Here is a 104,647-nt window from a genome sequence, read left to right as displayed (position 1 = left end):
TTAACTTGCAAGGGCAACTCCTGCACTCCGCTTAGCTCGACTCAACGCCACGACCATGGGGCCAAGCGAAAACTCCTGGCGCTGCGCCCGCCTCGTCAGTTCGCGCAGGTAACCGCCCGGGGATGTGATTTGCTCCGCTCTTTCGAGGATGCAGGCGACAATGGTAGCCGTGTTCTCGCAGCCAAGGACGGAGCAGGCTTCGTCATAGGCGTTGGCGCTGACATTCAGCATAGAGCGAACGACAATCGCCGCGGTCATCAGATCCTTCCAACTGGAAATCCGGCCGGAAGGAGCATAGTCGGCGATCTGCGGGCAGGCTTGCAAGACGGCTGGCAGCGGGATTTCGCGGTACGGCAGTTGAGGTGCCGCACTCGAGCGATCGACGGTGTTGAAGGGCGACGCTGCGTTGCGTGGTGCCGGTTTCGGGGGATGTTCTGTCAAATCCGTTGCAGCGTTGGCATCGGCAGCTTTTCGCAAAATGGGTTCCGGTCCTTTTCCCAAGCCAACTTCAGATTCAGAAAGAGAGTCTGGATGTGAATTCTGTATGTGACATCCATTCTGGTGATCATAGGTGTCCGTTTTTTGGAATTTGAGCAAGTTTTCCAACTGGTTGGTAAGATCACAACGAAGATGGTCCATCGAGCCAAGCACGGTTTCGATTTCGGCGGTCGAGGGCTTGCGGGGAAGCGCGTTGACGAGTTCTTCGAAGATCAGCTTGTAGTTCTGCCAATCGCTTTGCGGAGCGCTTTCGTGGAGGAGCTCCAGCAACTTGGCAACGTCGCGCCGGCAGAGGCTCAGTCGCTCACGCATGATGCGCAGGTGCTGCCGTTCGGCGGCGAGCTCAGCGGCGACCGTTTCGATTTCGGCAGCACGTGCGATGAGCGGAGAAAGATCGAACCCGAAGGCTTCGCCGACGGCACCGCTGTGGATTCGCCGCGCGTAACGCTTGCCATTCGGGCTATCGCGTCGAAGGATCAGGCCGGCTTCGATGAGGCAGGCGAGGTGGCGCCGCAAGGTCGTTCCGGCCATGCCATGCGCTCGGAGCGAAAGCTGGGCATTGGAGGGAAAAACGACAAGGCCGCTTTCCCTGGACAGTTCGGTGCCGGGATAAAAGCTCAGCAGCGCGTTGAGCACCGCCAGCGACCGATCGGATACGCCGACGACGGTCTTGGCTTCGCAGAGCCAGCGAAACAATTTCCACTTGTCGACAGACCGCTCCGCCTCGGCGCGGCTGGCGGTGATTTGGCTTGATAGCATGCCAAGCGTCATCCGCCGCCGCCCAAAGGGCGTCGTCACACTTCCACGTTCCATTTTTCTTCACCTTATCCAAGGCAAAAGAAAACCGTTCGCCGAAACGACGTCAAAAACTCTTGACACTGATTCGCGGAAATGGGATTCTCTAGTTGCTACACGAGAGAAGGGTTTCCGCAGCGCTAGTCGTTCGGAAGCCTTTTTCTTTTGCTCTGTTTAATCTCCTGTTTCCTGTTGGTATTCGAGGTACAGAGATTGCAGCCTCTGCCTCACGAAATCGGCAAAACCGGGTGCCGCCTTCTTGCTGAAGGCAAGAGTCGTTTCTGACTCCGTCTCGCGGATGCGTACCGGACGTGTGCGGTCAGGCGCGGTCCAGGCCTCCGCCTTTGTGCGCGCCTTGGCCGTACTGAGGAAGCCGAACAGCTTTTCGAAGCGCTGATCGCTTTCGCCGGCTGAAAACTCGGTCTTTTCGATAAATTCGAGCGCTCGCGACCGGTTGCCGTCGAGATCGATAAGATCGGCGAGCTCCATCCATCGCCGGCGTCCAAAAGCGGGCGCGGCACCGACCGCCTCGATCACTTCGACCGGTAGCCGGCGCACCACCGTGATCATCTTCGAGAGCGCCGCTTTGTCGATACCAAGCGACGACATGATGATCTCGCGGGAAAAGCCGCGATCTTCCAGACGCGTGGCAAACAGGGCGCGCTCGATGAAGGAGAGGTCCGTGCGGGCGTTGTTCTCCTGCCCCTGGGAGACGACGAGCTGTTCGTCGCTGAGGTTGCGAATGACCGCCTTGACCTTCCCGCCGATTTCGCGGAGTGCTGCAAGCCGCCGGTGACCATAGGCGACCTGATACCGTTCCTTCGCCGTCGGATGCGGTCTGACGAGGATCGGCACCTGTTGTCCGTGGTCGCGGATCTGTTGCACCAGCGCCGCTTGCGCCTCGGCGGCAACACCGAGCCGGTCTACGACGAAGGAAGCGTCGATCAGCGAAGGGTCAAGGTCGACGATCGATTGCCCTTCGGCAAGCTGGCGCTCCAATTCGTCAGCGCGCTCCACCTTCTGCGTGATATTCGAGAGTGATCTGGTAATCCCGCCGACGAGGCCACTTGGGCGCTGGCCGGGTGCAAGGCCGGCGATCGGACGCTCGACGGCTGGCCGCTCTCCGTCGAGCGGAGCCGTAGGGCTGTCGGAAATGCCGATCAGGTTCTTGCGCGCCATCGATTACTTCCTTCCCCAGACCTTGCGGATCATCTCTTCGATCTCCGCATTGACGAGCGAGAGCGAATCCATCGCCCGGTCATAGGTGCCACGGATGAATTGCGAGCGTTCCACCTCGTAGAGGGTCTGCTTGGTGACGCCTGCATCCGAGATGGCGGTCGACTTCACCATGGCATTCTGGAGCATGCGATTGCCGAAGATAGCCCGCATGAAGCCGGTCATCTGGCTCTGAGGTCCGTCGTTCGGCTCGAAACGGGTGACCAGATAGCGCATCCAGTCGTAGCTCGTCCGTCCGCCCGCTTTTTCCACGACGGTCATCAGGTCGCTCGTCATCGAGAGGAACTGCGACATGGACATCACGTCGAGCATCTGCGGATGCACGGTGATAAGCACCGACGTCGCGGCGCAGAGCGCGGACATGGTCAAAAAGCCGAGCTGCGGCGGGCAGTCGATGACGACGATATCGTAGAAACTCTCGATCTCGGACAGCACCTCGCCGATCCGGGCGAAGAACAAGGTCTCGGCCGAACCGCCGATCATTGCCTTCGGCGTCTCGTGCTCGAACTCCATCAGTTCGAGATTGCCCGGGATCAGGTGAAGATTGGTGGTGTAGGTCGAGCGGACAACATCGGCGATGGGGCGCGGGTTCTCATAGCGGATGGCGCCATAAAGCGTTTCGGCCTCGCCGACGTCGAGCTCCGGCTGGTGGCCGAAGAGGGCGGAGAGCGAGGCTTGCGGGTCGAGATCGACCGCCAGCACGCGATAGCCGCGCAGCGCAAGATATTGGGAGAGGTGAGCAGACGTCGTCGTCTTGCCCGACCCGCCTTTGAAATTCATCACCGAAATGACCTGGAGCTTTTCGCCCGGCCGGCGATGAGGGATGTATTTCCCGGTCTTCGCGCCCTCGTCGAGCACATGGCGGATGCGATCGATATCCTCGACGGCATACATGCGCCGGCCGTTTGACAGCGGCTGCGGCCCGTGGCCTTCTGACGCGATCTGGCGCAGGTAGCCTTCACCGATTCCAATGAAGGCAGCCGCCTCGGCCGGGGTGAACAGCCGCATCGTCTTTTGTGCAGTCGGGGAGAAGATCTTTTTCTGATGTTCCTGCAGCTGATGAGCGAGTTCCTGAGCGTCAGCGGACAGCAGGGATGGCAAATGCTCCTGCTCCTCAAGACTCTGGATTCTCTGCTGCAACATCGCCCTCTCCGAAAAACTGCGCAAAATTCGCCAATAAGCCCCTATCTGCGCAGATATACTATGCGCCGATTCGTTGCCAATTTACAAACGCTTAACAAAAACCCCGTTTATCCCGCCGAGACGTCGCAGTTTTATGAATTTCTCTGTTTAACGGTTGTCCGCGGACAACTTTTGTGGGCGGTCTCGATTCGGTTGTCCGCGGACAACCGGGTCGAACACGGTGGCGGCCGCAAGCTGGGCGCGGCTCAAGGTGAGCCCCACCGGCATGTTTCCGATCGGCAGCGGCAGGGGGCGGTTCGATCGTGACAGTAGCGATTGCCGCGCCAATTCGCCGTTGATGCATGCTTTTGAAGCCGGCCAGGGTTGGAGCGTCTCGCCGCTCTCGCTTGCTGCCGTGACCGGGGCCTCAGAAGTCCATCTAACACTTTGAATTCGTTTATTCCTGCTCGGTCGATCGCGCGTCGTTTCCGCCTGCGAGCTGGCGAACGCGGCCGCGATTTCGCTCCCGCGGCCAACCCCCGTCGAGAGCAGGTTGGCCGGCGCTGGAGGTAGGCGTGTTAGAACATAAAATTAGTAGACTATTGACAGGCTGCTGGATTGTGGCAGGATTGTGTTGGAAAACGCAAACAGGGAAGGGCGCTCAATGTTCTATCTCGGTGGAATGACGCTTGGCTATTTCGAGCCGCCGGTGTCGAAGGCGCCGGTGCGCAACGAAAAGGCGGCTTCCAATGCCGTCCGTGTCGATGTTGCGGCGGAGCGCGAGCGGGAGCAGGAGCAGGAATGGGCGCGTGCGTTCGTGACGCCTTGGCATCTCTTCTATTAAAGGGACTGGACAGGCGCGTAGCGCGGCCCCTTCGTCCGCATGTCGGCTTGTGAAGACGAAATGGTGTCTCTGCTGCCGGCTGTGATCCCAGCGATGATCATCGATTCGGCCGGGCCATCGTAAGACTTTGATCGTCCAGCATCCGTCGTGGAAAACCAGCGGGCATCCTCACCGGGACTGTTGCCGCGGCGGGAAATGTTTAAGGTACGGGGTCAGTCACCAGCCGAGGATCCCGCCATTCCCATCGATCGTTCTTCCCCCGAGGAAAAGCGTCCAGACCAGCCGCTCTCCCTGCACCAGCGGATTCTCAGCGATGTCGAGGGGCACATTCTGTCCGGCGACTGGCCGCCGGGGCATCGTATTCCTTTCGAGCACGAGTTGACTGAGCAATATGGTTGCTCGCGCATGACCGTGAACAAGGCTCTGACCGAGCTCGTCAAGAAAGGATTGATCGAGCGGCGGCGCAAGTCCGGCAGCTATGTCACCTTTCCGCACGTGCAATCAGCGGTCATGGAAATCCATGACGTGAAACTCGAGGTGCAGTCGCGTGGCCTCGAATACGGCTATCGTCTCGACGAACGGCATGTCCGCAAGGCCGGTGCCGACGATTCGGGACGCATAGACCTGCCGGCGTCGGCGCGGCTGCTCGATATCACCTGCCGGCATCTGGCGAGCGGCCGGCCCTTTTGCCTTGAGGAACGCTTGATCAACCTTTCGGCGGTGCCGGAGGCCGAAGCAGAATCATTCGATGCCGTCGCACCCGGTTCGTGGCTGCTCGGCAAGGTGCCGTGGAGTACGGCCGAACATCGCATCCGCGCTGTCGCTGCAAGCCGTCAGGCCGCGCAGGCGCTCGGCATAGCGGTCGGATCGCCCTGCCTCGTCATCGAACGGCGTACCTGGAGCGGCGGTGCGCCGGTCACCAGCGTTCGGCTGACCTATCCAGGTGATCGCCATGAACTGGTCGCGGAATTTGCGCCGAGCGCGATCGGATAGATCGCGCCGCAAAGGGGGAATGCCGGTGCGGCCGAGGCACTCGGTGCAGGTTTTGCCGCCTACGGCGACGCGCGTCTTTTCAGGCCGCGCAAAGATCGCTCTAGCACCTTGGTTTGCTGCATGTTTTTGTCCGCAAATCGGCTCCGCTTGAAGGAAAGATGCAGCAGGTCCGCGACCTTTTCTTAAGATCGTCAATCTCAGCCTTGCGTAGCGACGGGCACGGGTGCACCCTTGGTCGAGCCTTGACCTCGCGGGGGGAGGGCGCGAGCCGGAGCAAGCCACCGACCTTCGGTCTACGTGCCTGAGCGCGGCATCCTGGCCCGCTGCATAATTCCTTAAGTCGAAGCCGAATTAAGGATAAAAACATGCAGCACTTAAAAGGGCTACAGCGTCCTGAATAGACGCGCGGCGCTGTAGATCACGATGACTTTAGGTCTAATCGACCTAAGTCATAATGTGATCGATTCTAATGGGTCGAGACGCGGGATGCGGGCGGAAACCGCGCACACTTTTCCTCATCCCGCTCTACTGCATGTTTCCTTAAATCGGAGCCGATTTAAGGATAAAAACATGCAGCGATTCAAGTGCTACAGCGACCTTTGCGCGTCTGAAGAGACGCGCGGCGCTGTAGAAAACGTGTCATCGTGGTAGGAGGATCGCCGATGCGCTGCTTCACGGTACTTGGGCCTTCGCAGACCGGAAAATCCACGCTCGTGGAAAAGCTCGGTCTGCTCGAAGGCCAGCCAAGAAAATCCGCCTCTCCCTACGGCCTGAGCCTGACGGAGTTCGAATTCGGAAACGAAGAGTGGTGTGCGCTGGACACACCCGGAACCAACGAGGCGCTGGCGCATGCGCAAGATGCTCTTCTTGCCAGCGATGCCTGCGTGCTCTGCGTTTCGCCGGTACCGGAAGAGGCCGTGCTCGCGGCGCCTTACCTCAAGGCGATCGAGGCGTCGGGAACGCCCTGCATCCTTTTTGTCAACCGCATGGATGAGCCGAGGGGACGGCTGAGGGACGTCGTCGCCGCTCTCCAGGACTATTCCAACCACCCTTTCGTCCTCCGGCAGATTCCGATCCGCGAGGGTGACAAGATCATCGGCAGCTGCGACCTGATTTCCGAGCGCGCCTGGCGCTACCGGGAAGGCCAGACGTCGGCGCTTTTCGAACTCCCCGAAAGCGTCGTCGAGCGCGAACACGAGGCCCGCACCGAACTGCTGGAGCATCTTTCCGAATTCGATGACTGGCTGCTGGAAGAGTTGATCGAGGATCGCGAGCCGGCGAGCGACGCAATCTATACGATCTCGACGCGGGTCCTGAGCGAAAACAAGATCATTCCGGTGCTGGTCGGCGCGGCAAGCCACAGCAACGGCATTCTGCGGCTGATGAAGGCGCTGCGTCACGACGCGCCGCGGGTGGATGCGCTTAGAAAACGCCTTGCTACGGCTGGCGGCATCGCCGATGCGACGCTTTCCGCCGTCAGCTTTCACGCCCATCATCGCCCGAGCGTCGGCAAGACCGTGCTCGTGCGCGCGCTCGAAAACGGCGTGAAGCAGGGAGCAATGCTTGGCGGCGCCGGGCTCGGGGCCTTGCAGGATCCGGCGAACGGCCGCCCCCTGGCATCGGCGACACCGGCGCCCGGTCAGGTTTTCGCCGCGGTGAAATCCGATCACCTTGTCGTACCGTCGCTGCTGACGACCAATGCCGCCGTGGCGCCGCCGGAATGGACAACTCCGCCGACGCCGATGATGGAGCGGATTTTGGTGCCGGAAAGCGAGCGCGACGAGACCAAGCTTTCCGAAACGCTCGCCAAGCTTTCCGAAACCGATCGCGGACTGAAGGTCATGCAGGAGGAGGGGACCGGCGCGCAACTGGTCTGCGCTCAGGGGCCGGTGCACCTGCGCGACCTGTGCCGGACGCTCTCCGATATCTTTCACGTCGAGGTCAGCGAGCAACCGCCAAGCCCCATCTATCGCGAGACGATCTCGAAGTCGTCGGACGTGCATTATCGGCACCGCAAGCAGACCGGCGGCGCCGGCCAGTTTGCGGATGTGAAGCTCAGCGTTCACCCCAATGAACGCGGCGGCGGATTCACCTTTGCCGAGACCGTCAAGGGCGGCGCCGTTCCGAGAAACTTCATACCGGCGGTCGAAGCGGGCGCGCGCGAAGCGATGGACAAAGGCCCGCTCGGCTTCAAGGTCATCGACGTCGGCGTGATGCTGACCGACGGCCAGCACCACTCCGTCGACAGTTCGGAATACGCGTTCCGCACAGCCGGGAAGATGGGCGTCCGCCAGGCCCTTTCACAGGCCTCGGCCGTGCTGATGCAGCCGATCTTCCGCGTGGAGATTCATATCCCGTCCATCTATTCCGGCAGCCTCGTGCCAATCGTTTCGACGCTGAAGGGCCAAGTTCTCGGTTTCGACCGGGACGAAGGGGCGAAGGGGTGGGATATCTTCCGCGCCCTGATCCCAGGCTCCGCGCTGGACGACCTGGCGCGCTCGCTGAGATCCGCCACGCAGGGGATCGGCTTCTTTTCCAAGGGCTTCGATCATTTCGAGGAGCTTTACGGTAAGGAAGCGCAGAGCGTGATCACCGCGCACGGAACACATGCGAACGAGCACTGAGTGAACGGCGGGCCGCTGCCGAGAGCGGCGGCCACGCATTGCAGCTCAGACGACGAAATCAAATCGGCCGAATTTGCCGTCGGCAGTGTTGCGGATATCGAGCAACAGCGCATCCGAATAGAGGCCGTCGCGCGCATTGGCGGGTTCGCTCGGAAAGAACAGTTGCGTCGTGAGCAGCCCGCCGCCGCGGCGCTGCACGCGGAGATGATAATGCCGGGTTCGGCCAGTGTAACGCGCGGGTACGATCGTGGCGAACCACCAGCGCCCGTTCGCATCGGTGAACTGGTGCGCACGCAGCCTGAAGCCGCGCGTGTCATAAGCGCCGGTGTCGTCGGCATGCCAGATCTCGACGAGGCTGTTGGCGAGCGGCCGGCAGTCGGCGTCGAGGACGTAGCCGGCAAGCGTGATGCGCTCACCATCGGGGGAATCGGCAAAAAGTTCGTGACGCAAGGGGGCGTCGGGTTTGTAGAAGGGACCGGCGGTGCGGGCGAGGGTCAGGTCGCGATTACTGCCGCAGGCCGGCGTTGGCGGCAGCGGGCGCCGCTGGGCGGCGGCCTGGCGGAGGTTGACGATGGGCAAGGCCGGGATTGCCAGAAAAGCGGTCAGCAGCGAACGTCGCGTCGGAGGCATGGCCGGCTCCTTTGCAGTGTTCGGCGCGGCACCCCCGGTGGTTCGAGTAAGCAAACTTTGGGATTGCGCCGCGCCCGTCGATAGACGTTAGCACGTAATCGACAGGAGCAGCTTCACAAAGCGGTCATCGGCCTCTTTGCGACGCAGCCAAAGGACCGGCCCGCGCACCCTTTTCGGATGCGCGGGGGATTGTCTATTCCGCGGCAACGACGCGGCGGCGACGGCCGATCGTTGCCTGGGTAACGAGGAAGGCTCCAAGGGCGCAGAGCGCGATGCCCGCCACCATCGGCAGCGCGGTGCCGTCGAAGAAAATGCTGGTGATGACCATTGCGACGGCCGAGGTCACGAAATGCAGCGTTCCCATCAGCGCCGAAGCGGTGCCGGCAATCTCGCCGTGATCCTCGAGCGCCAGCACCGACGATGTCGGAATGACGAGGCCGAGAACGCCGTAGCCGACGAAGAGGAAGGCCGCCATGACCGGCAACTGATTGATGCCAAGGCTCATGACGACGAACATGCTGATCATGGTCAACGCGAACATCGTCACCGCCATCCGCATCAACCGGACGAGACCGAAACGTTCGCCGAGCCACCCGGTCGCCTGCGATACCGTGAAGAACGACACGGCGTTGATCGAGAAGGCAAGGCTGTATTGCGTCGGCGTCAGGCCGTAATGGTCGATCAGTACGAAGGGCGAGTTCGCGAGATAGACGAGGAAGCTCGAGATGCCGAGACCGCCGATGAAGGTCAGCGTCAGGAAGTTGCGGTCGCCAAGAAGGAGCCGATAGGCGGCGATCGCGCTGCCGACGGTGCTGTCCGAGCGGTGCTCCTTCGGGCGGGTCTCCTTGAGCTGCGTCGAAAGGAGCACCAGCCCGACCGCGGCGGCGATCATCACCGCATAGAAGACGCCGCGCCAGCCGTAGAACTCGATCACGGCGCTGCCCGTCAGCGGTGCGAGGATCGGCGAAATGCTGAAGACGAGCATGAGCAGCGACATCAGCCGCGCCGCCTGGACGCCGGTGTGCATGTCGCGCACGACCGCGCGCGGAATGACCATGCCGGCGGCACCGCCGATGCCCTGAAGGAAGCGGAAGGCGATGAGGGTTTCGATGTCGCTCGCCACCGCGCAACCGATACTGGCGAGCGCGAAAAGCCCGATGCCGAGATAGAGCGGTGCCTTGCGGCCCCAGATGTCCGACAGCGGGCCGTAGACGAGCTGGAACAGCGCAAAGGAGATGAAGAAGGAGAGCAGGCTCAGTTGCACGACATTGTTTTCAGCGCCGAGATCCTTGCCGATCGAGGGCAGGGCCGGAAGGTACATGTCGATCGCAAACGGCCCGATGGCCGACAAAAGACCGAGAATAATCGCAGTGCGTAGAAATGAGGCCGTCATGATGATGTTCTTTCAGAAACCGCGAAGGCAGAGCCGGATGCACCTGCCGGCCCATCGCTGTCGCTAAAGGTTGAAACGGAAAAGCGGCCGCCGGAGAGGCAGGATGCGGCTTGGGAGGATCGCATCTGCCCGCGACTGCTCGTGTCTAACAAATTGGACACACGTGTAAAGTTAGACACCATTGTCTAATTCGTCAACACGTCTTATTTTCAGGGCATGAAAAAACCGAAAGCGCCGCAACCGAAGCCGGGCGGCCCCACTCAGAAAGGCCAATGCGCTAAACGCGTCTCGATATTGGACGCCGCTGCCGAGGTCTTTTGCCGGGAAGGTTTTGCCGGCGCCAGCATCGACGAAATCGCGATGGAAGCCTGCGTCTCGCGGCAGACCGTCTACAACCACTACCGCGAAAAAGAGACGCTGTTCATGGCCGTCGTTCAGGACATCCTGGACCGTGCCAATGCCGCGCTGTTTACGATTCTCGCGACCTTTCCCGACAACGGCGACAATCTCGAAGACGATCTGACCGCCTTTGCCGTCCGCCTCAACAAGAACTGCGTGTGTAATCACGACGGAAAGTTCATCCGCAAGCTGGTGCAGACGGAGGGCGAGCGTTATCCGCATCTCTTCGCGATCTGGCGCCAGCAGGGACCAGGCAAGATCGGAACGGCCTTGGCGGCGCTCTTTGCCCGGCTTTCCCATGTCGCGCGGCTCGATATAGACGACTTCGATCTTGCCGCCACGCAGTTCCTCGCCCTGGTCAATGCCGATCTGCAGATGACCAGCTTCTTTGGCGGAACGCCGACGGACGCGGAACTCGAGAAGTCGGCGCGGGCGGCCGTGCGCACCTTTCTGCGCGCCTATGGCAGACCTCCGGCTCGAGAGGCCGGCGACATCGAAGAACTCCGCCGGGAGACGGCGTAGAGCAATTCGGGGAAGATGGCATGCCCGATGGAATCTGCAGGGTTTGCTGAACGCCAGACGCCGTGATGTCGCTGAGCTTCAACGCTTGCCTTGAACTGTTGTACCTCCGCCGCGATCCAGTCTCTAAAGGCCCAGACCTTCAGGTTGTCCCGGTTCCCATCGGGTAGACGAGCGACTTACCTTGGCCTGATCGTCACTGTCGCGGGCCGGTTCCTGTGGCTCAGCATACTGCGCGACGTACCGGCGCCCATAGCGGCGAGCGTCCGGTACCTCCAGCCCGTATTCGGGATCGCCGCCTCGGCTGTCATGTTCGGCGACAGGATCGGAATCCAGTTCATGATGGGGGTTGCTCTCATCTTGGCGATGCGGACGCGCAGCTCAAAAGGATTGAGCTTAACCGCTACTACTTAAGCCAGGCCGCGATCCCGCGTGCCGCCGCCCGTCCTGTCGCAAAGCAGGCGGTGAGCAGATAGCCGCCGGTGGGCGCTTCCCAATCGAGCATTTCGCCGGCGACGAAAACACCCGGAAGCGCCGTGAGCATGTAGTCGTCGTTGACGCTCTTGAAGCTGACGCCACCTGTCGAGGAAATCGCCTCTGCGATCGGCCGCGGTCTTAGAACCGGAATCGGCAAGGCCTTGATCAGGCTGGCGAGTGCATGCGGATCGGCCTGACGGGCCTGAGGCGCCACCTCCCGCACCAGCGCGGCCTTGACGCCGGCAAGGCCCGCGGCTTTGCGAAGGCGGTTTGAAAAACTTGCCTTGCCTTGCTGGCGCTCAAAGTCGCGGGCAAGGCGTTCCGCTGGCCGGCCGGGTACGAGGTCGATGACGAGCGTGGCTTCGCTGTCGTGCTCCAGCCGGTCGCGCAGGCTCGACGCATGGGCGTAGACGAGGCTGCCCTCGATGCCGTGCCGGGTCACCACGAATTCACCCGGAAAGACGCCGGCATCGGATGAAGCGGTCACCGATTTCAGCGGTTCGCCGGCGAAGCGCTCGCGAAAACTTTCACTCCAGGCGACGTCGAAGCCGCAATTGGCGGGCCGAAAATCGCTGAGAGCCACACCCGCGTCGCGCAGCAATGCCAGCCAGCCGGCATCGGAGCCGAGCCGCGGCCAGCTTGCCCCGCCAAGCGCCAGCAGGGCGGCGTCGCAACGGACGGCTTTCCGCCCCTCCGGCGTCTCGAATACGTAGCCCCCATCATCAAAGCCCAACCAGCGATGGCGAGTGAGAAGCCTGGCGCCCTGCGCTTCCAGCCTGCGCAGCCAGGCGCGCAGAAGCGGGGATGCCTTCATGACCTTCGGAAAGACACGGCCCGAGGAGCCGACAAAAGTTTCCGTGCCGAGCCCGGCTGCCCAGTCGCGCACATCGTTCGGCGTGAAAGCGTCAAGGGCAGGGCGCAATCGATCCGATGCGGAGCCGAAGCGCGTCGCGAAAAGCGCATAATCCTCGGCGTGCGTGATGTTGAGGCCGGATTTTCCCGCGAGCAGGAACTTGCGCGCGACCGTCGGCATGGCGTCATAGATCGTCACCGAATGGTCAAGACGGGACAACACGTCTGCCGCCATGAGGCCTGCCGGGCCGCCGCCGATGATCGCGATCTCTCTTCTCTTCATCTGCCTGTCTGACGCACGAATCTTCGCGCGCAGTCTTGGCCTCTCCGGGTGCAGGGCGCAAGGGCGTGCGCTCAAGGCGGTCGACGCCTGTGAGCTTGCCCCCGTATCCGGACGGATCACCAGTCGGCGGCCGCTGAATGTCCGCTTCGCTCCGAAAGCGACCTAGTCGTTGGTTCGCCGCGAAGGACGAGAAGGCCACTTGCTGCCGGAGCACAAGCCGGTGAAGGCGAACGAGATGATCGACTTGCTCGCGAGGAGCCGAAGCTAAGCCGGCGAACTCGTACGACACCGCGACACGGGCGGCGTCGTACGAGACAGCGATCGACAGGTTGTTCGAACGCATGCGGTCGTTTTGTTCGGGTTATCCCGATAAGCGGTCAGTAGTCCCAGAAAACCGGTACCCAACGAAAGGTGTCTCCGTCGACCGCCACCCGGCCGACGGACGGGAACGGCAGGTGCGTGGCCACCAGCAACGAGCCGGTCGCCGCCAGCTCTTGCATAAGACGGACCCGAACGCGGGTCGCTTCCTCGGGGTCGTGTTCGAAACCGTTGTGCCAGTCCGGGTGGTCGAACCCGACCGCAAACACGGCGTCGCCGGCGAACATCAGCCGGTCGCCGCCGGACGCCACGCGGACCACGCTGTGCCCGGGGGTATGGCCGCCGGTGCGAGAGACGACTACGCCCGGCGCCACCTCATACTCGTCCTCGAACTGCCGCAGATGGTTGTGGTACTCTTTCGAGAACCGCTTCGCGGCCGAGCGAAGTGCGTCCGGGAACCCCTCCGGCATGGAGGTGTGGGAGAAATCGGGCGACTCCCAGAATTTGACCTCGGCGGCCGCCACATGGATCCGCAGGTCCGGACGCAGCCGGTCCTTCACCCCGTCGACGAGCAGCCCGCCGATGTGGTCCATGTGCATGTGGGTAAGGACCAAGTCGGTCACGGACGCAAGATCGATGCCGGCGGCCTCCAGTCGCTTGACCAACTGCCCGGCCCGCGGCAGGTTCAAGTCCGGGTCCAACCCCAGCCCGGCGTCGATGAGTATCGTCTGCGCGCCGCTACGCACCAGGACCACGTTCAGTGCCCAGTCGAAAGCGTCCTGCGGCAGGAACATGTCGTTCAGCCAACCCGCGCGGTCGGCCGCTTCGGCGTTGTGTCCCAACATCGTGGTTGGGAGCGGTAGCACCCCATCGCTGACCACCAGCACGTCGATCTCGCCGACCCGCACGGCGTAGCGCGACGGAACCAGCTCTTCGGGCCCGCGTCTGGCGGGGTGTGAGGCGTTGTCCAAGCTCATGTTTGTCTCCTGCTGACCAATCGTACGGCGTTTCATTTCTGCCTGTGACATGATGCACTCCTGTTGCGTGATCGAGGCGTGTCGTCACGAGCCACGTCGGGGACGCTATGTTGAGGCGTGTCGGAGGTCGAGCTAAACATGAGGATAGGGGCGCCTGCGGGCGATCGCCTTCATCCGACTGGCGTGCATCAGGCTGCGGCTCCGCGTGAATGAACCCGCGCGCTGGAGCATCCGCTTTCATGTGGAATCACGTGAAGGCGGATGAAATGCTATATAATCAAAGGATAGCGCGTCCTTGGTGCGTTCACTTGAACGCACGGCGTTCCAGATCATTTCATTGAAACACTGAAACGATCCAACTCGTTGAAACTTCGCAATTCCGGACGGAAAGCCGTTACATACTTCCCTGGAATTGCTCTAATCAGACAACTGCGGCACGGGGCCGGTGGATTCGCGAAGAATGAGTTCGACCGGCCAGAGCTCGTGAATCTCGGTCGCAGGCCTGCCCGACAGAAGCTGCAGCACGAGATCGGCCGAACGCGCGCCGGCGGCGCGCAGCGACGAGCGCGTGGTCGAAAGCGAGGGGACCATGTTGTCGGCGGTGAGATAGGGAAAGACGTCGTCATGGGCGATGACGGAAATGTCCCGGCCGACCACGAGGCCGAAGGAGCGTACGGCGCGGTAGACGCCGAGCGCTGTCATCATCGAACCTGCAACGAAGGCCGTCGGCCGCGGTGATTGTTCGAGGAAGGAGCGGGCGAAGCGGAAACCGAGTTCGTCGGTGAAGTGGCCATGGGCGACGAGGCGCGGATCGAACGGGATGCCACGTTGTTCAAGGGCTTTGCGATAGCCCTTGTCGCGATGGAGTGAAAAGGTCAGGCCGGCGCGGCCGTTGATCATCGCGATGCGCCTGTGGCCGAGATCGAGGAGATGCGAGGTTGCGCGCCGGATGGCGCCCTCGTTGTCGATGTCGAGCCAGGCGTGCGGGACGTCGGTCTCGGAACGGCCATGGACGAGGAACGGCATTCCCAGCCTGTGCAGGAGCGCGATGCGCTCATCGTCGGGCATCGGCGAATGGATGATCACCGCATCGACCCGGCCGCTGGTCGCTAGCCGGCTATAGAGCTGGCTCTCGTCCTTGCCGCCCTGCTCCGCGATGGGGCTGACGAGGATGTCGATGTCTTCGCTATCCAGCCGCTCGGCCATCCCGCTCATATATTCCGAGAACTGGAATTCGCCGCTGCGGCCCATCACCACGCCGATCGCGCCGGCGCGTCCCGTGACGAGGCGCACGGCATTGACGTTCGGTCGGTAGCCGAGGCGCACAGCCTCTTCCGCGACGCGTTTGCGGGTCTTCTCGCTGACCTCGGGATAGCCGCTCAAAGCGCGGCTGACCGTCGTCGGGGACAACCCCAACTGCTTGGCGAACTCCTTGAGCTTCATGTGACCGATCGTATTCCCTGCGCGCCCCCACCGCATGGTTCTCAAATCGGAGCCGATCCGAAATCATGCAGACACCAAACTGCCTGGCGACCTTGCGCGTCTGATAATTACGCGGCGCCGGAGCATTCGCTCAGGACTATACGCTGTTTGCCGGTGGTAACAACCGCGCGTGATGGAAACGGACTCGCGGAGCAACTAGGCGACGTGAGCGGCGACCAGCCAAATCGTTTTAAATTTGTGAGAAATTCATGCCCGATCAGTATCCCGGAGGACTCCTGCGGCAGCAACGATCCACAGGCTAAATCATGGTATTTATCGTTTAAAAACAATGCAATAAATCATGCTCATTTTCGTTGTGACGCCGATCTGGAGCACATCTTGACAGAGATTTTGGCTTCTGCCAGCTTGCTCGCCAGCCAAACCGTTTTCGAATTCAGGGGATGTCACGAAACCGGGGGGCTTGGAGGAGCTAGAAGAACATGAAGCCTATCGTAAGGACGCTGATTTTCTGCGCCGCGATCGCGGGTGCTGCCGATCTCGCCGCTGCCGCCGAGATATCCATCGCGGCGAATTCGACCGGCAAGAACCTGAGCTTTCTGCGCGAGCAGATCGCCAAGTTCGAAAAGGACACGGGCCACAAGGTCAACCTGGTGACGATGCCGCCCTCGAGCAGCGAGCAGTTCAGCCAGTACCGCCTCTGGCTCGCGGCCGGAAACAAGGATGTCGACGTCTATCAGACCGACGTCATCTGGGCGCCGCAGCTTGCCGATCAATTCGTCGATCTGACCGAGGCCGCGAAGGACGTGGCCGGCGCGCACTTCCCGTCGATCATTCAATCGCAAACCGTCAACGGCAAGCTGGTTGCGCTGCCGTTCTACACCGACGCGCCGGCGCTTTATTATCGCAAGGATCTCCTCGACAAATACGGCAAGAAGCCACCCGAGACCTGGGATGAGCTCGCCGCCACGGCGAAGGAAATCCAGGACAAGGAGCGCGCGGCCGGCAATCCCGACATCTGGGGATTCGTCTTCCAGGGCAACGCCTATGAGGGCCTGACCTGCAACGCGCTCGAATGGATCAAGTCCTCCGGCGGCGGCCAGATCATCGAACCCGACGGCACGATCTCCGTCAACAACGAAAAGGCGGCCGCGGCCCTCGACCGGGTCAAGGGCTGGATCGGCACGATCTCTCCCCGTGGCGTACTCGCCTATCAGGAGGAGGAGTCGCGCGGCGTCTGGCAGACGGGCAATGCCGTGTTCATGCGCAACTGGCCCTACGCCTATGCGCTCGGAAACGGCGACGACAGCGCGGTCAAGGGCAAGTTCGACGTGACGCCGCTGCCGACGGCGACGGACGGAGGTCAACACTCCTCGACGCTCGGCGGATGGAACCTTGCGGTTTCCAAATATTCAGACGAACAGGAAGCGTCGATTACCTTGGTAAAGTTCCTGGTCTCGCCGGAAGTCCAGAAGGCGCGCGCCATCCAGCTGTCAAACCTGCCGACGATCGCCGTACTCTATGACGACAAGGACGTCGCGGCCGCGCAGCCCTTCATGCCGAACTGGAAACCGATCTTCGAGAATGCCGTACCGCGCCCCTCGGCCGTGGCGAAAGTGAAGTACAACGAGGTTTCCTCCAAGTTCTGGAGCGCCGTGCATAACACGCTCTCGGGAGACGGCACGGCCGCCGAAAACCTCGAGCTGCTCGAAGTCGACCTGACCGAGCTGCAGGGAGACGGTTGGTAAATCCCACCACCTCAATGCGTGAAGCCCAAAGCTATGCAGCGGTTTTGGGGTAGCGAGGTGCACAAACGAGGACGGCAGCCGCTCGTCGGCTGCCGTCGAAAGCAGCATCGCAGGCCCTTCGGAACCCCGAAGAGTATTTCAACCCTTTGAATATGGTGCGTTCCCCGGATCCCTCAGATCCAGGGAACCATGCAGCAGGTCGAGCGTTCCGCCAAGAGCTGGACGCCAACCAGTGAGCTCGTGTCATGACCGAAGTTTCTCTCGCGGGGCCGCCGTCTGCGCTTGCGGGCAAGAGGATAGGCTCAGATCTTCAGGCGCAGCGTCTCCGTTCGGCCTGGCTTTTCCTGGCGCCGACTTTCCTGGTGCTGGCGATGGTCGCCGGCTGGCCGCTCGTCCGCACCATCTATTTCAGCTTTACCAACGCCTCACTGACCAATCTCTCCGCTGCTGAGTTCGTCGGCCTCCAGAACTATCTCTCCTGGGTCACGCTGAAGAGCGGACGCACGATCTACAGGGGCCTGCTCGCCGACCCGGCCTGGTGGAACGCGGTGTGGAATACGCTCAGGTTCACGGTGATCTCGGTCAGCATCGAGACGGTGCTGGGCCTGATCGTGGCGCTCGTACTCAATGCGCAGTTTCCCGGACGCGGTCTCGTGCGTGCCGCGATCCTCATTCCTTGGGCGATCCCGACCATCGTCTCCGCAAAAATGTGGGCCTGGATGCTCAACGACCAGTTCGGCATCCTGAACGACATACTCATCGGCCTCGGTCTGGTCAGCCAGAAGATCGCCTGGACCGCGAGCCCCGATACCGCGATGATCGCGGTGTTGATCGTCGACGTCTGGAAGACGACGCCGTTCATGGCGCTCCTGATTCTCGCCGGCCTGCAGATGGTGCCGGGTGAAATCTACGAGGCCACGAAGATCGACGGCGTCCATCCAGTCAAGGTTTTCTGGCGCATCACCCTGCCGCTGATACGGCCGGCGTTGATGGTCGCGGTCATTTTCCGCATGCTGGACGCGCTGCGCATCTTCGACCTGATCTACGTGCTGACGCCGAACAACACGCAAACGAAGACGATGTCGGTGCTCGCCCGCGAGAACCTTTTCGATTTCGACAAGTTTGCCTACGGCGCCGCCGCCTCGACCATGCTGTTCCTCATCATCGCGGCGATCACCGTGCTCTACATGTGGTTCGGACGCGTCAATCTGGAAGGCGAACGCTGATGCTCATGACAGCCGTAAAACGAACTGCGTTCTATGCGCTCGTCGCCGTCATCGTCGTCGTCGCGGTGTTCCCGTTTTATTACGCGATCCTGACGAGCTTGAAATCCGGTACGGCGCTGTTCCGTGTCGACTATTGGCTGTCGACGCCCTCGCTTGCCAATTACCAGGAGATCCTGACGCATGGCAGTTTCCTGAGGAACCTCGGAAATTCGCTGCTCGTTGCGACCCTGGTCGTCGCCGTGTCGCTGCTGCTGGCGATCACCGCCGCCTTCGCGCTTGCGCGCGTCCGCTTCCGGGGCCGGGGCTTGCTTCTCCTCGCCATCCTGTCGGTGTCGATGTTTCCGCAGATCGCCGTGCTTGCCGGCCTCTTCGAGCTCGTGCGCTGGATCGGCATTTTCAATACGCCGCTGGCGCTGATCTTTTCCTACATGATCTTCATGCTGCCGTTCACGGTGTGGGTGCTTACGACCTTCATGCGCGACCTGCCGGTCGAAATCGAGGAGGCGGCGATCGTCGACGGCGCCACGCCCTGGGTGATCATCACCCGCGTGTTCATGCCGCTGATGTGGCCAGCGCTGGTGACGACCGGACTGCTCGCCTTTATCGCTTCCTGGAACGAATTCCTCTTCGCACTGACATTTACGTCGTCGGACACGCAGCGCACGGTGCCGGTCGCGATCGCGCTGCTTTCGGGCGGCAGCCAGTTCGAGGTCCCTTGGGGCAACATCATGGCGGCGTCGGTGATTGTCACGGTGCCGCTCGTGGTCCTCGTCCTGATCTTTCAGCGGCGCATCATTTCCGGCCTCACGGCCGGTGGCGTCAAAGGCTAGAGCGATTTTCCACACGCATCCCGCTGGATTTAGGAGAAGGAAATGGCAGAGCTTCAACTGCGGGACATTCGCAAGTCCTTCGGCTCCTTCGAGGTCATCAAGGGTGTCAGCATGGACATCCGCGCCGGCGAATTCATGGTCTTCGTCGGGCCGTCGGGCTGCGGCAAGTCCACGTTGCTCCGCCTGATTTCGGGTCTGGAGGAAATCACCTCCGGAACGCTTTCCTTCGACGGGCAGATCGTCAATCAGCTCGCCCCGTCGCGCCGCGGTATCGCCATGGTGTTTCAGTCTTATGCGCTTTATCCACACATGACCGTTTTCGACAACATGGCCTTCGGCATGCAGCTCGCCGGCAAGGACAAGGAACACTGCAGAAAAAGGGTCGAGGCGGCGGCCGAAATGCTGCAGCTTACCCCCTATCTCAAGCGTCTGCCCCGCCAGCTCTCCGGCGGGCAACGGCAGCGCGTGGCGATCGGCCGTGCGATCGTGCGCGACCCGAAGGTCTTTCTCTTCGACGAACCGCTTTCCAATCTCGATGCGGCACTTCGTGTCGCGACCAGGCTTGAGATCGCCAAGCTCCATCGTAGTATGCACAACACGACGATGATCTACGTGACGCACGACCAGGTGGAGGCAATGACGCTCGCCGACCGGATCTGCGTGCTTCGGGACGGGCTTGTCGAGCAGATCGGCACGCCGCTCGACGTTTATGAAAGGCCGAATTCGATCTTCGTCGCCGGCTTCATCGGCTCGCCGAAAATGAACTTCCTGACCGACGCCTTCGCGGAACCCTACGAGGCGCAGACGATCGGCATCAGGGCGGAACATCTGGAGGTCGTCGAGGGCGCCGGGCAATGGCACGGCACGATCGTCCACGCCGAAATGCTCGGCTCCGACAGCTATGTCTATATCGATATCGGCGCCGGTGAGCCGTTGATCGTCCGGGAAAGCGGGATCTCTAGGCACGAGCCCGGACAGACGGTGCAGGTTTCGCCTGCCGCCGGCCAAATTCATCGCTTCGATGCGGCAGGACGCGCGATCGGCCGCACCGAATTGCGTGGCGCGGCTTAACCTCGCCGCAAATTAACCACCAGACAAGGGCATCCGGCAGCGGATGCAGTAACCACGAGGAGAATGACCTTGGCTATCAACACCATCGTGTGGGGTGAGAATATCCACGAGCAGACGAATGCGGTGGTTCGGGAGATTTACCCGAACGGCATGCACAACACGATCGCGGCGGCGCTGAACGAGGACGCCGCGATTGCCGCGACGACGGCGACCTTGCAGGAGCCGGAGCACGGGTTGAGCGAAGAACGACTGGTTTCGACCGACGTGCTCGTCTGGTGGGGCCACAAGGACCACGGCGCTGTCGACGACCGCGTCGTTGAGCGGGTGGCCAAGCGCGTGTGGGAGGGCATGGGGCTGATCGTGCTCCACTCCGGCCATTTCTCCAAGGTGTTCAAGCGGCTGATGGGCACGCCCTGCGCGCTGAAATGGCGCGAGGCGGGCGAGCGCGAGCGCGTCTGGGTGGTCAATCCGCGCCATCCGATCGCTGCGGGTCTCGGCGAGAATTTCGTGCTGGAAAACGAAGAGATGTATGGCGAGCAGTTTTCCGTGCCGGAGCCGCTGGAGACGGTGTTCATCTCCTGGTTTGCCGGCGGCGAGGTGTTCCGCTCGGGGCTGACCTGGCGGCGCGGCACCGGCAACATCTTCTATTTCCGTCCCGGTCACGAAACCTATCCGACCTATCATGACGCGACTGTGCAGACGGTGCTGCGCAACGCAGTGAAATGGGCGCACAATCCGCAGGGCACGTACAAGGCGATCCACGACGCGCCGAACGTGCCGGTGGAGAAGGCGCTGGAACCGATCGTCGAGCGGGGGCCGAAGCTCCACCAGGCCGGCGAAGCAGGATATCGATGAGGTCCATCATGCGTTTGCTCATTCTCGGAACCGGCGGCATGGCCAACAGCCACGCGCTCGCCTTTGCCAAGATCGATGGCGTCGAACTTGTCGCGGCTGTCGATGTCGACCCGTCGCGGGCGCGCGCCTTTGCCGACGTGCACGGCATTGCCCGCGTCTTCACCTCGCTCGACGACGCGATCGCCTGGGGCGAATTCGACGCGGCGACCAACGTCACCCCGGACAAGGCCCATCACCCGACGACGCTGGCGCTGATCGCCGCCGGCAAGCACGTGCTGTGCGAAAAGCCGCTGGCGGAAAACTACGACAAGGCCGCCGAAATGGCCGAAGCCGCGGAGCGCGCCGGTGTCGTCAACATGGTGAACCTCACCTACCGCAATGTCGCGCCGCTTCAGCGTGCGCGGGAACTGGTGCTGGCCGGCGAAATCGGCAGGGTGCGCCATCTCGAAGCCTCCTACTTGCAGAGCTGGCTGGTGTCGAAGGCGTGGGGCGACTGGGCGAGCGAATCGAAATGGCTGTGGCGGCTGTCGACCAAACACGGCTCCAACGGCGTGCTCGGCGACGTCGGCATCCACATCCTCGACTTTGCCGGCTATGGCGCCGGCAGCACGGTCGAGCGGGTCTTTGCCCGGCTGAAGGCGTTCGACAAGGCGCCCGACAACCGCATCGGCGAATACGATCTCGACGCCAATGACAGCTTCGCGATGACGGCGGAGTTCGAAAACGGCGCGATGGGCGTAATCCACGCCAGCCGTTGGGCGACGGGGCATCTCAACGAGTTGAGGCTCAGGCTGCACGGCGACAAGGGTGCGCTGGAGGTGTTCCATACGCCGGACGGATCGCTCCTCAAGGCCTGCCTTGGCCCCGATGTCGAAAAGGCGATCTGGCGCGACCTCGATGCCGGGACGGTGCCGACCAATTACCAGCGCTTCGCCGCGGCGGTCGCCGAACGTCAGGCTGTCGAGCCCAACTTCCGTCATGCCGCCGATCTGCAGAAAGTGCTCGATGTCGCCATCGAAACCGAAAGAGAGCGGCGTGAACTGGAGGTCGCGGACGTGCCTTCGGTCGAGGAGAAACGTGCGGTCGTCGGAGGTTGACGATACAACACTCCTGCTTCCGGCCGGTTCCGCTGGAAGCGGGGATTGCTCGCAACTGAAGAATGACTGACGCGTTGCGCGTTTTTCTGAACGCACGATCGCGTCTCAACTTATCAGCATCGATCACGCTTATGATTTGGGTCGATTCGACCCAAATCATCGCGATCTAAGCGCGTCGCGTTCGAACGGCGTCATGCAACGCGCTTTAGGTCTTTGTTTTCATGCATGTCGTTGCCCCAAAACCGCTGCGTGCTTTGGGCGACATCCATTAGGCAGCCGAATGCGGGTGCCGATAGTCCCAGACAGCCCAGGCCGACAGTGCCGCGACGAGCACGCCAAGGATGACATGCGTCCACATCGCGTTCATGTTCGCCATGAAGCCGAGCAGCCAGGGAGAAACGATCAGCCACAGGCCGATCACCACGTTCACCCATTCCTCCCATTCTGCGAAGGCCGAAAGCGCTGCAACCGCCAGTGCGCCGAGCACGATGCCGGCGATCCAGGCATTCCAGGTCGGCACGGGCTCAGCCGCAAAACCGATGACCCAGGGAGAGAGGAACAAGCACACCGCCAGGACCAGATTGGCCCAGTCCTGGGCCCTTTTTCCCGCCATGAGAGTGTTTACCATGACAACCTCCACGTATGAAGCTTGACAAAGCGTTACCCCTCGCGTGCGCCTGACGTTTCAGCTCCGGCCTCCTCAGTTCGCACGGTCGCTGTAACGCTTTGAATTGCTGTGTAATTTTACGCCCAAATCGGACCTGATTCAAGAAATCCCGCGACACTCGGTTTTTGTGGATTGTTCATTGAAATCCGCCTCGCGTCTTCCCTGAGGCTGCGAACGAGATGTTTGGCCCGGCGGACAACCATTGCCACCGAGCGATTGAGCCTCGGACGAAGAGGGCAGTAAGCCAACGGGTCCCGCCCAAGCGCAGGACCTCCGCCGCCATCTTCTGCTAACCCATTGGAATCGGCTATGTTTGTCGTTGTTGACCGCTTCGACGCCTCCGAATTCGATCGCCGGTTTCGAGCCCCGCCGCTCAGATGCCCGCCACCTTGCGCAGGTCTTCGATCGCGCTGGGCGCCGCAGCGAGAACGGCAGCGCCCTTGGTCAGACGCTCGCCCTCGACGGGGAAGGGCAGGTACCAGCCGCCCGCTTCCTTGACGAGGCAATAGCCGGCGAGGCAGTCCCAGGCGTGCATATAAGGCTCGTAATAGCCGACCAGGCGGCCGGCGGCGACATAGGCGAGCATCAGCGCGCCGGATCCGTTGCGCACGAAATTGCCGCCGGCTTCCAGCAGCTTCTCGACCATCTTGCCGACGGATGCCGGCGTCACGTGATTGTTGGCGCCGATGCCGGTGACGGCGTTGCGAATGGTGCGTGACGCGTCGAGCGACAACGGCTTGCCGTTGAGCCGCGCACCCCGCCCGAGTGCTGCGGCATAAAGTTCGTCGTGGCAGGGCGCCGAGATCACGCCGACGACCGGAACGCCGTCATGGAGGAGGGCGATCGAAACGCACCAGTTCGGCATGCCGTTGACGAAGGGACTGGTGCCGTCGATCGGGTCGATGACCCAGGTGAAGCCGGAGCGTCCCGGCTCCAGCCCGTATTCCTCGCCGAGCACGCCATCGTCGGGATAGGCCTCCGCGAAACGGGCACGGATCAGCATTTCCACTTCGCGATCGGCGATCGAGACGACATCCTGCGGATCCCGCTTGGTCTCGATGACCAGCGTCTCGCGCCGGCTGAAATAGTCGAGCGCGACAGCGCCCGCCTCGCGTGCCACCGCTTCGGCGAGAGCCAGTCGGGTTTCGAGCCCGGAGGGGTCGTGTGACGTCATGAAGCTTTCCTTGGTTCTGGTTTGATAATTCCGTTTCTCGCACGATGCGAGCTCAACCGCTGATAATGGCGATGCCACGCCCCTTGAAGCCGATCGCGACCTCCGTCGCCGGAGCCAGTGCTCTTTCGACGGCGGGATCGACAACGAAGAGCGTGCCAGCGGCCGTCTTCACCTCGTATTCGACATGATCGCCGAGATAGGCGGCGTGGGTGATGCGGCCGGAAAACGCGCCGTCTTTTGCCGGTTCCAGCGTGATCGCGTTCGGCCGCACGGCGAGCTTCGCCGGCCCGGGCCGAATGTCGCGCCCCGGCACGCGATGGGTCAGGGCCTCGACGCGGATCGTCGCATCGCCTCCCTCGACGCCGAGGATATCGCAGGAAACGACATTTGCCTCGCCCATGAAGTCGGCGATGAAGGCGGATGCCGGTGCTTCGTAGAGATCGCGCGGCGCGCCTTCCTGGGCGATGTGGCCGTCCTTCATGACGATGATGCGGTCGGAAACGGCCAGCGCCTCGTCCTGGTCGTGGGTGACGTAGACGGCGGTGAAGCCGAGCCGCTGCTGCAGTTCGCGGATCTCCGTCCTGACACGGCGGCGCAGCCGCGCGTCGAGATTCGACAGCGGCTCGTCGAGAAGCAGAACCTGCGGTTCGAGCACCAGCGCGCGGGCGACAGCGACACGCTGCTGCTGTCCGCCGGAAAGCTCCGCCGGCAGGCGCCCGCCCATGCCGGCAAGACCGACGAGCGCCAGCCCGTCCTCGGCCCGCTCGCGTGCCTCCTTGCGCTTCAACCCCGACGATTCGAGGCCGTAGGCGACGTTGTCGAGCGCCGTCATGTGCGGAAACAAGGCGTAGGACTGGAAGACCATGGAAACGTCACGTTCGTTCGCCGGCAACATCGTCACGTCCCTGCCGCCGATCAGGATACGGCCGGATGTCGGATGCTCGAGGCCGGCCAGCATCCTGAGTGTCGTCGTCTTGCCGCAGCCGGACGGGCCGAGCAGCGTCACCAGCGTGCCGGGCTCGATCGTCAGCGACAGGTCGTGAATGGCCGTGAAGGCGCCGAACGCTTTGCGGACGTTCCGAAAGACGACGGAACCGGGACCTTCGATGCTCATGCGGTTTTCTCCTGGCGAAGGGAAGCGGGCGTGGTTGCGGCAAGCGACTGCACGCGGTTCTCGCGCCTCAGCCGCCGCTCGCCGACAAGGAATTGGAAGCCGGCAATGACGGCGATCATGACCAGGATCAGCATCGAGGAATAGGCGATCGCGACGCCGTATTCGCCGTTTTCGACGAGGCCGACGATATAGGAGGTCGCCATGTTGTATTCGGCGCTGACCAGGAAGATGACGGCGCTGATCGAGGTGATGGCGCGCACGAAGGAATAGACGAGGGCGGCGGTGATCGCCGGCCGGAGCAGCGGCAGGATCACCTTGCGGATCGTGCGGAAGCTGTCGGCCCGAAGCGTCAACGAAGCTTCGTCGAGGCTGCGGTCAAGCTGGCTCATCGCCGCGACGCCGCCACGCACGCCGACCGGCATGTTGCGGAACACGAAGCAGGCGATCAGGATCAGCGCGCTGCCGGTCATCTCCAGCGGCGGCAGGTTGAAGGCCATGATGTAGCTGATGCCGATGACCGTGCCCGGAATGGCAAAGCTCATCATCAGCGCGAATTCGAAGAGCTCGCGGCCGGCAAATTTCTGGCGCACGATCAGATAGGCGGTGAGAAGACCGACGGCGGCCGTCAGCGGCGCCGAAACGAGGGCGATTTCCATCGTCGTCCAGAACGAGTTCCAGGCAACGCCCGTCCAGGCAATGGCGCCGTCGCGGAATTCGATCGAGAAGGCCTGGATGTAGTGTTCGAGCGTCAGCGTATTGTCGAGCCCCCAGGTCTTCACGAAACCGCCGACCAGGATCATGCCGTAGACGACGAGGGTGAAGAGCGCCCAGGGGATGACCAGCGCATGAACGCCGACCGAGACCGAGCGGGGGAGGGCCGCATGCACGCCGCTGTCACCCTTGCCGGTGACGGTCGAGAAATTCTTCCCCGAAAGCCAGAGGCGCTGGGCGAGGAAGGCTGCAAGCGTGAATGAGAGCAGGATGATCGCAAGCACCGCGGCGCGGGAGGGATCATTCTGCGAGCCGACGACGGCGAAGAAGATTTCCGTCGACAGCACGCCGTGGCTGCCGCCGAGCACCAGCGGATTGCCGAAATCCGCCATGCTTTCGATGAAGCCGATGAGGAAGGCATTGGCGAGCCCGGGCTTCATCGACGGCAGCGAGACGCGCCAGAAGGTCCGCCAGCGGTCGGCTCTCAGCGTCTGCGAGGCTTCCTCCATCGACGGGCTGACGCCCTCGACGACACCGATCAGCACGAGGAACGAGATCGGCGTGAAGGACAGGACCTGGGCGATCCAGATGCCGGTGAGGCCGTAGAGCCAGCGGCCCGGTTCGATACCCAGCAGCGCCGACATCGCCTGCGTCGCGACGCCCGAGCGGCCGAAGAGCAGGGTCAGCGCGAGGCCGACGACGAAGGGCGGCGTGATGATCGGCAGCACCGTCAGGAGCCGCAGGCTCTTCTTGTAGCGGAAGCCGGTGCGGGTGGCGACGAGAGCGAAGGCGAGCCCGAGAATGGTCGATCCGCTTGCCGTCATGATCGCCAGCCAGAAGGTGCGCCAGGCGACGCCGCAGCGCGCTCCGCCGATGACGCAGTCGAGGCTCCAGATCGACGGGTCGACGATGTTGCGGGTGAAGCCGTCCGGGTTGAACGAGCCGTCGAAATCCTGGAAGGCGCCGACGAGCATGCTGCCTACCGGATAGAAGACGAAGACAGCGACGAGAAAGACGAGCAGGGAAATCGCGCTGACGACGAAGGCGTCGCCCTTCATTACACCGCGTTCGGCAAGGCCGAAGGAAAAGATGAGAACGAAGACGAGCGCCGAGAGCACCGCACCCGCGCCCATCGAGGGCTGCCCGTCCGCAAGCGTGCCGAAAAGCGTTTCGCTGATCGTCCAGGTCCAGCCGGTAAAGCCGATCGCCAGGCCTTGCAGCGCGAGAAATACGATCCCGAGTGCGCCGGTCCAGGCGAGGAGAGCGCCGCGCGACTGCGCATCACCGACGAAGCGGCACGCACCGGCGAGAATGAGCATCAGCGCCGGAGCCGCAAGCCACCACCGACCGTTCGCGATCTGCATCAGGCCGGGCGAAACCGACGCGTCGCCCGGAAAATCGGCAAGCCAACCGAGGCCGAAGAAGCCGCCCTCGATGCGGTACCAGGGCAGCAAAAGGAAAGCCGCGAGCCCGAGGGCGAGGACGATATTCAGTCTGCGATTGCGATGTTCCATGGATCGCGTTTGCCTCGGGCCTTCCGGGGTCGCGAGAAGCGCGCCCGGGTCAATCCAGGCATCGATGCGACCGATTTGCAAGAAAGTGTAGCGTCATGTGTCGCCAACCTCCCCACCGCGCGGTTCCGCGCGGTGGGGAGGTTTCGGCCGGCTGGCGGGAGCCGCCGGCACAATCCCCCGGAATACGGGGGATCAGTTCGCGTTGGCGCCGATCTCCCTGTCCCAGCGCTCCAGCAGTGCCTTGCGCTTGGCCGGATCGCCATAGGTCTTGAAGTCGTAGTCGATCAGCTTGATATCCTCGAACTTCGGCGCCTCCTTCGGAACTTCCGCCGTCTTGTTCGACGGGAGCTGGAAGGATTTTGCCTCCTTCATCTTCGACTGCACAGCGGCCGAGAGCGCCCAGTCATACCACTTCTTGGCATTGTCGAGGTTCTTTGCGCCCTTGATGATCGACATGGAGCCGATCTCGTAGCCGGTGCCCTCGCAGGGCGCCACCGACTTTACCGGGAAACCTTCGACGGTCTGCGCCACCGCGTCATGCATGAAGACGACCCCGATCGCGGTTTCGCCGCGGGCGGCCGCCTTCACCGGTGCCGAGCCGGATTTGGTGTATTGCGAGACGTTGTCGTTGAGCTTCTTCAGGTAATCGAAGGCCTGGTCCTCGCCCATGATCTGGACGAGTGTCGCCAGTGCGGTATAGGCGGTGCCGGACGAGTTCGGGTTGGCGATCTGGATTTCGCCCTTGTACGACGCATCCAGCAGGTCGGCCCAGCACTTGGGTTCCTTGAGGTTCTTCTGCTTGAAGATTTCGGTGTTATAGCCCCAGCCGAGTGCTCCCGCATAAACGCCGACCGTGCGGTAGCCGGCGCTCTCGGCCTGCTTGACCGCCCAGTCCTGCAGCTCGCCGAGCATCGGCGACTTGTATTCGAGCGTCAGCCCCTCGGACGCGGCCTGCAGGTGTGGGTCGCCGGTGCCTGCCCACCAGATATCGGTCTTCGGGTTACGCGCCTCGGCGCGGATCTTGGCATAGGTTTCACCGGACGAAAGGCGAACCATGTTGACCGAAACGCCGGTCTCCTTTTCGAAGGCGCCTTCCATCTGTTCGCAGATCACCACGTCCGCCGAGCAGATGAGATTGAGGGTTCCTTCGGCATGCGCGGAAAAGGCAAAGAAAGTCGCACCCGCGGCAAAAGTTGCCGCAGCCATTTTAACCAAACCCATGATTTCCTCCCAGATTGAGCCGGCGCCTCCATGCCGGGCACTATTGCAAGCGCGTGCAAATGCTGCATGAGGAGATTTTAACTGTCAACATGTTTCTCCGATAACATCGCCAGTTCGCCGGCACAGATCGCTTGCACGCATTTGCAAAATTGTGCAATTCTTTGTGCAAGGGCTGTGAGCAAATCAGGCTATCATGTCGCAAAAACCTTTCGTCAGCGCTCAGGAGGTTGCCGAGCGGGCGGGTGTCTCCCGCTCCGCTGTTTCGCGCACCTTCACGCCTGGAGCCAGCGTCTCGCCGGAGACGCGGCGCAGGGTGGTGGAAGCGGCGGAAGCGCTTGGCTATCACGTTAATCATCTCGCCCGCGGGCTGATGCTGAACGAGAGCGGCATCGTCTGCCTCATCGTTTCCGACATGGGCACGCCATACCGATCGAGCCTGATCCGGGCGGTGACACAGCAATTGCAGGATGCCGGCAAGATCGCCATGCTGGTCAACACCGACCGGTCCGACGGCAGCGTCGATCTCGCGCTCAGGCAGGCGATCCGGTATCGCGCCGACGCGTCGATCATCCTGTCGGGAATGCCCGACAAGTCGATCACCCAGCTCTGCCTCAAGAACGGCCAGCGACTTGTGCTGATCAACCGTGACGACGATCAGGAAGGGCCGCTCAGGATCAATCTCGATGACGCCGCCGCCGCGGGCCGACTTGTCACCGCCTTCCTGCGCGCCGGCTGCCGTCGCCTTGCCTTTGCCAATTCCGAGGCCGGAACGCCGAGCCTGATGGCGCGTGAGCACGGCTTCGTCACGGCGGCGAAGACCATGGGCGTCGAGGTCGTCGTCGAGCGCTACGGATCGACCGGCTATGAAAGCGGCCGCGTGTTGGCACAGCGGTTGCTCACGCTCAGCGAGCGGCCCGATGCCGTTTTCTGCGCAACCGATCTCATCGCCTGCGGCTTCATGGACGCCGCCCGGCATCAGTTCTCGATTTCCATCCCGGATCAGCTCTGCGTTGCCGGATTCGACGATATCGAACAGGCGGCCTGGTCGTCCTATCAATTGACGACGTTCGGCCAGCCGGTCGAGGCAATTGCCCGGGAGGCGGTGACGTGGCTCGGCAGGGACGACGCGGAAGATCCTTCCGCACGCAACCATTCGGTCAGACTGAACGCCGATCTCGTCTGGCGTTCCTCGATCCGCGGTGGGTAACCGGCGAACGCAACAATCAAAAGTGCCACAGCGACCTTTGCGCGCCTCAAAAGACGCGCCGCGTTGGTAGGCCGCAATTTCCGAATGCAGCGGCTGGCAATCGCGCGCCAACGGGCGCATGCTGACTGCATCGTCCTCAATGATTGGCGGTCCGAGCACGCGCCGTCGCACTCTTCGCTGCCCGAGGGCGATGTTCGCGCTACTGCATGTTTCCTTAAATCGGAGGACAAAACATGCAGCAATTCAGAGTCCACAGCGGCGACCTATGGGCGTCTGAAAAGACGCACGGCGCTGTGGGATCAACCAGAACCCGAGGAGGTTACTGTGACCGGGCACGTCTACAAGAAGATAGAGTTGATCGGAAGCTCGAAGACCTCGGTCAACGAGTCGATCGAAACGGCGATTTCGCGCGCCTCGAAAACCATGCGGAATCTCGACTGGTTCGAAGTCGACCAGATCCGGGGACAGATCGTCAACGGAGAGGTGGCGCATTACCAGGTCGTCATGAAGGTCGGCTTCCGCCTCGACGATTGATGCGCGCGGCCGATCCGGCCGATCAAGGATATTTGGCGGCGTCGGCCCGGACCAAGCAGAGTCCGGGTCGCGCGCCGGTGTTCCGGACACAAGCGCCCGAGGCGGATCATCGCGTCCCCGCTCCTCGGCTTTCCGTTCCTTTACATTTCGGCTTCCCATGCGCACACTCGCGCCCAGGAGGAAGGCGGTCATGTTTTCACATTCCGACCATATCCGCGAAATCGAGCGCGTCGGCCGCGGCCTTCCGAGCAGCCGCGACGATATGGTCGTCAAATCCTGGCGGCGCTGCCTGGAGCATCACCGCCTCGACCCGGCGCAGGCTTGCGAGGCCTATATCGTACCGGAGACACGGCTCAAGGAGCATCGCCAGCAATCGGAAGACCTGATCGCCATCGCCCGTTCCGGGCTCGAACATCTGTTCAGGCAAGTGGCGGGGCAGAACTATGTGCTCTTGCTCTCCGACCGGCAGGGCGTGACCGTCGAGTTCCTTGGTGACCCACTCTTCAACAACAGCCTTCGCAAAGCGGGCCTCTATCTCGGGTCCGAATGGTCCGAATGGCGCGCCGGGACCTGCGCCGTCGGCGCCTGCATCGAGACGGGTGAGGCGCTGACGATCCACCAGAGCGACCACTTCGACAACACGCACACGCCGCTCTCCTGCACGGCGGCACCGATCTACGACATCCACGGCGAACTTTCGGCCGTCCTCGACATCTCGCTGCTGAGTTCCCCGATCCTCAAGACAAGCCAGAACCTGGCGCTTCATCTGGTCACCGCCAGCGCAAGGCGGATCGAGCTCGCCAATCTCATGGCCCAGGCGCGGCATCAATGGGTGCTCAGGTTCTCGCGCTCGCCGGAATTCCTCGACGTCGATCCGGAGGCGGCGATCTCGATCGACGGTCTCGGGCGGATCGCCGGCATGACCCAAGGCGGGGCGAAGATCCTTGCCCGCTCGACGGGGCTCGACTGGCGTGATCCGCGCCTCATCATCGGCGAGCCGGTATCGCGCTTCCTCGACCTGGAAATCGACGATCTTCCGGAGCTCACGCGCCGCCGGCCGACGCAGGAACGGCTCGTTTTCGCCCGCGACGGCAATGCGCTCTTTGCGCATGCCATCGAGCCGCATTCAGGCGTCCGCGCGCCGGGCGTCTCGCGCGCGCAGATCCCGCCGCCGTTGCGCCGGCTCGGCGGCGATGCGCCCGAAATCGTCGCGCTGCAGGCAAAGGCTGCGAAACTCGCCCGCACGGCGCTGCCGATCCTCATCCAGGGCGAGACCGGGACAGGCAAGGAATACCTGGCGCGCGCAATCCACGAGGGCAGCGGCCTTACGGGCCGCTTCGTCGCCATCAATTGCGCGGCGATCCCCGAGCAACTGATCGAGAGCGAGCTGTTCGGCTATCTGCCGGGCGCCTTCACCGGCGCGTCCGCCAAGGGCCGCAAGGGCCTGATCGAGCAGGCGGACGGCGGCACGCTCTTTCTCGACGAGATCGGCGACATGCCTCTTGCGCTGCAGAGCCGACTGCTCAGGGTGCTGGCCGAGCGCGAGGTGCTTCCGGTCGGAGGCACCGTGCCGCGCCCGGTCCAGATCAGGATCGTTTCGGCCTCGCATCGGCCCTTGCAGACGCTGGTGTCGCAGGGCGCCTTTCGCGAAGATCTCTATTACCGGCTCAACGCCGCAACGCTCTCGGTTCCGCCGCTCAGAGACAGACGCGATTTCGACTGGGTGGTCGAGCAGATGCTGGAACGACATTCCCATGCCGCCGGCCAAAGGACGCTCTCGCCGGCCGCGCTTGTCGCGCTGAAGGCGCACGACTGGCCGGGAAACATTCGCGAACTCGACAACGCCATCGCCGTTGCGGCTGCGCTCGCCGAAGCCTGCGTCATCGACGTTTCCGACCTGCCGGATTATCTCGTCGCGAGGGCCGAGCCGGACGATGCGGATGATGCCGGCACGGCGTTGAGACTGATGCTCGATGCCTGCAACTGGAACATCTCTGAGGCGGCGCGACGGCTGGGCCTCGACCGCTCGACGGTGCATCGCCAGGTCAGGCGCTTTCACTTGAAGCCGCATCGGTAGGAGCGACCTGCCGGCGCAAGGTTGCTGAATGCCGTAACGCGAAGCCCCACAGCGACCTATGCGCGTCTGGTCGGACGGGCGGCGTTGCCGGCGTCGGCGGCGCCTGCAACAGGTCGGACGCCTCACTTGTGGCGGCCGCGTCGGAGCGTGCAACAGTCCTAATTCCTCCCGTTCCTGAAAACATTGCGTTTTTCCTGGCTGCGACGCTTGGCACGGCCATTGCACATCGCTGTTCGACCGCGGCGGCAGCGCTGCACAGCAACACCCTCGCCGGCGAAAGAGGAGTCGCCAGCAGGCAAGCCAAGCGAAAAGGAGGAGACCTCATGCTTGAAGAAAGTCCCAACACCCGCATCGACAATGCCCTTGCCAAGCTCGGCAGGGCCCTTGAACAGGGTGATATCGAGGCCGCCGTCAATCTGTTCCAGGCGGATTGCTACTGGCGCGACCTCGTCACCTTTACCTGGAACATCAGGACGATGGAGGGGCGGGACCAGATCCGCGACATGCTGACGAGCCAGCTCGCAGCGGTGAAGCCGGCGCTGTTCCGGCAGGACGCCAACGAACAGGCGAGCGGCGGGGACGGCGTGACCGACGGGTGGTTCGAATTCGAGACGCAAGTGGCGCGAGGCTACGGCCATATCCGGTTGAAGGACGGCCTGATCTGGACGCTTCTCACGACGATGACGGAGCTTAAAGGGCACGAGGAGCCGAAAGGCCTGCGGCGGCCGCTCGGCGCCGAGCACGGTCACGATCCCAATCGCAGGACGTGGAAGGAAAAGCGCGAGCGGGAGGCGGCCGACCTCGGCTACGGGACGCAGCCCTACGCCCTCATTGTCGGCGGCGGCCAGGGCGGCATCGCGCTCGGCGCGCGTCTGCGTCAGTTGAACGTGCCGACGATCATCATCGAGAAGAACGAACGACCGGGTGATAGCTGGCGCAAGCGCTACAAGTCGCTGTGCCTGCACGATCCGGTCTGGTACGACCACCTGCCTTACATCCCCTTCCCGGAGAACTGGCCGGTCTTCGCGCCGAAGGACAAGATTGGCGACTGGCTGGAGATGTACACCAGGGTGATGGAGCTCAACTACTGGGGCTCGACCACCTGCAAGTCGGCCAAGTACGACGAGGAAGCGAAAGAGTGGACGGTCGTCGTTGTGCGCGACGGCGAGGAAGTCGTGCTGCGACCGAAGCAACTCGTGCTCGCGACCGGCATGTCGGGCAAGCCGAATATTCCGAAACTCGAAGGTCAGGACGTCTTCAAAGGCGAACAGCAGCATTCGTCGCAGCATCCGGGTCCGGACGCCTATCGTGACAAGAAGGTGGTGGTCGTCGGCTCCAACAATTCCGCGCATGATATCTGCGCGGCGCTTTGGGAAGGCGGTGCCGACGTGACGATGGTGCAGCGGTCGTCGACGCACATCGTGCGCTCGGACACGCTGATGGATATCGGACTCGGGGACCTCTATTCCGAACGGGCGGTTGCCGCCGGCATGACGACCCGCAAGGCCGACCTGATCTTCGCCTCGCTTCCCTACCGGATCATGCACGAGTTCCAGATTCCGCTTTACGAGAAGATGCGCGAACGTGACGCCAAGTTCTATGCGGATCTGGAAAAGGCGGGCTTCATGCTCGACTGGGGCGCCGACGGTTCCGGGCTGTTCATGAAATATCTGCGCCGCGGTTCCGGCTACTACATCGACGTCGGCGCCTGCGATCTCGTCATCGACGGCAGCATCAAGCTGAAATCCGGCTCCGATGTCAGCCACCTGAAGGAAGATGCCGTCGTCTTGAAGGACGGCACCGAGCTTCCGGCCGATCTCGTCGTCTACGCCACCGGCTATGGCTCGATGAACGGCTGGGCGGCGGATCTCATCTCGAAGGAGGTCGCCGACAAGGTGGGCAAGGTCTGGGGCCTCGGCTCAGATACGCCGAAGGACCCCGGTCCGTGGGAGGGCGAGCAGCGCAACATGTGGAAGCCGACACAACAGGAGGCGCTCTGGTTCCATGGTGGCAACCTGCACCAGTCGCGCCACTATTCGCAGTATCTTTCATTGCAGCTGAAGGCCCGCTGCGAAGGCATTTCGACACCGGTCTACGGCCTCCAGGAGCGCCACCACCTGGGCTAAGCGACCATGCGCCAGCCGGTATTCCTTCCGGCTGGCGCGTCAAGAATGATGGCGGCCGAGTTCACTCCGCGGCGATCGGCGTGGGATAGCGCTCTTCCTCGTTGTCGTCTTCGGAGTGCTGCTCGGCGGCTTCCGGCTCAGCTTTCCGCTTCGGCTCCCGGCCGAAGAACAGTGCGTAGCCGGCCGGCAGCACCAGGATCGTCAGCACCGTCGCAACGAGGATGCCGCCCATCATGGCGTAGGCGAGCGGGCCCCAGAACACGCCGCGCGAGATCGGGATCAGCGCCAGCACGGCCGTCAGGGCGGTGAGCATGATCGGCCGGAAGCGGCGAACGGCCGCACCGATGATCGCCTCGGCGCGCTCCATGCCTGCCGCGATGTCCTGATCGATCTGGTCGACGAGGATGATCGAGTTGCGGATGATGATGCCGAGCAGCGCGATGACGCCGAGAATGGCGACGAAGCCGAAGGGGGCGCCGCTGATCAAGAGCGCGGCGGCCGCGCCGATGATGCCGAGCGGGCCGGTCGCGAGCACCAGCATCGCCTTGCCAAAGTGCTGGAGCTGCGCCATCAGCAGCACGACGATGACGACCAGCATGATCGGCGCCTTGGCGGCGATCGAGGCCTGGCTTTCGGCGCTGTCCTCGGCGCCGCCCTGGATCTCGACCTTGTAGCCGGGAGCGAGTCCGTCTCTCAGCCCCTGAAGCTCGTTGTAGAGCTTCGTCGTTACGTCGTTCGACTGCACGCCGTCAGGCAGCGTGGCGCGGACCGTGATCGTCGGCAGGCGATCGCGGCGCCATTCGATGCCCTGCTCCATGACCGGCACGACCTTGGCGACCTGCGAGACCGGAACGAAGCCGCCGAAGTCGGTCGGAACATAGACCGAGTTGACGGCCGAAAGCAGTTGGCGATTGCCGTCCGGCTCCCGCGCGACGATCGAGACGGTTTCCTCGCCGTCGCGGAAATTGTCGAGCGGCACGCCGGACATCGATGCCTGCAGCATCTGGCGGATGCGCTGCGAGGTGACGCCCAGCGCCCGGGCGCGGTCCTGGTCGATCGTCAGCTTCATCGCCGGCACCGGCTCCAGCCAGTCGTCGTGAACAGCGCCGAGCAGCGGGTTCTCGTTGAACTTCGCCTTCACCTGATCGGCGATGCGGCGTACTTCGGCGCGATCCGGGCCCATCACGCGCAACTGCACGGGCCAGCCGGTCGGCGGGCCGAGGAACAGCCGGTCGACCTTGGCGCGGATCGACGGAAAGTCTTCGGCAATGATCGTGCGCAGCTTTGTGATCAGCCGCTCGCGGGCCGGCTCGTCCTTCGCCATGACGAGCAGCTGCGCGAAGTTCGGATTGCGAAGCTGCTGGTCGAGCGGCAGGAAGAAGCGCGGTGCGCCCTCGCCGATATAGGTGGCGATGAAGCGCTTGTCCTCGTCGTCCATCATCCGGGCTTCGACAGCCTTCGCCTGCTTCTCGACCTCCTTGATGCTGGTTCCTTCCGGCAGCCACAGATCGACCAGGATTTCCGGCCGCGACGACTGCGGGAAGAAGTTCTTCGGAATGAACTGGAACGCCCAGAGGCTGGCGACGAAGGTCGCGAGCGTCATGACGAGCACGATCACCCGGTGGCGCACCGCCCAGCCGACCGTCGCGCGCAGGCGCCGGTAAAAGCGCGTGTCGAAGACGTCGTGGTGATTGCCGGCATGATGGCGTTGCTTCAAGATCATGTAGCCGAGCCACGGCGTGAAATAGACGGCGACGAACCAGGAGACCACCAGCGCGATGCCGACGACATAGAAGAGCGAGCGCACATATTCGCCCGCGGTCGACTCGGCGAAGCCGACGGGGATGAAACCTGCGGTCGTGATCAGCGTGCCGGTCAGCATCGGGAAGGCGGTGGAGGAATAGGCGAAGCTCGCCGCCTCGATCTTCACGAGGCCCTCCTCGAGCTTGCGCTCCATCATTTCGACGACGATCATCGCGTCGTCGACGAGCAGGCCGAGCGCGATGATCAGCGCGCCGAGCGAGATGCGCTGCAGGTCGATGCCGAGCTCGTACATGATCGCGAATGTAGCCGCGAGCACGAGCGGGATGGCGATCGCGATGACGAGACCAGAGCGCCAGCCGATCGACAGGAAGGAGACGACGAGCACGATGATCAGCGCCTCGCCGAGGGCATGCATGAACTCGCTGATCGCGTCGGTCACCACCTCCGGCTGGTTCGCGATCTGGTCGACGGAGACGCCATAGGGGAGGGAGGATTCGAAGCGCTCGTAGGTCGCTTCCACTGCCTTGCCGACGTCGGTGACCTTGTAGCCCTTGGCCATGACCACGCCGATCTGGACGCTGTCGTGGCCGTTGAAGCGGTATTTGCGCTGGTATGGGTCCTCCAGCCCCGAGGTGACGGTGGCGATGTCACCGAGCCGGATCACCTGGTTCCCGGCGCGCAAGCGGAGCGCACGGATATCCTCGGCGCGGTCGACACCGCCCTCGACGGAAATGCGCACCGAACGCGTGCCGGTATCGACGGAGCCGGCACGATCGACGTTGTTCTGGCCGACGATCGCGTTGCGCAGATCGTTGAGCGTCAGCCCGTGTTCCGCGAGCGTCTTGGACGAAACGTCGATATAGATCTTCTCCGGCTGATCGCCGATGATCGATACCTTTTCGACGCCGGGCGTCGTCAAGAGCATGTCGCGGCCCTGGATCGCGAACTTCTTGAGCTCCGGATAGCTGTAGCCGTCGCCGCTGATCGAGTGGAGCGTGATGAAGGTGTCGCCGAACTCGTCGTTGAAATAGGGGCCGAGGAGACCGTCCGGCAGCTCGTTGTCGATGTCGCCGACTTTCTTGCGTACCTGGTAGAAGGCGTCGGCCACCTCTTCGGCATTGGTGTCGCCCTCGACTTGCAGCGTGATGATGGCGCTGCCGGCGCGCGTGTAGGAGCGGACGAAATCGAGATGCGGCGTTTCCTGCAGCTTGCGCTCGATCTTGTTGACGACCTGGTCTTGCATCTCCTCGATCGATGCGCCCGGCCAGACGGCCTGGATGACCATGACACGGAAGGTGAATTCCGGATCTTCGCGCTGGCCCATGCGTACGAGGCCGAGGGCGCCGGTGATGATGATCAGCGCGAAGAGGAAGCGCGCGATGCTCGGATGACCGATCGCCCAGCGCGAGAGGTTGAACGGTTTCCTGTCCTCAGTGGAGGCGTCCATGGCCGTCGTTCCGTTCTATCGGTAATTGGAGGGTTAGCGAAGGACTTCGCCGGTTTCGGTCAGCGCCGCCTGCTGTTCGGCTGCCGGTAGCTTCACCTTCAGGTCTTCCGTCATGAATTGCGTGCCGGCGGCAACGACGAGATCGCCCTGCTTAAGCCCTTCGGCGATGCGAACGCCATCGCCGCTGAATTCGGCGAGCTTGACGTCGCGCGCGTGCACGGTCGAGCTGTCAGGATTGACCACCCAGACCACCTTCCGGCCGTCTTTCTCGGCAAGCGCGCTCAACGGGATGGAAACCGAGGGCCCAGCATTGGCCGCGACCGCCTCGATCGTGGCCGTCATGCCGAGCAGCACGCGCGCGTCGGTCGGCAGGCTGACGCGCACGGAAAAGGTCCGCGACTGCTGGTCCGCGCTGCCGGAGACTTCGCGTACATGGGCGTCGAGCACGAGCGCGTCGTCCGACCAGAAGCGCGCCTCGACCGTCTTGCCCGGCTTGAATTCGGAGATATCCATCTCGGGCACGGCGATCTGCACTTCCTTTTCACCATCGACGGCGACGGTCACCACCGGCGTGCCGGTGCCGACGACCTGGCCGATATCGGCGTTGATCGCGGTGACGATGCCGTTCTGGTCGGATTTCAGATCGCTGTAGGCGACCTGGTTCCTGGCCTGATCGAGCGACGAGGCGGCGGCGTCCCGCGTGGAGACCGCCTGATCATAGAGAAGCGTCGCCTGATCGAGCTCAGCCTTGGACGAGAATTCACGGGTGAAGAGCTGCTCGGCCCGCATCTTGGTGAGCGCCGTCGTTTCCACCTGCTTCTCAGCGGCAGCGAGGTTGGCTACGGCGCTTTTTACGGCGAGCTCGTAATCGGTCGGGTCGATGCGGGCGAGCAGGTCGCCCGGCTTCACCCGGTCGCCGATATTGACGAGCCTTTCGGTGATCTTGCCGCCGACGCGAAAGCCGAGATTCATCTCCGTGCGCGCCTTCACCGAACCGGAATAGTCGAGTTCGCGGTGATTGCCGCCCGCGGCGATCTCGACGACCTTGACCGGCCGGATGATCTCCCTGGTCTCGACCTTCTCTTCCGAGCAGGCGGAGAGGGCGACGGCGATGGCAAGCGCGGCCGCGAGCTTGGCGGCGACCGGGGTTCTCATTTCGAGGGCCTTTGGTGAAAACATCTCTGGCACTCCTGATCCTGTCTGCCGCCCCGCGGCTCGATTATGTCTGGCTCGATTATTTCTTCAGTGCACTGATCGCGAATTCGATCAGCTCGTCGGGCGTTGCGCGGTTTTCCTTCGCGAGACACTGGGCGACGATCTGCGGATGGCAGAGCGTGACGATGCTGGCGCCAAAGCAGCGCGCGGCCTTTTCCGGGTCCTGATCGGCGAACTCGCCGGCTGCGATGCCTTCGCGGATGATGTCGGCGAGGAGCCCGTCCATGCGGTCGATGTGCTTCTCGATGACGTGCCAGTCCCGCTCGATGGCGACGACGACCATTTCGTGGACCTTCTGCTCGTCGAGCATGGTCTCGACCGTCATCTTGTGCTGCCCTTGTGCGTAACGGCGGAGCCGCTCGGAGGCGCTCAAAGGCAGACGGGACGTCTCGAAGGCCTGCCCATAGCTCGCGGCCAGCATGCGCGCGCAAAGCGCCTGGTGGATCTCCGTCTTCGACGCGAAGAAGCGATAGATGTTGGCCGGCGACATTTCGAGGTCGCGGGCGATGTCGGCCACATTCGTCTTGCTGTAGCCGTAATGGCGGAACAGCCGCTCGGCGGAATCGAGGATCCGCGTCACGTTTTCCTGCCTGGCGGCGTCGACGCCGGTGTCTGCGAGTTCGCTCATTTCATCTCACGAATTATGACTGACGATTTTCGAATTTCGTCAGTTTTAATCCGACAAACGAAACCTGTCAATGATCTCCGGGATCTCCGGCCAGAAAGAATCCCTGCCGACAATCCTGTTTAGGGCTCAAACGGCAGCAACCACGATTGCCATAGCCTCGCGCTCGTGTGCGTTCACATCCACGAGCGAAGGCGGCCCTCGCCACCATCGTCGCGTTATTTGACGCGCGTCAAAGTCGGCAGGTCGGCATCGGCCTATTTCCGGGGCGACAACCACGGGCAAGGGCTCGGTGGTTCAACGGAGAAGATGAAATGCTGACGATGATGAAGAAGGGCCTTGGCCTCGCCGCGGTGGCAATGCTGATCACCACCCCTGCGCTTGCGGCAGACTTTGAAGTGCACATGCTCAACAAGGGCAAGGACGGCGTAATGGTCTTTGAGCCTGCATCGCTGAAGATCGCCGCGGGCGATACCGTGACCTTCATCCCGACCGACAAGGGCCACAACGTCGAGACGATCAAGGGCATGCTGCCGGATGGCGCCGAAACGCTGAAGAGCAAGGTCAGCGAGAACTACAAGGTCACGTTCACCACTCCGGGCCTCTATGGCGTGAAGTGCACGCCGCATTACGGCATGGGCATGGTGGGCGTCGTACAGGTGGGCGACAGCCCGGCCAATCTCGACGCGGCGAAGGGCGCGAAGAACCCGAAGAAGGCGCAGGAGCGTCTCAACGCCGCCCTCGCAGCGCTGGCCCTTTAAGCGGCGGCGTCCATCGACAGCGGGCGTCATCCACCAGCGGAATCGTAGAGGCCAAAATCTTAAAGGGCCGGTGCGGCGTGAACGCCGCACCGGCCCTTTCTTTGTTGGTTCAGCAGGCGGCCATGTTTCCACGCGCTGGCGTTGTAGCATCTGCGTATTTTCGAAAATGCCAAATGCTACGACCGCTCAGCCGAAGAAAACCCCAAATTTGCCCGGGTCAGAATATCTCATTGAATTGATAGATGTTATTTCTATTCTTGAGCACTAGAGTTTAGTTTATTTCCCTTTCTTTCCTGACAGGGATTGTTACTATGCTGGCGGGTGACATCAACGGGGGTGTTGGCGTGTCAGAGTTATCTCCGCAGCAGGTGGTGGCGCCGCCGCCACAATCCCGACGACGTGAACTTCTGACATTTCTGATACTGGCCTTCGGCATCTGGCCGTTGCTCGCCGTCGCCGTCGTCGGCGGCTATGGCTTCATCGTCTGGATGCTGCAGCTCGTCTTCGGACCGCCCGGTCCGCCGCCGGCGCCGCATTGAGGTGCGTCATGGCTGTTGCGACGATTTCCAGACGAGACCTGCTCTTCCGCCGCGGCGCGCCCGCGCCCGAACGGATCTGTCCGCCGGGCGTGACGCCCGAGAGTCTTGCCGCCTGCACCGGTTGCGGCCGCTGCGTGGACGCCTGTCCGACGCACATCATCAGCCTTGCCGGCAACAGACCGTCCCTCGATTTTTTCATTGGCGAGTGCACCTTCTGCGGTGAATGCCGGAGCGCCTGTCCGGAGCCGGTCTTTCAGTTTGCCGACGTGACGCGCTTTCAGCATGTGGCGGCGATCGCCGATCACTGTCTGGCGAAGAACGCTGTCGCCTGTCAGTCCTGCCGCGATAGCTGTCCGGAGCAGGCGATCCGCTTCCAGCCGCGGATCGGCGGACCTTTTCTGCCGGTCGTCGACGAGGAAGCCTGCAGCGGCTGCGGCGCCTGCGTCGGCATCTGTCCGGTCGCCGCCGTCGAGCTCGGCGCGCGGAACCAGGAGGGGGCCGATGTCTGACACACCGGGCAATTATCACGTCTCAAGCGCTGTCATCGTCGCCGTTCCGGCGATGGAGGACGAGGTTTTGGCGATGCTTTCGCAAATGAGCAATGTCGAGGTTTACGGCCACCAGGGCGGCAAGATCGTGGTGGTCATCGAAGGAACGAGCACGGGCATGCTCGGCGAGTGCCTGTCGCAGATTTCCATGCTGGAAGGCGTGGTGGCGGCCAACATCGTGTTCGAGCATGTCGAGAAAGAGGAGACGATCGGCAATGACCGGCGAACTGACGCGGCGTGACATCCTCAAGGCCCATGCGGCCGGCATAGCGGCGGCCACCGCTGGCATCGCGCTTCCTGCCGCAGCGCAACCTGTTCCCGGCGGCGTGACCGCGCTGGAGATCAAATGGTCGAAGGCGCCATGCCGTTTCTGCGGCACCGGTTGCGGCGTGATGGTGGGCGTGAAGGAAGGGCAGGTGGTCGCCACGCACGGCGACATGCAGGCCGAGGTCAACCGCGGCCTCAACTGCATCAAGGGCTACTTCCTCTCGAAGATCATGTATGGCGCCGATCGGCTGAAAACGCCGCTCCTGCGCAAGCGGAACGGCGCTTACGCCAAGGACGGCGAGTTCGAGCCGGTGAGCTGGGACGAAGCCTTCGACGTGATGGCGGAGCAGGCGAAGAGAGTTCTGAAGGAGAAGGGACCGACGGCCGTCGGCATGTTCGGCTCCGGACAGTGGACGATCTTCGAGGGCTATGCGGCGACGAAACTGATGCGCGCCGGCTTTCGCTCCAACAATCTCGACCCCAATGCCCGCCACTGCATGGCATCGGCCGCCTATGCCTTCATGCGCACCTTCGGCATGGACGAGCCGATGGGTGTCTATGACGATTTCGAGCACGCCGACGCCTTCGTGCTGTGGGGCTCGAACATGGCCGAAATGCACCCGATCCTGTGGACGCGGGTCGCTGACCGCAGACTGGGGCAACCTCATGTCCGCGTCGCCGTGCTTTCCACCTTTACCCACCGCAGCATGGACTTGGCCGACATCCCGATCATCTTCACGCCGGGAACGGATCTGGCGATCCTCAATTATATCGCCAATCACATCATCCAGACCGGTCGCGTCAATCAGGACTTCGTGCAGCGCCACACGCGATTCGTGCGCGGCGTAACCGAGATCGGCTATGGCCTGCGACCGGAACATCCCTTGGAAAAGGCGGCTCCCAACGCGGCCGATCCGGGCAAGATGGAACCGATCGACTTTGAAGCCTTCAAGGCATTCGTTTCCGATTACACATTGGAGAAGACGGCGGAATTGACCGGCGTCGATCCCGGCTTCCTGGAGCAGTTGGCGGAACTCTATGCCGATCCCGACCGCAAGGTCATGTCGCTCTGGACCATGGGCTTCAACCAGCATGTGCGCGGCGTCTGGGCAAACCAGATGGTCTATAACATTCACCTGTTGACGGGAAAGATCTCGGAGCCCGGCAACAGCCCGTTCTCGCTGACCGGCCAGCCGTCGGCCTGCGGCACCGCGCGCGAGGTCGGAACCTTCGCCCATCGGCTTCCGGCCGACATGACGGTGACCAATCCCAAACATCGGGAGCGTGCCGAGGAGATCTGGCGCATCCCGAAGGGGATTATCCCCGACAAGCCGGGCTACCATGCCGTCCTGCAGGACCGCATGCTCAAGGACGGCAAGCTCAATTTCTACTGGGTGCAGGTCAACAACAACATCCAGGCTGCACCGAATACCAGCAACGAGACCTGGCAGGGCTATCGCAACCCCGACAACTTCATTGTCGTCTCGGACGCCTACCCGACGATCACCGCGATGAGTGCCGACCTGATCCTGCCGGCCGCCATGTGGGTGGAGAAGGAGGGTGCCTACGGCAATGCCGAACGTCGCACCCAGGTCTGGCGCCAACTCGTCCAGGCTCCCGGCGAGGCCCGCTCGGACCTTTGGCAGATCGCGGAATTCTCCAAGCGCTTTACGACCGACGAGGTCTGGCCGGCCGACATTCTCGAGTCGAACCCCGAATATCGCGGCAAGACCCTGTTCGACGTGATCTTCCGCAACGGCGAAGTGGATCGCTTTCCTCTCAGCGAGATCGATCCGGCCTACGACAACCAGGAGGCCAAGGCCTTCGATTTCTACATCCAGAAGGGCTTGTTCGAGGAATATGCCACCTTCGGGCGCGGCCACGGCCACGATCTCGCACCCTTCAACATGTACCACGAGGTGCGCGGGTTGCGCTGGCCGGTGGTCGACGGCAAGGAGACGCTCTGGCGCTATCGCGAGGGTTTCGATCCCTTCGTCAAGCCTGGGGAGGGCGTGAACTTCTACGGCCAGCCGGACGGCAAGGCGGTCATCATCGCCGTGCCCTACGAGCCGCCGGCCGAATCGCCCGATGAGGAATACGACATCTGGCTGGTGACCGGCCGCGTGCTGGAGCACTGGCATTCCGGTTCGATGACCTTGCGTGTTCCCGAGCTCTTCAGGGCCTTCCCGGGCGCCGTCTGCTTCATGAACGCCGACGATGCCCGCAAGCGCGGCATCAATCAGGGCGCCGAAGTCCGGGTCGTTTCCCGGCGCGGCGAGATGCGCGCCCGTATCGATACGCGTGGTCGCAACCGCATGCCGCCGGGCGTGATCTTCGTTCCGTGGTTCGACGCCAGCAAGCTCATAAACAAAGTTACCCTCGACGCCACGGATCCCATCTCCAAACAGACGGATTTCAAAAAATGCGCGGTCAAGATTATACCCGTCGCCGTCTGAGACGGCCTGAATGGATGGTGGTCGTGGCAGGACTCTTGCTGTTCGTCACGACAACCGCGATTGCCCAGGTGATACCGACGGTCATGCCACAACTGGTGGGGCGGTCTCCCGCGATGGAGACCGGCCCCGCGGCGCCCTTGCCCAAGTGGATCACCGATGACGTTCGCAAGGAGCGCAATTATCCTGACCAGCCGCCGGTCATCCCGCATTCGATCGAGGGCTATCAGCTCTCGGTCAACACCAACCGGTGCCTCTCCTGCCACAGGCGCGAGTTCACCCAGGAATCCGGCGCGCCAATGATCAGCGTCACGCACTACATGACCCGCGAGGGCCAGATGCTCGCGGACGTTTCGCCAAGGCGTTACTTCTGCACCGCCTGCCATGTGCCGCAGGCCGACGCCAAGCCACTTGTCGGCAATACCTTCAAGGATATGAGCGAGCTGGGCGCCAAGCCTGCGGGAAGCGAGTGACGCGATGGAATGGATCAGGAAAGTCGTCCTCTGGGCGTGGCGCGTCGTCAGCACGCCGGCAGGAACACTGAGCCTCGGCTTTCTGACGCTTGGCGGCTTCGTCGGCGGCGTGATGTTCTGGGGTGCCTTCAACACCGCGCTCGAGCTCACCAATACCGAGGCCTTCTGCACCTCCTGCCACGAGATGCGCGACAACGTCTATCAGGAGCTGACGCGGACGATCCACTTCTCCAACCGCTCCGGGGTCAGAGCGACTTGTCCGGACTGTCATGTGCCGCATCGCTGGACCGACAAGATCGCCCGCAAGATGCAGGCGTCGAAGGAGGTCTGGGGCAAGATCTTCGGGACGATCAATACCCGCCCGAAATTCCTCGAGCATCGGCTGGAACTCGCCCAGCATGAATGGGCGCGGCTGAAGGCAAACGACAGTCTCGAGTGCCGCAATTGCCATTCGTCCGTGGCGATGGACCTGCAGAGGCAGACGGAACGGGCGGCGGCGATTCACACCCGCTACCTGCTTCCCGGCCGGGCAACCTGCATCGATTGCCACAAGGGCATCGCCCACGAGCTCCCGAACATGGAGGGCATCGATCCGGGCTGGAAGGTACCGCGGGAACTGGAAGGCGAAACCGCCACCAGTTCAACTCCGATCGACGAACTGCGTCGGGCAATGAAGGAATTGCACGCGAGCGCCTTCTAGAGCGCCGTGCGTTCAAGTGAACGCACAAAGGACGCTCGAGCACTTTGATCCTTAGAGCATCTTATCCGCTTTCAGTGATTCCACTTGAAAGCGGGATGCTCTAGATCACGATGATTTCAGGTCGGATCGACCTAAAGTCATGAACGTGATCGATTCTAATAGAGCGGGTAATAGAGCGGGATGCGGGCGGAAAACCGCACGCACTTTTCCTTATCCCGCTCCAAGGCCGCTTTAGCGGCACTCAATTGCTCGGTCGTGTGAGAATGAAGGCGGCCGGGAGCGCCATCACGGCCGCGACGATGGCCGCAAGCATCGCGTCCGGCGCGCTGAAAAGGCAGAAGAGACCGAAACTTGCGGCGATCAGGGCGACGGCGGTGTACTTCGATCTCGCCGTGATCGCACCCTTTTCGCGCCAGAGGCGCAGCGAGGGGCCGAAAACCGGATGCTCGAGAAGCCAGCGTTCAAGCCGGGGAGAGGCCCGGGCGAACAGGCCCGCCGCCAAGAGCAGGAAAGGAGTGGTGGGCAATAGCGGCAGGAACACGCCGGCGACGGCGAATGCGACCATCAGCCAGCCAAGGCACAGGCAAAGGATACGCAACGGAAGCTTCATTCTCCGTCTCCAGTGGGCCCAGCCCCGAAAGCCTAACCATCTTCATCGCACACCTGCCTTCGAACTCGGTAGGGCGGCGACATTGAGCAGCCGCGCGCCTTGCAGCGCAGCTTCGGCGATGTCCTCGAAAAGCAGCCGCGCTTCCACCAGCACGCTGCGGTCGGCATCCCCATAGCCGATCTCGTCAAGCTCGTGAAGCAGTTCCATGATCGTGGCGATGCGGCGCCGCTGGCGCCGGGCCTGGTCGAGTATGCGCTTTTCGCGTTGCCTCGCCGTCAGGCTTTCGAAGCGAAGCAGCAATTCGTCGACGCGTGTACGGCAGCCGCATTCGAGCGAAGCGCCATCGATCAACCTGCGGATCTGGCTGATGACCGTCACGAGATTCTCATCGTGTGTGGTTTCATCTGCGAGCATGTCGAATTCACGTGTCATGGTGAGACTCCGGCTAAGTTGATGCGTTGCCCGCGATCCAGGCGGCACCCTGCTGGGCGTAATGGAACCCGTTCGAAAGGCGCGTACCGGGATAGGCCTCTTGAAGACGGGCGATGGCATCGGCGGGGGCGGACCTGCCGGCGATTGCATCGTCGAATGCCCGGGCGACGGAGACCATGTCGCAGTCCTGCGGCGAAAGGCGGATCCGCGAAATGCCGGCGGCCGCCAGTTCCGGCAGTTCCTGGATAAGCGCCTGGCATGTGTGCGAGACGGTCTGTACGCCGTTCAGGACGAGAAAAGGCTGACGGTCGAGCGTTTCGACCACTAGGCCATCCGGGTCGTCGCCGCAGATGAACTGGCAATTATCCTTGACCAGTCCCTTGGACCGGGCGTGCGCGCAGCGGGCCGAGATCGCCAGCGGGACTCGCCCGAACGCGAATATCTCGAAGGCCACGCCGGGCGCATCGCGGACGATCTCGCGCACGGATGTCATCGGCAGTTCCGGTGGCAGGCAGATGCTCGTCGCACCGCGTGAGGCGAGCAGCCGCGCGGTCGCGCCGTTATACACATTGATCAACGGTCCGATGGAATGCGGCTTGCCGGCAAGCAGCCCGAGCGCAGACAGGTCGTTGGCTTCGACCGGGTGCGCGCTGTCGCGCGCGAGAGCCCGCACCAGCTGGCTTTCGCGTTCGAGCGTGACCAGCGACAGCGAGGAGAGGCTGACGCTCTTTCCCGCCTGTTCCAGCCGCTCGACAACCTCGCCGACATGCGGCTCGATGAAATGCAGGCGCTTCGAGCAGACCGTTTCGCCGATGACCACATGCGCGATCGGCGCCTCGTCGGCGATGCGGAAGTAGAAATCGCGCCATTTCGGTCCATCCCAGAGGTAGAGAACCGGACCAAGGCTGAGGCTTGGAAGCGTGGTGACGGTCATGATCTACCTCCAGCGCTTTTCATAGGCACCGGACGTCGTCCGCTGGCCTTCGCTCAAGAGTCTCAGGCGCGAGATGAGAGCCGGCCGCTCGGCGGCATCGGCGGCTACCGCGCGGCGCATCACCGACACGACCTCGGCGACATAGGCCTTGCCGCGCTGGCGTCCCTCGATCTTCAGCGCGCTGACGCCGGCCTCGCGCAACAGGTCGACGTGGTCCATCACGTCGAGCGAAACCGGGTCCTCGAAGGCGTAGCCGCGTTCGTCCGCGACGTTGAAGCGTCCCTTGCAGAGCGTCGGATAACCAGCCGCCTCGCCGGCGGGAAAGCGATTGATCGTATAATCGCCGAGTTCGGAGACGAGTTCGCGTCCATCCTCGCGGTAGCGGACGTGGCTCGCCGGAGAACAGACACCGTTCATGTTCGGCGACTTGCCGGTCGCATAGGAGGAGAGCGAACACCGCCCCTCAGCCATCACGCAGAGCCCGCCGAAGACGAAAACCTCGATCTCGCAGCGGATCTGCCGCGCGAGGCGGGCGATGTCGGGTATGGTGAGGATGCGCGGCAGCACGACGCGCTTTGCCCGAAACGTCTCGACCAGGAAATTGACCGCATCCGCGTTGGCGGCGGAGGCCTGGACCGATACGTGCAGGCGCTGGTCGGGATAGCGCTCGGCGGTATAGGCCATCAAACCGAAATCGGCGAGGATGACGGCGTCGGCCCCGAGGCGCACGGCATCGTCCACCGCTTCGTGCCAGAGTTTTTCGCGACCGGCGCGCATGAAGGTGTTGATGGCAACGAAGGTCATCGCTCCATGCTGACGGGCATAGGCGATCGCCGCCTTCAGCTCGTCGCGGGAAAAGTTCAGCCCCGGGAAGTTGCGGGCATTGGTCTCGTCACGAAAACCGCAATAGACGGCATCGGCTCCGGCATCGACGGCTTCGCGGAAGGCGGCCGGCGTGCCGGCCGGGCAGATCAGTTCCATTGGCCGGCCTCCCTGGGCAGGACGCGGCTTCTGATCTCAGCTGCGGCCCGCCGGATCAGCGGTGCGAAGGGGCCTGCGAGGCTGCCGATGTCGGAGGGCAGGTCGATGTTGCAGTCGTCGAGCGCATTGCGCAGCGCCAGCATCGCTTCCATGTCGCCGGTTACCGTCAGGTCACGCGAGAAGAAAACGGCGTCACCGTCGAGCCGGCCTTCGAGCAGGCCGAGGAGAAGGACGAAGCCGCCCGTGACGGAAGCATCGGTCACCGGCACATTGGGCTTGCGGTGTACGGATATACGGTTCTTGGCAGGCTCGACCAGGAAACCGACCGGCAGGTCGGACGGAATGAAGCCATACCGCTTGGCCGCGTGTTCGCCGAGGCGATCGAAAAGGCCGGGATGGCGCGCCATGACGTGGGAGAAGACGAGCCTTGTCGCCCGCTCAATGGCGGGAATGGGGATGAGCCGGAGCGGAACGGCCATCGCTGTGGGAACGGTCATGAGGGGCCTGCGAACTGTGTGAACGTTCTCCCGATGTTAGCCGGCTGCCGTCGCCCGTGTTTGTCCCACATCAAAGACAGGCGGAAATCACCGGCACAAAGAGGCGGCATGAACAAACACTTCCGTCTCGCAGAGCACTTCGCCTCGCTTCAGGATTTTGCTTTGGCGCTGGAGCGCGCCGGCGAGCTCAAGCGGATTTCGCGGCCGGTCTCGCTCGTCCATGAAGTGACCGAAATCCACAGGCGCGTCCTTGCATCGGGCGGACCAGCGCTCCTGTTCGAAAAGCCGGTCGATGCTTCCGGCCGCGTGCACGCAATTCCGCTGCTCGCCAACCTGTTTGGCGCGCAAGCGCGGATCGAGCGCGGCTTCGGTCTGGCGCCGGGCGGATTACCCTTCCTTGCCCAGGAACTCGCGGAGCTGCGTGATCCCCGTGCGCCGGGATCGCTGCGCGATGCCTGGGAGAAGCTGCCGTTGCTGCGCTCCGCGCTCTCGATGCGGCCGAAGCATCATAGCCGAGCGCCGTGCCAGGAGATCGTCTGGAGCGGTCCGGAGCTCGATCTTGCGAACCTGCCGATCCAGTGGTGCTGGCCGGGCGAGCCGGCGCCGCTCATCACCTGGCCGCTCGTCATCACCATGGCGCCGGACGATCCGACGGACATCAATGTCGGCATCTACCGCATGCAGGTTCTGGGCAAAGACCGCGCGATCGTCCGCTGGCTCGCTCACCGCGGCGGCGCACGCCATCACCGCCTTTGGCAGCGACAGGGCCGGGACATGCCGGTCGCGGTTGCGGTCGGTGCGGATCCGGCCACCATCCTTGCCTCGGTGATGCCGTTGCCGGACGGATTGAGCGAACTCAATTTTTCAGGACTCATTCGCCGGCGCCGAACGCCGTTGGCTGCAGGCCGGACGGTGCCGCTTCCGGTGCCGGCAAACGCGGAAATCGTGCTCGAAGGCACCGTGTCCGCCGTCGAGACGGCGGACGAAGGGCCCTACGGCGATCATACCGGCTATTACAACTCCGTCGACCGCTTCCCGGTAATGACGCTTTCGGCGATCACGATGCGCCGAAATCCGATCTATCTTTCCACCTATACCGGCCGGCCGCCCGATGAACCGTCGCGTCTTGGCGAAGCGATGAACGTGCTGTTCGTGCCGCTGGTGAAGAAGCAGTTTCCGGAAATCGTCGATCTGTGGCTGCCGCCTGAGGCCTGCTCCTATCGGGCAATGGTCGTGGCGATCGACAAGCGTTATCCGGGCCAGGCGAAGCGGTTGATGATGGGACTCTGGTCGATGCTGCCGCAGTTCAGCTACGTGAAGCTCATCATCGTCGTCGATCCCGACATCAATGTGCGCAGCTGGCCGGATGTCGTCTGGGCGCTTTCCACGCGCTTCGACGCAAGCCGTGACGTGACGATCGTCGCCGACACGCCGATCGACTATCTAGACTTCGCCTCGCCGCGCTCCGGTCTCGGTGGCAAGCTCGGGCTCGATGCGACCACCAAGATCGGTGCGGAGACCGACCGCGAGTGGGGGAAGGTGCTCGACATGTCGCCGGAGGTGAAGGCCGATGTGGACCGGATGTGGGCCGAGCTGGGTCTGGGAGACCGCCAATGACGGGAAGATTGAGGATAGTCGTCGGCGTGACCGGCGCTTCGGGAGCAGCCATCCCGTTGCGCATCGCCGAACGACTTGCGCGGATCGACGGGGTCGAGACGCATTTGGTCATGTCGCCGGCGGCACACCGGACATTGAGCCACGAGGTGGGGCCGGACGCGCTGTTGCGAATGCTCGAAAAGGCCGATCGAGTCTACGATCACGACAACATCGGCGCGGCGATCGCCAGCGGGTCTTTTCCGACCGCCGGCATGATCGTCTCACCCTGCTCGATGCGCACGCTGGCGGCGATCGCCAATGGACTTGCCGACAATCTCCTCGTCCGCGCCGCCGACGTACATCTGAAGGAACGCCGACGGCTGGTGCTGATGACGCGCGAGACGCCGCTCCACCTCGGGCACCTGCGCAACATGTGCGCCGTCACTGAAATGGGTGCGATCGTCATGCCGCCGGTGCCGGGATTCTATCACCGGCCGGCAAGCGTCGAGGCAATCGTCGATCATCTCGCCGCGCGAGCCATAGATCTTCTGGCGCTGCCGATCGCGCCGCTCGCGGAAGCTTGGCAGGGATAAAGCCGGCCGGGCGAACGTCCGGGTGGCAGGTTCAATAAATCGGAAAGGCTTGCAGCAGCGGATCGGCGCCGAAGAGGGCGTAGTGGCCGCCCGCAAGCAGCCAGAGCGTGATTGCGGCCGTGGCGAAGGCCGACAGCACCAGGACCGGATCGAGACGGAAGCGGGCGCGGCCACTGAGGATCGCGGCGAAGGGCCAGATCGACGTGCCGGCGGCAGCGCTTGGCCACTTGTCGCCCAGGCGACGGCGTGCGCGCCGCTCAACCATCAGGAAACCGCTCGCGGCAAAGAGCGCGAAACCGCCAAAGAGCACGAGCGAGCGAACATCGCCGTTCGGCACGACGTGTCCCGCTGCCCAGAGGAGGAACCCCCAGAGCACCGGGTGGCGCGTGATGCCGACGATCGCCCCCATCCGTCCGATACCCTGAAAGATCGAGACGGAAAGCGGGTTCTCGCTGAAGAGGCCCGCAAGAACGAGGAAAATACCAAGCGGTGCGAGTACGAACGTCACCCAGGCCTGCCATGGTGCCGGGTCCCAGAGCGGTATGAAATCAAGTGTCAGCGCCGCGTGGAAGACCCAGACGAGCGCTAGGGTCGACAGCAGCGAGTAGCCGGCGAAATAACTTTTTCGGCCCAGCCGCTGAATGAGTCGCTCGCGAAGCTTCGGCATGGCGGGCACCATGTGCAGCGCGAGAAAGACAGCGAAGGCCAGCAAAAATTCACGCATGACAGGCACCCCGGCGGCTCTCGACAAGCAGCAGGCGCTCGGTCGCGACATGGCGGCGAAGGCTCTCGAAGAGGGCACGCAGCATATAGCCGATCGCGTCCCAGCTTAGCCGGCAGCGACCGTGAAGCAGCTCGCGCAGGACCTCGGCGACATCCGCCGCGGCTTTCTCATCATGTGCGTGCTCCGCGCGAAGACGCTCGATCAGCGTCGTGACGTTGCGACCGTCCGGTTGCAAGCGAAGTTGCCGAAAGAGGACTTGTTCCTCCAGTTCGTGCAGGCTGCCAAGCGTCGGTACCAGCGTGTTCGCGATCTCATCGTAGCGCGTCACATCGATTGCGTTCGGCAAGGCGTCGGCGATTGCCTCCAGCCGATCACATAATTCCAACAGCGCGTCATAGCCGGTTTCCAGCATGCGGCTTCGTTGCATTGTCTCTCTTCCAGCCATCAGCCGGGCTCCAGTCGATTTATCCTGGTGCAATCGTCTAGCCGTCGAGCCGGCTCGCTTCTTTGACATATCGCAAGTCCGATCGACGCGACGCTACTCCGGACGGAAAACCGCGGCACCCTGGATTTCTAGCGGTCGAGAAACAGCACCACGGCAATCGCGATCGAGAACAGGACGGCCGAGACCGTGCCGGTGCGCTGCAGCACGCCCATGCGGTGCAGGACGAGGGCGAAAACGATGATGATGGGGGTAGCGACCGAAAGGCCGATCTGTGCGTCTGTCATCGAAGAACTCCTGGATCACGATGATTTTGGGTCGAATCGGCACAAAATCATAAACGTGATCGATTCCAATAAGTTGAGACGCGGGACGCGGGCGGAAAACCGCGCCACTTGCCCTCATCCCGCTCTTAGTTGCCCTCGCCGATATCCGGTTTTTGGTCATGCTTCCTTGCGAAATGTCAAAGACATCGCTTTGCCGGCCCGCCTAAGTGCCGATCGTTTCCGATCAAGGGAGAGGCGGCATGGATGCACGGGTAACATCTGATATCGAAGCGGGAGAGGAAGCGCCCGCAGATGAGCTTCTGCTCTGGATTCTGGTCTGGAGCGAACTCGCGGCCTTCGGCATTCTGCTCGTGGCCTTCCTCGTCACCGGTTTCCTGCAGGCCGACGCTTTTGCTGCCGGGCGAAACGAACTCAACCCCTTGCTCGCGGGCATCAACACGCTGGTGCTTTTGACGAGCGGGTGGCAGGCTGCGCTCGCCGCGCGCAAATTCGCTCTACCCGGCGGGCGCCGGCGTGCCCTCGTCCTGGCTGCCCTGCTCGGCTTCGTCTTCGTCGCGATCAAGCTCACGGAATATAGCGGTGAACTGGCAAGCGGCGACCTTGCCCGGTTCGGGGCCTTCTTCGAGCTCTATTTCCTGATCACCGGCTTCCACCTGCTGCATGTGGTGTTCGGCGGCCTGATCCTGCTTCTCGTAGTCTGGCGCCCGACGCCCGGCAACGTAACCCTGATAACAACCCTCTGGCACGTCATCGATCTCATCTGGATCGTGATGTTTCCGATCATCTATCTGGTATGACGTCATGACGGACCGCAATCGAAACCAACTCGCTCGAACCTGGATCGTGCTCGTTGCCATCGTGCTTTCGGGCATGTTGGCCGTCGCCTTTCAAGGCCGTGCCCCTGTCGTCGTTTCCGCCGTTCTCGTCCTGGCACTCATCAAGTCCAGACTGATCATCCTGGATTTCATGGGCCTGCGCTCCGGTCCGGCCGCGATGCGGCGCGGGCTTCTCGTCTGGCCGCTGATCCTTGCGCTGGTGGCAGCGGCGAAGCTGTTTGCCACCAGCATGCCATCCGTTTGAAACCGCTCTCCTTGTTTGCCGAAACGCAAAGAACGCGCGCGGGAAATCCATAGACATGGATCGTGCCCCGGACATTCGTCGGCTCCGCCACAGGCGGCGCCAAACGGGGAGGGGATCAGATCAAGCCGGCCACGCTTTCGCGGCCATCTGAAATCGAAAGGACCACGTGATGGCAGAACGCCTCACCAAGACCGGGGCCCGAAACGTCTTCTACGGCGGGTCCTTCTTCTTCTTTGCAATATTCGTCGGGCTGACCGCCCATAGCCACTACTACATGAAAACGAGCTCGACGGACGAGACGACGCTGACGGACTCCGTCGCGCGCGGCAAGCACGTCTGGGAAAAGAACTCCTGTATCAACTGCCACACGCTTCTCGGCGAAGGCGCCTATTTCGCGCCAGAACTCGGCAATGTCTGGAAGCGCTGGGGCGGCGACAAGGATCCGGACGGCGCGCGCGAGACGCTGAAGGCCTGGATGGCGGCGCAACCCTCCGGCGTCGAAGGGCGCAGGCAGATGCCGCAGTTCAACCTCACCGAACAGGAGCTCAACGATCTCGCCGACTTCCTGGAGTGGACGAGCCGCATCAAGACCCAGAACTGGCCACCGAACGAAGCCGGCTAAGCGTTGCGATTGGAGTAAAGAACCATGAAATACCAGACCCAGAAGGTCGCGATGCTCTATTTTTATGGCGCACTCGGCCTGTTTCTCGCCCAGGTGCTGTTCGGTGTTCTCGCCGGCACCATCTACGTCCTGCCCAACACGCTCTCCGAGCTCCTGCCGTTCAACATCGTGCGCATGGTGCACACCAATGCGCTGATCGTCTGGCTGCTGATGGGCTTCATGGGCGCCACCTATTATCTCCTGCCAGAGGAAGCGGAAACGGAGCTTTACAGCACCAAGATTGCCGTCGCCCAGTTCTGGCTGTTCCTGATCGCGGCGGCCGTCGCGGTGGTGGGGTACCTTTTCCATATTCACGAGGGCCGCGAGTTTCTCGAGCAGCCCTTCGCGATCAAGGTCGGCATTGTCGTGGTGGCGCTGATGTTCCTCTACAACATCACGCTTACCGTTCTCAAAGGCCGCAAGACGACGGTTACCAACATCCTGATCTTCGGCCTGTGGGGCGTTGCGATCTTCTTCCTGTTCGCCTTCTACAACCCGATGAACCTGGCGCTCGACAAGATGTACTGGTGGTATGTCGTCCACCTGTGGGTTGAAGGCGTCTGGGAACTGATCATGGCATCGGTGCTCGCCTTCCTGATGATCAAGCTCAACGGCATCGACCGTGAGGTCGTCGAGAAGTGGCTCTACGTCATCGTCGGCCTGGCGCTCTTCTCGGGCATCCTCGGCACCGGTCACCACTACTACTGGATCGGCGCCCCCGGCTACTGGCAGTGGATCGGCTCGCTTTTCTCGACGCTCGAAGTCGCACCGTTCTTCACCATGGTGATCTTCACCTTCGTGATGACTTGGAAGGCCGGGCGCAAGCACCCGAACCGCGCTGCCCTTCTCTGGTCGATCGGCTGCTCGGTGATGGCCTTCTTCGGCGCCGGCGTTTGGGGCTTCCTGCACACGCTGTCTTCGGTGAACTACTACACCCACGGCACGCAGGTGACTGCGGCCCACGGCCACCTCGCCTTCTTCGGCGCCTATGTGATGCTGAACCTGGCGGTGATGGCCTATGCGATCCCGGAAATCCGCGGCCGCCAGCCCTACAACCAGTGGCTCTCGATCGTCAGCTTCTGGGCGATGTGCACCGCCATGTCGGTGATGACCTTCGCGCTCACCTTCGCAGGCATCCTTCAGGTTCACCTGCAGCGTGTGCTTGGCGAAAGCTACATGGACGTGCAGGACCAGCTGGCGCTGTTCTACTGGATCCGCCTCGGCTCCGGTGCGGTCGTCCTCGTCTCGGCACTGATGTTCATCTGGGCCGTGCTGGTTCCCGGCCGGGAACGCAGCGAACGGCTCAGCGCTTCGATCCAGCCCGCCGAATGACCTACATGACTGGCCCCGACAACACGTCGGGGTCGGTCTTTCCGCTTGCTTCGACTGTTTGTCACGGAGACCAAAATGAATTTCGTCCTGCCGAACGCCACCCTCCCAACCGCCGACATTCCGCACTACAGTCCGCTCGGCAATGAATGCGCGCTGTTTGAAACTGCCTGGGTCCGGCAATTGCCGCTCTTGCTGAAAGGCCCGACCGGCTGCGGCAAGACGCGCTTTGTCAGCCATATGGCGGCAAGACTCGGCCTGCCGCTTTCGACCGTTTCCTGCCATGACGATCTTGCCGCCGCGGATCTCACCGGCCGCTATCTGCTGAAGGGTGGCGACACCATCTGGGTCGACGGACCGCTGACGCGCGCAGTGCGCGAGGGCGGCATCTGCTATCTCGACGAGATCGTCGAGGCGCGCAAGGACGTCGCCGTCGTCCTGCATCCGCTCACCGACGATCGCCGCATGTTGCCCTTGGAGCGCACCGGCGAGATGCTCGAGGCGCCGTCCGGTTTCATGCTGGTCGTTTCCTACAATCCCGGCTACCAGAATCTCCTCAAGAGCCTGAAGCCGAGCACCCGGCAGCGTTTCGTCGCGATCGAGTTCGATTTCCTGCCGAAGGCTCAGGAAATCGCCGTCGTCTCGGCGGAAAGCGGCCTCGCGGAAGCGCAGGTGGCCCGGCTCGTCGATCTCGCCGCGCGTCTGAGAGTGCTCAAGGGCCACGATCTCGAAGAGGGCGTTTCGACCCGACTGCTCGTCTACTGCGCTTCGCTGATCGATGCCGGCATGCCGGCCAAGCAGGCAGTTCGAGCCGCCATGATAGAACCCCTGACCGACGAGCCGGACGTCAGGGCAGCGCTGCTGGAAGTGGCCGATTCCCTGATAGCCTGAGGTCCTGGCGATGCTCGATTTCCTCGAACTGGAAGAAACGGTCGGCCGTGCCTGGCACCGCTTCATCGGCAACACGCGCACGTGGCGGCGCCACCCGGAGCACGCGGTGCAGCTCGCCGATCTCCTGCCGGTGCTCGCGATCTCGTTCCGCGGACACGGCGGCGAGAGCGCAGTGCAGATCGCCCCGGCGCGTGGGCGTACCTCGGGCCACAGGTTGAAATGGCGCCAGAGGGTGGGGCTCGGGGAAGAGAAGCTGGTGCAGCCCGGGCGCGATCACGCATCGCTGATGCTGCCGGCGGAGATCGATCTTTTCCCGGACAGGGACCTCAACCGCGACCTCTATTTCTGGCTTGTCGCCTACATGGCGACGATGTCGCTGGAACCGCTGGCGGAGGCCGATCTGCTCCGCTGCGATCTTGCCGCACTCGCCCGTGCGGAAGTAACGGTCGCTGCCGTGTTGGGCACGTTTCCGGGCATGCGCGCGCGTTACCGCCGGCTGGCGGCTGCCGTCCTTGCGGAGCGGACCCGAGGCACGCTGCCATCCATAGAACAGCATGTCGAAAACCGCATTCTCGGCATGTTGCGGAAGGCCGCGGGGGAGCCGGACAAGACCTTGCCCGTCATCTTCCCGCATCGCACACCGCCCGGCTACCTGCCGATGCTGCCTCTGCCGCTCTGGCCGGATGCGCTGGTGCGCGCCGAAACCGAGACGCGGCGCGAAGACGATGAGCCGGCGCAGGGCAGGGCAGCGTCGCCCGCCGTCGAGACCGAACGCCATGTCGCGGCCCGAGAGAACGCCGAGAATCGCAAGGGCGACCGCAGCCCCTTCATTCTCAACCGCTTCGAGAAGATCCTCGCGATGTCGGAGATGGTCAATGTCGACCGGCCTGCCGACGACCGCGACGACCACGACGCGAAGGCGGCGGAAGAGCTGGACGAGATGACGCTCGGCGAACGGAAGGGGCGCCCGAGCGCACGCTTCCGGTTCGATCTGGACCTGCCGCCCGAGGCGGTCGACGTCACACCCTTGACGGCCGAACACACTTATCCGGAGTGGAACTACCGCACCGGTACCTATCTCAAGGACCATTGCCGCGTGTTGGCTTCCCCCGCTTCCGCGCTCGCCGACCGCGCCGAACTGACATCCGAGACGCAAAGCCTCATTCGTCGCGTGCGGCGCCAGTTCGAGGTGCTCAGACCGCGTCATGAGATCCTGCGCGCGCAGATGGACGGCGCCGACCTCGATCTCGATGCCGTAGTTCGCGCACGCACCGATCTTGCGGCAGGCGGCCAGGGAAGCGATCGCATTCACCTGATGAGCCGGCCGCAGGCGCATGACCTTGCCGTCACCATCCTTGTCGACGTGTCGCTGTCGACCGATTCCTGGTCGGACAATCACCGCGTTCTCGATGTCGAGAAGGAGGCGTTGACGATCCTGGCGCATGGCCTGGCCGCCTGCGGCGACAACCATTCGATCCTGACCTTCACGTCGCGCCGGCGCGACTGGGTGCGGGTGGAAACCGTCAAAGCTTTCGATGAGCCGATGAGCGGTCTCGTCGAGGCGCGGATCGCCGCGCTCAAGCCCGGCTATTACACCCGCATCGGCGCCGCGATCCGGCATGCCTCGGCCGAACTCCACAAGCAGCCAAATCGCAAGAAACTGCTTCTGGTGCTAACCGACGGCAAGCCGAACGACGTCGACCACTACGAGGGGCGCTTCGCGCTGGAAGACAGCCGGCGTGCCGTGTCGGAGGCGCGTCGAAGCGGGATCAGCACATTTGCCGTCACGGTCGACCGCGAGGCGCGATCCTATGTGCCGACGATGTTCGGCCAGAACGGCTATGCCATGGTCGGCAACATTGCCCGGCTACCGGCCGCACTCCCCGCCATCTATCGCGGGCTCGCCGGATAGGGGCGACGGAGGAGCCACGGAATGGCCCGGTCCGCACCGCAGCCCAGCCCAGCCCTAACTGAGATGTGGTTTCGTGGTTGAATGTCTGTGCAACAGCCACAGGCCTTCGCCATGGACCGCACCTCAGTCCGGCGGCGGACCCATTATCTCGAGTCCAAATTGGTCCGCCGCGACGGTCGCGATCTCGTCCAGGTTCTCGTCTCCCAAACCGAGCTGGGCAACCACCTCGAAAAAGCGTTCAAAGCCTGCGGGTAGAATGACGGTCAGGAGGCGTCCGGGGGCGGTGCCAATATTCTTGAAGGAGTGGACCTGATGGCGGGGTAACAGTGCGATACCGCCAGGACCGATGTCGAACACGTCATCACCACGCCAGATTCGAAATGTGCCCTCGATCACATAGGAGACTTCATCCTCCCGGCTATGGCGGTGCAGCGGTGCAGCCACGCCTGGTGGTACGATTTCCTCGATCACGGACGCGTCGAGCCCGCCGGCTGGATCGCGACGAATGATAACTGTCTCGGCGAACACCTCGAGTGCGCAGTCCGCTTGCCCTCGGGGTGCATTGCTCCCCGGTTCTGCCATCCCGCTCCTCCATGACTGGCCGTGAGGTCTCGCCTGTCAGGCCGCGGCGCGGATGAAGACCCACATTTTATTGAGACCCTGGGGTGAGGCAAACGCATTTTTCCACTACTTCAGATTTCTTGAGCAAGACAAACACCCTCAGCCTTTGCGCCGCAGCGGTTCGTCAGGAAATCAACGTAAGATCCACATTTGGTGAAGGGCCGGGGTTCGCACCGGCCTCTTCTTTTGCTGCCGCGAACCTTCCTCACGCAGCCTTGCTGTGCGTCCTTTGCGACTGCTCGAGATAGGCGTCGAAGGCGGCGGCGACGGCACGAACGACGAAACGGTGATCCTGCCGCACCTGAATGACGCCGCCGGCAACGTCAACCACGCCGTCGTCGGCAAGTGCCGCGAGCTTGGCGTTCTGGTCGATAAGCGGACGCGCGTCGAAATCGTGGGCCGCGGCGATCGCGGCGACGTCGGCGCTGAAGTCGCACATCAGCCGTTCGATGACCTCGGCCCGCATGTGGTCTTCGCCGGTCAGGCGGTATCCTTTCGCCGTCGCCAGGCGGCCGGACGCGATGTGGCGGGCGTAGAGGCCGGGCGCCACTTCGTTCTGCGCATAACCTTCCTGCGAGCGGCCGATGGCGGACGCGCCGAAACCGATGAGCGTCTCGCAGTTGTCGGTCGTGTAACCCTGAAAATTGCGCCGCAGCTTTCCGGTATCCTGGGCTTTTACGAGGTCGTCGTGCGGCAGGGCGAAGTGATCGAGGCCGATCTGCCGGTAGCCGGCGGCGACGAGAGTCTCGCTGATGGCCATCGCCTGGGCACTGCGGGCGGCACCGTCCGGCAGGGCGTTCTCATCGATCATGCGCTGGTGCTTCTTGAAGGAGGGGATGTGCGCATAACCGAAGACGGCAAAACGCTCCGGCCGCATCGCCAAGGCGGCCTGCGCGGTCGCGACGCACGACTCGACGGTCTGATGCGGCAAGCCGTAGATCAGGTCGAAATTGATGCTCTCGACGCCGGACCGGCGCAGATGATGCACGGCGTCGGCCGTCTGTGCCTCGCTCTGGATGCGGTTGATGGCTTTCTGGACGACCGGATCGAAACTCTGCACGCCGAGGCTGGCGCGGGTGACGCCGCCGGCGCCGAGCGCCTCCGCCATCTCGACCGTCAGCCGGCGCGGATCGATCTCGACCGCGATGCCGGTTGAGCCGGCAAAGGAGAATTGCTCGCGCAACAGGTTCATCAGGGCAAGGAATTCTTCCGGCTCGATGATCGTCGGCGTGCCTCCGCCGAAGTGCACCTCGCCGATCGGAAGAGGTTGCTGCGTGCGGTCCGCCACCATCCGGATCTCGTCCTTCAAGACGGCGAGATAGTCGAGGATCGGATCGTCCTGCCGGGTGATCGTGGTGTGACACCCGCAATACCAGCACATCGAACGGCAGAAGGGGATGTGCAGATAGAGCGATACGTCTTGCTCGCGTGGTATCGCCGCCAACCATTCGGAATAGGTCTCGTGATCGATCGTGTCCGCGAAACGCGGGGCGGTCGGATAGCTTGTGTAGCGCGGCAGGCGCATTTCGCCGTATTTCTGCAGGATTGAGGCGTGCATGGCGGTTCCTATGGTCATGTAAGAATTCATGACCCGACTCTAGGATGCGATCCCGGCCCGTTCTTTGCGAAAAGCCAAGTACTGCATGTTTCCTTCGTCGCCGATTTAAGGAAAAACGGTGCAGCGATCCGAAGTGCACAGCGTCCTTTGCCCCCGCGCGACGCTGCAGTAGGCGTGTTGCTCAATCCGGAATTTGTTTGCGCTTCGACAAAATGCAGCGTTGCCGGCCCGACTAGTTTTCTCAAATCCGGGGCGATCACGCCGCCTTGCCCCTGAGAAGCGAACAATGTCGGCGGCGGCGAACGGATCCCTCATGACAACTGCAGAAACGGAATCAAAGCCCTTCATCGACGTCCGGACCATTCCGCCGGTGGAGCGTCACCCGAAAATTTTCGGCATGCTGAATGCTCTCGCCGCGGGTGGTTCCCTCATCCTCGTCAATGACCACGACCCGCGACCGCTGCACTACCAGCTCGAAGCGAGACATCCCGGCGAATTCTTTTGGGAGTATCTGGAACAGGGGCCCGACGTATGGCGCGTCGAAATCGGGCGTCACGAGGCTTCCGGCTGCGACTGCTGCTGCGGCGGGCATTGAGCGGCGGCCGCATTCCACTCCTGCCTATCAGAACCGGTCACGTGACCTCGCCACTGCATGTTTCTTAAGTCGTAGCCGATTTAGGGATAGAAACATGCAGCAGCGTCCTTTGCGCGTCTGATATGACGCGCGGCGCTATGGGTTCGCGTGATCCGGTCAACCAGGTGAATCGAGATGTTCGGGGCCACGCTTTCTCGCTGGACCATGTCCTATTTCGCTGCCGCGCTCGCCTTTCTTGTGATCGGCGAGACGATGATGGTCCTCGGCTACGGCTATCCCGCCGCCGCGATGGAGGCGCCCGAAACCCTGGCGCTGGTTCACACGATCGCGCTCGGCTGGTTGAGCCTGCTGATGGCGGGCGCGCTGCTGCAATTCGTGCCGGTCCTTGTCGGACGGCCGCTTTGCTGCACCCATCTCGCCCTTCCTGCGCTCGTGCTTCTCGTAGCCGGCATCGCCGGCCTGGTCCTCGGTTTCGTGGGTCTTTCCGGCAGTATCGATCTGCCGCCGATCGTGCTGCCGGTGGCGGCGGTTCTGACGATAGCCGGCTTTGCCTTGATCGGGTTCGCCTTCGCGGCGACGTTATGGCGCGCGCGGCCGCTGCCGCTCACCGCGCGGTTCGTCGTCATCGGCCTCGGCGCGCTGGTCGTAACGGTGCTGCTCGGCGGAACCTATGCCTTCGTCCTCGGCGGCGTGGCGGGAGCCGATGCTGCGATCGCTCTCACATTGGAAGGGGTCTCGCTCCATGCCGTACTCGGCCTCGGCGGCTGGCTGACCTTTACAACGATGGGCGTCAGCTATCGTCTCCTGACCATGTTCATGCTTTCGCCGGATGGGGAGCGCCGCAGCAGCAGGATCGTCTGGCTGTCCGGCAGCGGTGCGCTTGGCCTGGTAGCCGGTGGCATTCCGCTTATTCTGGCGGGCTCGGTCGGCCGTTTCGCTTTGTTGCTCCTTGCGGCCTTTCTTGGCGTGCTTGCGGTCGTGGTCTATGCCAGTGACATCTTCCGGATCTACAGGGAGCGGAGGAGGCGGGAAATCGAGCTCAACATCCGCGCGAGCATCGGCGCCTTTGGCGCGCTTGCTGCCGCCATGGTTCTTTTCGTTGGACTGCTCGTGACCGGCCGCATCGAACAGGGTATCGGCTCGCTCGTTTATCTCGTCGCTTTCGGTTGGCTGACGGGCATGGGCCTTGCGCAACTCTACAAGATCATCCCTTTCATGACTTGGCTCGAATGCTATGGTCCGGCACTCGGCCGCACCGCGACGCCGCGCGTGCAGGATCTGGTCGTCGAAATGCGGGCGCTCCGTTGGTTCCGCGCGTTTTATGCATCGGTGCTGATCGCGACTCTCGGTCTCTCTGTCGGCGCGGAACCGCTTTTCCGGCTTGCCAGCCTTTGTCAATTGGTCGCAATCTTGGTGCTTGTCCTTGAGTTTACCCGGGCACGGCGGCTCTCGAACGTGCCAGCCAGCCTCCGCTTGCCGACAGGTGCTCAACGTCCGCACCTCTTCCTGCCATCCTTCCAGTTATGGAGACAACCATGACCATAGAACCCCATGAACTTGACGTTCGGCCGATATTGCGCGGCGGCGGCGATCCCTTTCCGGTGATCATGAACGCCGTCGACAACCTCGTCCCCGGGCAGGCCTTGAGACTCATCGCCTCGTTCCGGCCGGTGCCGCTTTTCAGCGTCATGGCCGGGCGCGGGTTTTCCCACCAGGAGGAGGCCCTCGGAAACGGCGACTGGGCCGTGCTGTTCAGACCGCAAGAGCAGGTCGACGACATTCGTGTGTCGGGCGGGGACATGAACCTGGACGGATGGCCGGATCCGACACGCCAGCTCGACCTGACCGATCTCGATCCACCGGAGCCGATGGTGCGCGTCCTCGCCGCGCTCGAGAAGATGGAAGTCGGCGAAGTGCTCTTTGCCCTGCTCGCGCGGGAGCCGCTGTTTCTCTATCCCGAACTCGCGAAGCGCGGTCATCGCTGGGCCGGAAACTTCGATGCGACCGGCGAGATCTATCGCATCCTCATTCGCGTCGGAAAGCCGGATCATCATGTCGGCGCCTGATATGGAGGAACTGGTCGAGCGCATCCGCGAGGCGCTGCGGATCGTCATCGATCCGGAACTGGGATCGAACGTGGTCGACCTCGGCCTGATCTATGGCATCGAGGTGCTGGAGGGCGGCGTCGTGCGCGTCACCATGACGACGACGGTAAAGGGCTGCCCGGCGACGGCCTTTCTCAAGGAGGCGGTGCAGACCTGCGTCTGGTATGTCCCCGGCGTCGAATATGCAGAGGTGCGGTTGACCTACGAGCCGCCATGGACGCCGGACAGGATGGCTACGGCTGTAGTGCCATACGGGCGATGAGAGGCAGCGTGGGCTACAGCGCCGCGCGTCGTGCCAGACGGGCAAAGGACGCTGTAGCACTTTGAATTACGGTCGGCGCTTCATCGAGCGAGGTTAGCCGCTCAGAGAATGAAGTAACCCTTCTGCAGGGCAACGGCATCGTCGAGGTGGATGGCGAAATCCGCCTTCCTGTCGCCGTTGACGTCGCCGTAGATATAGGTGTCGGAGGCCGCGCGGTCGTAGCGCAGCTCGCCCTTGCCGCCGGAGAAAGCGGCTGTTCCGACGAAGACAAATGCCTGGTTCCCCGTCGCCGCAGTATTGGCATCGATCGCCGAGAGGTCGAGCCTGTCCGATTGCGAGGCGACGAAGTCGTAGATCGTGTCGCGGCCAGTGGTGGCGACGGTCGTTTCCGCGAGTGACTTGAAGAGAAACCGATCGGCTCCGGTCCCGCCGGTCAGCCTGTCCGCGCCGGCGCCGCCATAAAGGCTGTCATTGCCGACGCCGCCGTCGAGCAAGTCGTTGCCACGGTCGCCGCTCAGTGCGTCGTTGCCGGCATTGCCGCGCAACGTGTTGGCAGCCTGGTTGCCGATGATCGAATCGTTGGCCGATCCGCCCAGAACGTTTTCGATCAGCGAGCGCGTGTCGCCGTGATAAAGCAGGGCATTGAAGATGTTGCCGCGTGCGAAGCCGTCGTTCGGGCCGCCGCCGAGATAAGCGAGCTGGTCGGCACTGAAGGTTGAAGCCTGGCCGGGGCGCAAATCGACCTTGAGCCCGGTCTTGTAGGCCGAGAGGTCGTAGGTATCGGTGCCGCCGCCATCCCAGACTGTCGCGAAAATCCGGTTGGCGCCCGGGGCGATGGCGGTCGCGCCGTTCACCAGCGTGGCGCCGCTACCCGGTGTCCACTTGTAGACGGTGTTACCGCTGTTGGTGGTGAAGTCGGCGCCGTACATCTCCTGCAACGCGGCGATGTCGGCCATCATGAAGCTTTGCGGCCCTCCGTAGCGCTCATACCAGTAGGCATTGCCGGAGCCGACGAAGCCGCTGTAGGTCATGATCGAATATTCGATCGAATTGTACTGCGCGGGCAGCGCCCCGAAGTCGTCGGCCTCGTGCCCGTGCGACAGGCCGAGTGCGTGGCCAAGCTCATGCAGCAGCGTATGCCAGGCGTAGTTTCCAGCGACCGGCGTGCGATAGTCGTTGACGGTGCCCGCATAGGCGGTGCCGAACCAGACGTCACCGGCTTCGGCATTGCTACCCGGATAATAGGCGTAGGCCGTGCTCGGCACCTTCGACTGCGCGAAACGGACTGTCGCGTTGTTGGCGCTGCCGAGGGCGAGGCTGGCGTTGGTGAAGCCCTCGACCGAGAAGCCGTCATTGGCGGCGGAACCGAAGGATTGTTCCATCGCGAAAAGTGCGGCGTTTTTCTGGGCGGCCGATACGGCGGCAAAGCCGCTGTTCTTTTCCCCGCTGTAGCTGTAGCTGCTGGTAGCTGTGGGAAAGGCATAGGTAATCGTGCCGTTCCACGCCACGTTCGAGAGCACCCCGTCAATCAGGCTGTTCCCGCTTGGCTTCACAATTTTGATGGATTTGGCCGTTCCGCTCATGCAAATTCCCACTCTTGACGTAATGGCGTCTACCGCATGTTTGCTTGAATCGTCGCCGACTTAAGCAAACATGCAGCACTTGAAGGTGCTACAGCGTCCTTTGCGCGTCTGATAAGTCGCGCGGCGCTGTAAAGCCTGGAAGCTCGCGTCCGGGACAATAGCCGCCGCGAGATACGATTCTTATAAGCCGATGGTTAAAATTGGAGACATTTTTGTGGCCCTCCGCGGATTACTGAAACAGGTCGGCTTGGCGATTCTGGCGATCGGCCTGTCGACCTCGGTGCAAGGTGCGACGAAAGCAGGCGGAGTAGAGATGCAGAAGCCTCCGGATCCCGAGGCAGCCGTCAGGTCCGAGTTCGAGCGGGTGAAGGCGAAGAACACGGTCGAGGCCTATGAACGCTTCATTCGCCGCCACCCGGACCACCCCCTGGCCGAGGAGGCGCGGAAGGCGCTGCTGCGCCTCAAACAGTAAGAGCCTAGCCGAGGTTCCTTCGGCCGGGCTCCCGATGTCGGCTTGGTGCGGATCTCAGGCTGCGCCGCGCGGCGAGCGGCGGTTGAGCACCAGCATCGGCCCGTATTCCAGGCAGAACAGCATGAATGCGCCTATCCACAAGGCGCCCGATATGGCGGCCAGGACGTGGTAATAGGACGGCACGACTTCCGCGAAAGGCCGCAGCAGCGCCGCTCCGATGATCGCCGCGTAGGATGCGTTGGTGATCGGCGACGACGTCAACGGCCGGCCGGTGTGTCCGCGGCTTGCGCGCGTCATCACCGCCAGCATCATGCACGCGATGACGCCCACAGTCAGGATGTGCATCACCGGGTATTCCCCGAGTGCGCCGAGCGCGCCCGCGGCAATCCCGGCGAATCCGAGCGGCACGAAGGCGTAGGCGACGTGCAGCACCACGAGCAGCTTCTCGGGGTAGGTCGTCCAGCCGCGCCAGCGAAACAGGCGGGCAATATGCAGCAAGGATGCGACCGTCGCGATTGCGGCGGTCAGGAGATGCTCCGGCGCCAGCACCCAGGAGGCGAGCGCCGCGATGCCCGCCAGGATGGCGACCATGTCGAAGCGATTATAGGGCGTCGGAAAATCAGTACGGTCGAGCTTGTTGAGCCAATTGCGCGTGAAGCTCGGCAGAATTCGTCCCCCGACGATCATGATCAGCATGACATATGCCCCGATCGCCAGCCTTGCCGCCGTATCGACGTTGGCTTCGGTTAGCACGGCGAGGTGGAAATGGACGTTGGCGCACGACAGCAACACCAATCCGCCGACGACCTTCAGGTCCTTCCATTTCCGTCCCGCGATCACCTCGCGCGCGCAGATCGCCAGTAGCGTCGGAAGAAACAGTGCTTCGATCACAGCCGCCAGTGTCAGCCCGAGCAGATCGGTTGCGAGCAGCGCCAGCCGGCCCGCGAGCCAGAGGCCGAAGAGCCCGGCGAGCGGCAGACCCGACACGGGAAGCCTGCCGGTCCAGTTCGGAACCGCCGTCAGGAGGAAGCCGGCGAGCACGGCGGACGAGAAGCCGAACAACATTTCATGGGCATGCCAGTGCGCGGCACCATAACTCCCCGCGATATCGATGCCCGAGGTCAGTGCGGCGATCCACGCGGCCATCGCGCCGATGGCCCAGAGGCCTGCCCCGAGAAAGAACGGCCTGAAGCCATAGGAGAAAAGGACGGGCCCGGTAGTGGCAAGCCCGCGCGGTATGCCCCCACGGGGCGGCGATTTGCTGCGCATATGAAACATTGTCCGATCCTGTCTGCGGGGATCCCGAACGATATCGAGATGGCACCGAGTACCATGGGGGGAGGTCCATTCTTTGCGAAAACGCAAGTATTGGCGCGCTTTGCCAAATCGCAAGTATTGGTGGGGGTGCGACAAAGTGCGCAGGGGAATTTCCCAAAATATGGACGGCGCCAAGAAACGTTTGTTCCAAGACAAAGATGTCGGTGGCATCTGGTTCTACTTGGAATACGAACGCTGAAAAAAGAGCGGTCAAAGCAACGGTGAGCCGGCCGTGGGGGCAATGGCAACCGTAACACGTTGAATATTGGCGTGATCTTAGGACAACAATTCCGGTGTCGCGATCACGCCCAAGGAGAGCGATGATGAGTGAACAACTTCAGATGACTCGCAGGACGGTTCTTGCCGGCGCGGCTTTCGCAGGCGCCTTGACGCCACTCCTGCAGACGGCGACGGCGCAGGCGGCGCCCGCGGCCGCGGCGGCCACTCCGCCGGTCGACATCTCGACCTTGCCGCGCGTGAAGGTGAAGGTGGAGCTCGTCAAGCCGCCTTTCGTCCATGCCCATGATCAGGTGGCCAAGACCGGTCCCCGTATCGTTGAATTCACGATGACCATTCAGGAAAAGAAACTCGTGATCGACGGCGACGGAACGGAAATCAACGCCATGACCTTCAATGGCTCGGTGCCGGGCCCGCTGATGGTCGTGCACGAAGGCGACTATGTCGAACTCACGCTGATCAACCCGGACACCAACACGCTGTTGCACAATATCGACTTTCACGCGGCAACCGGTGCGCTCGGCGGCGGTGGCCTGACGAAAGTCAATCCCGGCGAAGAGGCAGTTCTGCGCTTCAAGGCAACCAAGCCGGGCGTGTTCGTCTACCATTGCGCGCCGGAAGGCATGGTGCCCTGGCACGTCACCTCGGGTATGAACGGCGCGATCATGGTGCTGCCGCGCGAGGGTCTCAAGGACGAAAAGGGCCAGGCCCTCACCTATGACCGCATCTACTATGTCGGCGAGCAGGATTTCTACGTGCCGCGCGACGAGGCCGGCAACTACAAGAAGTACGAAACCCCCGGCGAAGCCTACGAGGACACGGTCAAGGCCATGCGCACGCTGACCCCGACGCACGTCGTCTTCAACGGTGCCGTGGGGGCGCTTACCGGCGAGAACGCGCTGACCGCGGCCGTCGGCGAACGGGTGCTGATCATCCATTCGCAGGCGAACCGCGACACGCGGCCGCACCTGATCGGCGGGCATGGTGACTACGTCTGGGCGACCGGCAAGTTCCGCAACCCGCCCGATCTGGACCAGGAGACTTGGCTTATCCCCGGTGGCACGGCCGGTGCTGCGTTCTACACGTTCCGCCAACCCGGCATCTATGCCTACGTCAACCATAACCTGATCGAAGCGTTCGAGCTCGGCGCGGCGGGTCACTTCAAGGTGACCGGCGAATGGAACGACGACCTGATGACGGCTGTGGTCAAGCCGGCGTCGATGTAAGCTGATACTTACGAAGCGCCGCTGCGGGGCCGCATCAAATCTCCCCGCGTCGGCAGCGACAATGTCCCATCCGGAAACCAAGCCATGAGCAAGAAGAACCGGAAAACTTCGCCCTCGATTCTCTCGCTGACTGTGCCGGCGGCTCTGCTCGTCGCACTCGGCGTCACACTGTCGGCGAAACTCGGCCTGTTCGATCCGGTGGGGCCGGTCTCCGGCCTTGTGATCCAAGGGCCGGAGACCGTTATCATCGAGCCGAGGCAAATGCGCTATCGCGCGGAGGGGCACTTCCTGAAACGGGGTCTGGCCGTCGACGCGCCGCTGGTCGATGCCGCGCTCGCGGCGCCGTTCGCGATCACCAAGTACCAGGTCAGTCGCGGTGAATATCGCCGTTGCGTCGAGGATGGCGCCTGCCAGGCGCCGGAGGCCGGGGGTGGCGGTGAGGACGTGCCGGTCACGGGCGTCAACCACAGCGACGCAGAGAGCTACGCCAGGTGGCTTACGGCGCAGACCGGAGAGGTCTGGCGGCTTCCGACCGACGAGCAATGGGCCTTTGCCGCCGGCAGCAAATTTCCGGACGATGCACTGGGGATCGATGCCGAAAGCGACAATCCGGCCCTCCGCTGGCTCGCCGACTACGAGCGTGAGTCAAGCCGCCAGAAGTCGCCCGATCCGCACCCGCAGCCGCGCGGCACGTTCGGCGAGAACGAGTACGGCGTGGCCGATGTCGGCGGCAATGTCTGGGAATGGACCAGAACCTGCCATCGCCGGGTGACGATCGGTGATCGCGGCGAGGTGCTGAAGGAACAGCCGGCCTGCGGCATCTATGTCGTCGATGGCAAGCACCGCGCCTCGATGAGCTTCTTCGTGCGCGAGCCGAAGAGCGGCGGCTGCGCCGTTGGCGTCCCGCCGGACAATCTCGGCTTCCGCCTCGTGCGTGACGATCGCTGGTACGCTCGTATGCTCTATGCCTATGAACGGCGTCGCGCGGGTGCGGTGTGACAGCGTGCATGCCGACCGCGCCGGCATTGAGGCCTGCGCGGACGACACGGGCGCGGGACGGTCCTTTCTTGCTCCGGTGCTGTATGATATAGCAGCCGCCATATCCGAACGGCAGAAGACAAGGAACGACGTGGCCGCGCTCGACCGAACACTCGTAAAATCACTCCCATTGTTTCAGAAGATGAGCGACCAGGAGCTCGACCAGCTGCTGGCGCACGCGACCGTCCGGCGCGTTCCGCAGAACGAGGCGGTGTTCGAGCAGGGCGCCACGGCGGAATTCTTCTACCTGCTGCTGCATGGACGCCTGAAGGTCACCCAGGTGACGCGGGACGGCCAGCAGATCATCGTTCGCGTCGTCAATCCCGGTGACCTCTTCGGCTTTGCCCGCGCACTTCAGCGCAACGACTATCCCGGAACTGCGACGTCGGCGACCGAAAGCCTGGTGCTTGCGTGGCCGACGGAGCTCTGGAACGTCTTCGTCGAGATGAACCCGCATCTCGCCGTCAATGCCATGCATACGATCGGCCAGCGGCTGGACGAGGCACATACCCGAATCCGCGAAATGTCGACCGAGGAGGTCGAACGGCGGGTTGCGCACGCGGTGCTGCGGCTTGCCGAACAGGCCGGCCGCCGCGAACAGAGCGGGGTGCGCATCGATTTCCCGATCTCGCGGCAGGATATCGCCGAGATGACCGGCACGACACTGCACACCGTCTCGCGAATCTTGAGCGCCTGGGAGGGACGCGGTCTCGTCCAGGGCGGCAGGCAGAAGCTCGTCCTTTGCGACATCCCCGGGCTGAAGCGCCTCGCCGAACAGGCGGAAGAACGATAGCTTCACGAAATCGGCGCCGGGTTACGTTCGACCCGGCTTTGCCCAAATCATTCGCCCTCTTTCAGCTCGCCGGTTTGCTTGCCCGGATCGCGTAGCGGTGCTGGCTCTTGCGCGCGAGTGCCTTGAAGACGTTCCAGTTTGGCGCCTGCGTCCGATGGATTTCGCGGAGATCGGTATCGATCTCGACGTCGACGAATCCCGCCTTCCGAAGAATGTCGGCCACTGTTTCGGCTCGCGCGCCTTGCGAGAAGTGGACACGGGAGAGGATGCTTTTGTGGGTCTCCATCATCTGGCGCGAGCCGGACGGCGTGTCCGCCTTGAGAAGCCCGGCGCGCTGGCCCCAGGCGCTGAGCTTTGAGAACAGCCGCTCCAGCGCATTCGTATTGACGAAGTCGCCGTCGACGATCAGCAGCGTGCCGCCCGGCTTCAAGACGCGCAGCCATTCCGCAAAGGCTGCGGCCGGGTCGACAAGCGTCCAGACCAGATGTCGGTTGACGACGGCATCGTAATGATCGTCCGGCTCCATCGTGTTTTCGGCGTCGCCCATGCGGAACGAAATCGTGCGCCGGCGCTCGCGTGCCTTGCTGCGCGCGCGCTCGAGCATGGGGTCGGCCCAGTCGAGGCCGGTCACCCGGAAGCCGAGATCGTCAAGCAGGTGCGAGACGACGCCGGTGCCGCTTGCAAGGTCCAGCGCCATGCGGCCTTCGCCGTCGCCGAGATGTCGCCGGATCAGCCGGTGCCACGCCGCACGCTCTTCCTCGGAGAAAATCTCATGCCCGGGGGAAAGGTCGAAGGTTGCCGCGCGCTCCGACCAATAGGCCTTGATTTCGTCGCGAAGATTATAGTTCCGGCGCTCTGTCACGTCGCTCATTCCGATTCCCTAAACCGCAGGTTTGGAAGCGTTCTAAAAGATAAATGTTGACTGATAAAGTCATGAAATATTAGATCGCGCAGATTTTTCAGCGGAGCGAAGAACAATGAGGCTTTTCAACAGGGTGGCCACCGCCGCCATGGTTTCTTGCGTCCTTTTTTCGGCCCCGGCATTGGCTGAAATGGTCAAGGTCCGGGACGTCACGGGCCGGGACGTCGAGGTCGAGGTACCGGTCGAGCACGTGATTCTCGGCGAAGGGCGCCAGATCTATTTCCTCGCCGCGCTCGACCGGGAAGAGCCCTTCAAGCGCGTCGTCGGCTGGCGCGACGACCTGTCAAAGGCCGATCCCGAAAGCTATGCCGCCTATCTCGCCAAATATCCGGATATCGCCAAGCTGCCGGCTTTTGGCGGCATGAAGGAAGGAACGTTCGACATCGAACAGGCCGTGGCGCTTAAGCCGGACGTCGTGCTCATGAATGTCGACGCCAAGACGGCGACGGAGGAGGCCGGCTACATCGAAAAGCTCGGCAAGGTCGGCATTCCGCTCGTCTACGTCGACTTCCGCGAGAAGCCGATGGAAAACACCGAGCCGAGCATGCGCATCATGGGCAAGCTCATCGGCAAGGAGCAAAAGGCCGAGGAGTTCATCAAGTTCCGCGCCGACAGCATCGCCAGGGTGACCGAGGTGCTCGCCAAGGCCGAGGCGAAAAAGCCGCTGGTCTTCGTCGAACGCGCCGGCGGCTATTCCGACGATTGCTGCATGTCCTTCGGCAATGAGAATTTCGGCAAGATGGTCGAACTCGCCGGCGGCGTGAACATGGCGAAGGACATCATTCCGGGGACGTTCGGCACGGTCAATCCGGAGCAGATCATCGCCGCGAACCCGGATCAGATCATCATCACCGGCGGCAACTGGCAGGGTTACGTGCCAGGCGGCGCCTGGGTCGGCGTCGGCTACGGTGCCGACGAGACGGAAGCACGCCGCAAGCTCGAGAACCTGACCAAGCGTCCGGCCTTTACCGGCGTGAAAGCCGTCAAGGACGGCAATGTCCATGCCATCTGGCACCAGTTCTACAACAACCCCTATCAGTTCGTCGCCGTCCAGCAGATCGCCAAGTGGCTGCACCCGGACCTCTTCAAGGATCTCGATCCCGAGGCGACCTTCAAGGAACTGCATGAGCGCTTCCTGCCGCTTCCCTACAAGGGCGGTTACTTCGTCTCGCTGAATGTCGGTCAATAAGGATTGGGCGCCGAAGGGAAGGCCGGCTCTTCGGCGCGCCTATCAAGGGTTTGCACATGTCGCTGTTCAAGAAACTTTTCCCGGCGCTGGTCGCCGTGGCAGTGTCCATCGCTGCGCCGGCGATCGCCGCGGAAATCACCGACGTTACCGGTCGCCGTATCGAGCTCGAACTCCCGGCGAAGCGGGTGCTGCTTGGCGAGGCGCGGCAGATTCATGTGGCGGCGGCACTGAAGGGCGAACGCGTCTTCGACACGATCGTGGGCTGGCGCGACGATCTCATCAAGAAAGATCCGGATTCCTACACGGCCTATCGCGAGTGCTTTCCGACAATCGCGGACCTGCCGCTGTTCGGCTATATCCCGAGCGGCGATTTCAGCCTGGAAGCGGCGATCGCGCTGAAGCCGGACGTACTGACGCTGAATCTCGAAGCGCAGCAGGCGGTCGAGGAATCCGGCTTCATCGAAAAGGCAGCCGCGGCCGGCATCGCCGTCGTCTTTCTCGACTTCCGCGTCGACCCGGCGAAGAACAGCGTAAAATCCGTCGAAATTCTCGGCGAGCTTTTTGGCGCGAAGGAACGCGCGAAGGAGTTCATCGCGTGGCGTCAGGCCCAGATCGCGCTGGTGACCGATCGCCTGGCGGCCGTCGGCGCGATTAAGCGTCCGAAGGTCTTCATCGAACGCTCGCCGGGCATCACCGGTGAAACCGCCTGCTGCAGGACGTTCGGGCCCGCAAACTTCGGCGAGATGGTGGAAAAGGCGGGTGGCCACAATATCGGCTCGGATGTTGCCGCAACAACCTTCGTTGACCTCAACCCCGAACAACTCGTCGTCGCCGATCCGGACCACGTGATTATCACCGGCAGCAACTGGGCGGCCGAGTCCGACGTCAACCAGTTCGTCAATGTCGGCCGCGGCGCCGATCCGGCGGCAGCACGGGAAAGGTTGGCAGCCCTGATGCGGCGGCCGGGCTTCACCACGCTCACGGCGGTGAAAGAGGGCAGGGTGCATGCCGTCTGGCACCAGTTCTACGGAGCGCCTTACGAGTTCGTGCCGATCCAGCAATTTGCCAAGTGGTTCCACCCGGAGCTTTTCGCCGACATCGATCCGGATCGCACGTTCCGCGAGTTCCACGAGAAATTCCTGCCGGTCGCCTATCGCCCGGGCTATTTCGTCTCGCTTCCGCAAGGGGGTGAATGATGGTTGCGGCCGTGGGGGAATTCTCCGGCATTGAGGGACGCGGGCGTTACCGCGCCCTCGTGCTACGCCGGTTGATGCTGATTTCCTGCCTCGCCGCGGCGCTCTTCGTGTCGGTGGCGGTCGACATGGCGCTCGGGCCGGCGAACTATCCGCTCACTGATGTGCTGGCGGCCCTGTTCCGCCCGGAGGCCGTCGGCGACCAGCTTCGCGTGGTGATTTGGGACATCCGCATGCCGATCGCGCTGATGGCGGTCACTGTCGGTGCGTCGCTCTCGGTGGCGGGCGCGCAGATGCAGACGATCCTCGCCAACCCGCTGGCGAGCCCCTTTACGCTCGGCATTTCCGCCGCCGCCGGCTTCGGCGCGGCACTTGGCCTCGTCGCCGGGGTCGCGCTCTTTCCCGTCGCGGTTCACTACATGGTGCCGATCAACGCCTTCCTGATGGCGATGGTGGCGGCACTCTTCATCCATTTCGCTTCGACCATGCGCGGCGTGACCGTCGAGACGATCGTGCTCATCGGCATCGCGCTTGTCTTCACCTTCAACGCGGCGCTGTCGCTGCTTGAGTATCTGGCCTCCGAGCAGGCGCTCGCCGCCGTCGTGTTCTGGACAATGGGCAGCCTCACCAAGGCGACCTGGCCGAAGGTGTGGATCACCGGCGCTGTGCTCGTCTTCGCCGTGCCCCTCTTTGCGCGCCACGCCTGGGCGCTGACGGCGCTGAGACTTGGCGACGACAAGGCGGCGAGCTTCGGCATCAATGTCCGCCGCCTGCGGCTCGAAACCATGCTGACGGTCAGCCTGCTCGCGGCAATCCCCGTCTCCTTCGTCGGCACCATCGGTTTCGTCGGTCTGGTGGGGCCGCATATCGCCCGCATGCTGGTCGGCGAGGATCAGCGCTTCTTCCTGCCGGCTTCCGTTCTTTGCGGTGCGCTTCTGCTTTCGGTGACGTCCGTCGTCAGCAAGATGCTCATCCCCGGCGCGGTGCTGCCGATCGGCATCATCACGGCGCTCGTCGGTGTTCCCTTCTTCTTCGTGCTGATTTTCACCAACAGGAGACGGTCATGGTAGCCCTGACGCTCGAGGATGTCGGCGCGACATACGGCCGGCGCGTGGTGCTGTCCGACATCAATACGGGCATGTTACGGGGTGGTGGCCTGACCGCCGTGATCGGTCCGAATGCTGCCGGTAAATCGACGCTCTTCAAGCGCATCGCCGGCCTCGCCGCCGGCCCCGGCCTTGTCCATCTCTCCGACACGGTGAAAGGACCTGCGGCGATCTGTTACATGCCGCAGGACACCGGGGCGAATGCTGTGCTGACCGTCTACGAGTCGGTACTGCTTTCGGCCAAGCAGGGATCCGGCTGGAAGGTCAAGGACGGCGAACTCAAGGAAATCGATCGGGTGCTTGCGGCGCTCCGGATCGATGATCTGGCCTTCCGCGGCCTCGGTGAACTTTCCGGCGGCCAGCGACAGCTCGTCTCGATCGCGCAGGCGCTGGTGCGCAAGCCGGAAGTGCTGCTGATGGACGAGCCGACATCGGCGCTCGATCTCTTCCGCCAGATCGAGGTGCTCGGCTTCATGAAGCGGCTGTCGGCGCAATCCGGCATGGCGGTGCTGATCGCGCTTCACGACCTCAACCACGCGCTGCGCTATTGCGACGCCACCATCGTCATCAGCAACGGATCGGTGGTCGCCAGCGGCCCGACGCCGGATGTGATCACGACCGAGATGCTGAAATCCGTCTATCGCGTCGAAGCCCGCGTCGAGGCCTGCTCCATGGGCCGGCCGGTCGTCATCGTCGACGATTCCATTCAGGCCGCCTGACCGCCGGTCCCGCCGCGGCCATCAGCGCTGCTTTTGGGCGCCTTCGGTCCGTGCGGCTGCAAGAGGTAGAGTCAGCGCTGGCACTTCACGGCTCTCATTAAAGCGGTAAAATTCTGTAAACTTCTGAAACATCGCGGTTGCGGACGGGAGGTCGTTACACACCTTCCCAAACAGCTCTCCTCGCCTGAATAACGGGGCGGAGGCCGTTGCGGCGCGCACTACGGGCGGGTTTCCGTCCATCCGGAGCGTTCGTCGCCGCCTCTGTCGTTGCGAGCTGGCCAGGGTGTTACGACCATGGCGGGCTTCACAGTAAATCTATCTGCGAACTGAATGATTTCTTGCCGCCGCAATGCAGCTGATCTATATAACCTATATCTAACATGCCCCCGTAAACGTGTGAGCGGCGCGACGCCCGCTGGGCGGCCGCCGGCAAAAAATCCTTGCCGAAGGTGATGTCTCATGCTGACAAAAAAAGGAAAATACGGTCTGAAGGCAATGGTTGACCTTGCCCAGCTTCAGCCCGGGGAAACGGCCTTCATCACCGATATCGCCGTGCGAAACAATTTGCCGAAGAAATTCCTCGACACGATCATGCTGGAACTCAGGAACGCGGGCTTCCTTCGCTCCAAGAAGGGTCCCGGCGGCGGCTATTCGCTGGCGCGTCCGGCGGCCGAAATCCGCGTCGGCCAGGTGATTCGTACCCTCGATGGCCCGCTCGCGCCGATCCGCTGCGCCAGCCGCACCGCTTTCGAGGCCTGCGACGACTGTCAGGACCCGGAAACCTGTCACGTGCGGCGCTCGATGGTGGTCGTGCGTGATGCCATGGCGGGAATCCTCGACAACATGACGCTCGAACAGTTCGCCCACGGTGAGAAGGACGAGGGTGAGAAGGAAGAGACCGTGGCGCCGCTTCGCAGCGAAGCCGGCTGAGGCCTTTTCCGATCTCCGCGCCCTTGTCTCCGGAATTCCCATCCCCTTCGGGTACGTTTCGCGTCCGCGAACCTCGGCCTCACTGAGCGAAATCAATCAAAGCGAGCCATTTCGCGGCGGCTTGACGTCGTTGAGGTGGTAGTTGCCGACGACGTGATATTTCCACCGCACTGGATCGTGCAGCGTGTGGGTGCGCGCGTTGCGCCAGTAGCGGTCGAGATTGAGCGCGACCTTCGTCGACGCAGTGCCGGCTAGTTCGAAGAGTGTGTTGCTGGCGTCAAGCGCAATCTCGGTCGTCAGGACCTTGGCAGCGGCAACGGCGAGGCTCGCTTCGGTTGCGTGTTGCTCGGTCGGATCGATTTGGGCGACGTCGACCTTTTTTCCCGCATGTTCGACGACCGCCGTGGCCGCCTCCAGGCGGATGGCGATCTCGCCGATACGGGCGATCGTCAGCGGATCCTCCGACGCCCGCTCGGCGCCGCTGTCGACCCAGGGCCGGGCCTTGTTGCGGACGTAGTCGACGGTTTCCCGGAAGGCGGCGCGTGCGATGCCGAGATCAACGCCGGCATGGATGATCTGGCCGACGGAACCGATGGTGCCGGGGCGTTCGAAGCCGCGATGATGCCTGACGACCGATCCGGTATTCACGTAGACGTTCTGCAAGACGGTCGTGCCGCTGCCGGTGACGCGCTGCCCGAAACTGTCCCAGTCGTCGATGATCTGGACACCGTCGGTGCCGCGCGGGACGAAAGACATGGTGAGCTGGTCGGCCGGATCGAGCGCGAACACCGCGATCCAATCGGCAAAAAGAACACCGGTCGAATAATATTTGCGGCCATTTATGCGATAGCCGGCGCCATCTTCGCTAAGCCGCGTGTTGTAATGGCCGCCGGTCTTCGTCCCGGTTTCGGCAAGCGCATTGCCGAACCGGTCGCCGGCAAGCGCACGGCCGAAAAAGAACTTCTTCTGCTCCTCCGTCCCGTCGTGACGGAGCGCCTCCAGCACATAGAAGTGGTTCTGGGGAATCTGGCCAATCGAGCTGTCGGCCTCCGAGAGGATCGCAGCGACCTCGGCAAGCACGGCGTTCGAAACATCGATCCCGTCATAGTCGGATGGAACGCTGATCGCCAGCAGGCCGGATTGCGCGAGCTGATCGAGTTCCTCATAGGGAAGAACGCGCTCCAGGTCGCGTTCGCTCGCACGGTCCGCAAACCGGCTTGCCAGTTCTCTCGCAACCGACAGGGCTTCCTCTTCGCTCTCGATGCGCTGCGCGGGCGGCCTGGTCTTGTCGGCGAACTGCGAGATGGTTCCCATATCGATCCTCCATGGATCGCGACAAGCTTGGATCGCTCCATCCAGGACCGTCGCAATCGACTCCAAGAACTCCGCTGCCGGCGGAAGCCGCATCTCCCGCGACCCGCCCGACGTTGGACCGTATCACTGAACGATCACCTTACACCGGGTAAGAAAGCCTGTTCTATAGAATTTATGGATATTGAACTTTCTTTGCTTCGCCCGCATCGATCCTCTTTCATAGTATGAAGCATGAACCGTTTCGTTTCATCCGCCAAATATCGATTGGATTGCAGCAGAGGGCGTTATGATCGCGCCAGGGGTGAAGCCGTTTTGGTGTGCCGCTGGCGAGGCGCAATCGTCATTTGATTTCAATCGGAAAGAGCGCGCTGCGGTATTCGGCGGCGCCCTGCTGAAACGAGCGGCCGAACAAAAAGCTTGATGATCGGCCCCTTTGTCATAAAATACTAACTTGATAGACTATCCCGTATAAGGACGGCCAGCCAAAGGAGCGGAGACTTCCCGGGAGGCGTGCGGCTACTGCAAGTATCCTCGAATCCTAGTCGATTTGAGGATAAAACGTGCAGCAATTCAAAGTGCTACAGCGTCCGGTGAGACGTGCGCGCTGTAGTCCAGACATCCCTGAAAATTCAAACGGCAGCTATTTGTGTGTCTCAAGGTCCTGCGTAGGGGTTGCCCATGACTGGTCCGGCTGCGGCCGAGGCGCAAAGGAGCTCACATGACTGTGCACGGATTGTTTGCGGCGAAGCGGCCCATGGCGGGCGGCCTGTCGTCGAAGCCAGAGATTGCCATCATCGGGCGTGGATTTTCGGGCATCATGATGGCGATCGCGCTCATGAAGTCTGTCCGCGTCTCCTTCCATTTGACCATGTACGATCCGCACCCGTCGATCAGCGGCGGGCAGGCCCTGTCTTCGGCGCAGAGCATGGAGATCCTGAATAGCCGCGTGCGTGACCTGTCGGTTGCCGCCGGGCAGCCCGACGACTTCAACGACTGGCTTTGCGCCAACGGCGAGTTCCGTGCGGCGGTGCCGGCGGCCATCCCAGGCTTCCAGCAGATTTTCGTGCCCAAGGGTATTTTCAGCGACTATGTCCATCAGCGCTTTTCCGAGGCGCTTGCGCGCCGGTCCGATATCACGGTGAAGTTTTCGCATGAGCCGGTTCACGCCCTGCGCAAGCTCGCCACGGGCCGCTTCGCGCTCGTTCACGATGGCGGGACCGACGAAAGCGACGTCGTCGTACTCGCGACGGGTTTCGGCGTAAGGGCTCGCAACGTCGAGATCCCCGATGAGGCGCAGCCGGTCGTGAGAGCCCGCCGGCTCGTCGATCCGCGCCACGCGGTCCTGCTCGGCAGCGGCATTCGCGTCGTGGACCAGTTGTTCCAGATGCGCGACGGCGGCTACGCCGGCAGGATCACGCTGCTGTCGCGGCATGGCTTCCTGCCGCAGACGCATACGCGGCTGTCGGCGGCGCCGAGCTTCCCGGTCGACCCGATGCCGTCGACGCTCAGGGAGATCGTGCGGTTCGTCCGCAAAGCCTGCGCCGATGCCGAGGCCAAGGGGCAGAGCTGGCAATCTGCGATGAACGGGCTTCGCCGCCGCGCTCGTTCGCTGTGGCAGGCACTTCCCGCGCGGGAGAAGCGCCAGTTCAACCGGCATCTGCGCGCCATCTACGACAGCCACAGAAACCGCCTGCCGGCGGCCGTACACGCTCGCTTGCGGCAGGAGCTTGCCGAAGGGCGAACCGTGCTCTGCTGCGGATGGGCCGGGCGGCGCGTGCCGGAAGGACTGATGGTGCGTTGGTCCGGTCAGTCGGAGGAGGAATTGCTGCGAGCCGACCAGGTGATCGACTGCCGCTGCTCGGCGCCGGACCTTCAGGCCCCGTTGTTCCAGAGCCTCTTTGCCGGCGGATTGGCCGTGCCGGACGAGCTCGAACTCGGACTTGCCGTCAGCCCCACCGGAGAAGTGCTCGGCAATGGTGGCCGCACGCCGAACCTCTTTGCGATCGGGCCGCTCGGAGTGGGCAGCCTGCCCGATATCGATCTCGTTCCGGAGATCGTCACCCAGACCTATGCGGCGGCACGCCTCATCGCAACCGGCAAGCGCCTGGCACTGAAGGCGGGATAGATCAACCCGCGACACTGCCGCGGCGCCGTGATCGCACAAGGGCGCCGCCGCTTTGCATAGCAGGCAGCGGACGCAACGGTGCGTCGCGCCAGCCGTTTTTCACTACTGAAAAACCTCTTGCGGAATCGAGGCTTCTGATCGCCACGCGACCGGTGGCATAGTCACCGGCATTGCTCCACGACGGGAAAGGAATGCCATGCTTGCCAGCGACATCTCGGCGGTCAACCGCAGACCATTGGGCCGCTCCGGCCTGTCGGCCGCACCCATCGGGCTGGGCTGCTGGGCGATCGGAGGCCATTTCATGCTCGACGGGAAGCCGGACGGTTGGGGAGAGATCGACGACGAACAGTCGATCCGGGCCATTCATCTCGGGCTCGAGATGGGAGCGTCGCTGATCGACACGGCCGATGCCTATGGAACCGGGCACAGCGAGGAGGTGATCGGGCGAGCGCTGAGTGGGCGAAGAGGTAATGCAGTCATAGCAACCAAGTTCGGATACACCTATGATCGCGCCGCCCGCGCCCTCGTCGGCACCGATGTCAGCCCCGCCTACATCGAACAGGCCTGCGCAGCATCGCTCGCGCGTCTTGCGACCGACTATATCGACCTCTACCAGATCCATGTCGGGGAGGTTCCGGACGATCAGGCGGATGCAGCCGGCGAGGCGCTTGAAAAACTGGCGGAAAAAGGTGCCATCCGCTTCTGGGGCTGGAGCACCGACAACGCTGCCGCCGCGAAGCGAATGGTGGAGTTCCCGCATTTCGTCGCGGTTCAGCAGGAACTGAACGTCTTCACGGATGGCCCGGACATGCTGGCGATGTGTGAAAGCAACAGCCTCGCCAGCCTCAATCGGTCGCCCTTGGCGATGGGGTTCCTGACCGGCAAGTTCAGCCCCCAAACGCAGTTGCCTCCAAGCGATGTGCGCGCGGCCGGTCATGGCTGGGTGCGGTTCTTTGAGGACGGACGGCCGCGTGCCGATTATCTCGACCGCCTTGCGCGGGTGCGGGAACTCCTGCAGGGCGGCGGCCGGACCTTGGCGCAAGGCGCACTCGGCTGGATCCTTGCCCGCTCGCCCAACACCTTTCCGATACCCGGGTTCAAAACCGAGGCGCAGGTGCGCGAAAACCTGGCGGCGCTGGAGCAGGGACCGCTACCGGAAGCGACAATGGCGGAGATCAATGCGCTTCTTGCGAACGACGCTGATCACTCATGATTTCGCTGCGGAGGCAGCACTCTGGCAGCGAGAAGCCACTGAGCTGCTGACCTCTCGCGACCGAAACAAGCAATGGCGATGGACCAAAGGATCGGCTCGCCGGCGCCGCAGAAATGCCCCTCGGAAAACTGTTGCAGTTTCGCAACGGATCCGGTGTGATTTCTGCAATCCGAAATTGTGACTTTGCAGATCGGTCGGGCTCGTGTATGGTCACTCTACTCGCAATTCAAATCAGAGGAGGCGTGAAATGAATCCTGTTCTCGTGATTATGCGCCTCTCTGGCGGGACGGCTGACAGCACTACGATGTATTGCACATCAAGCTCGAGCCGATTTTGCTTCCAGGGTCTCTAAACCCCGGATTTCCGCCGATTGGCGCTTTCCCATTTGACCTGACGTGACCGGCTGACGGAGCGACTGTTCGCGTTTCCGCGTCCGCATCCGCACGTCCATTTGATCTTCGAGAGGACCTGGCCGCCTTGTCGCGCCGGGACGGAAAAATCATGCGTGAAGCACAATTTTTAGTTGCTGACACCCTTGCATCCACGGCTGACGACCTGTGCCGAAAATTCGGCGTCTGGAAGACCGCGCGTGCGCTGATCCTGGCCGCCTGGAGACACCATCAGATGACCAACCAGGTTTCCCATCTGTCAGGTCGCATGCGCCGCGATATCGGCCTGCCGGACGGGGAGCGCGGGCTCTTGGAAGCGAAGTTCTCGCTTTGGGATATCCGGCTTTGAGGTGTACCCCTAAGCAGCAGGACGGCAACTGTGATCGGGGATGGAGGGGCGTCCCGGGCGCCCCTTCATCCAGTCTCCGTGCGCTCAGTCTGGAACAATCACAACGCCTTATGGCTCTCAGCGGCCGAGCCGCTACGACAGCGCCGCGCGTCCTGTCAGATGCGCAACGGACGCTGTAGCACTTTGAATTGCTGCATCTTTTGTCCTCGAATCGCCGAAGACTTAAGGAGCCAAGTGGGACCGACGGATGAGGCGGTCCAACTTCGTTAAGAAGACCACGGGCATTCCGGAACTCACGCAGACGTCATTTCACCATTTCGGAACCGAACGGCAAGCGCGGCGTTTCCCACCATCGGCGGAGATCTGCGATGTGGGCCTTGCGGGTGGTGATCGTTTTCGCGGCGGCCATAGTTCTGGCCGCGGGTGCTTTCTTTTTTCTGGCGTGGCGTTCCGAAATTCCCGAGGACGCCGCGGCAGCGCAGGCCACGTTCGCTCCGGAGCTCGTCGCGAAGGGCGCGCAACTGGCGGCGCTTGGCAACTGCATCGCCTGCCACACTGTTCCGGGAAAACCGGCATTCGCCGGCGGCCTTGCGGTGCCGACGCCTTTCGGGACGATATACTCCACCAACATTACCCCCGATCCTGAGACCGGCATTGGCGGCTGGAGCGAAAAGGCCTTCCAGCGTGCCATGAACGAAGGCGTCGATCGGAAGGGCAGCCATCTCTATCCAGCATTCCCCTATGACCATTTCACGCGCGTCTCTGTGGAGGACAATCGCGCCCTCTATGCCTTCCTGATGACGCGCCCCGCGGTAAAGGCCGAAGCACCCCGGAACGACCTGCCATTCCCGCTCACGTATAGGCCCCTGCTCGCCGCGTGGAAGCTCGCCTTCTTCGACAGGGGTGAGATGGAACCAGATAGCAGCCAGAGCGAGGCATGGACGCGCGGGCGCTATCTTGTCGAGGGTCTCGGCCACTGCGGCGCCTGCCACACCCCCCGAAACGCTTTCGGCGCGGAAGATCGCGATCATTACTTCGGCGGCGGTGAGGCGGAGGGCTGGCAGGCCTACGCGATCAACAAGGATTCGAAGGCGCCGATACCATGGGACGAGCAAAGCCTTGCCTTTTACCTTCGCAACGGCTGGCATGAATTCCACGGCGTTTCGCGCGGGCCCATGGCCGAGGTCACGGGCAATCTCTCGGCTCTTCCAGACAGCGATATCATGGCGATCGCCACCTATGTCACATCGATCATGGGCGATGCCACGCCCGAACGCGGCCAAAGAGCGGCGCAGCTGCGCGAGCAGTTCGAGGGGGACTACCGGGAACAGGCGGCCGACAGCCAGAGTTCTCCCGTGAACGCTTCCGGCGGCAGTCCCGGCGAGGCGATCTATGTCGCCGCCTGCGCAAGCTGCCATGAGGGCCAGCGACGCCAACCCTTCGGAGGCCTGAACTTCGACCTGAGCACCGCCGTCAATGCGCCGAATCCGCAAAACATCGTCAACGTCGTGCTGTTCGGCCTTCCGCCCGCGGATGGCGAGGCGAGTGCGGTGATGCCGGCCTTCCGACATCTGCTCAGCGACCAGCAGGTGGCCGACGTTCTCACCTACATGCGCGAGCGGTTCTCCGAGGAGCAGCCTTGGGCCGGTCTCGTAGACCTGATCGCCAATACCCGTTCCGGCGCGCACAAGGTGACCATCCGGCCGTCGGACGGCATTGAAAGGGCGCCGCACAATGTCGGCGCCGAGGAGGGATGATGGCGATATTGCTGACAGTCAACGGCAGCCCGCACGAGGTCGATGTCGATCCGGCGACGCCTCTGCTCTACGTCCTTCGCGGCGAACTTGCCTTGAACGGCGCCAAATACGGCTGTGGGTTAGGCCAGTGCGGGTCCTGCACCGTCGTGGTGGACGGTGAAGCGGTGCTTTCGTGCATGGTGCCGGTCATGCTGCTGCAAGGCCGCGAAATCACCACCGTCGAAGGCTTGGGCACAATCGACAAGCCCGGGCCGCTGCAACAAGCGTTCATCGAAGTGCAGGCGGCGCAATGCGGGTACTGCATTCCAGGCATGATGATGAGCGCCCATGCGCTCCTGCGCCGGAACGCGCGGCCCAGCGACGCGGAGATCCGCGAGGCGCTGGCGACCAATCTCTGTCGTTGCGGCACGCATATGCGGATTCTGGCAGCGATCCGGCGGGCAGGCGAATTGATGCAGGCTGCGTCGCTGCCTGAACCTGATGAAGGGAGGGCAGGTTGATGGGTATTCTCCAGCACGAAATCACCCGCCGCACCGTGATCGCCGGCACCGGCGGGCTGGTCGTCAGCTTTTCCCTCGGCCGCGCATTTGCCCAGGCGCCCGCGCCGACGCCACCGGCGGCGACGTCACCGGCACCGCCCGCGTCCTTGCCCGGCAGCCTTGACGACGATCGCTTTCTTGATTCCTGGATCCGGGTCGACCCTGACAATTCCGTCACCGTCTTCACCGGCAAGGCGGAGCTCGGCCAAGGCATCCGCACGGCTCTTCTCCAGGTTGCCGCCGAGGAACTGGAGGTGGATCCCGGTGAGATCGAGTTTGTCACGGCGGATACGGGGCGCACGCCCAACGAAGGGTTCACGGCCGGCAGCCAGTCGATGCAAAACAGCGGCACTGCCATCAGGAACGCCGCGGCACAGGTGCGCGCGCTGCTTTTGGCGGAGGCCGCCAAGCGCTTCGGGGTAGCCGCGGCGGAGCTCAGGGCCGAAAACAAATCCGTGCTGGCAAAGGACGGGAGACGCGCGAGCTATGGCGAGCTTGTTTCGGGCCAGATGCTGCACGTGGAGGCGCAGCCGCAGTCGGCCTTGAAGCAGCCCGGGAGCTTCCGCGTGATGGGCAAGCCACTCCCGCGCGTCGATATCCCGGCGAAGGTGACGGGCCAGCCCGCCTATGTGCATGATCTGCGCCTGGACGGAATGCTGCATGCACGCGTCGTGCGCCCCCCGAGCCCGGCAGCGACGCTGACGGAACTCGATCAAGGCGCGGCCGAGGGGATGCCCGGCGTCGTTTCCGTCGTGCGCGACGGCAACTTCCTCGCTGTCGTCGCCGAGAAAGAGTTCCAGGCGGTGAGCGCCATGCGGGCCTTGGCGGCGGCAGCACGGTGGCAGGAGAAGGAGACGCTGCCCGACCAGACCGACCTGCCGTCGACGCTGCAGGGGCTCGAGCGCGAGGTGGGAACTGTTGCTGAAGCCGGCACGCTCTCGTCTAACGACAAGGCGTTCGAGGCGACCTATACGCGGCCTTACCAGATCCACGGCTCGATAGGCCCTTCCTGCGCCGTCGCGCACATGAAGGCGGATGGCACGTTGGACGTCTGGTCGCACACGCAAGGGGTCTTTCCCGACCGCGAGGCGATCGCCGAGATGCTGGCTATGCCGGAAGACAAAGTCCATGTCATCCACATGGAAGGGTCCGGCTGTTATGGGCACAATGGTGCCGACGACGCGGCCGGCGATGCCGCGCTCATTGCCAGCAAAATTCCCGGCAAGCCGGTGCGCGTCCAGTGGATGCGCGAGCAGGAGCACAGTTGGGAGCCCTATGGCCCCGCGATGCTGATGAAGGTGAGCGCAACACTCGATGATCGAGGCAAGATCGCGAGCTGGGCCTATGATCTTTGGAGCAATACGCACTCCACGCGTCCCGGCGGTGCCGGCGCGCTGCTCGCAGCACGCCACAAGGCTGAAGCCTTCCAGCCGGAGCCGGCCAAGCTCAACATTAGCCCCTCAGGCAACGGCGACCGAAACGCCAATCCGCTCTACGCAATTCCAAACAAGCGCGTGCTCTGGCACTTCCTGCCCGACATGCCGTTGCGCGTCTCGGCGCTCCGGGCGCTGGGCGGCTATGCCAATGTCTTTGCGATCGAAAGCACGATCGACGAACTGGCACTGATGGCCGAAGCCGATCCGGTCGAATTCCGGCTCAGCCACATGGAGGATCCGCGGGCGCGTGCCGTCATCGAACTGGCTGCGGAGCGCTTCGGCTGGAACAAGGCGCAAATGGCGAGGAATCGCGGACGCGGCTTCGCCTTTGCCCGCTACAAGAACCTCGCCGCCTACCTGGCGGTGGCGATGGAAGCGGAAGTCGAGCCGGAAACCGGGCGCGTGCGCGTCGTGCGCGTCGTTTCCGCTATCGACAGCGGCGAGATCGTCAACCCGGACGGCATCCGTAACCAGACGCAGGGCGGCATTCTGCAATCGATCAGCTGGACGCTCTACGAGGCCGTGGCATTCGACAGGACGAGGATCACCAGCACCGATTGGTCGAGCTATCCGATCCTTCGTTTTGCGAGCGTGCCGGACAGTGTCGAAGTCAATATCATCGAGCGCCCCGGCGAACCCTTCCTCGGCACCGGCGAGGCCGCCCAGGGACCTGCCGCGGCAGCTGTCGCCAACGCGATCAGAAATGCCGTCGGCAAGCGCCTCTATGATTTGCCATTTACCAGAGACCGAATACGAAACGCCGCTGGACGCGCTTGATCGAAGCGCCGGTTTCCACTGGTCAACATCGACTTTCGGCCTAGAAGCGGACCCGCACTCGGCATTGCCCGCCCCTGAAAACTGTGCGACAAATTCCTCGCAGTTGTGCTGGAGGAGAGCATGACCGCAATGGGAGAAGAGATATTTCCAATGTAATTTGGAGTTGGTTTTGGCCGCTCCAGAGACCAGGAAATATTGGGAGGAGTGCCATGTCGCAGACTGCGTTACCCATCCACTCGCTTTCAATAAAGTCGGCCTTGGTGATCGATGATCATCCGCTTTATTGCGATGCCCTGGCCGCAACGATGGAAAGCACCTTCAAAACGCGTCGAATTCGAACGGCAACCTCGTTGAGCGAAGCGATGCAGCAACTGCGGATGCGGTTCTCGCCCGATCTGATCATGCTTGATCTCAACCTGCCCGATGCGTCGGGTCTGAGCGGTTTCCTGAAGATAAAGGAAAAGATGCCCGATATCCCGGTGATCGTCATCTCGGCGATCACGTCGAAGGACGTCGTCCACTCGGTAATTGCGGCCGGTGCTGCGGGCTTCATTCCCAAGGATATGGACCGGCAGAATTTCCAGGAGGCGATGCAGGATATCTGGAACGGCAAGACCTATGTGCCGCCCGGCTACGCGATCCCGGCCCGCACCACAGCCACGGATCTGTCGGTGGAAACGATTTCACGCAAGATCGCCCATTTGTCGCAGCAACAGACCCGCATTCTGGGGCTGATCTGCGAAGGGATGCCGAACAAGCTGATCGCCTACGAGATGCAGCTGGCCGAGGCGACCGTCAAGGCCCATATCACGGCGCTTCTGCGCCGGCTGGGCGTCCATAACCGCACACAGGCGGCGATGCTGGTGCGCGAAGTCTCGATACGCCATAGCCTGCAGTGAGGCGTGCCGGCACAGGCAATCGGGACTGGGGCATCCCGTATTCGAGCGGAGCAGCCGAAAACGGATAAGATGCTCTAGAATCAAGGTGCTACAGCGTCGATTGCGCGTCCGATTAGACGCGCGGCGCTGTAGAAGGGAGGAATGACGGCGTATGACGGCTGGCGACGATCTTGACCGCAAACCGGCGGAGGCGGTGCGGCTTGCCGCATCGCGTGCCGAGGACGCGGCTGTTGCGCTTGCCGAGATCCGGCGGCAGCTTGCCACCGCAAGGCCAAGCTTCGTCCTCCTGTTCGTGCCGAACAGGCTTCAACCCGATGAGGTTGCCAAGGCTCTGCGGGTGTCGCTGCCAAACACCGTGGTCTTTGGCTGCACGACGGCCGGCCAGATCACGCCGCGGGGGTATGAAGACGACGCGTTGCTGGCGATCGCCTTCCAGCGGCATCACTTCCGGGTGGCCTCGATCCTGTTCGAACCCATCTCGCCGGTTTCGATCGCCGATGTCGTGTCGCAGACGGAGCGGCTCGCCTCGCAGTTCCGTGCGACGCCGGGCCGAAAGCGGCTTGCCCTGGTCTTTGCCGATGGATTGTCCAAACAGGAGGATATCCTGATGGCAGCCCTGGAGGCGGGCCTGAAGGACATTCCCGTGTTTGGCGGGTCGGCCGGCGACGGGCTGCGGTTCGAGCGCACGCAGGTTCTGCGCAACGGTGAGTTCCACAGCAACGCTGCTCTTCTTTTGCTCCTGGAAACCGACCTGGACTTTAGCGGCCTCGGCTTCGATCATTTCCAGCCCACGGAAACGCGCATGGTGGTGACCCGCGCGGTCCCCGAGGAACGGCTGGTTCTGGAAATCAATGGCACACCGGCGGCCGAGGAATATGCGCGGCTCGTCAAGGTGCCGGTCAGCGAGTTGTCACCGATGGTTTTCGCCGAGAACCCGGTACTGGTGCGCAACGGCAATCTCTATCACGTGCGGGCGATCCAGCAGATCCACGGTGAAAATGGCCTCACCTTCCTGTCGGCGATCGACGACGGCCTGCTGTTGAGGCTCGGTCGCGGCAAGGAAATCATCCGCACGCTCGAGACAGGGCTCGCCGTCAGGGACAAGGACGGTGAGGCACCCGATTTCATTCTCGGTTTCGACTGCTATCTGCGCAAGCTCGAGATCGAGCGGAAGGGATTGGACGGCAAGGCGTCCGAGCAGTTCCGCCAGCATCGGGTCATCGGCTTCAACACTTACGGGGAGCAGCATCTCGGCGTGCATGTGAACCAGACCTTTGTCGGCGTCGCATTCTTCCGGCCGAAGGGAGGCGCGCCGCTGTGATCGATCCGGACGAACCCTACAAGACCCAGATCGCCAAGCAGGCCAAGATCATCGAGGCTCTGATCAATCGGGCCGAGCGCGGTCATGAAGTCGGCGGCTCCGCCTATTCACTTTTCGAATCGGCCATCGCCCTGCAGACGGAAGTCTGGGAAAAGACCAAAGACCTGGAGAAGGCCCTCGACACGCTTGGTAGGGCGTCGAGCGAACTCGAGATTGCCTATCAGGCGCAGGAGCGTATCCAAAGGAACCTGGCCGATGCCATGGTGGCCATGGAAGACGGCTTTGCCCTCTTCTCCGAAGAGCGGCTGCAGGTCTGCAACGCCCAGTTCCGGCACCTGCTTGCCGATGTCGAGCCGCTGATCAAACCCGGTCTCGGTTTCGACGACTATCTCGCGGCCGTCAATGCCAGCAAATATCTGAACCGGGACGACAGCGGGGGGATCAGCCGCCCCCAGCCGCTGGTGAAGGACCAGGGATCCGGTGAACGCTTTTCGTCCTTCGTCATGGAACTGAGGAACGATCGGTGGTTCCAGATTTCCTACCGGCAGACCAGTTCCGGCAACATCACCGTGCTGCAGACCGAAATCACCGACATCGTGCGGGAGAACCGGCGCGAGAAGAACCGCCTTATCGACCAGCAGGCCCATTTCCTGCAGGCCGCTTTCGATCACATGTCGCTCGGCATCTGCACGTTTTCGTCACGCGGCGAATTGCTCGTTCGCAACGAGCGTTTCGGCGAGCTTCTCGGCGTGCCGCTTTCGCTTCTGAAGAAGGGAAGTCCCTTCCAGCGCATCATCGAACATGTCGAACGTCACGAGATTCTCGAGCACAAGGGCCGACGGTCCAAATTCGCCAGCTGGTTCAAGGTCATGCGCCGCGGCGAGACGATGCAGGAACGTTGTCGGCGACGTGACGGGATGAGCCTCGACATTCGCACCCACTCCTTGCCCGGCGACGGTTTCATCGTGTCGATCATGGACGTGACCGCCGAAACCCAGGCGGCGGCGCTTCTGGAGCAACGTGTACAGGAGCGGACCGCCGAACTGACCGAGGCCAACCGCCTGCTGCAGATCCACGCCATTGAGCAAATCAAAATCGAGGCAGCCCTTCGGCAGGCCAAGGAGGCCGCCGAGACAGCCCATACGTCGAAGACTCGCTTCCTGGCGGCGGCCAGCCATGACCTCCTTCAGCCGATCAACGCAGCGAAACTCTATCTCTCGATGTTGACGGAGACCGCTGGGCAGTCCGGGGCGGAGGATGTGGTCGGCCGGCTCAAGCGGTCCTTCACCTCGATCGAAACGCTCCTTCAGGCGCTGCTCGATATCTCGCGCCTCGATAGCCCGGCAGCCGAGTTCAACATCACGTCGTTCGAACTTGGAAGCCTGCTGCAGGGCCTCGCGGGTGATCTGGCGCCCTTGGCGACGGAAAAGGGGATAGAGCTTCGGATGGTCCCTTCCACGCGTTGGGTCACCAGCGATCAACGCTACCTGATGCGCTGCGTCCAGAACCTGGTGGTGAACGCGATACAGTACACGGAGTGCGGCCGTGTGCTGGTTGGTTGCCGCCTGCGCGGCAATCGGCTGCGGATCGAAGTGTGGGACACCGGTATCGGCATTTCCGAGGAGGACCAGACCCGGATCTTCAACGAGTTCACCCGGGCCGGGGGTGCAGGAAAGGGCACAGGCATGGGACTTGGCCTGTCGATCGTCGAGCGGGCCTGCCGCCATCTCGATCATCCGGTCCGGCTGGTGTCGCAGCCCAACCGTGGTTCCGTCTTCTCGATCGAAGTGCCGCTTGCCGCGCCTGGCCGTACCAGCGTCTGCGAAAACCCGATGATGGAGCAGCTGCTCGATGGCAGCCTCGATCTCATCGTCATGGTCGTGGAGAACGATGCCGACGAGCTTCACGCGATGACGCAGGTGCTGGAAAGCTGGGGAGCGAGCGTTCTGGCGGCCGCCTCGACCGTCGAGGCCGCCGCGCTGATGCAGGAAATCGGCACAGCGCCCGATATTCTGCTGGTCGATTATCAGCTGGACAATGGCGACAACGGCATAGAGACAATTCGTACGCTGCGCGCGCTTGCCGGAATCGAGATCCCCGCAATCATCATTTCTGCCAACCGGCAGCGCCAATTCCTGCAGCTCTGCAACGAAATGTCGTTCGCTGTGCTCACCAAGCCGGTGCAACTGGTGCGGCTGCGGGCATTGATCGACTGGAAGACTCGGGCGCGCTCGGCGTGAGCAAACACAGACAAAGGTCTCCAGTGACTTTGCCGCAGGCATCGCTAGGCTCATCGCCAGCGCTCCCAGTAAGACGCGCGACGCTGTAGGACGGGAGGTCTGCGATGCGTGTTCTTCTCCTCTTTGCTCTGTTCCTGCTTGGAATGGGCCAGGGCTTGGCCACGGCTGCCGAAACCTACGAGCTTCTCTTTCGGTCGACAGCACTGAAGGGACTTGCGGCGGTGCCGGGCAAGAGCGAGGCCGGGCAGGGCACCCTTGTCTACGACAAGGTCATATCCGGTACCGATGTCGGGCAGGCGGGCGGCAGTTTCGGCATCGGCCTGAAGCTCAAGCCTGACGACAATGTCGTCATGACGCTCTATCAGGGCACCCGGTCCCGCGCGCTTGGCAACTATCCGGCTTCGGTCGGCAATCCCATCATCATGTACTTCCTTGAAAGCGTGCTTACCGATGTTGCCGGTCAATCGGGCGGCAGCCCCTTCTATATGCGCAACCGGATCAAGGAAGCCCTGCTGCGGGACGCGCAAACCGTGCCCGTATCACGCCGCTACCAGAACCGCGACATCGCCGCGCGCGAGGTGACGATCCGGCCGTTCACGAAAGACAAGGCCCGCGAACGCATGGGCAGGTTTGCCGAACTGGCGCTTGTCGTCACTGTGTCGGAAGACGTTCCCGGCTGGTATTATTCGCTGGTTGCAACTGTGCCGTCGGCCGCCGGCGGGGCCGAGGCCGGCTATTCGAACGCGATCACTCTGAAAAAGGCAGGGGAGGCCCAGCCATGATGCGGGAAGCCCTATCCGCGCTGATAATCGTGGCCGCCGCGGTGCCGGCGGGCGGACAGAGCATGTCGGAGCGCCTGAACGACTATCCGACCGAGGCGCGGGCCGACTACGTGTTCGGTTGCATGGCGGTCAACGGTCAGAGCCGGGCGGTATTGGGCAAATGTGCCTGCTCGATCGATCTGATCGCTTCCATCTTGCCCTATGAGAAATATGTCCAGGCCGAGACCGTGCTGTCTCTCCAGCAGGTAGGCGGCGAACAGACGGCCATGTTCAAGTCGGCGGCGATGCCGCGCACGATGGTGGCCGACCTGAGACGTGCCCAGGCAGAGGCCGAGATGCTGTGCTTCTGACCTCCTGCATGTTTGCTTGAATCGTAGCCGATTTAAGCAAACATGTAGCCATTCGAAGTGCTACAGCGTCCGTTTGATGAGACGCGCGGCGCTGTAAACTCCGATGCAGAAGGCCACGTACCTACAGCGCCGTGCGTCCTTCAGGACGCACAAAGGACGCTGTAAGTCTTTGAATCTACGCATCGTGCTTTCCGAAAATCGACCCCGATTTTCGGGCCGATGCGCTACAGCGCCGCGCGTCTTATCAGACGCGCAAAGGACGCTGTAGCACTTTGACTTGCTGCATATTTTTAGTCTTAAATCGAGTACGATTTAAGGAAACATGCAGTAGGTCGAGAGGTACGGCTCAATCAGGCATCTGCTTGAGCAGGATCTGGGCAATGGCATACAGGCGTTTCTCCAGAAGCACCGGCGTTTCGCAGACATAGGTAAGCGCCTGCGCACGCTCGCGGTAGATGCGCTCGTCCCAGTCGACCTGCTCCTCCAGCTTGTCGATACGGTCGAAATCCGGATTTTTTTCGCGCGTAAGCTTGGCCATCTCGACGCGGCTTCCGTCGATCCGCGACGAGAGCGCGATCTGGCTGCGGGAATAGCGGGCAATCCCGGCAATCAGCCGCTGCCGGGTATCGGCGATTTTGTCGAATACGGCGAGGAAGATATTGCCGAGCGATTGGCCGTCCAAGGGGGCATTCTTTGCAATGAAAGCCCGGACATGGGCCTCTGCCTCTTCGAGCGTAACGCGGCGGAGCGATACGACCTCCACCAGCTCTTTTGCCGCAGGAGCAAGTGCCATGGGTTCTATCGGTTCGGGCCACATCAGGCTCGCCGAAAGGTTCTCGACCTTGCGCTGGATGCATGGCCAGTCGGGATCGGAAAAGTCCGTAGCGCCTGCAAGGCCGGGAGCTTGCGTCAGGCAAAGTACCAGGCTGAAGGCATAACTGGCGGCTCTCATCTCCGGTCTCCCCTGTTCCAGCGAGCGTCAGTATAGGCTGACCAAGGGAGAAGCCAAAGGTCGCGTTTTACACACTAAGGTCGCAATTGTCTTTGGGCCTTGGCGCGTCTGTAATCTGCATACAGGGCCACACAGGCCCACCCTTAAAGAACGCAGTTACCGGAGGTATCGATGCGCACTCGCGCTGCTCTGGCTGTCGAAGCCGGAAAACCCCTTGTTGTGACCGAAGTCGAGCTCGAAGGGCCGAGGGCCGGCGAGGTGCTGGTCGAGGTCAAGGCGACCGGCATCTGCCATACCGATGATTTCACCCTCTCCGGCGCCGATCCGGAAGGGCTGTTTCCGGCGATCCTCGGCCACGAGGGCGCTGGCATCGTCGTCGACGTCGGCCCCGGCGTCACCTCGGTGAAGAAGGGCGACCATGTCATTCCGCTCTATACCCCGGAATGCCGCGCCTGCCCGTCGTGCCTCAGCCGCAAGACCAATCTCTGCACCGCCATCCGCGCCACGCAAGGGCAAGGGCTGATGCCGGACGGCACCTCGCGGTTTTCGATCGGCAAGGACAAGATCCACCACTATATGGGCTGCTCGACCTTTGCCAACTTCACCGTGCTGCCGGAGATCGCCGTCGCCAAGGTCAATCCCGACGCGCCGTTCGACAAGATCTGCTACATCGGCTGCGGGGTGACCACCGGCATCGGCGCGGTGATCAACACGGCACGCGTCGAGATGGGATCGACCGCGATCGTCTTCGGTCTCGGCGGCATCGGTCTGAACGTCATCCAGGGGCTTCGGCTTGCCGGTGCCGACATGATCATCGGCGTCGATCTGAACAACGACAAGAAGCCCTGGGGCGAAAAATTCGGCATGACCCACTTCGTCAACCCGAAGGAGGTCGGCGACGACATCGTGCCCTATCTCGTCAACATGACGAAGCGCGGCGCCGACCAGATCGGCGGCGCCGACTACACCTTCGACTGCACCGGCAATGTCAAGGTGATGCGCCAGGCGCTCGAGGCCTCGCATCGCGGCTGGGGCAAGTCGGTGATCATCGGGGTGGCCGGCGCCGGCCAGGAGATATCGACCCGGCCGTTCCAGCTGGTCACCGGCCGCACCTGGATGGGCACCGCCTTCGGCGGCGCGCGCGGGCGCACCGACGTGCCGAAGATCGTCGACTGGTACATGGAGGGCAAGATCGCAATCGACCCGATGATCACCCACACGCTGCCGCTCGACGACATCAACAAGGGCTTCGAGCTGATGCATTCCGGCGAGAGCATCCGCTCGGTCGTCGTCTATTGAGCGTGAAGATGGAACTCGTAACGCAAAACCAATGTTTCGGCGGGACGCAGTCGGTCTACCGGCACATGTCCGAGGTCTGCGGTGTCGAGATGACGTTCGGCCTCTACCTGCCGCCACAGGCACGGACACGGCCTGTCCCACTGCTCTGGTATCTCTCAGGGCTGACCTGCACCCATGAGAACGCCATGATAAAGGCGGGCCTGCAGCGGCACGCGGCGGAAGCGGGATTGGCGGTGGTTTTCCCCGATACCTCGCCGCGCGGCGAAGGCGTCGCCGACGACGAGGCCTATGATCTGGGTCACGGGGCAGGCTTCTACGTCAATGCGACACAGAAGCCCTGGGCGCGGCACTACCAGATGTATGATTACATCGTCACGGAATTGCCCGCCCTGCTGCCGGAGCAATTTCCGCTCAACGGCGTCAATGGCGTTACCGGGCACTCGATGGGCGGCCACGGCGCGCTGACGATCGCCTTTCGGAATCCTTCGCTGTTCCGCTCCGTTTCCGCCCTTGCACCGATTGTCAATCCGACCCGGTCCGACTGGGGCCGCAAGCAGTTCTCGGCCTATCTCGGTGATGATGAGGCCCATTGGGGCATGTACGACGCCTGCCTGCTCCTCAGCGAACTTGGCTGGCAGGGCGACATCCTGATCGATCAGGGCTCGGCAGACCAGTTCCTGGGACAGTTGCAGCCCGAGGCGCTGGCCCGGCTCATGGCCGAGCGCCGCCAGGCCGGCGTCCTCAGGATGCAGGCAGGATATGACCATAGCTATTACTTCGTGGCGAGCTTCGGCGAAGACCACGTGCGCTGGCATGCAGAGCGGTTGAACACCGCGTAAGGGAGAGGAAGGCATGGCTTTTAGACTTGGTACCGCACTGACCGCAGTCGTCGTATTTGGTGGAGTTCTCACAGGCTCGATTGCGCCGGCGCTAGCTCTTGATCCTGCAGCCGGCGACCCGGCGGCGGGCAAGACGGTGTTTCGCAAGTGTCAGGCCTGCCATGCGATCGGTCCGGATGCCAAATCGAAGACCGGTCCGCTGCTCACCGGTGTGGTCGACCGCCCGGCCGGCAAGGTCGATGGGTTCTCCTATTCCCCCGCAATGACCAAGGCGGCCGAGGGTGGGTTGACCTGGACGCCCGAGAAGATCGCTGAGTTCGTGACCAATCCGAAAGCCTTTTTGCCCGGCACGAAGATGACCTTTGCGGGTTTGCGCAAGGACCAGGAGCGCGCCGATCTGATCGCATATTTGGCAACATTTCCTTAAGCGACGGAGGAGTGGAAACCCAAAAGCAGAGGTGCCCCGGGCTCATTGAAGCGGCGGGGATAGTGTCGCAGGCCGGTACCGGGAAGTGAGGAGACCCACCAGGTTTTCCCGGGGCGACGGGGGAATGGCCCTGATCGGCAGCACTCGAGAGGAGGATGAAAATGAAACGACTTCTTACATTGCTTGCCTTCATTTCGATAGGCGGCAGCGCACAGGTCGCTCTCGCTAACTCGGAATTGCAGAAGCTTATCGATGATCCCAATCAATGGGCTATCCAGACCGGCGACTACGCCAACCTGCGCTACTCGAAGCTCGACCAGATCAACAAGGACAATGTCGGGAAGCTGCAGGTGGCATGGACTTTCTCGACCGGCATTCTGCGCGGTCATGAAGGTGCGCCACTCGTCGTCGGCGACATCATGTATGTCCATACGCCGTTTCCGAATACGGTCTACGCCCTGGACCTCAAGAAGGACGGCCAGATCCTCTGGAAATACGAACCGAAACAGGATCCGAACGTCATTCCTGTGATGTGCTGCGACACGGTTAACCGCGGCGTCGCCTATGCGGATAACAAGATCTTCCTGCATCAGGCCGACACAACGGTCGTCGCGCTCGACGCCAAGACCGGCAAGGTCATCTGGAGCGTCAAGAACGGTGATGCTACCAAGGGCGAGACCAATACCGCCACTGTCATGCCCGTGAAGGACAAGGTTCTCGTCGGCATATCCGGCGGCGAATTCGGCGTCCGCGGCCACGTGACGGCCTATTCGATGGCGGATGGCAAGGTCCTGTGGCGCGGTTACTCCATGGGCCCGGACAGCGATACGCTGATGGATCCTGAAAAGACCACCCATTTGGGCAAGCCGGTCGGCAAGGACTCGGGCCTCACGACCTGGGAAGGCGATCAATGGAAGATCGGCGGCGGCACGACCTGGGGCTGGTATGCCTACGATCCCGAAGCGAACCTGATGTACTACGGATCGGGCAACCCTTCGACCTGGAACCCGACCCAACGGCCCGGCGACAATCGTTGGTCGATGACCATCTGGGCGCGTGATGTCGACACCGGCATGGCGAAATGGGTTTACCAGATGACGCCCCATGACGAATGGGATTATGACGGCGTCAACGAGATGATCCTGACGGATCAGCAGATCGACGGCAAGGATCGCAAGCTGCTGACCCACTTCGACCGCAATGGCTTCGGCTACACGATGGACCGCATCACCGGCGAACTTCTGGTGGCGCAGAAATACGATCCAAAGGTCAACTGGGCGACTGAAGTGGTCATGGATCCGAAGTCGGAGCAGTATGGTCGGCCGCAGGTCGTGTCGCAGTATTCGACCGAGCAGAACGGCGAGGACACGAACACGACCGGTGTCTGCCCGGCAGCTCTAGGCTCCAAGGACCAGCAGCCGGCGGCCTACTCGCCGAAAACCGAGCTGTTCTACGTGCCGACCAACCATGTCTGCATGGACTACGAACCGTTCCGGGTAAACTACACCGCCGGTCAGCCCTATGTCGGGGCAACGCTGTCGATGTATCCGCCGAAGGACAGCCACGGCGGCATGGGCAACTTCATTGCCTGGGACAACAAGGAAGGCAAGATCAAGTGGTCCCTGCCGGAACCCTTCTCCGTCTGGTCGGGTGCCCTGGCAACGGCGGGCGACGTCGTCTTCTACGGAACGCTCGAGGGCTACCTGAAGGCGGTCGACGCCGCGACCGGCAAGGAGCTCTATCGCTTCAAGACGCCTTCCGGGGTGATCGGCAACGTGATGACCTATGCCCGTGACGGCAAGCAGTACGTGGCCGTGCTCTCGGGCGTCGGCGGTTGGGCCGGCATTGGACTGGCAGCCGGCCTGACCAACCCGAACGAAGGTCTCGGAGCCGTCGGTGGCTATTCCGCCCTGAGCAACTACACGGCGCTCGGCGGCACGCTCACCGTGTTCAAGCTGCCGGAGTGAAGCGGCAATCTTCGCCCAGGGAATGGGCGCGGGTAGTGAAACCCGCGCCCATTCGTCCCCCGCCTAAAAGGACGCAAGATGACCAGAATCAGACCCGCCATACCGTTGATCCTTTCCGTGTCGATGCTTTTTGCCGGCACCGCAGGTGCAGAAGACGCATCGGCGCCCAAGGACAACATCACCGCCGTCCGCAGCGAGAACGGGCGGTATTACACCGCCGACGACGTTCCGACCTTCAATATCGCCAAGGATGGCACGGTCGACTGGATGACCTATTCGGGCTTCCGCCGCTATCACTCCGAATGCCATGTCTGTCATGGTCCGGAGGGCGAGGGCTCGAGCTACGCACCGGCCTTGAAGAACTCCGCGATAAACTTGGACTACTACGCCTTCCTCGAAGTCGTCACGAACGGACGCAAGAAGGTGAATACGGCCGAGCACTCGGTGATGCCCGCCTTCGGCGAGAACGCCAACGTCATGTGTTATCTCGACGACATCTATACCTATTTGAAAGCGCGTGGCTCCGGCACCTTGCCGCGGGGACGCCCGGCCAAGAAGGAAGCGAAATCGGATGCGATCCGGGAAGCTGAAAAATCGTGCCTCGGCAGTAACTAGCCTCGTCGCCGCAACCAGCGTTCTCACCCTGGTCGTGGCGGGTACTGGTCCGGCGGCGGCACAGACCTCGGACCTGGTATCGAAGACAGCTTTCCGTGTCTGTGCCGATCCGGCCAATCTGCCGATGTCGGATCGCTCTGGTGCAGGGTACGAGAACAAGATTGCCGAGTTGATGGCGTCCAAGCTCGGGCTGCCATTGGACTATACATGGTTTCCGATGGCCACCGGCTTCGTTCGCAAGACCCTGCAGGCCAATGCCTGCGACGTGGTCATTGGCTACGCCCAGGGCGATGAACTGGTGTTGAATACCAACCACTATTACACCTCGGCCTTTGTGCTGATCGTCCCCTCGAGCGGTCCGCTGTCCGACGTCACGAAGCTGTCCGATCCACTGCTCAAGGACAAGCGGATCGGCATCATCGCGGGAACACCGCCGGCGACGCATATGGCGAGGAACGGACTGCTGCCCAAAGCGAAGCCGTACCATCTGATGGTCGATCGGCGTTACGAGGACCCGGCCGACGACATGCTTGCCGACCTGAAGTCTGGCGCCATCGACGCAGCAATCCTCTGGGGCCCGATCGGCGCGCCCTTGGTCAAGGCGAGTCATCCAGACCTGAAGGTAACGCCGCTCCTGTCCGAGCCGACGCCGCCGAGGCTCTTCTACCGCATCACCATGGGCGTGCGGCAAGGCGAGAAGGTCTGGGAGCGCAAGCTGAACTCCCTGATCCGCCGGAATCAATCCGAGATCAACTCCATCCTCACGGAGGCGGGTGTCCCGCTCGTGAACGATATGGGGACAGGGCCGTTCAAGGCGTCACAATGATCCGTCCGCAGCTTGCCTGCTCCTCGGACCTACTGCATTTTTCCGGCTACGACTTAAGGACGAAAACATGCAGCAATTCAAAGTGCTGCAGCATCCTTTGCGCGTCTGACGCGACGCGCGGCGCTGCAGACGGCTGCCGCCCTCACGTTTTGAAGAAGTGGTTTTTCAGGATGTAACGAAGGCCGCGCAGCCAGCTGTCGTCGGTGTTCGAACGGATGTCGACCGCAAGGCCGCGCAGCATCTCGCCCGAGCGCACGTCGCGTAGCACGAGGCTTATCGACAGGATGAGGTTGGATATTTTACGCACTTCGCCAACCAGCACATAGTCCGCTCCGAGCCGGGCGGCCATGCCAACGTCGCAGCCGTTGCAGTTGGCGGGATCCACCGTGTTGGCGAGATCGGTCGCCACGGGATCAGTGGAGACGATGACGAAACCTTCCGCCGCGAAACGGTCGCGCGCGGCCCCCTCCAACAGCTTGAGCCGCGCCGTTTCGTCGGCGCGCACGCCGTTGTAGGCGCCCTCCGTCGACAGATCGATGAAACTCATCCCGAGGAACGCCACCTTGGCGCCCGGCATCAGCGGTTTGTCCATCCTGGCCAGGGCGAATGTCGGCAGCAAGGCTAGGATCAGCGCTATCAGGGTGCGTTGCATAGCTCAGCCTAGCATAGGCATTTTGCGAAACTACGCTCCTTAAGTATCGGTTCTGCAACAAAAACTGCGCTGTTAATCTCCTTCCCAAGGAAGTGTCAGGAAGATTGGGAGGTCGTTCCGGAATGTCCGATCTACGGCTTGCGCTTGCCGTCTTTTGCGCCGCGATGCTCGTCGCGTTGCCTCTGCGGGCGATGGAGGTGAAGGCCGCCGTGCTCAGGATCGATCGCGTGGTCGGCCCGCCGATCTCGCGGCTTGACGAGCGACCTGCCGATCTCGGTTTTGCCGGCGCCATGCTGGGCAATGAGGACAATCGCACGACCGGCGCCTTCACGGACACGGATTACACGCTGAAGACGCAAGCGGTCGCACCGGACAAGGCGGCGGCGGCGCTCGATGCGCTGAAAGCCGAAGGCTTCGGCCTGATCACGGTGATCGCCGAAGGCGATACCGTGAAGGCGCTATCCGACAGGGCGGGTCCCGACGTGCTGCTCTTGAATGCGGGCGCTCGTGACGAGACGCTGCGCGACGCCGACTGCCGCGCCAATGTGCTGCATGTCTCGCCGAGCCGCTCCATGCTCAGCGATGGCGTTATTCAGTTCCTCATGTGGAAGAAATGGCCGCGCATCCTCTTGATCCACGGCTCGCATCCCGAGGACCAGCTTCTGGCAGAAAACTATCGCAAATCGGCCGCCAAATTCGGGGCGGAGATCGTCGAGGAGCGCGAGTTCGTGGACACCGGCGGCGCCCGGCGCACGGATACCGGCCACGTGATGGTGCAAAAACAGATCCCCGTATTCACCCAGGACGCCGAGGATTATGACGTGATCATCGCGGCCGACGAGGCCGGCGTCTTCGCACCCTACCTGCCCTATCACTCCTGGAACCCGAGGCCTGTGGCAGGATCTGCGGGCCTTCGACCGGTGTCCTGGCATGCTGCCCATGAAGCCTGGGGCGCGACGCAGTTCCAGCGCCGCTTCGAAAAGCTCGCCGGCCGCGGCATGCGCGAGGAGGACTACCAGGCCTGGCTTGCCATGCGCGTGATCGGCGAAGCGGTGACACAGTCCGGCAAGACCGATCCGGCGTCCGTCAGGGCCTATGCCCTTTCGGAGGATTTCGAATTGGCGGCGTTCAAGGGCCAGAAGCTGACCTTTCGTCCCTGGAACGGGCAGCTGCGCCAGCCGATCCTTTTGACCGACGGCCGGGTGACTGTTTCCGTTTCGCCGCAGGATGGCTACCTGCACCAGCTTTCGCCGCTCGACACGCTGGGCACGGATGCTCCCGAAACCGTTTGTCACGCCTTTGGAGGATAGAATGCTGAGATCCGCAGTGGTGCTTCTGCCAGCCGTTCTGACGTTTGCCGGTCCCGCTGAGGCCAACAAGGTATTCGTGACCAACGAACGCAGCAATAACGTGACCGTGCTCGACAGCCAAAGCTGGGAGGTGATCGCCACTTTCCCGGCCGGCAACAGGCCGCGTGGCATCACGATTAGCCCGGATGGCAAGGAGCTCTATGTCTGCGCTTCGGACGATGACACCGTCCGGGTTTTCGATCCCGAAACCTACAAGGAGCTGCATACGCTGCCGTCGGGCGCCGATCCGGAACTCTTCGTTCTCGATCCCTCGGGCAATCCGCTTTACGTCGCCAATGAGGACGACAATCTTGTGACCGTCGTCGACGTCAAGACGCGTCAGGTGCTGGCCGAAATACCCGTCGGCGTCGAGCCGGAAGGCGTTGCTGTCAGCCCGGATGCGAAGACCATCATCAATACCTCCGAAACCACCAATATGGCGCATTTCATCGATGCCTCCACTTACGAGATCATGCACAACGTGCGGGTGGACCAGCGTCCGCGCTTTGCCGAATTTACGGCCGACGGCAAGAAACTCTACGTCAGCTCTGAAATCGGCGGCACCGTTTCGGTGATCGACCTGACGGCACCCGAGCCGGCGATCGCCAAGAAGATCGGCTTTGCGGTGCCGGGCATTCTGCCGGAATGGTTGCAGCCGGTAGGCGTCAAGGCGACCAAGGATGGTTCCCGCGTTTTCGTGGCGCTCGGCCCGGCCAACCGGGTTGCGGTGATTGACGCGGCGCGGGATGAAGTTCTCGATTACCTGCTTGTCGGGCAGCGCGTCTGGCAGATGGCATTCACGCCGGGGGAGGAATTCCTGGTCACCACGAATGGCAACTCCAACGATGTCAGCATCATCGACGTCAAGGAGGAAACGGTGATCCGTTCGGTTCAAGTCGGCGAGCAGCCTTGGGGGGTCGTGGTCGCCCCGAATTGAGCACAGCAACAGCCAGAAGGTGCGTATGCCATTCAGTGAGCCGGCTGCACGAGAAGAACGCAGCGAGCCGAGGTGACAGGTTCGGGGAGGAACCAATGAACGTTTTGAAACGAGTTCTGGCCGCGTGCCTTTTTGCGATCGCGCCGGCTGCTGCCGTAGCAGAGGATCTGCCGCAATTGCGGGCAGCGATGCTGGCGTCCGGTACCGTGAACTGGGAGATTTCCACCATCAAGACCCATGAGCTCGACCGCAAGAATGGCTTCGAGCTCAAGGTCCAGGACTATGCGGACAACGGGGCGACACGCGTGGCCTTCGAGGGCGGTGAGGCGGACACCATGGTGGCCGACTGGATATGGGTTGCCAACCAGCGTGCCGCCGGCAAGGACTACGTTTTCATCCCCTATTCGCGGGCGGTCGGCGGGCTGGTGGTCAAGGAGGACAGCGGCATCGAGGCGCTGCCGGATCTCGCCGGCAAGAAGATCGGCATTGCCGGCGGGCCGCTCGACAAGAGCTGGCTGATTCTGCGCGCCTATGCCAAGCAGCAACATGGCATGGATCTCGCCACTGAGACCGAGCAGGTGTTCGGAGCGCCGCCGCTGATCTTCAAGTCGGCTTTTTCCGACGAGACCGCGGGAACAATCAATTTCTGGCACTTCCTGGCGAAGATGAAGGCCAAGGGCATGCGGGAGGTGATCTCCGTCGCCGATGCCGCAGCGGCGCTCAAGCTTGATCCCGACACGCCGCTGCTCGGCTACGTGTTGAAGGGCGAGTATGTGGCCGCCCATCCAGACATTGTGAAAGGGCTTCACGGCGCATCGCGCGCGGCCAAGGACCTGCTGCGCGGCGACGACGCTGTGTGGGACGATTTGCGAGACCAGATGAATGCCGGAGACGACGCCGAATTCATTGCGTTGCGCGACGGCTATCGCGCCGGAATCCCGAGTGGCAAGCCGATCGACGAGGCGGCCGCCGACCGGTTCTTGCGGCTGATGGCGGACCTCGGCGGAGCGGAGCTCGTAGGCAAGGCAACAAGCCTGCCGAATGGACTGTTCCTGCGCCTTGAGTAAGACGCTGCAACATCCTGCGCTGGTGCGCGCATTTTCGCTCGGGCTGCTTCTGCTGCTCTGGATCGTGGCGGCCGAACTGACGGCGGATGCATCCGTCCTGCCTCGGCCCTTAGCACTGTGGACACCCTTTACCGAAGCCGTTGCTTCCGGCGCTTTGCCCTATCACCTCGGCATGACGTTGTGGCGCGTGGTCTGCGCCTTTGTGCCGGCGATGGCCATTGGCGCAGCACTCGGCTACCTGATGGGGCGCGTTCCCGCTGTCGACCAATGGCTCGATCCGTGGCTTGTCGTCTTCCTCAACCTGCCGGCCCTCGTGCTCATCGTGCTGTGCTATCTCTGGATCGGGCTCAACGAGACCGCGGCGATCATTGCCGTCGTGCTCAACAAGATTCCGAATGTCGCCACGATCCTGCGCGAGGGGGCGCGGGCACTCGACTCGAATCTCGACGCGATGGCCAAGGTCTATCGCATGCGGCCGCTGGCAAGGCTGCGCCATGTGGTCATGCCGCAGCTTGCGCCGTTCATCGCCGGCGCTGCCCGCTCCGGCATCGCGGTGATTTGGAAGATCGTGCTGGTGGTCGAGTTTCTCGGCCGCTCCAGCGGCATTGGCTTTCAGATCCATTTCTATTTTCAGCTTTTCGATGTGGCGATGGTGCTGGTCTACGCGCTGTCCTTCATCGGCGTGATGCTGCTGGTCGAGGCGCTGATCCTGCAGCCGTCCGAACGCCGGGTCCGGCGCTGGAGGACGGCATGATCAGGATCGATGTCCGACGAAAGGCTTTCGGCGGGGAGGAGATCCTGCGCGACATCCGTTTTGAGATGGAAGTCGGCGAGACCATCGCGATCCTCGGCGCATCGGGGATAGGCAAATCGACACTGCTGAGGTTGATCGCCGGCATCGATCCCGCTTTCGAGGGCGAGATCACCCGCCCTGACAAGATCGCCATGGTGTTCCAGGAACCCGTTCTCCTGCCGTGGCGCAGCGTCGTTGAGAACCTGACCCTGGTGCATCCGGAACTCGGGACGCAAGCGGCGCTTTCGGCACTGGAGCGGACCGGCATCGTCGACAAGGCCGGGCTCTTTCCCGGCCAGCTGTCGCTCGGCCAGCAGCGGCGGCTGGCGCTGGCGCGCGCCTTTGCCGGGCGGCCCGACCTTCTCGTGATGGACGAGCCCTATGTGTCGCTCGATCCGAGAACCGTAGAGGAAATGTTGGCCCTTACCGAAATGCTGATCGCGGAAAGCGGCCGCGCCGTCATTCTCGTGACCCATTCGGACATCGAGGCGCAGCGGCTGGCCCGGCGGTCCCTGCGCCTTGCCGGGAGACCGGCGACGATTGCGAGCGACCAGGCGACAGAATCGGCCTTGCTCTCAAGGGAGGTGCATCATGACCGGGCTTGACGTCAGCCATGTCGGCCAAAGCCACGGATCGCGCTGGGTGAGCGAAGCCAACGGATGGCTTGAGCCCAAAGGTTAGAGCCGAAAACCGCCACTTTCCGCTATGTTGCCGCCAGCGGCATTTGCGTCGATCCTGCTTTCTCGGGAAGGACCTGAAGGTGTTCAAGAGAGAGGAGGAACAAATGCTTAAGCTGCATCCGTCCATCGACAACGGCTTTCCGCCGGCCAGTTCGGACTTTCAGGGCGGCACGCTGAAATGCAAATGCGCGACCAATCCGGTGACAGTCAGGATTGGCTCGCAGACGGCGCACAACCATGCCTGTGGCTGCACGAAATGTTGGAAACCGGACGGCGCCACCTTTGCGCAGATCGCAGTCGTCAGCCGTGACAAGGTGAATGTCACATCAGGTTCGGAAAAACTGCAGATCGTCGATCCAAGCGCGACTATCCAGCGTTACGCCTGCAAGGATTGCGGAACGCACATGTATGGCCGGATCGAGAACACCAAACATCCCTTCTATGGCCTGGACTTCGTGCATACCGAACTCAGCGACGAGACAGGCTGGTCGCCGCCGGAGTTTGCGGCCTTCGTATCTTCCGTGATCGAAAGCGGCGTCAGCCCCGACCGGATG

At 62.7% G+C, this 104,647-nt stretch carries 99 protein-coding genes (1 of these 99 cut by a window edge); 67 read left to right on the top strand and 32 right to left on the bottom strand.

What is annotated here, in order from left to right:
* The 3 genes from repC to repA form a co-directional block, all read right to left on the bottom strand.
* Entirely contained in the window at positions 1–1,311 is a 1,311-nt protein-coding gene (gene repC / locus FKV68_RS32930; protein ID WP_180943080.1) for a plasmid replication protein RepC, read from the bottom strand.
* A 156-nt stretch (positions 1,312–1,467) separates the two neighbouring features.
* On the bottom strand, positions 1,468–2,472 hold the full coding sequence (gene repB, locus FKV68_RS32925; protein ID WP_180943079.1) for a plasmid partitioning protein RepB: 1,005 nt from the start codon (positions 2,470–2,472) through the stop codon (positions 1,468–1,470).
* A 3-nt stretch (positions 2,473–2,475) separates the two neighbouring features.
* Complete coding sequence (repA, locus tag FKV68_RS32920; protein WP_425347601.1) at positions 2,476–3,669, bottom strand: plasmid partitioning protein RepA; 1,194 nt, start codon at positions 3,667–3,669, stop codon at positions 2,476–2,478.
* A gap of 646 nt (positions 3,670–4,315) precedes the next feature.
* Here repA and FKV68_RS32915 point away from each other — a divergent pair.
* The 3 genes from FKV68_RS32915 (at position 4,316) to FKV68_RS32905 (ending at position 8,112) form a co-directional block, all read left to right on the top strand.
* On the top strand, positions 4,316–4,495 hold the full coding sequence (locus FKV68_RS32915; protein WP_180943077.1) for a hypothetical protein: 180 nt from the start codon (positions 4,316–4,318) through the stop codon (positions 4,493–4,495).
* A 291-nt stretch (positions 4,496–4,786) separates the two neighbouring features.
* Positions 4,787–5,488, top strand: coding sequence for a histidine utilization transcriptional repressor HutC (hutC, locus tag FKV68_RS32910; protein ID WP_342454803.1), 702 nt, complete (start codon positions 4,787–4,789; stop codon positions 5,486–5,488).
* A 662-nt stretch (positions 5,489–6,150) separates the two neighbouring features.
* Positions 6,151–8,112 (top strand): elongation factor G, encoded by a 1,962-nt coding sequence (locus tag FKV68_RS32905; protein ID WP_180943075.1) that lies wholly within the window; start codon positions 6,151–6,153, stop codon positions 8,110–8,112.
* 45 nt (positions 8,113–8,157) lie between these two features.
* Here the strand turns inward: FKV68_RS32905 and FKV68_RS32900 are convergent, their stop codons facing one another.
* Together FKV68_RS32900 and FKV68_RS32895 are read right to left on the bottom strand one after the other, a co-directional pair.
* Complete coding sequence (locus FKV68_RS32900; RefSeq protein ID WP_180943074.1) at positions 8,158–8,742, bottom strand: dioxygenase family protein; 585 nt, start codon at positions 8,740–8,742, stop codon at positions 8,158–8,160.
* 193 nt (positions 8,743–8,935) lie between these two features.
* On the bottom strand, positions 8,936–10,135 hold the full coding sequence (locus FKV68_RS32895) for a multidrug effflux MFS transporter (RefSeq protein WP_180943073.1): 1,200 nt from the start codon (positions 10,133–10,135) through the stop codon (positions 8,936–8,938).
* Between the two features lie 216 nt (positions 10,136–10,351).
* On the opposite strand from FKV68_RS32895, the gene FKV68_RS32890 reads away from it, so the two are divergent.
* Both FKV68_RS32890 and FKV68_RS32885 read left to right on the top strand, forming a co-directional pair.
* Positions 10,352–11,056, top strand: a complete 705-nt coding sequence (locus FKV68_RS32890; protein WP_180943072.1) for a TetR/AcrR family transcriptional regulator — start codon at positions 10,352–10,354, stop codon at positions 11,054–11,056.
* A 90-nt stretch (positions 11,057–11,146) separates the two neighbouring features.
* A complete protein-coding gene (locus FKV68_RS32885; protein WP_180943071.1) occupies positions 11,147–11,467 on the top strand; it encodes an EamA family transporter in 321 nt (106 codons plus the stop codon).
* On the opposite strand, the gene FKV68_RS32880 is transcribed toward FKV68_RS32885, so the two are convergent.
* From FKV68_RS32880 to FKV68_RS32870, 3 genes are all read right to left on the bottom strand, one after another.
* Complete coding sequence (locus FKV68_RS32880; protein WP_180943070.1) at positions 11,460–12,665, bottom strand: TIGR03862 family flavoprotein; 1,206 nt, start codon at positions 12,663–12,665, stop codon at positions 11,460–11,462. The genes FKV68_RS32885 and FKV68_RS32880 overlap by 8 nt on opposite strands.
* Before the next feature lie 377 nt (positions 12,666–13,042).
* On the bottom strand, positions 13,043–14,011 hold the full coding sequence (locus tag FKV68_RS32875) for an MBL fold metallo-hydrolase (RefSeq protein WP_180943069.1): 969 nt from the start codon (positions 14,009–14,011) through the stop codon (positions 13,043–13,045).
* 366 nt (positions 14,012–14,377) lie between these two features.
* Positions 14,378–15,403, bottom strand: a complete 1,026-nt coding sequence (locus FKV68_RS32870; RefSeq protein WP_180943068.1) for a substrate-binding domain-containing protein — start codon at positions 15,401–15,403, stop codon at positions 14,378–14,380.
* 204 nt (positions 15,404–15,607) lie between these two features.
* Here FKV68_RS32870 and FKV68_RS32865 point away from each other — a divergent pair, with 204 nt between their 5' ends.
* From FKV68_RS32865 to FKV68_RS32835, 7 genes are all read left to right on the top strand, one after another.
* Positions 15,608–15,886 carry a hypothetical protein gene (locus tag FKV68_RS32865; protein WP_180943067.1) on the top strand — a complete coding sequence of 93 codons (279 nt, stop codon included), beginning with the start codon at positions 15,608–15,610 and terminating at the stop codon, positions 15,884–15,886.
* Complete coding sequence (locus FKV68_RS32860) at positions 15,883–17,148, top strand: ABC transporter substrate-binding protein (RefSeq protein WP_180943066.1); 1,266 nt, start codon at positions 15,883–15,885, stop codon at positions 17,146–17,148. The genes FKV68_RS32865 and FKV68_RS32860 overlap by 4 nt, the downstream gene beginning before the upstream one ends.
* A 245-nt stretch (positions 17,149–17,393) precedes the next feature.
* Positions 17,394–18,374 carry a carbohydrate ABC transporter permease gene (locus tag FKV68_RS32855; RefSeq protein WP_180943065.1) on the top strand — a complete coding sequence of 327 codons (981 nt, stop codon included), beginning with the start codon at positions 17,394–17,396 and terminating at the stop codon, positions 18,372–18,374.
* A complete protein-coding gene (locus tag FKV68_RS32850; RefSeq protein ID WP_180943064.1) occupies positions 18,374–19,204 on the top strand; it encodes a carbohydrate ABC transporter permease in 831 nt (276 codons plus the stop codon). Before FKV68_RS32855 ends, FKV68_RS32850 begins: the two co-directional genes overlap by 1 nt.
* A gap of 42 nt (positions 19,205–19,246) precedes the next feature.
* On the top strand, positions 19,247–20,275 hold the full coding sequence (locus tag FKV68_RS32845) for an ABC transporter ATP-binding protein (protein ID WP_180943063.1): 1,029 nt from the start codon (positions 19,247–19,249) through the stop codon (positions 20,273–20,275).
* Positions 20,276–20,344: 69 nt separating this feature from the next.
* Positions 20,345–21,130 (top strand): ThuA domain-containing protein, encoded by a 786-nt coding sequence (locus FKV68_RS32840; protein WP_180943062.1) that lies wholly within the window; start codon positions 20,345–20,347, stop codon positions 21,128–21,130.
* 8 nt (positions 21,131–21,138) lie between these two features.
* The gene (locus FKV68_RS32835) at positions 21,139–22,227 is read left to right on the top strand and encodes a Gfo/Idh/MocA family protein (RefSeq protein ID WP_180943061.1); all 1,089 of its coding nucleotides are present in this window, start codon (positions 21,139–21,141) and stop codon (positions 22,225–22,227) included.
* A 268-nt stretch (positions 22,228–22,495) separates the two neighbouring features.
* Here the strand turns inward: FKV68_RS32835 and FKV68_RS32830 are convergent, their stop codons facing one another.
* The 5 genes from FKV68_RS32830 to FKV68_RS32810 form a co-directional block, all read right to left on the bottom strand.
* Positions 22,496–22,855, bottom strand: coding sequence for an SPW repeat protein (locus FKV68_RS32830; RefSeq protein WP_180943060.1), 360 nt, complete (start codon positions 22,853–22,855; stop codon positions 22,496–22,498).
* A gap of 412 nt (positions 22,856–23,267) precedes the next feature.
* On the bottom strand, positions 23,268–24,068 hold the full coding sequence (locus FKV68_RS32825; RefSeq protein WP_180943059.1) for an inositol monophosphatase family protein: 801 nt from the start codon (positions 24,066–24,068) through the stop codon (positions 23,268–23,270).
* Positions 24,069–24,120: 52 nt separating this feature from the next.
* Complete coding sequence (locus FKV68_RS32820) at positions 24,121–25,182, bottom strand: ABC transporter ATP-binding protein (RefSeq protein ID WP_180943058.1); 1,062 nt, start codon at positions 25,180–25,182, stop codon at positions 24,121–24,123.
* Entirely contained in the window at positions 25,179–27,407 is a 2,229-nt protein-coding gene (locus FKV68_RS32815; protein WP_180943057.1) for an ABC transporter permease, read from the bottom strand. The genes FKV68_RS32820 and FKV68_RS32815 overlap by 4 nt, the downstream gene beginning before the upstream one ends.
* A gap of 192 nt (positions 27,408–27,599) precedes the next feature.
* Positions 27,600–28,628: an ABC transporter substrate-binding protein gene (locus tag FKV68_RS32810; RefSeq protein WP_180943056.1), complete on the bottom strand. Its 1,029-nt coding sequence runs from the start codon at positions 28,626–28,628 to the stop codon at positions 27,600–27,602.
* A 193-nt stretch (positions 28,629–28,821) separates the two neighbouring features.
* Here FKV68_RS32810 and FKV68_RS32805 point away from each other — a divergent pair, with 193 nt between their 5' ends.
* From FKV68_RS32805 to FKV68_RS32790, 4 genes are all read left to right on the top strand, one after another.
* A complete protein-coding gene (locus tag FKV68_RS32805) occupies positions 28,822–29,835 on the top strand; it encodes a LacI family DNA-binding transcriptional regulator (protein ID WP_180943055.1) in 1,014 nt (337 codons plus the stop codon).
* Positions 29,836–30,159: 324 nt separating this feature from the next.
* The gene (locus tag FKV68_RS32800; protein WP_180943054.1) at positions 30,160–30,369 is read left to right on the top strand and encodes a dodecin; all 210 of its coding nucleotides are present in this window, start codon (positions 30,160–30,162) and stop codon (positions 30,367–30,369) included.
* A gap of 190 nt (positions 30,370–30,559) precedes the next feature.
* A complete protein-coding gene (locus tag FKV68_RS32795; RefSeq protein ID WP_180943053.1) occupies positions 30,560–32,446 on the top strand; it encodes a sigma-54-dependent Fis family transcriptional regulator in 1,887 nt (628 codons plus the stop codon).
* Positions 32,447–32,769: 323 nt separating this feature from the next.
* Entirely contained in the window at positions 32,770–34,572 is a 1,803-nt protein-coding gene (locus FKV68_RS32790; protein ID WP_180943052.1) for an NAD(P)/FAD-dependent oxidoreductase, read from the top strand.
* 61 nt (positions 34,573–34,633) lie between these two features.
* Here the strand turns inward: FKV68_RS32790 and FKV68_RS32785 are convergent, their stop codons facing one another.
* From FKV68_RS32785 to FKV68_RS32775, 3 genes are read right to left on the bottom strand one after another with little or no spacing between them, the layout of a single operon-like run.
* A complete protein-coding gene (locus FKV68_RS32785; RefSeq protein ID WP_180943051.1) occupies positions 34,634–37,783 on the bottom strand; it encodes an efflux RND transporter permease subunit in 3,150 nt (1,049 codons plus the stop codon).
* A gap of 33 nt (positions 37,784–37,816) precedes the next feature.
* The gene (locus FKV68_RS32780; protein ID WP_180943050.1) at positions 37,817–38,962 is read right to left on the bottom strand and encodes an efflux RND transporter periplasmic adaptor subunit; all 1,146 of its coding nucleotides are present in this window, start codon (positions 38,960–38,962) and stop codon (positions 37,817–37,819) included.
* A gap of 55 nt (positions 38,963–39,017) precedes the next feature.
* Positions 39,018–39,626, bottom strand: a complete 609-nt coding sequence (locus tag FKV68_RS32775; protein ID WP_180943049.1) for a TetR/AcrR family transcriptional regulator — start codon at positions 39,624–39,626, stop codon at positions 39,018–39,020.
* A 314-nt stretch (positions 39,627–39,940) separates the two neighbouring features.
* Here FKV68_RS32775 and FKV68_RS32770 point away from each other — a divergent pair, with 314 nt between their 5' ends.
* From FKV68_RS32770 to FKV68_RS32740, 7 genes are all read left to right on the top strand, one after another.
* Positions 39,941–40,384: a pseudoazurin gene (locus FKV68_RS32770; RefSeq protein WP_180944003.1), complete on the top strand. Its 444-nt coding sequence runs from the start codon at positions 39,941–39,943 to the stop codon at positions 40,382–40,384.
* A 344-nt stretch (positions 40,385–40,728) separates the two neighbouring features.
* Positions 40,729–40,923, top strand: a complete 195-nt coding sequence (gene napE, locus FKV68_RS32765) for a periplasmic nitrate reductase, NapE protein (protein WP_246452735.1) — start codon at positions 40,729–40,731, stop codon at positions 40,921–40,923.
* 8 nt (positions 40,924–40,931) lie between these two features.
* A complete protein-coding gene (locus FKV68_RS32760) occupies positions 40,932–41,432 on the top strand; it encodes a ferredoxin-type protein NapF (RefSeq protein ID WP_180943047.1) in 501 nt (166 codons plus the stop codon).
* Positions 41,425–41,712 carry a chaperone NapD gene (locus FKV68_RS32755; RefSeq protein WP_180943046.1) on the top strand — a complete coding sequence of 96 codons (288 nt, stop codon included), beginning with the start codon at positions 41,425–41,427 and terminating at the stop codon, positions 41,710–41,712. The genes FKV68_RS32760 and FKV68_RS32755 overlap by 8 nt, the downstream gene beginning before the upstream one ends.
* Complete coding sequence (gene napA, locus FKV68_RS32750) at positions 41,687–44,194, top strand: periplasmic nitrate reductase subunit alpha (protein ID WP_180943045.1); 2,508 nt, start codon at positions 41,687–41,689, stop codon at positions 44,192–44,194. Before FKV68_RS32755 ends, napA begins: the two co-directional genes overlap by 26 nt.
* Positions 44,161–44,664: a nitrate reductase cytochrome c-type subunit gene (locus FKV68_RS32745; protein ID WP_180943044.1), complete on the top strand. Its 504-nt coding sequence runs from the start codon at positions 44,161–44,163 to the stop codon at positions 44,662–44,664. Before napA ends, FKV68_RS32745 begins: the two co-directional genes overlap by 34 nt.
* 4 nt (positions 44,665–44,668) lie before the next feature.
* The gene (locus tag FKV68_RS32740; protein WP_180943043.1) at positions 44,669–45,364 is read left to right on the top strand and encodes a NapC/NirT family cytochrome c; all 696 of its coding nucleotides are present in this window, start codon (positions 44,669–44,671) and stop codon (positions 45,362–45,364) included.
* Between the two features lie 241 nt (positions 45,365–45,605).
* Here the strand turns inward: FKV68_RS32740 and FKV68_RS32735 are convergent, their stop codons facing one another.
* From FKV68_RS32735 to ubiT, 5 genes are read right to left on the bottom strand one after another with little or no spacing between them, the layout of a single operon-like run.
* Positions 45,606–45,962, bottom strand: a complete 357-nt coding sequence (locus FKV68_RS32735) for a YbaN family protein (RefSeq protein ID WP_180944002.1) — start codon at positions 45,960–45,962, stop codon at positions 45,606–45,608.
* A gap of 54 nt (positions 45,963–46,016) precedes the next feature.
* Complete coding sequence (locus tag FKV68_RS32730; RefSeq protein WP_180943042.1) at positions 46,017–46,406, bottom strand: hypothetical protein; 390 nt, start codon at positions 46,404–46,406, stop codon at positions 46,017–46,019.
* A gap of 13 nt (positions 46,407–46,419) precedes the next feature.
* The gene (ubiV, locus tag FKV68_RS32725) at positions 46,420–47,340 is read right to left on the bottom strand and encodes a ubiquinone anaerobic biosynthesis protein UbiV (protein ID WP_180943041.1); all 921 of its coding nucleotides are present in this window, start codon (positions 47,338–47,340) and stop codon (positions 46,420–46,422) included.
* Between the two features lie 3 nt (positions 47,341–47,343).
* Positions 47,344–48,321, bottom strand: coding sequence for a ubiquinone anaerobic biosynthesis protein UbiU (ubiU, locus tag FKV68_RS32720; RefSeq protein ID WP_180943040.1), 978 nt, complete (start codon positions 48,319–48,321; stop codon positions 47,344–47,346).
* Complete coding sequence (gene ubiT, locus FKV68_RS32715; protein ID WP_180943039.1) at positions 48,312–48,818, bottom strand: ubiquinone anaerobic biosynthesis accessory factor UbiT; 507 nt, start codon at positions 48,816–48,818, stop codon at positions 48,312–48,314. Before ubiT ends, ubiU begins: the two co-directional genes overlap by 10 nt.
* A 108-nt stretch (positions 48,819–48,926) precedes the next feature.
* Here ubiT and FKV68_RS32710 point away from each other — a divergent pair, with 108 nt between their 5' ends.
* Entirely contained in the window at positions 48,927–50,435 is a 1,509-nt protein-coding gene (locus FKV68_RS32710; RefSeq protein ID WP_180943038.1) for a UbiD family decarboxylase, read from the top strand.
* Positions 50,432–51,007, top strand: a complete 576-nt coding sequence (locus tag FKV68_RS32705; protein ID WP_180943037.1) for a UbiX family flavin prenyltransferase — start codon at positions 50,432–50,434, stop codon at positions 51,005–51,007. The genes FKV68_RS32710 and FKV68_RS32705 overlap by 4 nt, the downstream gene beginning before the upstream one ends.
* Before the next feature lie 31 nt (positions 51,008–51,038).
* Here FKV68_RS32705 and FKV68_RS32700 read toward each other — a convergent pair whose 3' ends face one another.
* The 3 genes from FKV68_RS32700 to FKV68_RS32690 all read right to left on the bottom strand — a co-directional run bounded on the left by FKV68_RS32700 (position 51,039) and on the right by FKV68_RS32690 (position 52,460).
* Positions 51,039–51,731 (bottom strand): NnrU family protein, encoded by a 693-nt coding sequence (locus tag FKV68_RS32700; protein ID WP_180943036.1) that lies wholly within the window; start codon positions 51,729–51,731, stop codon positions 51,039–51,041.
* Complete coding sequence (locus FKV68_RS32695) at positions 51,724–52,158, bottom strand: hemerythrin domain-containing protein (protein ID WP_180943035.1); 435 nt, start codon at positions 52,156–52,158, stop codon at positions 51,724–51,726. The genes FKV68_RS32700 and FKV68_RS32695 overlap by 8 nt, the downstream gene beginning before the upstream one ends.
* Before the next feature lie 146 nt (positions 52,159–52,304).
* Positions 52,305–52,460 carry a hypothetical protein gene (locus tag FKV68_RS32690; protein WP_136506350.1) on the bottom strand — a complete coding sequence of 52 codons (156 nt, stop codon included), beginning with the start codon at positions 52,458–52,460 and terminating at the stop codon, positions 52,305–52,307.
* 239 nt (positions 52,461–52,699) lie between these two features.
* Here FKV68_RS32690 and FKV68_RS32685 point away from each other — a divergent pair, with 239 nt between their 5' ends.
* The 6 genes from FKV68_RS32685 (at position 52,700) to FKV68_RS32660 (ending at position 58,333) form a co-directional block, all read left to right on the top strand.
* Positions 52,700–53,257 carry a cytochrome c oxidase subunit 3 gene (locus FKV68_RS32685; protein WP_180943034.1) on the top strand — a complete coding sequence of 186 codons (558 nt, stop codon included), beginning with the start codon at positions 52,700–52,702 and terminating at the stop codon, positions 53,255–53,257.
* A 4-nt stretch (positions 53,258–53,261) separates the two neighbouring features.
* The gene (locus FKV68_RS32680; protein ID WP_180943033.1) at positions 53,262–53,540 is read left to right on the top strand and encodes a cytochrome C oxidase subunit IV family protein; all 279 of its coding nucleotides are present in this window, start codon (positions 53,262–53,264) and stop codon (positions 53,538–53,540) included.
* Positions 53,541–53,709: 169 nt separating this feature from the next.
* Entirely contained in the window at positions 53,710–54,162 is a 453-nt protein-coding gene (locus FKV68_RS32675) for a c-type cytochrome (RefSeq protein ID WP_180943032.1), read from the top strand.
* Between the two features lie 24 nt (positions 54,163–54,186).
* Positions 54,187–55,533 (top strand): nitric-oxide reductase large subunit, encoded by a 1,347-nt coding sequence (locus FKV68_RS32670; protein ID WP_180943031.1) that lies wholly within the window; start codon positions 54,187–54,189, stop codon positions 55,531–55,533.
* Between the two features lie 75 nt (positions 55,534–55,608).
* Positions 55,609–56,421, top strand: a complete 813-nt coding sequence (locus tag FKV68_RS32665; protein WP_180943030.1) for a CbbQ/NirQ/NorQ/GpvN family protein — start codon at positions 55,609–55,611, stop codon at positions 56,419–56,421.
* Between the two features lie 10 nt (positions 56,422–56,431).
* The gene (locus tag FKV68_RS32660; protein WP_180943029.1) at positions 56,432–58,333 is read left to right on the top strand and encodes a nitric oxide reductase activation protein NorD; all 1,902 of its coding nucleotides are present in this window, start codon (positions 56,432–56,434) and stop codon (positions 58,331–58,333) included.
* Positions 58,334–58,456: 123 nt separating this feature from the next.
* Here the strand turns inward: FKV68_RS32660 and FKV68_RS32655 are convergent, their stop codons facing one another.
* Together FKV68_RS32655 and hemN are read right to left on the bottom strand one after the other, a co-directional pair.
* The gene (locus tag FKV68_RS32655; protein ID WP_180943028.1) at positions 58,457–58,915 is read right to left on the bottom strand and encodes a cupin domain-containing protein; all 459 of its coding nucleotides are present in this window, start codon (positions 58,913–58,915) and stop codon (positions 58,457–58,459) included.
* Positions 58,916–59,159: 244 nt separating this feature from the next.
* A complete protein-coding gene (hemN, locus tag FKV68_RS32650) occupies positions 59,160–60,512 on the bottom strand; it encodes an oxygen-independent coproporphyrinogen III oxidase (protein ID WP_180944001.1) in 1,353 nt (450 codons plus the stop codon).
* 313 nt (positions 60,513–60,825) lie between these two features.
* On the opposite strand from hemN, the gene FKV68_RS32645 reads away from it, so the two are divergent.
* The 4 genes from FKV68_RS32645 (at position 60,826) to FKV68_RS32630 (ending at position 63,474) form a co-directional block, all read left to right on the top strand.
* Positions 60,826–61,107 (top strand): DUF2249 domain-containing protein, encoded by a 282-nt coding sequence (locus FKV68_RS32645; RefSeq protein WP_180943027.1) that lies wholly within the window; start codon positions 60,826–60,828, stop codon positions 61,105–61,107.
* Between the two features lie 174 nt (positions 61,108–61,281).
* Positions 61,282–62,646 (top strand): hypothetical protein, encoded by a 1,365-nt coding sequence (locus tag FKV68_RS32640; protein ID WP_180943026.1) that lies wholly within the window; start codon positions 61,282–61,284, stop codon positions 62,644–62,646.
* Complete coding sequence (locus tag FKV68_RS32635) at positions 62,643–63,173, top strand: DUF2249 domain-containing protein (protein WP_180943025.1); 531 nt, start codon at positions 62,643–62,645, stop codon at positions 63,171–63,173. Before FKV68_RS32640 ends, FKV68_RS32635 begins: the two co-directional genes overlap by 4 nt.
* Positions 63,160–63,474, top strand: coding sequence for a metal-sulfur cluster assembly factor (locus FKV68_RS32630; RefSeq protein ID WP_180943024.1), 315 nt, complete (start codon positions 63,160–63,162; stop codon positions 63,472–63,474). The genes FKV68_RS32635 and FKV68_RS32630 overlap by 14 nt, the downstream gene beginning before the upstream one ends.
* A gap of 101 nt (positions 63,475–63,575) precedes the next feature.
* Here the strand turns inward: FKV68_RS32630 and FKV68_RS32625 are convergent, their stop codons facing one another.
* The gene (locus FKV68_RS32625; protein ID WP_180943023.1) at positions 63,576–65,057 is read right to left on the bottom strand and encodes a M10 family metallopeptidase; all 1,482 of its coding nucleotides are present in this window, start codon (positions 65,055–65,057) and stop codon (positions 63,576–63,578) included.
* A gap of 214 nt (positions 65,058–65,271) precedes the next feature.
* On the opposite strand from FKV68_RS32625, the gene FKV68_RS32620 reads away from it, so the two are divergent.
* Complete coding sequence (locus FKV68_RS32620; RefSeq protein ID WP_180944004.1) at positions 65,272–65,529, top strand: hypothetical protein; 258 nt, start codon at positions 65,272–65,274, stop codon at positions 65,527–65,529.
* 54 nt (positions 65,530–65,583) lie between these two features.
* Here FKV68_RS32620 and FKV68_RS32615 read toward each other — a convergent pair whose 3' ends face one another.
* Positions 65,584–66,807, bottom strand: coding sequence for an NnrS family protein (locus tag FKV68_RS32615; protein WP_180943022.1), 1,224 nt, complete (start codon positions 66,805–66,807; stop codon positions 65,584–65,586).
* A gap of 362 nt (positions 66,808–67,169) precedes the next feature.
* Between FKV68_RS32615 and nirK the strand changes: the two genes are divergently transcribed.
* From nirK to FKV68_RS32600, 3 genes are all read left to right on the top strand, one after another.
* The gene (gene nirK / locus FKV68_RS32610) at positions 67,170–68,309 is read left to right on the top strand and encodes a copper-containing nitrite reductase (protein ID WP_180943021.1); all 1,140 of its coding nucleotides are present in this window, start codon (positions 67,170–67,172) and stop codon (positions 68,307–68,309) included.
* 84 nt (positions 68,310–68,393) lie between these two features.
* Complete coding sequence (locus tag FKV68_RS32605) at positions 68,394–69,308, top strand: SUMF1/EgtB/PvdO family nonheme iron enzyme (protein ID WP_180943020.1); 915 nt, start codon at positions 68,394–68,396, stop codon at positions 69,306–69,308.
* Positions 69,309–69,438: 130 nt separating this feature from the next.
* Positions 69,439–70,140: a Crp/Fnr family transcriptional regulator gene (locus tag FKV68_RS32600; protein ID WP_342454802.1), complete on the top strand. Its 702-nt coding sequence runs from the start codon at positions 69,439–69,441 to the stop codon at positions 70,138–70,140.
* 61 nt (positions 70,141–70,201) lie between these two features.
* Here FKV68_RS32600 and FKV68_RS32595 read toward each other — a convergent pair whose 3' ends face one another.
* The gene (locus FKV68_RS32595) at positions 70,202–71,011 is read right to left on the bottom strand and encodes a class I SAM-dependent methyltransferase (RefSeq protein ID WP_180943019.1); all 810 of its coding nucleotides are present in this window, start codon (positions 71,009–71,011) and stop codon (positions 70,202–70,204) included.
* A gap of 106 nt (positions 71,012–71,117) precedes the next feature.
* Between FKV68_RS32595 and FKV68_RS32590 the strand changes: the two genes are divergently transcribed.
* From FKV68_RS32590 to FKV68_RS32570, 5 genes are all read left to right on the top strand, one after another.
* Entirely contained in the window at positions 71,118–72,251 is a 1,134-nt protein-coding gene (locus FKV68_RS32590; protein WP_180943018.1) for an ABC transporter substrate-binding protein, read from the top strand.
* A gap of 56 nt (positions 72,252–72,307) precedes the next feature.
* Entirely contained in the window at positions 72,308–73,447 is a 1,140-nt protein-coding gene (locus tag FKV68_RS32585; protein WP_180943017.1) for an ABC transporter substrate-binding protein, read from the top strand.
* The gene (locus FKV68_RS32580) at positions 73,444–74,514 is read left to right on the top strand and encodes a FecCD family ABC transporter permease (protein WP_180943016.1); all 1,071 of its coding nucleotides are present in this window, start codon (positions 73,444–73,446) and stop codon (positions 74,512–74,514) included. Before FKV68_RS32585 ends, FKV68_RS32580 begins: the two co-directional genes overlap by 4 nt.
* Complete coding sequence (locus FKV68_RS32575; RefSeq protein ID WP_180943015.1) at positions 74,508–75,269, top strand: ABC transporter ATP-binding protein; 762 nt, start codon at positions 74,508–74,510, stop codon at positions 75,267–75,269. The genes FKV68_RS32580 and FKV68_RS32575 overlap by 7 nt, the downstream gene beginning before the upstream one ends.
* A 459-nt stretch (positions 75,270–75,728) precedes the next feature.
* The gene (locus FKV68_RS32570; protein WP_180943014.1) at positions 75,729–76,199 is read left to right on the top strand and encodes an RrF2 family transcriptional regulator; all 471 of its coding nucleotides are present in this window, start codon (positions 75,729–75,731) and stop codon (positions 76,197–76,199) included.
* A 96-nt stretch (positions 76,200–76,295) separates the two neighbouring features.
* Here FKV68_RS32570 and FKV68_RS32565 read toward each other — a convergent pair whose 3' ends face one another.
* Complete coding sequence (locus FKV68_RS32565) at positions 76,296–77,513, bottom strand: SfnB family sulfur acquisition oxidoreductase (RefSeq protein WP_180943013.1); 1,218 nt, start codon at positions 77,511–77,513, stop codon at positions 76,296–76,298.
* A 718-nt stretch (positions 77,514–78,231) separates the two neighbouring features.
* Here FKV68_RS32565 and FKV68_RS32560 point away from each other — a divergent pair.
* From FKV68_RS32560 to FKV68_RS32510, 11 genes are all read left to right on the top strand, one after another.
* On the top strand, positions 78,232–79,638 hold the full coding sequence (locus FKV68_RS32560) for an FAD/NAD(P)-binding protein (RefSeq protein WP_180943012.1): 1,407 nt from the start codon (positions 78,232–78,234) through the stop codon (positions 79,636–79,638).
* Positions 79,639–79,834: 196 nt separating this feature from the next.
* Positions 79,835–80,851, top strand: coding sequence for an aldo/keto reductase (locus FKV68_RS32555; RefSeq protein WP_180943011.1), 1,017 nt, complete (start codon positions 79,835–79,837; stop codon positions 80,849–80,851).
* Between the two features lie 501 nt (positions 80,852–81,352).
* Entirely contained in the window at positions 81,353–81,589 is a 237-nt protein-coding gene (locus FKV68_RS32550) for a DUF1127 domain-containing protein (protein WP_180943999.1), read from the top strand.
* 368 nt (positions 81,590–81,957) lie between these two features.
* Complete coding sequence (locus FKV68_RS32545) at positions 81,958–83,346, top strand: cytochrome c (RefSeq protein ID WP_180943010.1); 1,389 nt, start codon at positions 81,958–81,960, stop codon at positions 83,344–83,346.
* Positions 83,346–83,846, top strand: coding sequence for a (2Fe-2S)-binding protein (locus tag FKV68_RS32540; RefSeq protein ID WP_180943009.1), 501 nt, complete (start codon positions 83,346–83,348; stop codon positions 83,844–83,846). Before FKV68_RS32545 ends, FKV68_RS32540 begins: the two co-directional genes overlap by 1 nt.
* Positions 83,846–86,098 (top strand): xanthine dehydrogenase family protein molybdopterin-binding subunit, encoded by a 2,253-nt coding sequence (locus FKV68_RS32535; protein ID WP_180943008.1) that lies wholly within the window; start codon positions 83,846–83,848, stop codon positions 86,096–86,098. Before FKV68_RS32540 ends, FKV68_RS32535 begins: the two co-directional genes overlap by 1 nt.
* Before the next feature lie 209 nt (positions 86,099–86,307).
* On the top strand, positions 86,308–86,997 hold the full coding sequence (locus FKV68_RS32530; protein ID WP_180943007.1) for a response regulator: 690 nt from the start codon (positions 86,308–86,310) through the stop codon (positions 86,995–86,997).
* 151 nt (positions 86,998–87,148) lie between these two features.
* The gene (locus tag FKV68_RS32525; protein WP_180943006.1) at positions 87,149–88,318 is read left to right on the top strand and encodes an FIST signal transduction protein; all 1,170 of its coding nucleotides are present in this window, start codon (positions 87,149–87,151) and stop codon (positions 88,316–88,318) included.
* Positions 88,315–90,558, top strand: coding sequence for a hybrid sensor histidine kinase/response regulator (locus FKV68_RS32520; RefSeq protein WP_180943005.1), 2,244 nt, complete (start codon positions 88,315–88,317; stop codon positions 90,556–90,558). The genes FKV68_RS32525 and FKV68_RS32520 overlap by 4 nt, the downstream gene beginning before the upstream one ends.
* 104 nt (positions 90,559–90,662) lie before the next feature.
* Positions 90,663–91,340 carry a hypothetical protein gene (locus FKV68_RS32515; protein WP_180943004.1) on the top strand — a complete coding sequence of 226 codons (678 nt, stop codon included), beginning with the start codon at positions 90,663–90,665 and terminating at the stop codon, positions 91,338–91,340.
* On the top strand, positions 91,337–91,690 hold the full coding sequence (locus FKV68_RS32510; protein ID WP_180943003.1) for a hypothetical protein: 354 nt from the start codon (positions 91,337–91,339) through the stop codon (positions 91,688–91,690). The genes FKV68_RS32515 and FKV68_RS32510 overlap by 4 nt, the downstream gene beginning before the upstream one ends.
* Positions 91,691–92,036: 346 nt before the next feature.
* On the opposite strand, the gene FKV68_RS32505 is transcribed toward FKV68_RS32510, so the two are convergent.
* Positions 92,037–92,642, bottom strand: a complete 606-nt coding sequence (locus FKV68_RS32505; RefSeq protein WP_180943002.1) for a hypothetical protein — start codon at positions 92,640–92,642, stop codon at positions 92,037–92,039.
* Positions 92,643–92,813: 171 nt separating this feature from the next.
* Here FKV68_RS32505 and FKV68_RS32500 point away from each other — a divergent pair, with 171 nt between their 5' ends.
* The 6 genes from FKV68_RS32500 to FKV68_RS32475 all read left to right on the top strand — a co-directional run bounded on the left by FKV68_RS32500 (position 92,814) and on the right by FKV68_RS32475 (position 98,615).
* Entirely contained in the window at positions 92,814–93,941 is a 1,128-nt protein-coding gene (locus tag FKV68_RS32500; RefSeq protein ID WP_180943001.1) for an S-(hydroxymethyl)glutathione dehydrogenase/class III alcohol dehydrogenase, read from the top strand.
* A gap of 8 nt (positions 93,942–93,949) precedes the next feature.
* Positions 93,950–94,780, top strand: a complete 831-nt coding sequence (gene fghA / locus FKV68_RS32495) for an S-formylglutathione hydrolase (RefSeq protein WP_180943000.1) — start codon at positions 93,950–93,952, stop codon at positions 94,778–94,780.
* Between the two features lie 13 nt (positions 94,781–94,793).
* Positions 94,794–95,207 (top strand): c-type cytochrome, encoded by a 414-nt coding sequence (locus FKV68_RS32490; RefSeq protein WP_180942999.1) that lies wholly within the window; start codon positions 94,794–94,796, stop codon positions 95,205–95,207.
* A gap of 161 nt (positions 95,208–95,368) precedes the next feature.
* Positions 95,369–97,174 (top strand): methanol/ethanol family PQQ-dependent dehydrogenase, encoded by a 1,806-nt coding sequence (locus FKV68_RS32485; protein WP_180942998.1) that lies wholly within the window; start codon positions 95,369–95,371, stop codon positions 97,172–97,174.
* Positions 97,175–97,252: 78 nt separating this feature from the next.
* Positions 97,253–97,789: a c-type cytochrome, methanol metabolism-related gene (locus tag FKV68_RS32480; RefSeq protein WP_180942997.1), complete on the top strand. Its 537-nt coding sequence runs from the start codon at positions 97,253–97,255 to the stop codon at positions 97,787–97,789.
* Positions 97,746–98,615 (top strand): substrate-binding domain-containing protein, encoded by an 870-nt coding sequence (locus FKV68_RS32475; RefSeq protein WP_180942996.1) that lies wholly within the window; start codon positions 97,746–97,748, stop codon positions 98,613–98,615. Before FKV68_RS32480 ends, FKV68_RS32475 begins: the two co-directional genes overlap by 44 nt.
* A gap of 142 nt (positions 98,616–98,757) precedes the next feature.
* Here the strand turns inward: FKV68_RS32475 and FKV68_RS32470 are convergent, their stop codons facing one another.
* Complete coding sequence (locus FKV68_RS32470) at positions 98,758–99,267, bottom strand: DUF3280 domain-containing protein (protein WP_180942995.1); 510 nt, start codon at positions 99,265–99,267, stop codon at positions 98,758–98,760.
* Between the two features lie 122 nt (positions 99,268–99,389).
* On the opposite strand from FKV68_RS32470, the gene FKV68_RS32465 reads away from it, so the two are divergent.
* The 6 genes from FKV68_RS32465 to gfa all read left to right on the top strand — a co-directional run.
* Complete coding sequence (locus FKV68_RS32465; RefSeq protein WP_180942994.1) at positions 99,390–100,577, top strand: ABC transporter substrate-binding protein; 1,188 nt, start codon at positions 99,390–99,392, stop codon at positions 100,575–100,577.
* Position 100,578: 1 nt separating this feature from the next.
* Positions 100,579–101,553 carry a YVTN family beta-propeller repeat protein gene (locus tag FKV68_RS32460; protein WP_180942993.1) on the top strand — a complete coding sequence of 325 codons (975 nt, stop codon included), beginning with the start codon at positions 100,579–100,581 and terminating at the stop codon, positions 101,551–101,553.
* 95 nt (positions 101,554–101,648) lie between these two features.
* Positions 101,649–102,620 (top strand): ABC transporter substrate-binding protein, encoded by a 972-nt coding sequence (locus tag FKV68_RS32455; protein WP_180942992.1) that lies wholly within the window; start codon positions 101,649–101,651, stop codon positions 102,618–102,620.
* Entirely contained in the window at positions 102,595–103,374 is a 780-nt protein-coding gene (locus tag FKV68_RS32450; protein ID WP_180942991.1) for an ABC transporter permease, read from the top strand. Before FKV68_RS32455 ends, FKV68_RS32450 begins: the two co-directional genes overlap by 26 nt.
* On the top strand, positions 103,371–104,018 hold the full coding sequence (locus tag FKV68_RS32445; protein WP_180942990.1) for an ABC transporter ATP-binding protein: 648 nt from the start codon (positions 103,371–103,373) through the stop codon (positions 104,016–104,018). The genes FKV68_RS32450 and FKV68_RS32445 overlap by 4 nt, the downstream gene beginning before the upstream one ends.
* A 179-nt stretch (positions 104,019–104,197) precedes the next feature.
* On the top strand, positions 104,198–104,647 hold the 5' portion of the coding sequence (gene gfa, locus FKV68_RS32440) for an S-(hydroxymethyl)glutathione synthase (RefSeq protein ID WP_180942989.1). The gene runs 120 nt beyond the window's last position; the window shows 450 of its 570 coding nt (coding positions 1–450); its start codon is at positions 104,198–104,200; the stop codon falls past the right edge of the window.

This window comes from Sinorhizobium mexicanum, from assembly GCF_013488225.1.
GTDB lineage: Bacteria > Pseudomonadota > Alphaproteobacteria > Rhizobiales > Rhizobiaceae > Sinorhizobium > Sinorhizobium mexicanum.
This window is presented reverse-complemented; position numbering and strand designations above follow the sequence as displayed.

Bases quoted from the DNA above. Each gene is read 5' to 3' on its own strand.
- repC (WP_180943080.1), bottom strand. From the start codon at position 1,311: ATGGAACGTGGAAGTGTGACGACGCCCTTTGGGCGGCGGCGGATGACG.
- repB (WP_180943079.1), bottom strand. From the start codon at position 2,472: ATGGCGCGCAAGAACCTGATCGGCATTTCCGACAGCCCTACGGCTCCG.
- FKV68_RS32915 (WP_180943077.1), top strand. From the start codon at position 4,316: ATGTTCTATCTCGGTGGAATGACGCTTGGCTATTTCGAGCCGCCGGTG.
- FKV68_RS32905 (WP_180943075.1), top strand. From the start codon at position 6,151: ATGCGCTGCTTCACGGTACTTGGGCCTTCGCAGACCGGAAAATCCACG.
- FKV68_RS32900 (WP_180943074.1), bottom strand. From the start codon at position 8,742: ATGCCTCCGACGCGACGTTCGCTGCTGACCGCTTTTCTGGCAATCCCG.
- FKV68_RS32895 (WP_180943073.1), bottom strand. From the start codon at position 10,135: ATGACGGCCTCATTTCTACGCACTGCGATTATTCTCGGTCTTTTGTCG.
- FKV68_RS32890 (WP_180943072.1), top strand. From the start codon at position 10,352: ATGAAAAAACCGAAAGCGCCGCAACCGAAGCCGGGCGGCCCCACTCAG.
- FKV68_RS32880 (WP_180943070.1), bottom strand. From the start codon at position 12,665: ATGAAGAGAAGAGAGATCGCGATCATCGGCGGCGGCCCGGCAGGCCTC.
- FKV68_RS32875 (WP_180943069.1), bottom strand. From the start codon at position 14,011: ATGTCACAGGCAGAAATGAAACGCCGTACGATTGGTCAGCAGGAGACA.
- FKV68_RS32870 (WP_180943068.1), bottom strand. From the start codon at position 15,403: ATGAAGCTCAAGGAGTTCGCCAAGCAGTTGGGGTTGTCCCCGACGACG.
- FKV68_RS32860 (WP_180943066.1), top strand. From the start codon at position 15,883: ATGAAGCCTATCGTAAGGACGCTGATTTTCTGCGCCGCGATCGCGGGT.
- FKV68_RS32855 (WP_180943065.1), top strand. From the start codon at position 17,394: ATGACCGAAGTTTCTCTCGCGGGGCCGCCGTCTGCGCTTGCGGGCAAG.
- FKV68_RS32850 (WP_180943064.1), top strand. From the start codon at position 18,374: ATGCTCATGACAGCCGTAAAACGAACTGCGTTCTATGCGCTCGTCGCC.
- FKV68_RS32845 (WP_180943063.1), top strand. From the start codon at position 19,247: ATGGCAGAGCTTCAACTGCGGGACATTCGCAAGTCCTTCGGCTCCTTC.
- FKV68_RS32835 (WP_180943061.1), top strand. From the start codon at position 21,139: ATGCGTTTGCTCATTCTCGGAACCGGCGGCATGGCCAACAGCCACGCG.
- FKV68_RS32830 (WP_180943060.1), bottom strand. From the start codon at position 22,855: ATGGTAAACACTCTCATGGCGGGAAAAAGGGCCCAGGACTGGGCCAAT.
- FKV68_RS32825 (WP_180943059.1), bottom strand. From the start codon at position 24,068: ATGACGTCACACGACCCCTCCGGGCTCGAAACCCGACTGGCTCTCGCC.
- FKV68_RS32820 (WP_180943058.1), bottom strand. From the start codon at position 25,182: ATGAGCATCGAAGGTCCCGGTTCCGTCGTCTTTCGGAACGTCCGCAAA.
- FKV68_RS32815 (WP_180943057.1), bottom strand. From the start codon at position 27,407: ATGGAACATCGCAATCGCAGACTGAATATCGTCCTCGCCCTCGGGCTC.
- FKV68_RS32810 (WP_180943056.1), bottom strand. From the start codon at position 28,628: ATGGGTTTGGTTAAAATGGCTGCGGCAACTTTTGCCGCGGGTGCGACT.
- FKV68_RS32805 (WP_180943055.1), top strand. From the start codon at position 28,822: ATGTCGCAAAAACCTTTCGTCAGCGCTCAGGAGGTTGCCGAGCGGGCG.
- FKV68_RS32795 (WP_180943053.1), top strand. From the start codon at position 30,560: ATGTTTTCACATTCCGACCATATCCGCGAAATCGAGCGCGTCGGCCGC.
- FKV68_RS32790 (WP_180943052.1), top strand. From the start codon at position 32,770: ATGCTTGAAGAAAGTCCCAACACCCGCATCGACAATGCCCTTGCCAAG.
- FKV68_RS32785 (WP_180943051.1), bottom strand. From the start codon at position 37,783: ATGGACGCCTCCACTGAGGACAGGAAACCGTTCAACCTCTCGCGCTGG.
- FKV68_RS32780 (WP_180943050.1), bottom strand. From the start codon at position 38,962: ATGTTTTCACCAAAGGCCCTCGAAATGAGAACCCCGGTCGCCGCCAAG.
- FKV68_RS32775 (WP_180943049.1), bottom strand. From the start codon at position 39,626: ATGAGCGAACTCGCAGACACCGGCGTCGACGCCGCCAGGCAGGAAAAC.
- FKV68_RS32760 (WP_180943047.1), top strand. From the start codon at position 40,932: ATGGCTGTTGCGACGATTTCCAGACGAGACCTGCTCTTCCGCCGCGGC.
- FKV68_RS32755 (WP_180943046.1), top strand. From the start codon at position 41,425: ATGTCTGACACACCGGGCAATTATCACGTCTCAAGCGCTGTCATCGTC.
- napA (WP_180943045.1), top strand. From the start codon at position 41,687: ATGACCGGCGAACTGACGCGGCGTGACATCCTCAAGGCCCATGCGGCC.
- FKV68_RS32745 (WP_180943044.1), top strand. From the start codon at position 44,161: ATGCGCGGTCAAGATTATACCCGTCGCCGTCTGAGACGGCCTGAATGG.
- FKV68_RS32740 (WP_180943043.1), top strand. From the start codon at position 44,669: ATGGAATGGATCAGGAAAGTCGTCCTCTGGGCGTGGCGCGTCGTCAGC.
- FKV68_RS32730 (WP_180943042.1), bottom strand. From the start codon at position 46,406: ATGACACGTGAATTCGACATGCTCGCAGATGAAACCACACACGATGAG.
- ubiV (WP_180943041.1), bottom strand. From the start codon at position 47,340: ATGACCGTCACCACGCTTCCAAGCCTCAGCCTTGGTCCGGTTCTCTAC.
- ubiU (WP_180943040.1), bottom strand. From the start codon at position 48,321: ATGGAACTGATCTGCCCGGCCGGCACGCCGGCCGCCTTCCGCGAAGCC.
- ubiT (WP_180943039.1), bottom strand. From the start codon at position 48,818: ATGACCGTTCCCACAGCGATGGCCGTTCCGCTCCGGCTCATCCCCATT.
- FKV68_RS32710 (WP_180943038.1), top strand. From the start codon at position 48,927: ATGAACAAACACTTCCGTCTCGCAGAGCACTTCGCCTCGCTTCAGGAT.
- FKV68_RS32705 (WP_180943037.1), top strand. From the start codon at position 50,432: ATGACGGGAAGATTGAGGATAGTCGTCGGCGTGACCGGCGCTTCGGGA.
- FKV68_RS32700 (WP_180943036.1), bottom strand. From the start codon at position 51,731: ATGCGTGAATTTTTGCTGGCCTTCGCTGTCTTTCTCGCGCTGCACATG.
- FKV68_RS32695 (WP_180943035.1), bottom strand. From the start codon at position 52,158: ATGCAACGAAGCCGCATGCTGGAAACCGGCTATGACGCGCTGTTGGAA.
- FKV68_RS32690 (WP_136506350.1), bottom strand. From the start codon at position 52,460: ATGACAGACGCACAGATCGGCCTTTCGGTCGCTACCCCCATCATCATC.
- FKV68_RS32685 (WP_180943034.1), top strand. From the start codon at position 52,700: ATGGATGCACGGGTAACATCTGATATCGAAGCGGGAGAGGAAGCGCCC.
- FKV68_RS32680 (WP_180943033.1), top strand. From the start codon at position 53,262: ATGACGGACCGCAATCGAAACCAACTCGCTCGAACCTGGATCGTGCTC.
- FKV68_RS32675 (WP_180943032.1), top strand. From the start codon at position 53,710: ATGGCAGAACGCCTCACCAAGACCGGGGCCCGAAACGTCTTCTACGGC.
- FKV68_RS32670 (WP_180943031.1), top strand. From the start codon at position 54,187: ATGAAATACCAGACCCAGAAGGTCGCGATGCTCTATTTTTATGGCGCA.
- FKV68_RS32665 (WP_180943030.1), top strand. From the start codon at position 55,609: ATGAATTTCGTCCTGCCGAACGCCACCCTCCCAACCGCCGACATTCCG.
- FKV68_RS32660 (WP_180943029.1), top strand. From the start codon at position 56,432: ATGCTCGATTTCCTCGAACTGGAAGAAACGGTCGGCCGTGCCTGGCAC.
- FKV68_RS32655 (WP_180943028.1), bottom strand. From the start codon at position 58,915: ATGGCAGAACCGGGGAGCAATGCACCCCGAGGGCAAGCGGACTGCGCA.
- hemN (WP_180944001.1), bottom strand. From the start codon at position 60,512: ATGCACGCCTCAATCCTGCAGAAATACGGCGAAATGCGCCTGCCGCGC.
- FKV68_RS32645 (WP_180943027.1), top strand. From the start codon at position 60,826: ATGACAACTGCAGAAACGGAATCAAAGCCCTTCATCGACGTCCGGACC.
- FKV68_RS32640 (WP_180943026.1), top strand. From the start codon at position 61,282: ATGTTCGGGGCCACGCTTTCTCGCTGGACCATGTCCTATTTCGCTGCC.
- FKV68_RS32635 (WP_180943025.1), top strand. From the start codon at position 62,643: ATGACCATAGAACCCCATGAACTTGACGTTCGGCCGATATTGCGCGGC.
- FKV68_RS32630 (WP_180943024.1), top strand. From the start codon at position 63,160: ATGTCGGCGCCTGATATGGAGGAACTGGTCGAGCGCATCCGCGAGGCG.
- FKV68_RS32625 (WP_180943023.1), bottom strand. From the start codon at position 65,057: ATGAGCGGAACGGCCAAATCCATCAAAATTGTGAAGCCAAGCGGGAAC.
- FKV68_RS32615 (WP_180943022.1), bottom strand. From the start codon at position 66,807: ATGTTTCATATGCGCAGCAAATCGCCGCCCCGTGGGGGCATACCGCGC.
- nirK (WP_180943021.1), top strand. From the start codon at position 67,170: ATGAGTGAACAACTTCAGATGACTCGCAGGACGGTTCTTGCCGGCGCG.
- FKV68_RS32605 (WP_180943020.1), top strand. From the start codon at position 68,394: ATGAGCAAGAAGAACCGGAAAACTTCGCCCTCGATTCTCTCGCTGACT.
- FKV68_RS32595 (WP_180943019.1), bottom strand. From the start codon at position 71,011: ATGAGCGACGTGACAGAGCGCCGGAACTATAATCTTCGCGACGAAATC.
- FKV68_RS32590 (WP_180943018.1), top strand. From the start codon at position 71,118: ATGAGGCTTTTCAACAGGGTGGCCACCGCCGCCATGGTTTCTTGCGTC.
- FKV68_RS32585 (WP_180943017.1), top strand. From the start codon at position 72,308: ATGTCGCTGTTCAAGAAACTTTTCCCGGCGCTGGTCGCCGTGGCAGTG.
- FKV68_RS32580 (WP_180943016.1), top strand. From the start codon at position 73,444: ATGATGGTTGCGGCCGTGGGGGAATTCTCCGGCATTGAGGGACGCGGG.
- FKV68_RS32575 (WP_180943015.1), top strand. From the start codon at position 74,508: ATGGTAGCCCTGACGCTCGAGGATGTCGGCGCGACATACGGCCGGCGC.
- FKV68_RS32570 (WP_180943014.1), top strand. From the start codon at position 75,729: ATGCTGACAAAAAAAGGAAAATACGGTCTGAAGGCAATGGTTGACCTT.
- FKV68_RS32565 (WP_180943013.1), bottom strand. From the start codon at position 77,513: ATGGGAACCATCTCGCAGTTCGCCGACAAGACCAGGCCGCCCGCGCAG.
- FKV68_RS32560 (WP_180943012.1), top strand. From the start codon at position 78,232: ATGACTGTGCACGGATTGTTTGCGGCGAAGCGGCCCATGGCGGGCGGC.
- FKV68_RS32555 (WP_180943011.1), top strand. From the start codon at position 79,835: ATGCTTGCCAGCGACATCTCGGCGGTCAACCGCAGACCATTGGGCCGC.
- FKV68_RS32550 (WP_180943999.1), top strand. From the start codon at position 81,353: ATGCGTGAAGCACAATTTTTAGTTGCTGACACCCTTGCATCCACGGCT.
- FKV68_RS32545 (WP_180943010.1), top strand. From the start codon at position 81,958: ATGTGGGCCTTGCGGGTGGTGATCGTTTTCGCGGCGGCCATAGTTCTG.
- FKV68_RS32540 (WP_180943009.1), top strand. From the start codon at position 83,346: ATGGCGATATTGCTGACAGTCAACGGCAGCCCGCACGAGGTCGATGTC.
- FKV68_RS32535 (WP_180943008.1), top strand. From the start codon at position 83,846: ATGGGTATTCTCCAGCACGAAATCACCCGCCGCACCGTGATCGCCGGC.
- FKV68_RS32530 (WP_180943007.1), top strand. From the start codon at position 86,308: ATGTCGCAGACTGCGTTACCCATCCACTCGCTTTCAATAAAGTCGGCC.
- FKV68_RS32525 (WP_180943006.1), top strand. From the start codon at position 87,149: ATGACGGCTGGCGACGATCTTGACCGCAAACCGGCGGAGGCGGTGCGG.
- FKV68_RS32515 (WP_180943004.1), top strand. From the start codon at position 90,663: ATGCGTGTTCTTCTCCTCTTTGCTCTGTTCCTGCTTGGAATGGGCCAG.
- FKV68_RS32510 (WP_180943003.1), top strand. From the start codon at position 91,337: ATGATGCGGGAAGCCCTATCCGCGCTGATAATCGTGGCCGCCGCGGTG.
- FKV68_RS32505 (WP_180943002.1), bottom strand. From the start codon at position 92,642: ATGAGAGCCGCCAGTTATGCCTTCAGCCTGGTACTTTGCCTGACGCAA.
- FKV68_RS32500 (WP_180943001.1), top strand. From the start codon at position 92,814: ATGCGCACTCGCGCTGCTCTGGCTGTCGAAGCCGGAAAACCCCTTGTT.
- fghA (WP_180943000.1), top strand. From the start codon at position 93,950: ATGGAACTCGTAACGCAAAACCAATGTTTCGGCGGGACGCAGTCGGTC.
- FKV68_RS32490 (WP_180942999.1), top strand. From the start codon at position 94,794: ATGGCTTTTAGACTTGGTACCGCACTGACCGCAGTCGTCGTATTTGGT.
- FKV68_RS32485 (WP_180942998.1), top strand. From the start codon at position 95,369: ATGAAACGACTTCTTACATTGCTTGCCTTCATTTCGATAGGCGGCAGC.
- FKV68_RS32480 (WP_180942997.1), top strand. From the start codon at position 97,253: ATGACCAGAATCAGACCCGCCATACCGTTGATCCTTTCCGTGTCGATG.
- FKV68_RS32475 (WP_180942996.1), top strand. From the start codon at position 97,746: ATGCGATCCGGGAAGCTGAAAAATCGTGCCTCGGCAGTAACTAGCCTC.
- FKV68_RS32470 (WP_180942995.1), bottom strand. From the start codon at position 99,267: ATGCAACGCACCCTGATAGCGCTGATCCTAGCCTTGCTGCCGACATTC.
- FKV68_RS32465 (WP_180942994.1), top strand. From the start codon at position 99,390: ATGTCCGATCTACGGCTTGCGCTTGCCGTCTTTTGCGCCGCGATGCTC.
- FKV68_RS32460 (WP_180942993.1), top strand. From the start codon at position 100,579: ATGCTGAGATCCGCAGTGGTGCTTCTGCCAGCCGTTCTGACGTTTGCC.
- FKV68_RS32455 (WP_180942992.1), top strand. From the start codon at position 101,649: ATGAACGTTTTGAAACGAGTTCTGGCCGCGTGCCTTTTTGCGATCGCG.
- FKV68_RS32450 (WP_180942991.1), top strand. From the start codon at position 102,595: ATGGACTGTTCCTGCGCCTTGAGTAAGACGCTGCAACATCCTGCGCTG.
- FKV68_RS32445 (WP_180942990.1), top strand. From the start codon at position 103,371: ATGATCAGGATCGATGTCCGACGAAAGGCTTTCGGCGGGGAGGAGATC.